Source organism: Pseudomonas sp. AC112 (assembly GCF_979253545.1).
This window is the reverse complement of the sequence record NZ_CEEDCM010000001.1, coordinates 1,068,996-1,182,571: the sequence shown is the minus strand read 5'-3', so window position 1 is coordinate 1,182,571 and position 113,576 is coordinate 1,068,996. Positions and strand designations below refer to the sequence as shown.

Here is a 113,576-nt window from a genome sequence, read left to right as displayed (position 1 = left end):
GCCCGGGCATTGAAGGTGTTGCGCGACGTTAAATTGATCGCGGCTGAAGACACTCGGCACTCCCAGCGTTTGATGCAGCATTTTGGTATCAGCACGCCATTAGCGGCCTGCCATGAGCACAACGAGCGCGAAGAAGGCAGCCGTTTTATCGTGCGCCTGCTGGCAGGCGACGATGTGGCGCTGATCTCCGACGCGGGTACGCCGCTGATCTCCGACCCTGGCTACCATCTGGTGCGCCAAGCGCGGGCCGCTGGTATCAATGTAGTGCCAGTTCCGGGAGCGTGCGCGCTGATCGCAGCATTGTCGGCGGCCGGCTTGCCTTCCGACCGTTTTATCTTCGAAGGTTTTCTGCCGGCCAAAGCCGTGGGGCGGCGTGCGCGGCTTCAAGCGTTGAAGGAAGAACCGCGTACCTTGATCTTCTATGAAGCCCCGCATCGCATCCTTGAATGCCTGCAGGACATGGAGCTGGTGTTTGGTGGCGAGCGCCTGGCACTGCTGGCCCGCGAGCTGACCAAGACCTTCGAGACCCTCAAGGGCCTGCCGCTGGAGGCACTGCGCGCGTTTGTCGAAGGCGACAGCAATCAGCAGCGCGGCGAATGTGTGGTACTGGTGGCGGGCTGGAGCGCGCCGGAGGATGAAGACGCGGTAGGTAGCGAGGCCATGCGCATCCTGGACCTGTTGCTCAAGGAGATGCCCCTTAAGCGTGCGGCGGCCCTGGCGGCGGAAATTACCGGCGTGCGCAAGAACCTCTTGTACCAGGCTGCGCTGGATAAACAGAAAGCCGAATAGTTCCGGGGTTAAACCTGTATTGCGTCTGAACGTGATGGCAATTCTGAACTTTTATTACTTGTCCTAAGTCCGCCGTGCCGTTAACCTGCGCGGCGGAGAGTCGATTGGACAGTCGCTGCCCTCTATGAGAATTAGGGGGGGGAGGAAAGTCCGGGCTCCATAGGGCGAAGTGCCAGGTAATGCCTGGGAGGCGTGAGCCTACGGAAAGTGCCACAGAAAATAACCGCCTAAGCACTTCGGTGCCGGTAAGGGTGAAAAGGTGCGGTAAGAGCGCACCGCACGACTGGCAACAGTTCGTGGCTAGGTAAACCCCACTTGGAGCAAGACCAAATAGGGTCCCAAGGCGTGGCCCGCGCTGGGACCGGGTAGGTTGCTAAAGATGTCCAGTGATGGCCATCGTAGACGAATGACTGTTCAAGACAGAACCCGGCTTATAGATCGACTCTCCACCTTTTTCCTTCTGTCCGAATCTCGGGCAGAAACCCGGTAGTAACGCAAGAATCCCTCCCTGCCAAATCATTGGCAGATGCATCTTCGTAATACCAAAAAAATCTTACTCTTAATAAATTACTTTAACTTTAGGCCATAGCTCTTTGAGCTATTTGTGCTTGATGAGCCAAAAACATCGCCGAACTCTGGTTTCTCCTCCTTTTACGCTCCTAAATCTCCGTTCTGTAAGGCTTTTCCTTGAATCCGCGCCTTGACGGTGTGGTGGGCGCATTCCTATAGTGTGCGCAAGTGGCGGAAAGTGGCACAAAGTGGGTTTTTTGAACGTAAAACGCTAAAATTTGGAGAAACGCATCTGTGTTTCGCGGAGCTAACGCTATCAGTCTCGATGCAAAAGGCCGTCTCGCCATGCCGAGCCGGTATCGTGACGAGCTCATTTCGCGAAGTTCCGGGCAGTTGATCATTACGATCGATGCTGTTGACCCTTGTTTGTGTGTTTACCCGCTCGATGAGTGGGAGTTGATTGAAACCAAATTGCGCGCCCTGCCTTCATTGCGTGAAGAAAACCGCCGCCTGCAGCGTTTGCTGATTGGTAATGCCGTCGACCTCGAACTCGATGGCAGTGGTCGTTTCCTGGTGCCGCCGCGCTTGCGCGAGTACGCCAAGCTGGACAAGCGCGCAATGCTGGTCGGCCAACTGAACAAGTTCCAATTGTGGGACGAAGATGCCTGGGATGCTGTTTCTGCAGCTGACCTGGCTGCTATTCAACAACCGGGCGCCATGCCTGATGAACTGCGTGATTTGATCCTGTGACTATTGATAGCGGCTTTAACCACATCACCGTACTGCTTGACGAAGCCGTTGAGGCTCTCGCCGTACGCGCGGATGGCTGCTATCTGGACGGTACGTTCGGCAGGGGCGGGCATAGCCGGTTGATACTCAGCCAGCTCGGGTCAGACGGTAAGCTCCTCGGGTTCGACAAAGACCCTCAAGCGATTGCCACCGGGCAAGCGCTAGCGGCCGAAGACGGCCGCTTTGTCGTTGTGCAGCGTAGCTTTGCCGAGCTGGGTGCCGAAGTCGCCGAGCGTGGCATGGCGGGCAAGGTGGCCGGGGTTTTGCTCGACCTAGGCGTGTCTTCACCACAGCTTGACGACCCGGAGCGCGGCTTCAGTTTCATGAACGACGGCCCGCTCGATATGCGCATGGACCCGACCCGTGGTGTCAGCGCTGCACAGTTCATCGCCACCGCGCCGGTGGAAGAAATTGCCCGCGTGTTCAAGGAGTACGGTGAAGAGCGTTTCGCCGGACGCATGGCCCGCGCCGTGGTCGAGCGCCGCGAAATCCAGCCGTTCGAACGCACTGCCGACCTGGCCGAAGTGCTGAAGGTCGCCAACCCTGCATGGGAAAAGGGCAAGAACCCGGCAACCCGCGCATTCCAGGGCCTGCGCATTCACGTCAACAACGAATTGGGCGACCTGGAGGCCGGCCTCGAGGCTGCCCTTGAGGCGCTGGAAGTGGGCGGTCGCCTGGTGGTGATCAGCTTCCACTCCCTGGAAGACCGTATCGTCAAACTGTTCATGCGTCGCCTGGTCAAGGGTGAGTCCGATAACCTGCCGCGCAACCTGCCGGTACGTTTCGAAGCCTTTGTGCCGAAAATCAAAATCCATGGCAAAGCGCAGTTCGCTTCAGAAGCCGAACTCAAGGCCAACCCACGTTCCCGTAGCGCCGTCATGCGCGTCGCGGAGAAGTTGCGGTGAGCAAGCTTTTCGCCAAGCCCCTCCCGGGCGGCAGCTTCTTTATGTTGCTGCTGTTTGTCGGCGTGCTGGTTTCCGCGATTGCGGTGTCCTACAGCGCGCACTACAACCGTCAACTGCTCAATACCCTGTACGGGGAACTGAGTGTGCGTGACAAGGCGCAAGCGGAGTGGGGCCGACTGATCCTGGAACAAAGCACCTGGACGGCCCACAGCCGTATCGAAGTGCTGGCCACCGAACAGTTGAAAATGCACATCCCGGGCGCAGCCGAAGTCCGCATGGTGGCGCCATGATGAAACTCGAAGGCGCACTCTACCCTTGGCGCTTCCGCCTGATGCTCGGCTTGCTGGCATTGATGGTGGGTGCGATCGCCTGGCGGATCATCGACCTGCAAGTGGTCGACCGTGACTTCCTGATCGGCCAGGGCGATGCCCGCAGCCTGCGCCATATCCCTATTCCAGCGCACCGCGGCCTGATCACCGACCGTAACGGCGAGCCCCTGGCCGTGAGTACGCCGGTGACCACCCTGTGGGCCAACGCCAAGGAATTGCAGGTCGCCAAGGACAAGTGGCCACAACTGGCTGCCGCCCTGGGCCAGGACCCGAAAGCCTTGGCCGAACGCCTCGAAGCCCAGGCCAATAAAGAATTCATCTACCTGGTTCGTGGCTTGACGCCTGAACAGGGCCAGCAGGTGCTCGACCTTAAAGTCCCCGGTGTCTACGGCATCGAGGAATTCCGTCGTTTCTACCCGGCCGGTGAAACCACCGCGCATATGGTCGGCTTCACCGATATTGATGACCACGGCCGTGAAGGCGTGGAACTCGCCTACGATGAATGGCTCGCCGGGGTTCCCGGCAAACGACAAGTCATCAAGGATCGGCGCGGCAGACTGATCAAGGATGTCCAAGTCACCAAAAACGCCAAGGCCGGTAAGCCCTTGGCGTTGTCGATTGACCTGCGCCTGCAGTACCTGGCCAACCGCGAGCTACGTAACGCGATCATAGAGAACGGCGCCAAGGCCGGTAGCCTGGTGATCATGGACGTGAAGACCGGCGAGATCCTCGCCATGGTCAACCAGCCGACCTACAACCCCAACAACCGTCGCAACCTGCAGCCGGCGATGATGCGCAACCGCGCGATGATCGACGTGTTCGAACCGGGTTCGACCATGAAAGCCATCTCCATGAGCGCCGCCCTCGAAACCGGGCGCTGGAAGCCCAGCGACAAGGTCGAGGTGTATCCCGGCACCCTGCAGTTGGGCAAATACACCATTCGTGACGTGTCGCGCACCGAAGGTCCGGTGCTGGATCTGACAGGTATCCTGATCAACTCCAGTAACGTGGGCATGAGTAAGGTCGCCTTTGATATCGGCGGCGAAACCATCTACCACCTGGCGCAGAAGATCGGTTTGGGCCAACCCACCGGCCTGGATTTCCCAGGCGAGCGCGTGGGCAACCTGCCCAACTATCGCGATTGGAAAAAGGCCGAGACCGCCACGCTTTCCTATGGCTATGGCCTGTCGGTGACCGCGATCCAACTGGCCCACGCGTTCTCTGTATTGGCGAATAACGGCCGCATGGTTCCGCTGAGCCTGATTCATGTCGACGAAGCCCCGAAAGCCACTCAGGTGATCCCGGAAAACGTCGCCAAGACCATGCAAGGCATGCTGCAACAAGTGATCGAAGCGCCACGCGGCGTATTCCGTGCCCAGGTGCCGGCGTATCACGTGGCCGGCAAGTCGGGTACTGCGCGTAAGACGTCGGTAGGCACCAAGGGCTACGCCGAAAACTCTTACCGTTCGCTGTTCGCTGGCTTCGGCCCGATGAGCGATCCACGCTACGCCATCGTTGTGGTGATCGATGAACCGAGCAAGGCCGGTTACTTCGGTGGCCTGGTATCGGCGCCGGTGTTCAGCAAAGTGATGTCCGGCACCCTGCGCCTGATGAACATCACGCCGGACAACTTGCCGCCGACCCAACAAGCGAACGCCGGTCCACCGGCCGCTGCTGCAAAAGCCAATGGAGGGCGCGGCTGATGTCTCTTAGCCTGAACAAGATTTTTGCCCACGCCGGTCGCGATCTGTTGATCCGCGAGCTGAGCCTGGACAGCCGCAATGTACGTGCCGGTGACCTGTTCCTGGCCGTGCCTGGTGGTAAATTCGATGGCCGTGCGCACATCGCGGATGCGTTGCAGCGCGGTGCAGCTGCCGTGGCCTATGAAGTGGATGGCGCTACGGTGCTGCCGATCACTGACGTGCCGTTGATTCCCGTCAAAGGCCTGGCTGCGCAGTTGTCCGATATCGCCGGGCGCTTTTATGGCGACCCGAGCCGCCAGCTCAACCTGGTCGGTGTCACTGGCACCAACGGCAAGACCAGCGTCACCCAATTGGTTGCCCAGGCGCTTGACCTGTTGGGCCAGCACTGCGGCATCGTCGGCACACTGGGCACGGGTTTCTATGGCGCGCTGCAAAGCGGCCTGCACACCACCCCGAACCCGATAGCCGTGCAAGCGACCCTGGCCGACCTGAAAAAGGCCGGTGCCAAGGCGGTTGCGATGGAAGTTTCGTCCCACGGCTTGCACCAGGGGCGCGTTGCCGCCCTGGCGTTCGACGTGGCCGTGATGACCAACCTGTCTCGCGATCACCTGGACTACCACGGCACCATGGAAGCCTACGCTGCCGAGAAGGCCAAGCTGTTTGCCTGGAACGACCTCAAGTGCCGCGTGGTGAACCTGGACGACGAATTCGGCCGCCAGCTGGCTGCCGAAGACCGCGAGTCGCGCCTGATCAGCTATAGCCTGGAAGACGCCAGCGCTTACCTGTATTGCCGTGAAGCTCAATTCAATGACGAAGGCGTGCGCGCCACGCTGGTGACGCCGCAGGGCGAGCACCATTTGCGCAGCAGCCTGCTCGGTCGTTTCAACCTGAGCAACGTCCTCGCCGCCGTCGGCGCGTTGCTCGGCCTCGATTACGCCCTGGATGAGATCCTGCGCGTGCTGCCGAAGCTGGAAGGCCCGGCTGGCCGCATGCAGCGCCTGGGTGGCGGCACGCAGCCGCTGGTCGTGGTCGATTACGCCCACACACCGGACGCCCTGGAAAAAGTCCTGTTGGCCCTGCGTCCCCACGCCAAGGGCAAATTGCTCTGCCTGTTCGGCTGTGGCGGTGATCGCGATCGCGGCAAGCGCCCTTTGATGGCTGAGATTGTCGAGCGCCTGGCCGATGGCGTGCTCGTCACCGACGACAACCCTCGCAGCGAAGACCCGAGCCAGATTTTCGACGACATCCGTGTTGGCTTCAACGACGCGTCCAAGGCCACTTTCGTTGCCGGTCGTGGCGCGGCCATTGCCCAACTGATCGCCAGCGCCAGCGCTGACGATGTGGTGGTGCTGGCGGGTAAGGGCCACGAGGACTATCAGGAAATCAACGGCGAGCGCCACGCCTTCTCCGATCTGGTCGAGGCCGATCACGCCTTGACCGCCTGGGAGGTCGCCCATGGTTAAAGCGATGAAATTCAGCGAACTGACCCAGGCCCTGTCGGCCCGTGTTGTGTCGAGTGATTGCAGCTTCGATGGCGTCAGTATCGACAGTCGCAACATCAAGCCGGGGCAACTGTTTGTCGCCCTGGCTGGCCCGCGCTTTGATGGGCACGACTACTTGAATGAAGTCGCCGCCAAAGGTGCCGTCGGTGCCTTGGTGCAACGTGAAGTCGCGGATTCCACGCTGCCGCAACTGCTGGTCGCCGACACCCGCCTGGCCCTTGGCCAATTGGGTGCGTTGAACCGTGCCGCATTCACCAACCCCGTTGCGGCCATCACCGGCTCCAGCGGCAAGACCACGGTCAAGGAACTGCTCGCCGGTGTCCTGCGTACGCGCGGCCCGGTGCACGCCACCCGTGGCAACCTGAATAATGATTTTGGCGCACCGCTGACCCTGCTCGAACTGGCCCCGGAACACACCGCGGCCGTGATCGAACTGGGCGCGTCGCGCGTCGGCGAAATTGCCTACACCGTGGCGCTGACCAAGCCCCACGTGGCGATCATCAACAACGCCGGTACCGCCCACGTCGGCGAGTTCGGCGGCCCGGAAAAAATCGTCGAAGCCAAGGGTGAAATCCTTGAAGGCCTCGATGCCTCGGGCACCGCTGTACTGAATCTTGACGACAAGGCTTTCGAAACCTGGCGTGTACGTGCCGCCGGGCGCAAGGTCCTGACGTTTGCCGTGCTCAACGCGGCGGCTGATTTCCACGCTTCCAACATCACTGTGGATGCCCGTGGCTGCCCCTCTTTTACCTTGCACACCCCGCAAGGCAACGAACACGTGCAATTGAACCTGCTGGGCAACCATAACGTTGCCAACGCCTTGGCCGCCGCCGCCGCCGCCTACGCCCTGGGCGTGTCGTTGTTCGGTATCGCCACGGGGCTGGGCGCGGTGCAGCCGGTCAAGGGTCGCACCGTGGCACAGCTGGCAACCAACGGCATGCGCGTGATCGATGACACTTACAACGCCAACCAATCCTCGGTCTGCGCGGCCATCGACCTGCTCAAAGGTTTCGACGGTCGCAAAGTGCTGGTGCTGGGCGATATCGCCGAACTGGGCGACTGGGCCGAACAGTCCCACCGCGAGGTCGGCGCCTACGCCGCAGGCAAAGTCGACGCGCTCTATGCCGTTGGCAAGAACATGGCTCACGCCGTCGACACCTTCGGCCCCGGCGCGCTGCATTTCGCCACACAGGCCGAACTGATCCAGGCGTTGACGGCGGCTGAACACGACAAACACACAACCATTTTGATCAAGGGATCGCGCAGCGCGGTGATGGAAAACGTCGTCGCGGCCTTGTGTGGCTCAAGTACGGAGAAACATTAATGCTGCTGCTGCTGGCTGAGTATCTGCAACAGTTCCACAAAGGCTTCGCGGTCTTTCAGTACCTGACCCTGCGCGGGATCCTGGGTGTGCTGACCGCGTTGTGTTTGTCGCTGTTCCTGGGGCCGTGGATGATCCGCACCCTGCAGAACCTGCAAATTGGTCAATCGGTTCGTAATGACGGCCCGCAGTCGCACTTGTCCAAATCCGGCACCCCGACCATGGGCGGCGCGCTGATCCTGTCGTCCATCGGTATCAGCACCTTGCTGTGGGCTGACCTGCACAACCGCTACGTGTGGGTGGTGCTGTTGGTGACCCTGCTGTTCGGCGCCATCGGCTGGGTGGATGACTACCGCAAGGTGATCGAGAAGAACTCCAAGGGCCTGCCAAGCCGCTGGAAGTACTTCTGGCAGTCGGTATTCGGCCTTGCTGCCGCGATCTTCCTTTACACGACAGCGCCGAGCGCAGTGGAAACGACCTTGATCATCCCGATGCTCAAGGACGCCAGCATTCCACTGGGCATCGGCTTTGTGGTGCTGACTTACTTTGTGATCGTCGGCTCCAGCAACGCGGTCAACCTGACTGACGGCCTCGATGGCCTGGCGATCATGCCGACGGTGATGGTGGGCGGCGCGCTCGGCATCTTCTGCTACCTGTCGGGTAACGTGAAGTTCGCCGAGTACCTGCTGATCCCCTACGTACCGGGCGCGGGTGAGTTGATTGTGTTCTGCGGCGCACTGATCGGTGCCGGCCTCGGCTTCCTGTGGTTCAACACCTATCCCGCACAAGTCTTCATGGGCGACGTCGGCGCACTGGCGCTGGGCGCGGCCCTGGGCACCATCGCAGTCATCGTTCGCCAGGAAATCGTGCTGTTCATCATGGGCGGTGTGTTCGTGATGGAAACCCTGTCGGTGGTCATCCAGGTGGCTTCCTTCAAATTGACCGGGCGTCGTGTGTTCCGCATGGCGCCGATTCACCACCACTTTGAACTCAAGGGCTGGCCCGAGCCGCGCGTGATTGTCCGCTTCTGGATCATCACCGTGATTCTGGTGCTGATCGGCCTTGCCACCCTGAAACTGAGGTAGAAACGAGTGTCCCTGATCGCTTCAGACCACTTCCGCATCGTTGTCGGCCTCGGCAAGAGCGGCATGTCCCTGGTTCGCTTCCTGGCGAACCGGGGCAAGCCGTTTGCCGTGGCCGATACGCGGGAAAATCCACCGGAGCTGGTCACGCTGCGCCGTGACTACCCGCACGTGGAAGTGCGTTGTGGCGAGTTGGATGTCGAGTTTCTGTGCCGTGCCGATGAGCTCTACGTGAGCCCCGGCCTGGCCATCGCGACACCGGCCCTGCAAGCCGCCGCTGCCCGTGGCGTCAAGCTGTCCGGCGATATCGACCTGTTTGCGCGCCACGCGAAGGCACCGATCGTGGCCATCAGCGGCTCCAACGCGAAAAGCACCGTGACCACCCTGGTGGGCGAGATGGCGGCTGCGGCCGGCAAGCGCGTGGCCGTGGGCGGCAACCTTGGCACACCGGCCCTGGACCTGCTCAACGACGACGTCGAGCTGTACGTGATGGAGCTGTCGAGCTTCCAGCTCGAAACCACCCACGACCTCGGTGCCGAAGTGGCCACCGTGTTGAACGTGAGTGAAGACCACATGGACCGCTACAGCGGCCTGCCCGCCTACCACCTGGCCAAGCACCGGATCTTCCGCGGAGCCCGGCAAGTAGTGGTCAACCGCCAGGATGCCCTGAGCCGTCCGTTGATGGGCGAGGGCCTGCCGTGCTGGACCTTTGGCCTGGGCAAACCCGACTTCAAAGCCTTCGGCATTCGCGAAGAGAATGGCGAGAAATACCTGGCCTTCGAATTCCAGAACCTGATGCCGGTGCGCGAGCTGAAAATCCGTGGCGCGCATAACCAGTCCAACGCCCTGGCGGCCCTGGCGCTCGGCCATGCCGTTGGCCTGCCGTTTGACGCCATGCTGTCAGCGCTGCGCACCTTTGGTGGCCTTGAGCATCGCTGCCAGTGGGTGCGCGACCTTGATGGCGTCAGCTATTACAACGACTCCAAGGCCACCAACGTCGGAGCGGCACTGGCGGCCATTGAAGGCCTTGGCGCCGATATCGAAGGCAAGCTGGTGCTGATCGCCGGCGGCGACGGCAAGGGTGCCGACTTCAAGGACCTTAAAGGCCCGGTTGCCGAGCATTGCCGCGCCGTGGTGCTGATGGGCCGCGACTCCGATTTGATCGCCGCCGCCCTGGGTGATGCCGTGCCGCAAGTGCGCGCTACTTCCCTGGACGATGCCATCACGCAATGCAAAGCCCTGGCCCAGCCGGGCGATGCGGTGTTGCTGTCGCCCGCCTGCGCCAGTTTCGACATGTTCAAGAACTACGAAGAGCGCGGCCAGCTGTTCGCCCGCGCCGTGGAGGCCTTGGCATGAGTATCAATTTCAGAAACATCATCAAGCCGTATCCGTCGCCGATTATCACCGGGCGCGGTATCGACCTCGATTTCCCGATGCTCGCCGGTTGCCTGGCGTTGCTCGGCCTGGGCCTGGTGATGATCACGTCGGCGTCCTCCGAAGTGGCCGCCGTGCAGTCCGGCAACACCCTGTACATGATGATTCGCCACCTGGTGTACCTAGTGATCGGCCTGGGCGCGTGCATCGTGACCATGATGATCCCAATCGCCACCTGGCAACGCCTGGGCTGGCTGATGCTGATCGGCGCGTTTGGCTTGCTGATCATGGTGATCCTGCCTGGCATTGGCCGGGAGGTGAACGGTTCGATGCGCTGGATCGGCTTCGGTGCATTCAACGTGCAGCCGTCGGAAATCGCCAAGGTGTTCGTGGTGATCTACCTCGCCGGCTACCTGGTGCGTCGCCAGAAAGAAGTACGCGAAAGCTGGATGGGTTTCTTCAAGCCGTTCATCGTGCTGCTGCCGATGGCCGGTCTGTTGCTGATGGAGCCGGACTTTGGCGCCACCGTCGTGATGATGGGCGCGGCGGCCGCGATGCTGTTCCTTGGCGGCGTGGGCCTGTTCCGCTTCACCTTGATGGTGGTGCTGGCGGTGGCGGCGGTGACTGTGCTGGTACAGGCGCAACCCTACCGGATGGCGCGCCTGATCACTTTCACCGACCCATGGTCCGACCAGTTTGGTTCCGGCTACCAGTTGACCCAGGCGCTGATCGCCTTCGGTCGCGGCGAGTGGCTGGGCGTGGGCCTGGGCAACAGCGTGCAGAAGCAGTTCTACCTGCCGGAAGCGCATACCGACTTCGTGTTCTCGGTGCTTGCGGAAGAACTCGGTGTGGTCGGTTCGCTGTGCACCGTCGCGCTGTTCGTGTTCGTGTGCGTGCGCGGCATGTACATCGGCCTGTGGGCCGAGAAGGCCAAACAGTATTTTGCCGCTTATGTGGCGTATGGCTTGTCGTTCCTGTGGATCGGCCAGTTCCTGATCAACATCGGTGTGAACGTCGGCCTGCTGCCGACCAAGGGCCTGACCTTGCCGTTCCTCAGTTATGGCGGCAGTTCGTTGGTGATCTGCTGCGCGTGCCTGGGCTTGTTGCTGCGCATCGAGTGGGAGAGTCGAACCCACCTGGGCAGCGAAGAGATGGAATTCAGCGAAAGCGATTTTGCCGAGGAGCCAACCCATGGGCGCTAACGTGCTGATCATGGCAGGCGGCACCGGGGGCCATGTGTTCCCGGCCCTGGCGTGCGCACGCGAATTCCAGAACCGTGGCTACACCGTGCACTGGTTGGGCACGCCGCGTGGCATCGAAAATGAATTGGTGCCGAACGCCGGCTTGCCGCTGCACCTGATCAACGTCACCGGCCTGCGCGGCAAGAGCAAGTTGTCCTTGCTCAAGGCGCCGTTCGTGTTGCTCAAGGCGGTGTGGCAGGCGCGCAAGATCATCCGTGAATTGAAACCGGTATGCGTGCTCGGTTTTGGTGGTTACGTGACAGGTCCTGGTGGCGTCGCCGCCCGGCTCGCTGGCGTGCCGGTGATCGTGCACGAGCAGAACGCCGTCGCCGGTACAGCCAACCGCCTGCTGGTGCCATTGGCCGCTCGGGTGTGTGAAGCGTTCCCGAAAACTTTTGGTGCATCGGACAAGCTGCGCACCACCGGTAATCCGGTGCGCACCGAACTGTTCATGGACATCGCCCGTGAAGCACTGCAAGGGCGCAAGCCGCACCTGCTGGTCATGGGCGGCAGCCTTGGCTCCGAGCCGTTGAACAAACTGCTGCCGGAAGCCCTGGCGCAACTCCCCGTGGAATTGCGTCCGGAGGTCTTCCATCAGGCCGGTAAAGATAACGGTGAAGTCACCGCCACGCGTTATCGCGAAGCGGGTGTCGAGGCGAACGTACAGCCCTTCATCAAAGACATGGCCCATGCCTATGGCTGGGCCGACCTGGTGGTCTGCCGCTCCGGTGCGCTGACCGTCAGTGAACTGGCCGCCGCCGGTCTGCCGTCCTTGCTGGTGCCTTTGCCCCACGCCATCGACGATCACCAGACCCGCAACGCCGAATATTTGGCCGGGGAGGGCGCTGCCTTCCTGCTGCCGCAAAGAACGACTGGCGCCGCCGATTTGGCCGCACGCCTGACCGAGGTATTGATGCAACCGGAACGACTCAACAGCATGGCGAGCACCGCAAGCCGCCTGGCCAAACCTGACGCAACCCGCACCGTGGTCGATATCTGCCTGGAGGTGGCCCATGGTTGAGAATCAGAAAGCCATGCCGCAACCGGAAATGCGCCGCATCCGGCGTATCCACTTCGTCGGTATCGGCGGCGTGGGCATGTGCGGCATCGCCGAAGTGTTGCTGAACCTGGGTTACCAGGTGTCCGGCTCCGACTTGAAAGAGTCGCCGGTCACTGATCGCCTGAAAACCTTCGGTGCGCAGATCTTTATCGGCCACCGCGCCGAGAACGCCTCCGAGGCTGACGTGCTGGTGGTGTCCAGCGCCGTGAACACCTCCAACCCGGAAGTGGCCACTGCCCTTGAGCGCCGCATTCCCGTAGTGCCTCGTGCCGAGATGCTGGCTGAGCTGATGCGTTATCGCCATGGCATCGCCGTCGCCGGTACCCATGGCAAAACCACCACCACCAGCCTGATCGCCTCGGTGTTCGCCGCCGGTGGCCTGGACCCGACCTTCGTCATCGGTGGCCGCCTGAATGCAGCCGGCACCAATGCCCAGCTTGGCACCAGCCGCTACCTCATTGCCGAAGCCGATGAAAGTGACGCGAGCTTCCTGCACCTGCAACCGCTGGTCGCTGTGGTTACCAACATCGATGAAGATCACATGGCGACCTACGACGGTGACTTCAACAAGTTGAAGAAAACCTTCGTCGAATTCCTGCACAACCTGCCGTTCTATGGTCTGGCGGTGGTATGCCTGGACGATCCGGTGGTGCGCGAAATCCTGCCACTGGTCAAACGTCCGACCGTGACCTACGGCTTCAGCGAAGACGCTGATGTGCGCGCTATCAATGTGCGCCAGGAAGGCATGCAAACCTTCTTCACCGTGCTGCGTCCGGACCGTGAGCCACTGGATGTGTCGGTGAACATGCCGGGCAACCACAACGTACTCAATTCCTTGGCGACCATCTGCATCGCCACCGACGAAGGCGTCAGCGATGAAGCCATCGTCGAAGGCCTGTCGCGCTTTGCCGGCGTAGGCCGTCGTTTCCAGGTCTACGGCCAACTGCCGGTAGAGGGCGGTGACGTGATGCTGGTGGACGACTACGGCCACCACCCGACCGAAGTCGCCGCGGTGATCAAGGCCGTGCGCGGTGGCTGGCCGGAACGCCGCCTGGTGATGGTCTACCAGCCGCACCGCTACAGCCGTACCCGCGACCTGTATGACGATTTCGTCAATGTACTGGCCGATGCCAACGTGCTGCTGCTGATGGAGGTCTACCCGGCCGGTGAAGAACCGATCCCGGGTGCGGACAGCCGCAAGCTGTGCAACAGCATCCGTCAGCGGGGCCAGTTGGACCCGATCTACATCGAGCGTGGTGTGGACCTGGCGCCGATCGTCAAGCCGCTGCTGCGGGCCGGCGACATCCTGCTGTGCCAGGGCGCCGGTGATATCGGCGGCCTTGCGCCCAAGTTGCTGGCGAGCCCACTGTTTGCGGTAAAAAAGGGAGCAGCGAAATGATCACTGACTACGCCTCCCTGTTTTCCAACATCACGCCTGCCGACTTCGGTCGCGTGGCTGTATTGTTCGGCGGCAAAAGCGCCGAGCGTGAAGTGTCGCTCAAGTCCGGCAACGCCGTGCTCGAAGCCCTGCAAAGCGCTGGCGTGAACGCGTTCGGTATCGACGTGGGCGATGACTTCCTCGCTCGCCTTCTGGCCGAGAAGATCGACCGTGCCTTCATCATCCTCCACGGCCGTGGCGGTGAAGACGGCAGCATGCAAGGCCTGTTGGAGTGCGCTGGCATCCCCTACACCGGCAGCGGCATCCTCGCTTCGGCACTGGCGATGGACAAGTTGCGCACCAAGCAGGTGTGGCACAGCCTGGGCATTCCAACCCCGCGTCACAGCGTGCTGTGCAGCGAAGACGATTGTATTTCTGCAGCCAAGGAACTGGGCCTGCCTTTGATCGTCAAACCAGCCCATGAAGGCTCCAGTATCGGCATGGCCAAAGTGAACTCGGCCGCCGAATTGATCGACGCATGGAAAGCGGCAAGCACCTACGATTCGCAAGTATTGGTTGAACAGTGGATCCAGGGTCCCGAGTACACCATCGCCACCCTGCGTGGCCAGGTATTGCCGCCTATCGCATTGGGCACGCCCCACACCTTTTACGACTACGACGCCAAGTACCTGGCTTCCGATACCCAGTACCGGATCCCGTGCGGCCTTGACGCAAGCAAAGAACAGGAATTGATGGACCTCACGGCGAAAGCCTGTGAGGCGCTGGGTATCGCCGGTTGGGCGCGGGCAGACGTGATGCAGGATGACCAAGGGAATTTCTGGTTCCTGGAAGTCAACACCGCACCGGGCATGACCGATCACAGCCTGGTACCTATGGCCGCTCGCGCTGCGGGCCTGGACTTCCAGCAGTTGGTGCTGGCGATCCTGGCCGCCAGCATTGAGCCCCGAGGCTAAGACATGAAAGGCGCATCGCTTCGTCATCAGCCCCCACAAGCACCGAGCCGCAAGCCGGTGCCACGGGGTGCCAGCCGGATGGTGGCTAAAGAGCCGATGTCGGCGCGCCTGCCGAAAGCCAACTTTGGTTTCCTCAAGGCGCTGTTCTGGCCAGTGTTGCTCGTGGTGTTGGGCTTCGGAACCTACGAGGGCGCGCAGCGTCTGTTGCCGTACGCCGACCGGCCGATCACCAAGATCAGCGTGCAGGGCGACTTGAGCTACATCAGCCAGCAAGCGGTACAGCAGCGCATCGGCCCGTACCTGGCGGCGAGCTTCTTTACCATCGACCTGGCCGGCATGCGCTCGGAGCTGGAGCAGATGCCGTGGATCGCTCACGCCGAGGTCCGCCGTGTATGGCCGGACCAGGTCACGATCCGCCTGGAAGAACAACTGCCCGTGGCCCGTTGGGGTGACGAAGCGCTGTTGAACAACCAGGGCCAGGCGTTCACCCCGCGTGAGCTGGCCAACTACGAGCACCTGCCGCAGCTGTTCGGGCCGCAGCGGGCGCAGCAGCAAGTGATGCAACAGTACCAGGCCTTGAGCCAGATGCTGCGGCCACTGGGCTTCTCCATTGCACGCCTGGAACTGCGTGAACGGGGCAGCTGGTTTTTGACGACCGGGGCAGGCAGTTCCGGCCCGGGCATCCAGTTGTTGCTGGGACGCGACCGCTTGGTGGAAAAGATGCGCCGTTTCATTGCCATCTATGACAAGACCTTGAAAGAACAGATTACGAACATTGCGAGCGTCGACCTGCGTTACGCCAACGGCCTTGCCGTCGGCTGGCGTGAACCGGCTGCGCCCACGGCAGCGCAACCCGCTGTCGCGAAGAATTAAGAAGAGGCAGGACCCATGGCAAACGTGCAAAGCGGCAAAATGATCGTCGGTCTCGATATCGGCACCTCCAAGGTGGTGGCGCTGGTGGGCGAGGTCGGGGAAGACGGCACGATCGAAATCGTCGGTATTGGCACGCATCCGTCCCGGGGCCTGAAGAAGGGCGTGGTGGTGAACATCGAGTCCACCGTGCAGTCGATCCAGCGCGCCATTGAAGAAGCGCAGCTGATGGCCGGTTGCCGGATCCACTCGGCGTTCGTCGGCGTGGCGGGTAACCACATCCGCAGCCTGAACTCCCACGGCATCGTGGCGATCCGCGACCGCGAAGTCAGCTCCGCCGACCTTGAGCGCGTCCTCGACGCTGCCCAGGCCGTGGCGATCCCGGCTGACCAGCGCGTGCTGCACACCCTGCCGCAGGACTACGTGATCGATAACCAGGAAGGCGTGCGCGAGCCCCTGGGCATGTCGGGCGTACGGCTGGAAGCCAAGGTCCACGTGGTGACCTGCGCCGTCAACGCGGCGCAGAACATTGAAAAATGCGTGCGCCGCTGCGGCCTGGAAATCGACGACATCATTCTTGAGCAGTTGGCCTCGGCCTATTCGGTACTGACCGACGACGAGAAAGAGCTGGGCGTCTGCCTGGTCGACATCGGCGGCGGCACCACCGACATCGCGATCTTCACCGAGGGTGCGATCCGTCACACCGCTGTGATCCCGATTGCCGGCGACCAAGTGACCAACGACATCGCCATGGCGCTGCGTACACCGACCCAGTACGCCGAAGAAATCAAGATTCGCTACGCCTGCGCCCTGGCCAAACTGGCCGGTGCCGGCGAGACCATCAAGGTGCCGAGCGTGGGCGATCGTCCACCGCGCGAACTGTCGCGCCAGGCCCTGGCCGAAGTGGTCGAGCCACGCTACGACGAACTGTTCACCCTGATCCAGGCTGAACTGCGCCGCAGCGGCTACGAAGATTTGATCCCGGCCGGCATTGTGCTGACCGGTGGTACTTCGAAGATGGAAGGCGCGGTCGAGTTGGCCGAGGAAATCTTCCACATGCCGGTTCGCCTGGGCGTGCCCCATGGCGTCAAGGGCCTGGGCGACGTGGTACGCAACCCGATTTATTCCACCGGTGTGGGCTTGCTGTTGTACGGACTGCAAAAGCAGACCGACGGCATTTCCCTGTCGGGCCCGAGCAACCGTGACAGCTACCGCAGCGACGACGAGGCCAAAGCCCCATTGTTCGAGCGGTTGCAGGCATGGGTCAAAGGCAACTTCTAACGATTTACCGCGACACCGTTGTAAGCAGTAGGCGAAAAAACTAGAGAAAACGAAAGGAGAGGGAACATGTTCGAACTCGTAGACAACATCCCCGCAAGCCCGGTCATCAAAGTGATCGGTGTCGGCGGTGGCGGCGGCAACGCTGTCAACCACATGGTCAAGAGCAACATTGAAGGCGTTGAATTCATCTGCGCCAACACTGATGCCCAGGCGCTGAAAAGCATCGGCGCGCGGACCATCCTGCAATTGGGCACAGCCGTGACCAAGGGCCTCGGCGCTGGCGCCAACCCGGAAGTCGGCCGTCAAGCCGCGCTGGAAGACCGCGAGCGTATTGCTGAAGTGCTGCAAGGCACCAACATGGTGTTCATCACCACTGGCATGGGCGGCGGTACCGGTACCGGTGCTGCGCCGATCATTGCCGAAGTGGCCAAGGAAATGGGGATTCTGACGGTCGCTGTCGTGACCCGTCCGTTCCCGTTCGAAGGCCGCAAGCGCATGCAGATTGCCGACGAAGGTATCCGTCTGCTGTCTGAAAGCGTCGACTCGTTGATCACCATCCCCAACGAGAAACTGCTGACTATCCTGGGCAAGGACGCCAGCCTGCTGTCCGCGTTCGCCAAGGCTGACGATGTACTGGCCGGTGCCGTTCGCGGTATCTCCGACATCATCAAGCGTCCAGGCATGATCAACGTCGACTTTGCCGACGTACGCACCGTGATGAGCGAAATGGGCATGGCGATGATGGGCACTGGCTGCGCCAGCGGTCCGAACCGTGCACGTGAAGCCACTGAAGCGGCCATCCGCAACCCGTTGCTGGAAGACGTGAACCTGCAAGGTGCACGCGGCATCCTGGTGAACATCACCGCCGGTCCTGACCTGTCCCTGGGTGAGTACTCCGACGTGGGTAGCATCATTGAAGCCTTCGCTTCCGAGCACGCCATGGTCAAAGTCGGTACCGTGATCGATCCGGACATGCGCGACGAGCTGCACGTGACTGTGGTTGCGACCGGCCTGGGCGCGAAAATCGAGAAGCCTGTGAAGGTCATCGACAACACCCTGCATAACAGCCAAGCCAGCCACGCCAGCCAAGCGGCTGCCGCTCCAGCGCCTTCGCGCCAGGAACTGCCGTCGGTAAACTACCGTGACCTGGACCGTCCGACCGTGATGCGCAACCAGGCTCAGGCCGGTGCTGCGGCGTCCCGTAGCCCGAATCCGCAAGATGACCTGGACTACCTGGACATCCCGGCATTCTTGCGTCGTCAGGCCGATTAATGGAATGTATCAGGGCTATGAAGGTGATTGGTGTTCAGCAAAGGTCTGGTCTGCTATTATCGCCAGCCTTTGTTGATACCAGTTCGCAATTTGCGCTCAAGCGGTCCAAGCCATGATTAAACAACGCACCCTGAAGAATATTATCCGTGCCACAGGTGTAGGTCTGCACTCCGGGGAGAAGGTATACCTGACCCTCAAACCTGCACCTGTCGACACCGGCATCGTGTTTGTTCGTGCCGACCTGGACCCTGTGGTGCAGATTCCTGCTCGCGCGGAAAACGTTGGCGAAACCACGATGTCGACCACATTGGTCAACGGTGACGTCAAAGTGGACACGGTGGAGCACTTGCTCTCGGCCATGGCTGGCCTGGGCATCGATAACGCCTACGTCGAGCTCTCCGCGTCCGAAGTCCCGATCATGGATGGCAGCGCTGGACCCTTCGTATTCTTGATTCAATCTGCCGGCCTGGAAGAACAGGACGCAGCCAAGAAGTTCATTCGCATTCTGCGGGAAGTGACAGTAGAAGACGGCGACAAGCGCGCCACCTTCGTCCCGTTCGAAGGCTTTAAAGTGAGCTTTGAGATCGATTTCGATCACCCGGTATTCCGTGACCGCACCCAAAGTGCAAGCGTGGATTTTTCCAGCACTTCGTTTGTAAAAGAAGTCAGCCGCGCCCGTACCTTTGGTTTCATGAGTGACATCGAGTACCTGCGCAAGCACAACCTCGCACTCGGCGGCAGCGTTGAAAATGCCATTGTGGTCGACGCGGATGGTGTACTGAACGAAGACGGCCTTCGCTACGAAGACGAGTTCGTGAAGCACAAGATCCTCGATGCAATCGGTGACCTCTACCTGCTGGGCAATAGCCTGATAGGCGAGTTCAAAGGCTTCAAGTCGGGCCACGCCCTTAACAACCAGCTGCTGCGCAAGTTGATTGAGCAGACAGACGCTTGGGAAGTCGTGACCTTCGAAGATGCCAGCACCGCACCGATCTCTTACATGCGTCCCGTCGCGGCGGTGTAAGTAACAACTCTCTTTCTTTAGTTTTGAAAGGCCACCTTCGGGTGGCCTTTTTTATGCCCGCCTTTCCAAACATCCCACCCCTACACCGACCGGGTTCACAAGGCTGCCGCATCCACAATCCGATTACGCCCCGTATGCTTGGCCTCGTACAACGCCTGGTCTGCACTCAGCAGGAGCGCCTCCAGCGACAGGCGACTGCGCTTGTCCCATGTGCTCATGCCAATGCTCACCGTAATCGGCTGGTCATCCCCCGCCACCTTGGGCAAGTGCTCGATGGCGCTGCGGATGTGTTCAGCAATCACCCAGGCGCCCTTGGCGTCGGTCACCGGCAGCACCACCGCGAACTCTTCGCCGCCATAGCGTGCGGCCAGGTCGGCCGGTCGGCGGATGTTGCTGCCGATCACCTGGGCCACGCTGCGCAACGCGTCGTCGCCACCGTGATGGCCGTGGCGGTCATTGAAGGCCTTGAAGTGGTCCACATCGATCATCAGCACCGTCAGCGGCTCGGTGGAGCGCTGGGCGCGGTCCCACTCAAGACGCAGGCGTTCATCCAGAACGCGCCGGTTGGCCAGGCCGGTCAACGCATCGGTGGCTGCCAGTTCTGACAGCACTCGTTCGGCGCGACGCCGCCGTCGCAGTTCCCGGCGTAGCAACCAGGTCAGCCATAACAAACCGGCGCAGAGCACCCCGGTGGCACCACTGGTCAGCAGTGCCGCACGTCTCCAGGGCGCGAATACGTCCTCGCTGGACAACGCTACCACCACGATCAGCGGCAGGGCACCGACATTGGTAAAGGTATACAGGCGCTCTTTACCACTGATGGCAGAGATCGCCTGAAAGCTGCCGCTTCCGTCGCGCAGTATTCGCTTGAAGTTAGGCCGGTCACTCAGGTCCTTGTCGATCATGTCGCGTTCGAGCAGCGGCTGCTGGGCCAGGAGAATGCCTTTGTTGTTCAGCAGGTTGACGCTGCTGCCGTTGCCGATGGTCAGGGTGTTGAAGAGCTGGTCGAAATACGCCAGGCGCATGGTCGCGACCGCTACGCCGACAAACTCCCCCTTGGGGCCCGACACGCGTCGGCTGAATGCCATGCGCCAGACCTGGTCGCAGTCGCAATGGATCTTGAAGGGTCGACTGATAAACAGGCCGGCGCTGGCGTCCTTGGCATGCACCTGGAAATAATCGCGGCTGGCAAAATTACGTGGTGTGGGCCGCAGTGTGGAGGAGTCGGCGATAACCGTGCCGTTGGCATCCAGCAGCAGGACCTCGCCTTTGAAAGGCGCCGCCGTGGATAAATCAAACTGCACCAAGTGCTGGATATTGGCGGCAACCTCGGACAGGTCTTCACGTTGCGTGGCCGCAATCAGCCCGTTGAGCGCCAGGTCATACAGCTCGACGTTACGCAGCACGTCGGCGTTGATCAGTTGGGCGATATTGGTGGTCGATCGCTTGGCCGCCTCAAGTGTGCTGGCGTGTTCGCGAATCAACAGCACCGCGACAATGATCACAATCAGGGCAACGCTGAGCCCGCTGCCCAGCATCAATAACAACTCAGGATGTGCGGGTGAGGTACGAACAGGGCGTGGACTCATCGGGCAGACTTCAGCGGTGAGGATGCTGGCAGTTTAGTTCTACCCGATGAAAATTAAATACTTGGTTAAAAAGAAAAAGACGTCTGTCAGAACACGTTGATCGGGTAGTCGACGATCACCCGGTATTCATCCACATCCCGATCCACCGCCGAGTAACCATTGCTGCCCCGGTTGACCGCCCATTGCAGGCGCACCGCCAGGTCCTTGGCCTTGCCGCCCTGCACTACGTATTTCAGGTCGATGTCCCGTTCCCAATGCTTGGCGTCTTTACCGTCGGCGCTGTACCACGCGCTATAGCCACGGCTCTGCGGGTCGACCTTGGTCAGGTCGGTCTTGCCGCTGATATAGGACACGGCCGAGGTCAGGCCGGGCAGGCCCAGGCCGCCGAAGTTATAGGCGTACTTGAGTTTCCACGAGCGCTCGTTGGGGCCGTTGAAGTCGGAGTACTGCTGGGAGTTGTCCAGGTACACGCTGTCGCCCTGGGCGATGTAGTCGAACGGGGTGTTGCCGTTGACCCGCTGGTATGCCGCCGTGACGCTGTGATGGCCGACGTCCACGGTGAAGTGCAGGCTGTAGGTGTTGTTGTCGATATCCCCCAGCAGCGACTGCCCGGTGTCCTGGGTATGGTAGTAGTGCAGACCGGGGTTGAGACTGATCATCTCGTTCACCACATAGGTGTAGTCCAGGTCGTAGTAGTACTGGTTCCACACGTCCTTGAGCTCGGAGGCGTAGAGGTTGCTGGTCAGCCCGTCGATGCCGCTGAATGACACGCCGGCCCAGTTCATGTGCTGGCTGTCGGTATTGCTGGGCAGCGCACCGTAGCTGGTGCCGATGCGGCGGTGGCCGCTCTGGTTGTAGAGCTTGGTGAAGCTGGCCTGGCCACCTTCGAACATCCAGCCGTCGAGGCTGTGGTTGGTCAGGCTGACGCCACGGAAGGTCTGCGGCAGCATGCGGGTTGCGCCGCCGGCGATCACCGGGTTATTGAGGAACAGGTCGCCGGCCCTCAACTCGGTATCGAACGCGCGCATTTTCAAGGCGCCACCCGCCGTCGAGAACGAGCCGGGCGCCTTTCCGTTGCCACTGCCGTACGGAAGGATGCTGGAACCATCCGTACCGCCACCGCCGTCCAGCTTCAGACCGAGCATGGCATGGGCGTCCAGGCCGAAGCCGACGGTTCCCTGGGTGTAGCCGGATTCGAAGGTGCCGATGAAACCCTGGCCCCATTCCTTGCTGTCATCGGTGTGGATGTCGCGCCGGTCGCGGTTCATGTAGTAGTTGCGGGTGTTGATATTGAGGTGGGCGCCTTCGACGAAACCGTCGGCGGGGGTAGTGTCTGCCGCATGGGCAAGAGGGGTGATCGTTGCTGCAATTGCGAGAAATAACGGGGTGAACGTCAGCGAGTTCTTCACCGGTGTAGCTCCTTTGGTCAATCGGAAACGGCCAATGTCGTGGGGGTGCCTGGCCTTTTTTTACGGCAAAAAAAAGCCGCTGAAGTCAGCGGCTTTAAGACAGATTCCCAGTGTAGAGCCCTGGAAATAAGTCGAGGGAAATTCGGGTAAGCGGGAGGCTGCCTTTGCCGTCGCGCTCATCGATGCGTCAAATTAACGCAGGCGAGCGGTACGATACAGAGTGTAACAAGATAATGACTGTTGCCCAAATCGCAACAAACACACCACGGTCACTGTAGGAGCCGGCTTGCCGGCGATAGCGGTGGGTCAGTCATGCACACGTCGACCCGAACACCGCCATCGCCGGCAGTGTCAGACGGGCAACGTGATGCCAAAGGTATTGCCGCCGCCCTCACTGCGCACGAACACATCACCGCCGTGCATCAGCGCAATCGCCTTGACGATGGCCAGCCCCAGGCCATGGTTGGCGCCGCTGTTGCTGCGTGACGCATCCACCCGATAAAACCGTTCGAACAGACGTGGCAAGTGTTCGCTGGCAATGACGTCGCCGGGGTTGGTCACGCCGATCGCCACCTGATGTCCTTGCACCTCGATATTCACCACGATCACCTGCCCAGGCGCGGTGTGCTGCACCGCGTTGCTCAGCAGGTTGATCAACGCACGGCGCAGGTGGGCTTTTTCGATCTGCACCGTGGCATCGCCCTTTACCTGTACCTTGACCTGGGCGTCTTCAAGAATGAAGTCCAGGTAGTCGAGGGTGGTGGCTACTTCGTCGGCCAGGGAGCTTTCGATCAGCTTGGTGGCCTTGCTGCCCTGGTCGGCGCTGGCCAGGAACAGCATGTCATTGATGATCGAACGCAAGCGCTCCAGCTCTTCAAGGTTCGATTGCAGCACCTCGAAATAATGCTCGGCCGAACGCCCTCGGGTCAGCGCCACTTGGGTCTGGCCGATCAGGTTGGTCAGGGGCGAGCGCAGTTCGTGGGCGACGTCGGCGTTGAACGATTCCAGGCGTGAATAGGCTTGCTCGACGCGGTCGAGGGTGGAGTTGAACGAGTTGACGAACTGGCTCAGCTCCGGTGGCAGCGGCGACAGTTCAAGGCGCCCGGAGAGTTTCGGTGGCGCCAGCTTTTGCGCCTCGTCCGACAGCTTGCCCAGCGGCTTCAGGCCGATGCGTGAAACCCAGAACCCCAACAGCGCCGCCAGGACCACACCGACAAATGCGAAGCTGATCAACGCCACCAGCAAATGATGCTGGGTTGCACGGAAGTTCTCGGTGTCGATGGCAATCATGAAGCGCAGGGGCGGGCGCTGCTCCTTGGCCGGGAACTGGCTCACCAGCACTTTGAATGGGTGATGGTGGCCCGGCAGGCGCAAGTCGCGCTTGCCGGTAGGCCCTTGGGCAAACGCGCGGATCTGCGCGTCCGGCTCGCCATATTCATAATTCGGATCGCTGCTCACCACCCAGAAACGAATGCGTTTGTCTTCCTCACCCAGCAGCTTGAGCTTGGCCTTGATCTTCACCCAATGGTCCGGCGTGCCGAAGCGGTTCACCGAAGATTCGAGCACGCTGTAACGCGCATCCAGCTCGGCGCCTGGCAACAAGCCCAGCCCCCGGTCCACTTGCTGATAAAGCGCCCCGCCGATCAACACGAAGATCAGCAGCGCCACCAGGGTGAACATGCCGCTCAGGCGCAGGGCGATGGAGTTAGCTGACACTTCGGCTCTCCAGCACATACCCCATGCCACGGATGGTGTGCAGCAGCTTTTGTTCGAACGGCCCGTCGAGCTTGGCGCGCAGGCGCTTGATCGCGACTTCCACCACGTTGGCGTCGCTGTCGAAATTGATGTCCCAGACCATCTCCGCAATCGCGGTCTTCGACAGGATCTCACCCTGGCGCCGCGCCAATACGCTGAGCAGCGAGAACTCCTTGGCGGTCAGGTCCAGGCGCAGGCCATTGCGACTGGCCTTGCGGCTGATTAGGTCGATCCACAGGTCGGCCACCGTCACCTGCACGGGTTCATGGCCACCGCTGCGGCGGGTCAGGGCTTGCAGGCGTGCCACCAGTTCCAGGAAGGAAAACGGTTTGCCCAGGTAATCGTCGGCGCCTTCGCGCAGGCCGCGAATGCGGTCTTCCACGCGCTCGCGGGCCGTGAGCATGATCACCGGCGTCTGCTTGCGTGCGCGCAGGGCACGCAGCACGCCAAAACCATCGAGGCCAGGCAGCATCACGTCGAGCACGATCACCGCATAATCGTTCTCCAGCGCCAGGTGCAGACCCTCGACGCCTTCGCGTGCCACGTCGACGGTGTAGCCTTGCTCCGTCAGGCCACGGTGCAGGTAGTCGGCGGTTTTTTCTTCATCTTCAACAATCAGTACGCGCATGAGTCTTTTTGCTCCAGGGCCGGGCCTCAGTCTGTGGTCGCCAACGCAGGCGTTGGTGTGGGCCGGTGGAAGAACTTCTCAAGGTACAAGTATATGACCGGCGTGGTGAACAGCGTCAGCGCCTGGCTCACCAGCAACCCGCCGACCACCGCGATACCCAGCGGCTGGCGCATTTCCGCACCGGGGCCGGCGCCGAGCATCAGCGGCACCGCGCCAAGCAGGGCGGCGAGGGTGGTCATGATGATCGGCCGGAACCGTGTGACACAGGCTTCATAGATCGCATCTTCCGGCGACAGGCCCCTGACGCGCTGAGCCTCCAGGGCAAAGTCGATCATCAAGATGCCGTTCTTCTTCACGATGCCGATCAACAGCACCAGGCCGATCAGCGCCATGATCGAAAAGTCCTGGCCCATCAGCGACAGCATGATCAGCGCGCCCAACCCTGCCGAGGGCAAGGTCGAAATGATCGTCAGCGGGTGCACGAAGCTCTCGTACAGCACGCCGAGGATGATATACACCGCCACCAGCGCTGCCAGGATCAGCCACGGTTGGCTGGCCAGCGAGCTCTGGAACGCCTGGGCCGCGCCCTGGAAGTTGCCGATGATGGTGGTCGGCATGCCGATTTCATTCTTGGCCTGGTTGAGCATGATCACTGCGTCGCCCAGGGCCACGCCCGGTGCCAGGTTGAACGACAGGTTGGCGGCCGGGAACATGCCGTCGTGGCTGATCGAAAGCGGCCCCACTGTGGGCGGGTCAACCTTGGCCAGCGCCGACAGCGGCACCATCTCATTGGTCAACGGCGAGCGCAGGTAAAAGTAGTTGAGGCTCTCGGCCTTACCGCGTTGCTGGGTGTCGAGTTCCAGCACCACTTGGTACTGGTTGATCTCAGTCTGGAACTCGTTGATCTGGCGTTGGCCGAAGGCGTCGTACAGCGCCTGGTCCACATCGGTGGCGGTCAGGCCGAAGCGCGCGGCGGCCTGACGGTCGATGCTGATATGGGTGATGCTGCCGCCCAGTTGCAGGTCGTTGGACAGGTCGCGGAAGGCCGGGTTGCCGCGCAGTTTCTCGGTGAGGCGTTGGGTCCAGGTGTTGAGCGTCGGGCCGTCGTTGCTCTTGAGCACGTATTGGTACTGAGCACGGCTGGGGCCGGAACTCAGGTTGATGTCTTGCCCGGCGCGCAGGTACAGCACGATGCCCGGCACCTTGGCCAGTTTCGGGCGGATGCGGTCGATGAACTGGCTGGCGGACACGTCACGGTCGCCGCGGTCTTTCAAGGCGATCCAGAAGCGGCCGTTGGCAATGGTCTGGTTGCTGCCGGTCACACCGACCGAATGCGAAAACGCTTCCACCGCCGGGTCGGCCTTGACGATTTCGGCCAGGGCCTTGTGCTTGGCCACCATGTCCGGGTAGGACACGTCGGCCGCCGCTTCGCTGGTGCCGAGTACAAAGCCGGTGTCCTGCACCGGGAAGAACCCCTTGGGGATGAACACGTAGCCGACCACGGCCAGGGCCAACGTCACCACGAAGATTGCCGCCATCGTACGTTGATGGGCCAGGGCACGGCGCAGGTTGCGCGCATAGCCGGCCAGCAGCCGTTCGCTGAAGCCCGGTTTGTCGTGGGCAGGGTGGCTGGGCGCGCGCATGAACAGCGCGGCGAGTGTCGGCGCCAACGTCAGCGAGACCACCACCGAAATCAGGATGGTCGAGGTGGCCGTCAGGGCGAACTCCTTGAACAGCCGCCCGACCACGCCCCCCATGAACAGCAGCGGAATAAACGCCGCCACCAGCGAGAAGCTGATGGACACCACCGTAAAGCCGATTTCACCAGCGCCTTTGATCGCCGCTTCGCGCTTGTCGAGCCCGGCTTCCAGGTGGCGGTGGATGTTCTCGACCACCACGATGGCATCGTCCACCACAAAGCCCACCGCGATGACGATCGCCACCAGCGTCAGGTTGTTCAGGCTGAAGCCCATCAGGTACATCAACGCAAAGCTGGCGACCAGCGACACACCCAGCACGCTGGACACAATCATCGTCGCCGACAACTGCCGCAGGAACAGCGCCATCACCGCCACCACCAGCAGGATGGCGATCAGCAGCGTCACTTCCACCTCATGCAGCGACGCGCGGATGGTCTTGGTACGGTCGGTCAACACGCTGACCTGCACCGACGCCGGCAGCATCGCCTGCAGGCGCGGCAGCTCGGCTTGAATGCGGTCCACGGTCTCGACGATGTTCGCGCCGGGCTGGCGCGAAATCACCAGGTTGACCCCGGGTGTATCGCCGGACCAGGCCTGCACGTAGGCGTTTTCCGAACCGTTGATGACCTTGGCGATATCCCGCAGTTGAACCGGTGCGCCGTCCTTGTAGGACACGATCAACTGCGCGTAGTCCTCCGGGTGGAACAACTGGTCGTTGGTCGACAGGGTCGACACACTGTTCTCGCCGTAGATCGCGCCCTTGGCCAGGTTGAGGCTCGACTGCTGGATGGCCAGGCGGATATCGGCCAGGGTCAGGCCGATTGCGGCGAGTTTGTCCGGCGATGCTTGGACGCGGATTGCCGGGCGCTGCTGGCCGGTGATGTTGATCTGGCCGACCCCGTCGATCTGGCTGATCTGCCGGGCCAGCAGGGTTTCCACGTAGTCGCTCAACTCGGTGCTGGGCATGCTGTTGGAGCTGACGCTGAGGATCAGCACCGGGCTGTCCGCCGGGTTGACCTTCTTCCAGGTCGGCAGGCTCGGCATGTCGCTGGGCAGCTTGCCGGACGCGGTGTTGATCGCCGCCTGCACTTCCTGCGCGGCGGTGTCGATGCTTTTGGTCAGGGTAAATTGCAGGGTCAACAGGCTGGAGCCCAGGGCGCTGCTGGAGGTCATCTGGGTCATGCCGGGGATGGCGCTGAATTGCACCTCCAGCGGCGTGGCCACGGATGACGCCATGGTGTCCGGGCTGGCGCCGGGCAGGGTGGCCGTCACCTGGATCGTCGGAAATTCCGCTTCCGGCAGTGGGGCGATGGCCAGGCGCGGGAAGGCAATCAGCCCGAGCAGCACCAGGGCAAAGGTCAGCAGCAGGGTGGCGACCGGGTGGTCGACGCACCAGGCTGACGGCGAACGGCTCATGGCTGCACCTTGGCATCAACGGTCTGAATGACTTGCGGCGGCTCCTTGAGTATTTCCACCTGCGCGCCCGCCTTGAGCCGTGACTGGCCGTCGCTGACCAGCACATCCCCGGCCTGTACGCCCTTGATGATGTTTACGTCGCTGTCCTGGTAGGTGACTTGCACCGGCACCACGTCGACCCTGTCACCGTTGACCCGGTACACGAAGTGCGAATCCAGGCCGCGCTGCACCACGGTCGGCGGCACCACCAGGGCGTTTTTGTCGAGGGCGGTCTGGATCTTGATGGTCACCAGTTGCCCCGGCCACAGTCGCTGTGAGGCGTTGTTGAATTCGGCCTTGGCACGCAGGGTGCCGGTGGTGGAACTGATCTGGTTGTCGATCAGGCTCAAGTGGCCTTCACCCAGCAAGTCACCGGTCTGGCCGTCAGTGTCGGCGCCCAGGTAGGCATCGACGCTGGCCTGGGTGGGCGCGGCGATCAAGCCTTGCAGGGTCGGCAACATTTGCTGTGGCAGGGAAAACTCGACGGCTATCGGGTCGATCTGGGTCACGGAAAACAGGCCCTGGGTATCGGCGGTGCGCAAGAAGTTGCCTTCATCCACGGTGCGAATACCCACGCGGCCGCTGACCGGCGAGCGAATCTGCGTGTAGGAAAGTTGTACCTGAGCCGCATCGATCGCGGCCTGGTTGCCTTGCGCGGTAGCCTTGAGCTGGTTGACCAGGGCTTGTTGCTGGTCATAGGTCTGCTTGGAGACGCCGTCGTCGACGCTCAATTCCTTGTAGCGCTTGAGGTTGACCAGCGCTACCTGCAACTGCGCCTGGCTTTCGCCCAGTTGGGCCTTGGCCTGGTCAAGGCTGGCACGGATCGAGCGGTCATCGATGGTCGCCAACAGGTCACCGGCCTTGACCCGTTGGCCTTCCTTGACCAGCAGCTTGGTCAGGATGCCGTCCACTTGCGGGCGAATCACCACACTGTGCAGCGACAGCACTGAGCCAATCCCACTGACAAAGCGCGGGATATCCTGCTGCACCACGCTCACCACCCGCACCGGAATCGCTGTGGGCGCCGCCAGTTTGGTCTTGGCCGGGCGGGTCAATGCCCAGGCTGCAACAGCCAACACCACGAGGACACCCACGATCAGGGCGGTTTTTCGTTGAATTTGCATGGGGTGAGGCGCCAGGGCAAAGGATTGGAAGTGTGTGAGGCCTTTATAGCCCGCCAACCCGGTCAGCACGGTGACTGCTAACTGACAGCGCTGTCAGTAAAGGCCGACCATTCTTACCGGTGGTGGTTAAAGATCCGAGGCGGGCAGGTATACTGCGCGCCAGCGGGGCCCGCAAGCCGGCACCGCGCCATTTCTTGCACGCTCCGGAGCTTCCATGACTTCCCCGACACAACCCCCTGTTGAAGCGGCCGACCTCGTCGATCCGGCCAGCGCCGAAGGCGTTGAAAAAGCCGAGATCCCGGCGTTCAAATTCCCCTTCAAACCGGGTGAGCTGGCTGGGGCCAAGAATGCCGCCCAGCCCTGGTACAAGAACGGCGCCAAGAACGGCCACACCAAGAGCCCAGGCATGGCCCCACCCGGTACACGCCGTTCCATGGGTAAACGTTAAGATTAATCCTCTGTAGCATTTGACGGATATTGCCTACAGCCTCCGTTGATGTTTCTGCTTGTAGGCCTGCGACCGTTTCTTGAAAGCTTGTACGGCTTCCGCTTCACCCCGGTTTGGTTAACGGGCGTGCAGCGGAGGGCGCTCTTTCCGGAAAAGGACGTTTCCTGTGCCCCTGATACATATCTGTGTAGCGCTTGCCCTATTGCTGGCGGTGGATGCCGTCGCAGGCCTTGATCAACCGCGACGTGAAATCCGCTTCGCCGTTGCCGCGCAATTTGCCCCTTTCCAAAGCCGCAACCCGCAAGGGCAGTTGGTCGGTCTGAATATCGAGTTGGGCAACGCCCTTTGCCAGCAGTTGAATGTGCGCTGTACCTGGGTCGACCAGGTGCTGGTTGAAAACTTCGAAGGTCTGGAGGCGCGGCAGTTCGATGCAATCATGGGCATAGCCCCTACACCTTTGCGGCGGCGCTGGGTGAGTTTCACCGAAAACCTCTACCCCTTCACCACGCGCCTGGTCGCGCGCCGAACCTCGGGCCTTATGCCGACGCCAAGGTCGCTCAAGGGCAAGCGTGTCGGCGTGTTGCTGGGCAGTAATCGCGAAGCCTTTGCGCATACGAAATGGGCGCGCAAAGGCGTGATCATCAAGAGCTTCTGGCTCAACGACGAACTGGTGCGCAGCCTGGTGGCAGGGGATATCGATGCGACGCTGCAGGGCACCGTGGAAATTCGCGAGGCCCTGCTCGACACGGCTGCGGGCGAGGATTTCGATTTCCTCGGCCCCCCGGTTTCTACCGAACTGTTGGGCAACGGCGTGGCGATCGCGTTACGCAAGACTGATACCGCGCTGCGCACTGAGCTAAACCGTGCCCTGGAACAGCTGATGCACAATGGCGAATACCAGCGGATCCTTGCGCCTTATCGCCTCGACCTACCGTGATGGCTAATTAATTGCGCGGAACATGAGCTGGATCAGTATTTGCCCCCTTGGTGCGCTTAGAGTCGACGCCCTGCCGACTCCTCCAACAATTACGAGCGCGCTTCTCCATGAAGATCAATCTGCCGGTCACCGGTCGGAATGTGGACTTTGCCCCCGACGCCAACATCCTTTCGACCACCGACCTGACCAGTGCGATTACGTACGCCAACCAGGACTTTATCGACATCAGCGGGTACAACCGCGATGAGCTGCTGGGTGTGACCCATAACATCCTGCGTCATCCGGACATGCCGCCCGAAGCGTTTGCCCATATGTGGCGAACCCTCAAGGCGGGACGTTCGTGGATGGGCATGGTGAAAAACCGTTGCAAGAGCGGTGACCACTATTGGGTCAGCGCGTATGCCACGCCCGTGACCCGCGACGGGGCCGCCGTGGAGTACCAATCGGTGCGCACCAAGCCGGACGCGCGCAAGATTGCTGCGGCAGAGCGGGCCTATGCGCGCTTGCGAGCGGGCAAGCGGCCGGCATGGCCAGTGCTTGGCTTGGGCATGAAGCTGTTGGCTTGGGTCGCCTTCACCTGCGGTGTGACGGGAGCCTTGGGCTTGGGCTTGGCGGATTACGCGCTGGGCTGGCAGTTACTGGCCCTGGTGGCCGGGTGTGCGGTCGGTGCGGTTGGCGTGCAGGCGATCCTGCGGCCCCTGGCCCAATTGCATCAGCGCGCACGGCGGGTGGCCGACAACCCTTTGAGCCAGGCAATCTACACCGGGCGCCGGGACGAGTGCGGGCAAATCGAATTCGCCTTCCAAATGCTCGAAGCCCAGGTAGGAGCGGTGGTGGGCCGTATCGGCGACGCCTCCCAGCGCCTGTCGGGCCACGCTGCGCAGTTGGTGCAGCACCTGGACAGCAGCCACGCCAGCAGCCTTGGCCAGCAGACCCAGACCGACCAGATAGCCGCAGCCATCCACCAGATGGCCGCCAGCGTGGCCGAAATGGCCAACCATGCCCAGCAGGCGTCCAAGGCGGCCGACCAGGCCGGCAACGAGACCCGCGAAGGCCATCAGCGCGTGGATGAAAGCCGTGATGCGGTGTTACGCCTGTCCCAGGAGTTGGCACGCGCCACCGAAGTCATTCACCAGTTGGAAAGCCACAGTGGCGAAATCAGTGGCGTGCTGGAAGTGATCCGCACGATTGCCGAACAGACCAACCTGCTGGCGCTGAACGCCGCCATCGAAGCGGCAAGAGCGGGTGAGCAGGGGCGTGGCTTCGCCGTGGTGGCCGATGAAGTGCGCGGCCTGGCCCAGCGCACCCAGCAATCGACCGATGAAATCCAGCGCATGATCAGCACCCTGCAAGGCGGCGCACGGGATGCGGTGCAAGCGATGGCGCATAGCAGCGAGCATGTCGAGGCCAGCGTCCAGCAGGCACAGCGGGCCGCCGCAGCGCTGGACGGCATCAGTCAGCGTGTCATGCAAATCACCGCCATGAGCCAACAGATTGCAACCGCCGTGGAAGAGCAGAGCACGGTGAGCGAGGACATCAACCGCAATATCGTTGGCATTCGCAATGCCGGGGAGGCCACCGTCGGTGCCGGGCAGCAGAGCCGGCTCAGTTCAAGCGATGTGGCGGCGCTGGCGGAGGATTTACGCCAGTTGGCGCAAGAGTTCTGGGGCGGCCGGCGCTGACCGCAAGTGTTTCGGTGGATGTGCCGTCGCTATCGCGGGCAAGCCCGGCACTCACACATGAGCGCGACCTACCATGGGAACCGGGTTTGCCCGCAATCAGAGCAGAGCAGCCTAAGCCGCCCGTAACGGGATAAATGCATAGTTGGCCGGCACCTCCGTCGCAATCTGCGCCCCGGCATCCAGCACCTGCTCCGCGATGTCCATGCCGGACACATGGAACACCCACTCGCTGACCACGGACGGTCGTTGCACCGCCAGCTCGATGGCTTGGGCAAATGCGCCCATGTCGGGCAGGTAAGCGGTAAACCCATCCCCCTTGAGGGCTGTGGTGCGAATGCCCAGCAGGGCGCACACCGCCTCTTTGGTCTGTACATCGTCACGGTCGGCCTGGCGTGAGCGGCGGATCAGTTCGGCCAGTTCCTGGTCCATCAACTCACCGCCGACGATCAGCGCCGGGCCCTGTTCCCAGGACTCCGGTGGGCAATCCTTGGCGGCGGGGTTCAGCGGGATATGCGGGTTGATCTCCATCGGATAAATGCGGCACACCAGCGGGCGGCGTTCATAGATGCGGCACAGGTTGTCTTCGTCAAGATTCCGGCAGCGTCCGGCGTTGTAGGCGGCAAAGGTGATTGCCACAAATGCCTCGGTATTGCCGCTGGGAACGATGACCGAGCGACGCTCGGCATGCTCGCGTTGCTGCTGCGGCAGGCCCAGGCCAGTGCCCAGGAACCCCTCCACCAGAACGATGACATTGCCGCCGTCCGCCGCCCACAGGCGGGCTTCTTCGAGGGTCAGGGGCACGTGGTGGTCGGAGCAGCATTTACCACAACCGACGCAGGAAAAATGAGTGTTCATGGCGGATCTGTCACCAGGCAAGGTCAGAGGGCACGCAGGAACAGTGACGGGTTTTTACCTCTGTTCACCGTTTTAGCTCTCTGGAAGCAAGTTACACGCCAGTGCCTGTCAGTCCTGTGGCACCACATCGCGCAGGACAAATCTCATGCCCGCGCTTTCGTACAGTTGGCGGGCACGCAGGTTGCTCTCCAAGACCTTGAGGTCCACATAGGGTTCACCGCGTTGCTTGAACGTGTGGAAGCAGTGCAACAGCACTGCGCGGCCCAATCCCTGGCCCTGGGCGCAGGGGTGAACGGAGAGGTTCTTGATAAACGCGCTGGTCCAGCACTGCGCCACCGCGAGAATGCCGTCGTCGTTGCTGGCCACCAGGCACAGCGTGGGGTCGAACTCGGCATCGGTGGTGAACTGCTGCTGCCAGGTTTCCAGGTTGGGAACGCGACCGCCACCCTGGTCCTGGGTCAGGCGCAATACGGCGTGAATCGCCGGGGCCAGGTCGTCACGGTAATGATCCAATTGCGTGCCCGCCGGCCACTGCGGGGCGGGCAGGCTGCCGATAAGGTCGCGGCGCAGCAGTTGGAAATATTCGTTCACAGGCCTTTTTGCGCCACCGTTTGCGCGGCCACCACCAGGCACTTGGTCAACTCTGGCGAGGAGAACTTGGTGAGCACCGCGTCGGCGCCGGCCAGCCGGGCTTTTTCGCTGTTCATCGCGCTGTCCAGCGAGGTGTGCAGCAACACATAGAGGTGCTGGAAATCCGGGGTTTCGCGCAGGGTGCGGGTAAGCGCGTAGCCGTCCATTTCCGACATCTCGATGTCCGACACCACCACGTTGATCTGCTCGGCCGTGCCTTGCAACTCCAGCAGCACGTCGATGGCTTCCTTGGCGCTGCGCGCGGTGTGGCAGGTGAGGCCGAGGTTGCGCAGGGTGTGCACCGATTGCTGCAGCGCAACCTGGCTGTCGTCTACCACCAGGATGCGTGCGTGGCCGAGTACTTCGGCTTCTTCCATGGTGAGGTCGGTCGGCGCCGCTTCGATCGGCGCCGGCGCGATGCCGTGGATGACTTTTTCGATATCCAGCACCTGCACCAAGCCGCCTTCCACCTGGGTGACCCCGGTGATGAACGCGCGGTTACCGCCGGAGCCATAGGGTGGTGGGCGAATGTCGGTGGTCAGGCAATGCACGATCTTGCTCACGGCTTGCACATGCAGGCCCTGCTTGGAGCGGCTCACATCGGTGACGATCAGGCAGCCACCGTCCGGGTCGGCCAGGGGCATTTCGCCGAGGGCGCGGCTCAGGTCGATCACCGCCAGCGAGTTGCCGCGCAGAGTGGCGATGCCTTTGACGTGCGGGTGCGACTCCGGCAGCTTGGTCAGCGGCGGGCACGGGATGATTTCGCTGACTTTCAGCAGGTTGATCGCCATCAGCTTGCCGCTGCGCAAGGTAAAGAGCAGAAGCGAGAGTGAGTCTGCGCGGGCTTTGGTGGTGGACATAAAAACCTTCTGTGGATCAGGGATGACGATCTTCTATGGAAGGTTATCGACCTGTACACCCAAAACTGTAGGCGCCGGGGGGACGCCTAGTTCTTGCCGGCGATGAAGCCCGCATGATCGCCATCGCCGGCAAGCCGGGCGCCTACAGAGGATAAGTGGGTGTCAGCCCTTCCACACCTGTGGGTTCACCAGGTCCTGCGGGCGCTGGCCCAGCAGGGCGCTGCGCAGGTTGTCCAGGGCGCGGTTGGCCATGGCTTCGCGGGTTTCATGGGTGGCCGAGCCAATGTGCGGCAGGGTCACGGCATTGCTCAGCTGGAACAGCGGCGACTCGGCCAGTGGTTCCTGCTCATACACATCCAGTCCGGCACCACGGATGCGCTGGTTTTGCAGGGCTTCGATCAGCGCCGGTTCATCGACCACCGGGCCACGGGAGATGTTGATCAGGATCGCGCTGGACTTCATCAGCCCCAGCTCGCGGGTGCTGATCAGATGACGGGTCTTGTCGCTCAACGGCACCACCAGACAGACGAAATCCGCCTCGGCCAGCAGTTCATCCAGGCTGCGAAATTGCGCGCCCAGTTCTTGCTCCAGCGCTGGCTTGCGGCTGTTACCGCTGTACAGGATCGGCATGTTGAAACCCAGCCGCCCACGCCGGGCCACGGCCGCGCCGATATTGCCCATGCCGACGATGCCCAGGGTCTTGCCATGCACATCGCAGCCAAACAACGGCGCACCGACGCTGGCCTTCCACTGCCCGGCCTTGGTCCAGGCATCCAGCTCGGCCACACGACGCGCGCTGCTCATCAGCAAGGCAAAGGCCAGGTCGGCGGTGCTTTCGGTGAGGACGTCAGGGGTATTGGTGAGCATGATCCCGCGTTCGTTGAAGTACGCGACGTCATAGTTGTCGTAGCCCACCGACACGCTGGACACCACTTCCAGCTCTCTCGCGCCTTGCAATTGCTCGCGTCCCAGCTTGCGACCCACACCGATCAGACCGTGGGCGTGGGGCAAGGCTTCATTGAACTGTGCGTTGATATCGCCCAGCTTGGGGTTGGGCGCGATCACGTCGAAGTCCTGTTGCAGGCGTTCGATCATTTCCGGGGTGACGCGGCTGAAAGCGAGGACAGTCTTTTTCATTGCAGGCGGGCTCATCGACTACGGAAGAATGCCAAGCACGCTAACATTCCTCGTTACGGTTGTCAGGAGATCACTGGACTCAAGTGGGCACAGTTCAAAATGTGGGAGCGGGCTTGCCCGCGAATGCGGTGCGTCAGCAGCAGATGTGTCGCCTGACACGCCGCATTCGCGAGCAAGCCCGCTCCCACGCTGGATCTTTATCGTCTGATAAATATCAGTTAGCCAACCGCGCGCCGCTGAGGCTGCCACTCAACTCATACGCCACCAGTTCCGCCTGGTGCGCCGCCAGAATCTCCGGCAGCGAGCCACGCAAGTATTCCACCCAAGTCTTGATCTTCGCATCCAGGTATTGGCGCGACGGGTAGATGGCGTACAGGTTCAGTTCCTGGGAACGGTAGTTGGGCATCACTCGCACCAGCGTGCCATTGCGCAAACCTTCGATCGCCGCATACACCGGCAGCAGCCCGATGCCCATGCCGCTGGTGATCGCGGTTTTCATCGCATCGGCCGAGTTCACCAGGAACGGCGAAGTATTGATCGCCACGCTTTCCTGGCCTTCGGGGCCATTGAAGGTCCACTTGTCCAGTTGGATCACCGGGCTGACCAGGCGCAGGCAGGCGTGGTTGAGCAGGTCATTGGGGCGATGGGCGCAGCCCTTGGCCTTGACGTAGTCCGGCGAGGCACAGGCAATGCTGTAGGTGATGCCCAGGCGCTGGGACACGAAGCCCGAGTCCGGCAGCTCGCTGGCCAGCACGATGGACACGTCATAGCCCTCGTCGAGCAGGTCCGGCACGCGGTTGGCCAAGGTCAGGTCGAAGGTGACGTCCGGATGAGTACGGCGATAGCGAGCGATGGCGTCGATGACGAAATGCTGGCCGATACCGGTCATGGTGTGCACTTTCAATTGCCCGGCAGGGCGCGCGTGGGCGTCGCTGGCCTCGGCTTCGGCTTCCTCGACATAGGCGAGGATCTGCTCACAGCGCAGCAAATAGCGTTTGCCGGCTTCGGTCAGCGCGATGCGTCGTGTCGTTCGGTTCAACAGGCGGGTTTGCAGATGGGCCTCAAGGTTGGAGACCGCGCGCGAGACGTTGGCAGTGGTGGTGTCCAGTTGCACGGCGGCGGCGGTGAAGCTGCCGGCTTCGGCCACGCAACTGAAGGCGCGCATGTTTTGCAAAGTGTCCATGGAGTGTTCTCAGGGGAGATAACAAATTGTGACAGAAAGTTACGCCGTCCAGTGATCCCTACCAACGGATTATCGCCTGAACGGTAACAAAGATTCACAGGAATGCCAGCTTATCGTCCTTCATGGCGCCGCCTAGAATTGCGCCACCTTTCCCGCTCCACCCTCTCAGGAATACGCTTGCCGTGCCGCGTCGCATCAGCAGAGAGCTGAAGACTCTCAGTGTTTGGGCTTTATCGTTAGCAATCAGCGGCTGCATCGGAACCGGAGGAATCGCCCCCCAAGGCCAGTCCCTCAACGCCAGTGACCTGGCCACCGACGAAGCGATCCAGAGCGCCGCCCAAGACGCCCACTGGCCCACCGCGCAATGGTGGCAAGCCTACGGCGACCCCCAGCTCAACCGCTGGGTCGACCTCGCCACCCAACACAGCCCGAGCATGGCCATGGCCGCCGCGCGGGTGCGTGAAGCACGGGCCATGGCTGGGATCGCCGAGGCGGCCGAGTCGTTGCAGATCACCAGCGACACCACCCTCAAGCGCCACAACTGGCCGAAGGATCAGTTCTACGGCCCCGGCGAGCTGAGCGGAGTCAACACCTGGGACAATAATGCCTCCCTGGGCCTGAGCTACGCCCTCGACCTATGGGGCCGCGAAAGCAACACCACCGAACGTGCCGTCGACCTGGCGCACATGAGCGCCGCCGAAGCGCGCCAGGCCCAGCTCGAATTGCAGAACAACGTGGTGCGCGCCTATATCCAGCTGTCGTTGCAGTACGCCAATCGCGATATCGTCGCGGCCACCCTGGCGCAACAGCAGCAGATTCTCGACCTGGCCAACAAACGCCTGAACGCCGGGATCGGCACCCACTTCGATGTCAGCCAGGCCGAAACGCCGTTGCCGGAAACCCATCGCCAACTGGACGCCCTGGACGAAGAGATCGCCCTGAGCCGCAACCAACTGGCAGCGCTGGCGGGCAAGGGGCCGGGGGAGGGCGCGACATTGCAACGCCCGACCCTGTCCCTCGCCGCGCCCCTGAAACTGCCGTCGCGACTGCCTGCGCAATTGCTCGGCCAACGCCCGGACGTGGTCGCCAGCCGCTGGCAAGTCGCGGCCCAGGCCCGTGGCATCGATGTGGCCCACGCCGGTTTCTACCCCAACGTCGACTTGGTCGGCAGCCTCGGCTACGTGGCCACCGGCGGCGGCATGCTGGAGTTCCTGGCCGGCAAGAAATTCAACTACAGCGTCGGTCCTGCGATCACCTTGCCGATCTTTGACGGCGGGCGCCTGCGCGCAGAGCTGGGCGAAGCCAGCGCCGGTTATGACATTGCTGTCGCCAAGTACAACCAGACCCTGGTCAACGCGCTCAAGGGCATCAGCGACCAGTTGATCCGCCGCGAGTCCATGGACAAGCAAGCCTCCTTTGCTGCGCAATCGGTGGCCTCGGCGCAGAAGACCTACGACATCGCGATGATCGCCTACCAGCGCGGCCTCACCGACTACCTCAATGTGCTGAATGCGCAGACGTTGCTGTTCCATCAGCAGCAGATCGAGCAACAGGTCCAGGCCGCGCGCCTGAGTGCCCACGCTGAATTGGTCACGGCCCTGGGCGGCGGCCTCGGTGCCGGCAACGATGTGCCTCAAGACGCCAAGACCCTTCCGAGCAAGACCCCGGCGGCGCTTGCCGCGTTCGATCACTGAGTAGGATTTGATGACGCCCTTGCCTGCACCGCTGCGCTGGCTGTATGCCCTTGAGTGGCGCCGTGGTTTTTTCGACTGGGCACGCAGTGATGGCGTGACCTGGGTGTATATCTTCAAGGTGCTGGTCGCCGCGTTCCTCACGCTGTGGTTGGCCATGCGCCTGGAGCTGCCGCAACCGCGCACGGCGATGATCACCGTGTTTATCGTGATGCAGCCCCAGAGCGGCCAGGTGTTTGCCAAGAGCTTCTATCGCTTCCTCGGCACCCTGGCGGGGTCGGCGGTGATGGTGCTGTTGATCGCCTTGTTTGCGCAGAACACGGAGCTGTTTCTCGGCGCGCTGGCGATCTGGGTGGGCATCTGCACGGCGGGCGCGACGCGCAATCGCAACTTCCGCGCCTACGGCTTTGTGTTGGCCGGCTACACGGCGGCGATGGTCGGCCTGCCGGCCCTGGCGCATCCGGATGGGGCCTTTATGGCGGCGGTGTGGCGAGTGCTGGAAATTTCCCTGGGGATTCTGTGTTCCACCCTGGTCAGCGCCGCGATCCTGCCGCAAACCTCCAGCGCCGCCATGCGCAACGCGTTGTACCAGCGCTTTGGCGTGTTCGCGCTGTTCGTCACTGATGGCCTGCGCGGGCGCAGCCAGCGTGAGGGGTTCGAGGCCAGCAATGTGCGTTTTATCGCCGAAGCCGTGGGCCTGGAAGGGCTGCGCAGTGTGACGGTGTTTGAAGACCCGCATATGCGTCGGCGCAACGGTCGGCTCAGTCGCCTTAACAGCGAATTCATGAGCATTACCACACGCTTCAATGCCTTGCACCAGTTGCTGGAGCGCTTGCGCACCGATGAAGCGGACCATGTGGTCGCGGCTATCAAGCCTGGGCTGCAAGACCTTGCCGAAGTGCTCGACGGCTTCTCCGGCCGTGCGCTCACTAGCCCGGACGCGGCACGCTTGGTCAGCCAGCTCAGCGCTTACAAGGACGGCCTGCCCGCCAAGGTCCGCAGCTTGCGGGCAGCTTTCCAGGAAGAGAATCCCAGTGAAGCCGAACAACTGGATTTCCACACCGCCTACGAGCTTCTTTACCGTTTTGTCGACGACCTGCATAACTACGCGCAAACCCACGCTTCCCTGGCGGACCACAGCCATGCGCGCGAGCAGTGGGACGAAACCTTCATCCCCAAGACCAACTGGCTGGCCTGCGCCGCCTCGGGAATTCGCGCGTCATTCATCCTGATCGTATTAGGCAGCTATTGGGTGGCTACCGCCTGGCCCAGCGGCGCGACCATGACCCTGATCGCCGCTGCCACCGTGGGCTTATCCGCCGCCACGCCGAACCCGAAACGCATGGCGTTCCAGATGGCGTGCGGCACCTTGATCGGGGCCTTAGTGGGCTTTGTCGAAATGTTTTTCGTGTTCCCCTGGATCGACGGCTTCCCACTGCTGTGCGTGATGCTCGCCCCGGTGATCATCTTTGGCGCATTCCTCGCTTCGCGCCCGCAATACGCGGGTGTTGGAGTGGGGCTGCTGATCTTCTTCAGCACCGGCTCGGTGCCGGACAACCTGACGATCTACAACCCCTACACCTTCATCAACGACTACATCGCCATGGTCATCGGCATGCTGGTGTGCGCGGCGGCGGGGGCGATCATTTTGCCGCCCAACAGCCGCTGGCTGTGGCGCCGGTTGGAGCAGGACCTGCGCGAGCAAGTGGTGTACGCGATCAGCGGCAAGCTCAAGGGCCTGGCCTCAAGTTTCGAAAGCCGTACCCGCGACCTGCTGCACCAGGCCTATGGCCTCGCCGTCGGACAGCCGCAAGTGCAACGCGACCTGCTGCGCTGGATGTTCGTGGTGCTGGAGGTCGGCCACGCGATCATCGAGTTGCGCAAGGAGCAGGCGATTCTGCCGGTGCACCCGGCGTACGCGGAGTCCCAGCCGTGGCGCCAGGCGATCCGCGTGATGGGCCGCTCGCTGGTGCGGCTGTTCCTGCAACCCAGCGCGAGCAACCTGGAGCGCGGCCTGATCGCCGTCGACCATGCGATCAGCCGCGTGCAGGCCACCGATGAACCTTTCGCCCCGCACTTCGACACCTCGGCCCTGCGCCGGGTGAAAAGCTACCTGCACTTTATCCGCACTTCACTGCTCGACCCGCAATCGCCGCTGGCTGCTCTAAAAGGATCCTCGCATGCCCCGTGAAATCGCCTTCCATGGCGTGTACATGCCAACCATGACCCTGATGTTCCTGATCGCGGCCGTGTTGGCCTGGGCGCTTGATCGCTTCCTGGCCGGGTTCGACCTGTACCGTTTTTTCTGGCACCCGGCGTTGCTGCGCCTGAGCCTGTTTTTTTGCCTGTTCGGCGCCCTGGCGCTGACCGTCTACCGTTGAGAATGCCCCGATGAAAAAGTTTTTCAGCCTGCTCGCGACCTTGCTGGTACTGGCCTCGGCCATCTGGATTGGCCGCACGTTGTGGGTGCACTACATGGAAACCCCGTGGACCCGCGACGGGCGTGTGCGTGCCGATATCATCAACGTCGCCGCCGACGTGACCGGCGAAGTGGTCGACGTGCCGGTGCGTGACAACCAGTTGGTCAAAAAGGGCGACCTGTTGATGCAGATCGACCCCGAGCACTACCGCATTGCGGTCAAGCAGGCGCAATCGCTGGTGGCGTCGCGCAAAGCCACCTGGGAAATGCGCAAGGTCAATGCTCACCGTCGGGCTGACCTCGATGCGTTGGTGATCTCCAAGGAAAACCGCGACGACGCCAGCAACATCGCCGACTCGGCGCTGGCCGACTACCAACACGCGCTGGCGCAACTGGAAGCGGCCGAACTCAATTTGAAACGCACGCAGGTGGTGGCGGCGGTGGATGGTTATGTCACCAATCTGAACGTGCATCGCGGTGACTACGCCCGCATCGGCGAAGCCAAGATGGCCGTGGTGGACATGAACTCGTTCTGGGTTTATGGCTTCTTCGAAGAAACCAAGCTGCCCCACGTCAAGGTCGGTGATAAAGCCGATATGCAATTGATGAGTGGCGAGACCTTGAAGGGGCATGTGGAAAGCATCTCGCGCGGCATCTACGACCGCGACAACCCCGAAAGCCGCGAACTGATTGCCGATGTGAACCCGACCTTCAACTGGGTGCGCCTGGCCCAGCGGGTGCCGGTGCGGATTCATATCGATGAGGTGCCGGAAGGCGTGTTGTTGGCGGCGGGCATCACCTGCACCGTCATCGTCAACCGATAACCCTGTGGAGCCGGCCAGCCGGGGCCTACCGGTCGACCGCGTTATACCTTGATGAACGTTTCGTGCAGGTGGCGCCACAGCAGCGCGCCGCTGGCCTGCTTCTCGAACACCACCGTGGCGCGGCGATCGGTCTGGGTGCCGCTGGCATCGATCTGATGCTCGCGATAGGTCACCGTTGCGCCGCGCGCATGCCGGTCAATCCCGGTCATTTCACTCAAGGTGATCTTCAACCCCGGGCGCATGCCGCCCAGACGCGTGAATAAAGCATTGACCCCAGCCGCATTCACCCTGGTGCCAGTGGCGGGGGCGACCATGCTGAACTCAGGCGAGAAACGCGCGAGCAAGCTTTCCAGGGTGCCTTGCGGCGCAACGCCGGCAAACCACTGTTCGATCTCGACGTGGGTCTGGATCACTTCTTCAAAAAAATCGCTGTAGTCGATCATGGGTGAGGCTCGCTGGCAGGGTGAAGCAGTGTGCGGACTCTGGAAGCGTCCAGGCGCAGCACTGCAAAAAAAGGCAGCAGGGTCAGGGCCGCCGCCATCGTGAAGGTTATGGCGAAAGAATCCAAGGCCGACAACAGCGCACTCAGTGCGGCCGCGCCGAGACAGAAACTCACTTGTCGGTTGATGTTCCACAAGGCACTGGCGTGGCCCATGCGTTCGGCAGGGGTGTCGAGAAACGCCAGGGTCTGCGCGGTGCTGCTGCACAGGCTGCCGCCCAACCCCATCAACAGATAGGCCGGCACAATCAGGGTCGGTACGTTGAGCAACAGAATGCCGACGCATTGCAAGGTCATGCCGGCCAACAGCAATGGCTTCGGCCCGCAGCGATTGAACAGCTTCTTGCTGAGGTAAATCGCCAGGGCTGAAGCCAGCGCCCACGGCAGCATCAGTGCGCCAGTCTGTGTGGCGTCATAGCCGAGCCCACGCAGGTAGAGGATGGCAATGAGGCTGGTGCCGATGAATACGCCGGGGATACACAGGTAGATCAGCATCGCGGTGCGCAGCATCGGGCTGCGGGCCTGTTGGAAAATACTGCCCACGTCCAAGGCAGGTCGGGCATTGGTGGGCCTGTCCGGTTTTATCCACAGCAGGGCCAGCAGCAGCGTGATCAACGCCAAGGGCAAGTTGGCGTAGAAGATCCAGCGCCAAGACACGCTGTCGACAATCAACCCGCCCAATGCAGGGGACAGCGCCGGCACCAGTAACGCCACCGACATCACCCGCGCCGTGAGTTGGCTGCGTTCAGCGGGCGGGAAATACCGGTAGGCCATCGCCTGGCCCACGGGAATCAACAAGCCACCGCCCAACCCTTGCAGGCCGCGCCAACCGATCAGCGCTTCAATCGAACTCGCCTGGCCCACCAATAACGAGGCGCCGGCGAACAGCAGCAAGCTGGCGGCAATCAAGCCGCGTTCACCCATCCTCGCTGCCAGCCACACGCTGAACGGAATAATCACGGTGAGGCCAAGCATGTAGGCATTGCTGACCCACGCCAGTTGCGTGACCGAGGCTTGCAGTTCGCGAGCGATATCCGGGTAGGCAACCGTGGCGACAAACATGTTCACCAGGTCCAGGGCAAAGCCCAACAAAAAGATCCAGGCGACTTTCGAGCGGTAGGTCATGGGCGCGGTCCGGCGAGTGAGGCGGGCAGGGTAGGCCGCACACAGCGTTTGGGATACGCCGGTTTGCCTGCTAGTTTGTCAAAAATATTTTGACAAAGAGGCTTGCAACCGATGGTCAGCCTGGACCGATTCGACACTTTCAAGGCCGTGGTCGAGGCCGGCTCGCTCACCGCGGCCGCCGACCTGCTGGGCCAGACCCGTGCCGTCGTCAGCTTCAACCTCAAGCGCCTGGAAGCTGAACTGGGCGTCACCTTGTTGACCCGCAACACCCGCCAACTGGCGCTCACCGATGCCGGTGAGCGCTTCTACCTGCGTTGCACGCGGATGCTCGAAGAGGCGCGATTGGCGGTAGAAGAAGCGCGCTCGGAGCATGCCCAGCTCAAAGGGACGTTGCGCATTACCACCACGGTCGAGTACGCGTTGGCCAAGGTTGCACCGGCGGTCGAAGCCTTCCGCCGCCTGCATCCAGACCTGCACATACACTTATCCACATCCTCTACTCACGCGGACCTGATCTCCGAGCGTTTTGACGTGGCAATTCGCTTGGGGCGCTTGCTGGATTCAAATCATCGCGCGGTGCAACTGTCCACGTTCGAGGTGTTCGCCGTGGCAGCACCCGCGTTTGCCGCGACCGACTCACTGGACGCGTTGGAGCAGCTCCCCAAGCTGGGGCACGGTCGTTTGACGGAACTGAGTGTGACCGACCCTCAGGGCGGCGAGCATCAATACCGCCCCGGCCCGACGGCGCTCATGGCCGACAGCGCGGCAGTGCTCCAGGCCTTTGCCATCCGCGGGCATGGCGTGGCGGTGTTGCCGCAATGGTTGGTACAGGACGACCTGGACGCGGGACGGTTGGTGCGCCTGTTGCCGGATCATCGCTTCGCCCCACAAGGGATCTACGCACTGTATCCGGACACTCGGCATTTGCCGTTGAAGGTGCGGGCTTTTATAGATTTTTTGAAGGGTTAGAGCGAACCGCCCAGCCCGAAGCGTTTCTTCAGCACCTTCTCCAACAACCCCTTGGGCAACAACGCCGCCATCAACGGCAGTGCCCGGCTGCCATTGCCCGAGCGCAACAGCCGAGGCGGCTGTGGCTGTTGCACGGCCTTCAGCACGTGCGCTGCAAACACGCTGGCCGGGGTTGGTTTGTCCTGGGAGGCCTGGCTGCGTGCGCGGATGCCCTCGCGCAACGGCCACCACGGCGATTGCTCGTTGATCAGCAATTCTGCCTGGGCGCCTGCGTTTTTCGCGAAACTCGTATTGATGGCGCCGGGTTGCACTTCCATGACCCGCACGCCAAAGGGTGCCAGTTCCATACGCAGTGCATCGCTCAAGGCGTGCACGGCCGCTTTTGATGCGCAGTAGGCGCCTGCAAAGGGGGTCACCAGCACACCGGACACACTGCCGATATTCACCACCAGGCCTTTGCCGCGCCGCAATGCAGGGAACAGCGCCTGGGTCACGCCGACGAGGGAGAACACATTGGTTTCGAACTGACGCTGCATCGCCTCGGTGCCGCCGTCGAGCAAGGGGCCCATGGCACCGTAGCCGGCATTATTGACCAGCACGTCCAGCTCGCCCCATTGCTCGGCCAAGTGTTTCAAGGCGGCACTGTCGTTGACGTCCAGCTGCACCGCATGGAAACCGGCGGCGCGCAGGGCCGCGACATCTTCTTCCCGCCGGGCGCTGGCCCACACGTCATAGCCTGCGGATTTGAACGCATCTGCCAGGGCACGGCCGATGCCGCTGGAACAGCCGGTGATGAGTACATTGGGCATGAATCAATCCTTTGTCAGTCCGAGAAACTGCCTTGCAGGTGCTCGGCACGAAATTCCAGGGTTTGCGGGCGATAACCAGGGCGCAGGGGCGGGGTGGGCAGGCAATCGTCCCACGTGGCGCCGGCCTGCAGTTCGCCAGGGCCGCGATAGCGCGGGGCGGCGTAGACGTTGTCGGCCAGGTTGACCGAGTCGCCCGGTGCATAGGCGGCGACGCGCCAGCGCAGTTCGGTCAGTGGTACGTCGTTGCCGTTGTTGAGGGTCAGCTTGAGCGGGCGGTCGGCCGGGCATTCTTGCGGGGCGAAGGTGATGCGCAGTTCCAGGCGCGCCAGTTGCGAGGCTTCGCGGTTGTCCAGCCACACCACCCAGATCGCCACGAAGCCCAGGCCGACAGCGGCAGCGAGGGAGACCGGCAGCGCCTTGGCGGGGTAGCGCAGTAGGAGGATCAGCCAGGTGATGATCAGGAGAACGCCGAAGAACATGGTGACAGTCTCGTATACGGATAAGACATCCTACCTGCGGCGTGGCATTGATGACTATTGGCGGTAGGACTTTTTGATGGAGGGGAACCGGTTCGCTCCTTTCTCCCACAGAGCCAGTATAGGGAAATGCAGATTATCCAGGAGGGTAATAAAAACGTTCTGTTATTTGAGAAAAAACCATGAATGCTTCAGCCCTAACTGCGCCGGTCACTGCATCCCAAATTGCGTCAGTCTTGACCTCGCTCATCGCTCCCCAGCCCGCGCCAACGCCGACCAACGCTGGAACTGCCGACCTAAGTGCAGAGAAAGACGTTGATGTGAAGCCCCGCATGCAACATCAAAAGCTGACCAGCCTGGGACAAACGCTTCTGCAAAGTGCCGGTGTGCTTCTCCCCACAGCGCTGCATAACAATGAGAACAAAGAGAAAGCGGCGGGAGCCGGTTTGATGGCGGGCGGAGCCGCCGCGGAAGGCATTGGGAAAAGGATTGGTTCAAGTGGCGGAATAGGCGCAAAAGCCTTGGGTGCGGGCTTGGTCTTCTTGGGCAGGGCTGCTCAAGACGTTGGTAAGGCGCGATATGATAACTCGGGCAGCACCACTGGCAGTACTGGCAATTACAACGCCTATTCCCCTAAGAACTGGAAGGGGCCGTCCCAGGCTTAGGTCGTCGCCGGAAATGAAAAAAGCCCCCACCCAACCCACTGCGGATAGGGGACGCAATGGGCTGGGCGAGGGCTTCTTGTACGACTGTTTTACTGCGCGATAGTTTTCACCGACACGCCACGTTCAACCGGTGTCGAGCGACCGTAGATATCTTCGAAGCGCTCGATATCGTCTTCGCCCAAATAGCTGCCCGATTGCACTTCGATGATCTCCAATGGGATCTTGCCCGGGTTGCGCAGGCGATGCACCGAGGCGATCGGGATGTAGGTGGACTGGTTCTCGGTGAGCAGGAACACGTTCTCGTCACAGGTGACTTCGGCGGTGCCGCTGACCACGATCCAGTGTTCGGCGCGGTGGTGGTGCATTTGCAGCGACAGGCACGCGCCCGGCTTGACCGAGATGTGCTTGACCTGGAAACGCCCGCCCATGTCCACCGAGTCGTAGGAACCCCACGGACGGTACACTTCGCAGTGGTTCTGGGTTTCGCTGCGGCCTTGGTCGTTGAGGGTCGAGACCATCTGCTTGACGCCCTGGACCTTGTCCTTGTGGGCAATCATCATCGCGTCCTTGGTTTCCACCACCACGATGTTGTCCAGGCCGATCACGGACACCAGCTTGCCGTTGCCGTGGATCATGCAGTTGCGGCTGTCCTGGATCACCACGTCGCCTTTGCTGACGTTACCGTGGATGTCTTTGTCGTTGACGGCCCACAGCGACGCCCAGCAACCCACGTCGCTCCAGCCGGCACTCAGCGGCACCACGCAGGCGCGCTGGGTTTTTTCCATCACGGCGTAGTCGATGGAGTTGTCCGGGCAGCAGGCGAAGGTGGCTTCGTCGAAGGACACTGTGTCGGCATCCTGTTCGCTGCGCTCCAGGGTCAGCAGACAGGTGTCGTAGATGTCCGGATCGTGCTTTTTCAGCTCTTCGAGGAAGCGGCTGGCACGGAACAGGAACATGCCGCTGTTCCAGAAGTAACCGCCGCTTTTGACGAACTCGATGGCGCGTTTTTCATTGGGTTTTTCCACGAACTGCTCGACGCGGCTCACGCCTTCCGGCAGCAGCGAGTCGTTGGTGGACTTGATGTAGCCATAACCGGTTTCCGGACGGGTAGCCGGTACACCGAACAACACCATCTCGCCACGCTCGGCGGCCACGGTGGCCAGGGCCAGGGCGCGCTGCAGGGCTTTCTGGTCGTCGATCACGTGGTCGGCCGGCAGCACCAGCATCAACTCGTCGCGGCCTTCATTGACCAGCATCATCGCGGTGAGGGCCACGGCCGGCGCGGTGTTGCGGCCGAACGGTTCCATCAGGATGCGCTGGCTTTCCAGCTTACGGGCGGCCAACTGTTCGTTGACGATAAAACGGTGGTCCTTGTTGCAGACCACGATCGGGGTGTCCATGCCTTCGAACACCAGGCGCTCCAGGGTTTGCTGGAACAGCGTGTGCTCGCCGGTCAGGGCCAGGAATTGTTTAGGGAACTGTTTACGCGAAAGCGGCCAAAGACGTGAGCCGCTACCACCGGAAAGGATGACTGGAATCATGGGTGTTTCTCCTTGAATCGATTTGGGTCAGAGCTACGAAGGTTTGTCGTTTCACTCTTGTTTTTGTCTCGGTCCGACCGGACTCCTCGGTCCCTGTGGGAGCCGGGCTTGCCCGCGATGCAGACGACTCGGTTTGTCAGGGACACCGAGGTGATGCCATCGCAGGCAAGCCAGCTCCCACAGGGGAGCGGAGCCAGGTCGAAAATCTAATTAGCGGGTCGACACAGGGCGTTTCACCCACACTGGCGACAGGCTCGAACCGGAACCGGTGACGTACAGCACCGCTGCCTCGCCGCGCTCCAGGGCCACCGGCTTCACGTCGCCGACTTTCTTGTCGCCGTCATACAGCGCCAGGCTCACCTTCACCGGGTTGATCTCACGCTCGCCACGACTTTTGGCGGCAACGGCCTTGACCACATCGGTCTTGCCGTCAGCGGTTTTCAGGGTCAGGGCCTTGTCGCTGAGGTTCTGTACGCGGACCAGGGATTTCTGCTTGTTCTTGAACGGTGGCTCTTCGATCAGCTGCGGCTGGCCGCTGCCGCTGTTGACCAGGGTGTAGTAATGATCGGCGGCGAGCTTGACCGGCACGGTCTGGCTGCCGACCTTGGCGCTGTAGTCACCGCCGGGCATGAAGCTGAAGTCGCTGCTGGCCAGTGGCGCAACGTCGCTCAAGTTGGTCGCGCCAACAGTGGCGCTGACTTCCTGGTTGCTGGCGTTGTAGATGCGCACGAAGCTTGAGCCTTTCGGCGCGGTTGGGCCGTAGAGGGCGGCGTCGCCACCGGCGAAGGCGGACATCGATACGAAGCTCAGGCCGGCTGCGATAGCCAGGGTTTTAGCGAGACGACGAGGAGTTGTAGTGAAAGTCATGTGAGTTACCTCTCTTTCAGTTTTGCGCCCGGTCGGGCGTCTCGGATTTTTCGTGTTTAATCGGGGTGTTCAGTGCCATGTTCTGTTGGCGCGAACCGGCTTGTTTAAGCTGCGCAACCCACGCGGGGTCGGCATCACCGATTTCGTTGTTTACGGGCAGATAACGTTCAGGAAACTCCCAGATCAGCACCTGTGGCGGGCTGTTCTTGAAGTCATCGCTTTTCAGGTAGCTGAGCATCGGCAGGATCGGGCCGTGGCCGTCTTCGGCGTAGCTGACCACGTCGCTGCCCAGGGCTTGCTTGAGGGCGCCGACGAAGTTCCAGTTGGGGTTGGCGCTGTAGCTGGTGCCCACCAGTGCCACCGGGGTTTCGCTGTCGCTGAACAGCGCGTCGTCGCCTTTGGTTTCGGCCAGGTGCGTCACGCGTTTTTCCAGCGGCTCTTTCGGCGGCATCAGGTTTTCGAACAGCGGGTCCAGCGGCAGGAACAGACGCAGGTCGCCTTTGTGCGGTTCGGTTTTTTCCGCCTCGGTGACAAAGCGTTGCGGCTCACCGCTCAGCGGGGTCTTGTCGGCGATGGCCTTGGCCAACTGCTTGGCGGCGATTTCCGCACCGTCCGGGGTCCAGTGCGTGTCGGTGCGCAGAAACACTTGCTTGCCGCCGAGCTTGGCCTGTTGCAGCGGGCCGAGTAGGTCCGGGGCGATGATCTTGTCGGCAGCCACACGGGCGTGGAAGTCCTGGTACAGGTTGGCGTGGATGCTGGCCGGTTTCACTTCACCCAAATGTTCCGGGTAGAGGCGCACCTTGGCCGGCACGATTGCCATCACCAGTTGAATGCCTTGGGCCTTGAGTTTCTGGCGCACGCCTTCGACCAGTGCGTAGTTGCCTTCCAGGTTCTGGTCTTCGTTGACGGCGGGGTTGAACTCCTCATCGCTGTACAACCAGTGATCGCGGCCCAGCACCACGCCGGGGCGGCCTTCATTGAACAGCTTGTAGTCCAGCGCCGCCCACAGGTTGGTGCCGATGCGCTTGATCGGGAACTGGTCGTCGTAGTGCGTCTCGACGGCCTTGGTCCAGCGACCGTTGAGCACGGTGGCGTCGGCATTGGTGCTGAAGCCGAAGAAACTGCGCAGCGACCAGGCGCCGAGCGCCAGCAGCACCACCAGGAACAGGCCGATATAGAGGACGCGTAATGATCGTGTCATGGTCGGCTCCCTCAGAATTGGAAGTAAAGGAACGGCGAGAAACTCTGCGCCGACAGTTTGAGAATCGACGCCACGAACAGCAGCAGCACCGCAGCGCGCATGGCGTAGCGTGGCCAGTCAGCGGTCCAGTAGGCCGGTTGCACGGCGGCATCCTGGCCAACGGTGAAGCCTGGCTCGTGGATGCTGCCGGGGTTGTCGCCCGGTACGGCCTTGATCAGGCTCGGATCGGCAGGCTTGGCTTTGTCCGCTGGGCGATTGGTGTAGAAATCGCGCAGGCCGAAGAACGCCAGCGTTGCATACGCCACCACCAGAGTTGCCACTTGCAGGCCGGTGAGGTTGGCGCGGTTGAGTTCCGACAGCGACCACTCGCCAAAGCTGAACATCGCACCGTACATACGGCCGGCGACGTGAAGATTTTCGGCGCGGAAGATTACCCAGCCCATCACCACCAGCAGGAAGGTGAAGGCCCAACGCACCGGGTTGAAGCTGCGCGGCGAAGTGTTGAGGCCGATGGCTTTTTCAATCGCCAGCCACATGCCGTGCCACGCACCCCACACGATGTAGGTGATGTTCGCACCGTGCCACAGGCCACCGAGCAGCATGGTCAGGAACAGGTTGCGGTAGGTGGTCAGCGTGCCTTTACGGTTGCCACCCAGGGTGATGTACAGGTAGTCACGCAGCCAGGTGGAGAGGCTGATGTGCCAGCGCCGCCAGAACTCAGTGATCGACTGGCTGATGTACGGCTGCTTGAAGTTCTCCATGAAGCGGAAGCCCATCATCAAGCCCAGGCCGATGGCCATGTCGCTGTAGCCGGAGAAGTCGAAGTACAGCTGCGCGGTGTAGGCCAGCGCACCGAGCCAGGCATCGCCGGTGGTGGGGTTCTGCAGGGCGAAGCAATGGTCGGCCACCACCGCCAGGGTGTCGGCGATAAAGACTTTCTTGATGAAACCCTGCATGAACCGCGTGCAGCCCTCGGAGAACTTGTCGAGGGTGTGGGTGCGGTTGTTGAACTGGTCGGCCAGGTCGCGAAAGCGCAACACCGGGCCGGCAATCAAGTGCGGGAAAATCGCCACGAACGCCGCAAAGTCGATGAGGTTGCGGGTCGCTGGGGTATCACCACGGTACACGTCAATGATGTAGCTGATGGACTCGAAGATGTAGAACGAGATCCCGATCGGCAACAGCACGTGGGTGAGGATAAAGGGCTCCAGGCCCGCCGACTTCATCATCACGTTGATGCTGTCGACGCCGAAGTTGGCGTACTTGAAGTAGCCGAGGATGCACAGGTCGACCGCCACGCCGAGCAACAACCAGCGTTGGGCCGGCTTGGTGCGCACGCCGGCTGCCCCGACCTTGAGGCCGATCCAGTAGTTCCACAGCGTCACGGCGGCGAACAGCGCCAGGAAGTCCACTCGCCACCAGGCGTAGAACACATAGCTGGCAATCAGCAGCAGCAGGTTGCGATAGCGTTGCCCGCTCAAGTAGTACAAGCCGAGAAAGATCGGCAAGAACAGAAACAGGAACACATTGGACGAGAAAACCATCCCGATCTCTCCATGTTTAACCAACAGTCAAGGGCCAGAGCCCCCCCAAACCCCCCCACGATTTCGCGGGAGGGCGGTACTACATTCACGCCACCTCTCTGTAGGAGCCCGGCTTGCCGGCGATGGCGTCTTCAGGATCGCCATCGCCGGCAAGCCGGGCTCCTACAGGAGGGGGTTCCGTCAGGAACCTTTGTTGCCCTTTTCATGCGTCGGGTCGTAGACCTTGGTCAGGTCGCCCCCGAGGCGGAAGGTCTTGAACGGTTGCATCCCGTGCTTGCGCTCGATCACATCCGGGGCGCAGGTGTAGAGGGTGCAGAACGGTTCGAGCCAGGCAAACTTCATGTCTTCCTTCAGGTCTTTCATGTCCTGCTCTTTGCCGTTCTTCTGCTCGAAGATCTCCGGGTCTCTCACCCCAGCAAGCACTTTGTCGCCCAAGCGTTTGAGTGCGCCGTTGTTTTCCTGGCGCAGGTCTACACCGTTGACCAGGGCAAAACTGGCGATCATCGACAGCGGCGGCAGCGCGTAGTTGTGGTACGACAAGGCGCGTTGCTGACGCTTCAGTTCGTTCGGCAGGAAGCCTTGGTCATCGACCTGGTTCGCGCCGACCTTGTATTCCTTCACGGCCCAATCAAACAGGTCGCGGCGGTTGGTGGCGACGGACGTTGCCATCACCGACCAGGCGGCCCAGTAGGAGTGGTTGTTGGTTTTTTCCAGCGGCAGGTTGTCCCAGTCGCTCACCACCTGATCGGCCAGTTTGTTGAACCAGGCTTCGATCAGTTGCGCTTCCTGCTGGTGGTTGGCCAGCGGGTGCGACTCGGAGAACTTCAGGCGCACATAGGCCGACGCCATGCTGCCCAACGCCCATTTGCGCATGGACTTGCCGGTGTGGTTGAAGTCCTTGGACATCAGTGCGTCTGCCCGAGCCCAAGTAGCCAGCCAGTTGAGCGTGCATTCCAATTGCTCCGGACGACCGTCGCGCATGAACTGCATCACGCGCTTGCTGGTGTCTTTTTCCAGCTTGGTGATGTCGGCGGTGCTGTCGCGAAAGGCTTTTTCGGATTGCACATTCAGCGTGGAACGGGCCTTGTCCGAACCTTCGTACTTGCTGCGAAATTGCAGCGAGCCGGTGTACGGCGCCGGCATGGCGTCGCAGTCATTCTTGAAGTCGCCGGTCTTGAACGCTTCCACCGGGGCGAAGTAGCCCTGGGGTGGACGCAGTGGCGCGGCGGCGTTGACTGAGCCGGCGAACATCGCCAGGCCCAGCAGCGTTGGAATCAATAACTTCTGCATAGGTAACCTCATTGCCCAGTTGAAGCGGTCTGTTGACCACTGGCTGGGAATACGTTGCGTGTGCAAATTTTCGCTTCGACTTTCTGCGCGGCAGCGCCCGCTTCCGGACCCTGCACTTCCACGGCCAGCAAGTTCTGCGAGGCCCAGTCTTCATCGGTGCGCAGTTCAAAGGCGAAACGCCCGTCTGTATCGGATGTTTCGGGTTTCTCGATCTTGATGTCCTCGTGGCGCCCGTTCATGTACCAGAGGGTGGCTTGCAGGGTTTTCACCGACGGGTCGGCGAAGCGGATATCAACCTGGTGATTGGCATTACGCAGGTCTTTGTTCGAACTGTTCACCAGCAATTCGTTCTTGCCGGGTTTCAAGGTGGTGCTGGCTGTCATCTGCGCGGTCTTGCCTTCGCAGCCGTTGTCGAGCAGCGACATCATCTGGCGATAGATGGTCTCCTGGTCGAGGCGGTACAGCGGCGAGAACTCCCAGATCAGGATCTTTGGCGGGGTCTTCTGGAATTCATCGCTGCCCAGGTACTGGATCATCGAGCCTTCGAGGCCACCGCCGGGGAAGGCGACGTTGAGGATGTCAGCACCGATTTCCTGTTCCAGGAAGCCGGCGAAGTTGTAGTTCTTGCCGCTGTGGCTGGTACCCACCAGGGTGATCTGCGGGTTGCCGGAATCGCCGAACAGGTCGCCGTCGCCCGCTTCGCCCTTGGGCTCGGTGGTGAACTGGTCCATGTACTGGATCGCGTAGCTCGTGCCGCACAGCTGGCCGGCCATGTTGTGCAGGGTGCCAGTCTTGCCCATGCGCCCGGAGCGCTTGGTTTCGAATTCGCGCTTGGGAATATCGGCGAACTCAGGCATGGCACGCACTTTGGCACCGACGATTTTTGCGGTGCGCTGGGCGCCGTACGGCGTCCAGTGTTGGTCGCCACGGAAGTAGAAATCGTGGGCCGGCAGTTCATCCGGAAGCTGTTCGTTGGTCAGCGGCGACAGGTCCGGCACTACGTAACCCATCTTGGCGAAACGCCCGAGCATGGTTTTGTAGTTACCCAGCGCCTTGTCAAAGTCGAACTTGGCTTTCTCTTCCGGGTTGAGCTTGTTGCGATTCACCAGGCCACGGGTCGGCTGGTAGACCACCACCAGTTCCACACCCTTGGCCTTGAACGCATCGTGCAACTGCTGCATGCGTTTGTAGCCGGACGGGGTGGTGTCGAATTCGGTACGCAGGTCTTCCTGGGTACGGAACAGCCAGTCGCCCTGGGCTTGCACCAGGGTGGTGAAGTTCTGCTGGTAGCGTGTGGTGTAGTTCTTTGCATCGTGGGCGGCCGGGCACAGGCTGCAGCACGGCTCGGCGGTGAAGGTCGGTGCCTTGATTTCGTCGGCGCGTACGCCTTGGCTGGCCGCGAGCAGGCCGAGGGTCAGACCCGAGAGGCTCAGCAGTTTGATCATGTGTGGGTGCATAAGGGTCATCCTCAGTCCTGCAATTCGGTCTGGCGTTCGACAGGGTCGATCAGCACGGCTTTCTGCTGGCGCACCAGCAGGTCGAGAATCTCTTCCTGGCGATCGCCCAGCACGCCGTTGAAGCTGATGCCGCTGGACTTGGTCGGCGCCAGCATCGACACGCGGTACAGCTCGACGCTCAATGGCGAATCGATGGACAGCGGGCCACTGCCGTTACCCGCCAGTTCACCGCCGACCACGATCAGCGAGACCTTGGCGTCGAACGGGTCGAGGGCGATGTCACGGTCGGTGTCGGTCAGGTCCTTGATGTGGCCGTACAGACCCGTCAGGCCGTTGGCCATCGAGGTGTTCTCGTACAACTTGATGTTCACACTGTTACGCACGCGGATACCGTGGCGACGGTTGGCAATCACCTTGTTGCCCCACAGCAGGTTGTCACCGCTCTCATAGAGCGTGATGCCGTCGGTGTGGTTACGGTAGAACTCGTTGTCAGCCACGATGTTGTTGACGCTGTTGCGGTCGAGCACCAGGCCCGAGAGCTTGTTGTCGTAGCTGCGGTTGTTGAAGATGAAGCTGTCGTTCACTTCACGGGAAATGATGATGCCGTGCTTCTTCTTGGTGCCGTAGACGGTGTTGTCCGCGATGATCAGGCCGTGGGAACGGTCGTGGGGGTCAATGCCGTAGACGATGTTGTCCTTGTAGGTATTGCCCTTGATCACGAAGTTCGTGGTCTCGTAGCAGTAGAAGCCGTACCACATGTCCGAAAACTCGGAGTCGATGATCCAGCCAGTCGGCTCGGGACGCTTGAGCACCTTGGCCATGTTCGGCGTGTACTGGGAAATACTCACCCCGTACGACTTACTGTTGGCGTAGCCGAAGCTGGCCATCTTGGTCTTGGAGACGTAAGTCTCGGTGCCGCCCCAGGCCAGCAGGAACGGGCGAAATTCCTTGGGCGACTTGAACAGCGCCGGGCCATTGGCCTTTTCGCTCCAGCCGGTGACTTTGGTGTCACGCACGAACAACTGGCCGTCGTTGATCAGGAACGAACCGGCTTCCTGGGACAGACGCAGTTCCTGGGTCTTCTTGTCGATTTCCAGGATGCCCTTGCGCCCGACCACGATCGGCAGCTTGGCGAGGAACACACCCGGCGAGGTCTCGCTCAAGTATTGCTTGGGCACTTTGCCGAGCAAGTCCTTGAGGTTCATGTAGCCGTCGTCGACAAAGATCGCCTGGGGAATACCGTGCTGGCGCACTACCCACTCGGCCATCTTGTTGTCACCGCCGATGAAGTCCTTGAGGGCGTCTTCCTGCATCATGCGGCGGATGCTGATCTTGCCCGGCTTGGCGCGCACGATCTTCTTTTCCATCGCCGCGTCGGTGTAGCCCGACAGGTCCGGCAGGGCCGGCTTGGCCATTTCCAGCGGCGCGGTCGGCGGGCTGGAGATGGTGTAGGTCTTGGCCTGTTGCAGCTCTTTGGCGATGGTTGGCGCCTTGACCGGCTGCGCGGTGTCGGCGAAGGCGGTGGCGTTAGCCATCAGCATCGCCGCGACCAGCAACTTATGAGGTTTCATAGCGCAGGCTCCCATCAGAATTTCCAGATCACGTCGACGAACGCGCGGTGCATATACGAGTCGACGTTGCTGCCATAGGCGTCGCCCGGCTTGAATACACCAGCACGAAAGCGCACCAGGGCCGACGGTTCGTCAATGGACTGGCTGAGGGCGGCCGGGAGCAGGCCGGTCTTGAAGTATTTGGTGACGACCAGGTCCATTTCCTGGCCCAGGTCTTTCTTGCCGTCTTCAAGCGGCAGGGAAGTGCTGGACAGGATCGCGCCGGTCACGTCGTCGGTGTTGTTCTGCACGGCGTCGATACCGTTGCTGCCCACCGGCTTGTTGCCGTCGACACGCCAGAACTTGTGGTACACCAGGCTGGCGTCGTAGTCCTCGCGCAGTTGCCAGGAACCGAACAGGCTCATGGACTGCATGTTGTTCATTTCGCCACGGAAGGCTTCACCGAAACGGTGCACGCGGGACTGGGTGCCGGTCCAGTTCGAACGGTTGCTTTGCAGGCCGTTCTGCTCGTACTCGGCGCTGGCGCGCGAGTAGGCCGCGCCCACTTGCCACTGCGGGTCAAGGCGCAGGCGCACGCCGAGGTCGGTGGCCCAGCCACTGACATCGTCGCTGCGCTTGGCGTTGGTCGGGCGAGTGCCGTCGGCGTTCAGCGCGTTGACCGAATCACGGTCGCCGCGCATGCCGGTGACGCTGGCCCAGTAGTTGACGGTGTTGGTGTTGCGCCAGTTGTAGGCGTCGCTGTTGGCTTCGATACCGAGCCAGCTCAGGTCGCCGTTTTCGCGCTTGTCCAACGAGTCGGTCGGTACGCCGGGTTCCGGGTAGTCGAGCTTGCCGTTGTCATGGGTGTGGTGACCGCGCAGGCCGATCCACTGGCCTGGCGTCCACTGGTAGGCGGCGTCGGCGTAGAGGTGCTGGCGGTCCTTGTCCTTGGGCGACAGCTCCTTGAGGTCGGTGCGGTACTCGCTGAAACGTTCGGCGACGCCGACATTGGCCTTGAGCAGGGTGGTGTCGAAGGTCCAGTTCAGCGCTTCGATGTTGGTGTCGCGCCATTGGCCGTCGTCATTGCGCAGGCGCTGGCGGCCCAGCTTGAGGATCTCGCCAGGGTAGGGCGTGAAGCCGCTGTAGCCGACCCAGAACTCGCGCATGGCCAGGTAGTTTTTCTTGGCCTTGCGGTCGTTGTTGGTGGTCTGCTGGTTTTCGTCGTCGGCCGACTGTTGCAGGGTGTCGGTCTCGATGATGTCGCTCGATACCACCGCCTGGCCCATGGCGTAGGCGCTCCAGTTACCGCTTTCACCGTAGATCCACGGGCGCAGGTCGAGGCCGATACCGTTGACGTCGCCGCCTTTTTGCGTGCCGAGGTCGCGGTCATCTTCGGACTGCGCGGTGGCTTTGACTTCCAGGCCGAAGTTCTTGGCTTCGGTCAGCGCGGCCAGGGTCGGGCACGACCACAGCAGGGCGAAGGTCAGGCCGATGCCGGCCTTGACGAATGGGTTGAGCTTCATAGGGATTCCTCGCCGTCTTCTTCTTCCAGGGCGTGCAGTTGCAGCGTGCTCTGGGCCAGGGTGCCGCGGGCGGCGAGTTCCTGTTGCACCAGGCGTTGGCCTTGGGCGCGTTGCTCCGGAGTGAGCGGGGTTTCGAGCTGCGTGGCCAAGTCATTGGCCTCTGGCGTGTCCTGGGCTTTAGCCAATTGGCTGAAGACATAGGCATTCAACGGGTCGGGCTTGGTGCCCTTGCCTTGGGAAAACAACTGGGCGATGGCGAAGTCGGCGCTGTTCTGGCCGTTGCGTGCAGCGGTCAGCAAATGGTCCAGGGCTTTTTGCGGGTAGACCTTGCCCAGGTAGCCACGGCGATAGATCTGGCCGAGGTAGTAATCGGCGGCCACTTCCTTGCCCACGGCTTTTTCGAAGTGGGCTTCAGCGGCCTTGGCGTCGGCCGGCACCCATTTGCCTTCGTAGTAGAGCTTGCCCAGCAACAGCTCGGCGCGCGGTTGGTCGGCGGCGCGGCCGTTGTCCAGGTACTTCATCATCTGGTCGACGTCGCCCAGTTCGGGGAAGTCGTAGAGCAGTTGCGCCAGGCTGACCCACGAAGCCGGGTAGCCAGGGGCAATTTTTTCCAGCAGGGCCTGGGCGGTTTTTTCGTCCGTCTTGCCCAGCGAAGCGTCGCCCAGCACGCGTGCCACGCTATCAACACGTTGTGCGGTAACGGTGCCACGGCTGTAGCCGGCTTCCATCTGCTTGAGCAGCTCGGCCTGTTTCTCTGGCTCGGCTTTTTTCTGGTAGACCGTGGCCAACTCGACGTAGCAGATATCGGTGGTGTTCAGCGCGGCTTTACAGATGCGCTCCACGTCATCCAGGTGCTGGTCGTAGGTGTCCTGGGTGCGATACAGCAGCACTTGGGCCAGGCCGGCTTCCGGGTAACCGGCGGCCTGCCATTTGCTGATCTGCTGCTGGGCATTCACGTTCGGGAAGCTGTGCGGGTATTGCAGGTACAGCATCGCCAGCGGGATCAAGGTGTTGCCTTCGCCATTGGCAAAGGCTTTTTTCAGCAGGCCTTCGGCTTCATGGTGTTCGGCTTCGGTGCTGCCAGGCTTGGCGACCAGCAGGCGACCGAGACGGGCCTGGGCGCGGGGCGAAGTGTCCGCCGCCGCGCGGTAAGTGGCTTCGGCCTGTTTGATTTGCGCCGGATCGCGGGTGCCTACCTGGATATCGGCCAGGCCCACCTGGGCCTCGCTGTAACCCAGGTCTGCCAGTTGCTGGTAATTCTGCTGCGCGGTGACGGTGTCGCCACGTTTCAAAGCTTCGTTAGCCAAGCGTTGGTCGGGCAGGCCGGCGCAACCGGCGAGGCTGACCGCAACAGCTAGCAACGCTGCAGTTCCCATGTGGGAGCGGGCTTGCTCGCGAAGGGGCCCTGTCAGTTGATGCATGTGTTGGCTGACACACTGCTTTCGCGAGCAAGCCCGCTCCCACAGGGATTGTGGTGTTTTTGAGAGAGTCATCACAGGCATCTCCTCGCTTACAGACCGTGAGCCATGGCTTTATCGATCAGCCAGTTCAGGGACGGGCCACGGTCGCTGGTCACTTCCACCGGACGACCGGCGTAGGTGCTGTCCAGCGGTGCGTCAGGCTTGATCTGCACGCGGATATCGGAGGACAGGTCGGCGCTGTTCAGGCTGGTGCTGCTGACGATGGTGCCGGTGCGGATCTGTTCTTCGTCGGCCACCTGGAAGGTCACCGGTGTACCTGGGCGAACGTCGGCGAACTGGCGGTAGGTAAAGCGTGCTTCAACATTGGCCAGGCTGCCGCGTGGTACCAGTTGGAAGATCACGTCGCCTTTATTGGCGTACTGACCGTCGGCGACCATTTGCTGGGCCACCACGCAATCGCAGGGCGACGTCAGGGTGCCGGTCATTTGCTTGCCGAACAGCTCTTCAACCTTGGCCGGTTGCAGTTGGTCTTCGTCCAGGTGGCCCTTGAGCACATCGAGCATGCTGGTGCTGAAGGTCGCCAGTGGCGCGCCTTTGGCAGCGATCCCGTCACCCTTGAGCAGGCTTTGCACAGTGCCGTCGCGCGGCATGGTCACGTTCATGCCCGGTACGCTGACCAGGCCTGCCTGGGCGTGGCTGACGAAGTACATGCCGTACACCGACTTGAAGACAAAACCGAACGCCGCGAGGCCGACCAGGAAGATCGCCAGGCTGAACGTCACGGCGCGCAGGCGGCCGAAGGCGCTCATGTTGCTGCCGCCGTCCTTGACCTTGCGCGCCTTGGTGAAGTTGTCGCGTTGCAGGGTCGCCAGCACGTCGCCCATGGTCACGATGTCACCGGACAGGTGCGAGGTGATCAGGTGGCGCAGGGTGGAAATATCCTGCTGTTCCAGGTTCTGGAACTGGCAACCGGTGCGACCTGTCTGGCGGTCGTAGGAGCGGATCTGCAGTTCCACGTCCATGGCCAGGCCGAGGTTGTCGATGACGAACTGCAGGCGACCCTTGTGCACTTCACCCACGGTCAATGGCTGGGTGGCGGTGAACGCCAGGCCGCCGGCGGACAGGTCGATCACCCGTGCTTCGGTCTGGGTGCGGTCGGTGTTGAAGAAGCGCAGCTTGGCCGGGATTTTGACCCGTGCGTGCTGGCGCTGGGCTTCGGACTCGTGGACAACGTTGGCGTTTACTTGGCTGTTCATGACGGTGTAATTCCTTGGTTAATTCAGGCTTGGCAGGGTCAGACCATCATCAGCAACACGGCGACGAAAATGCTGCCGGCGGAGAAGGTCATGGTCCGAGACGACCAGGTGTTGAACCAACGTTGAAAGCTGGCCAAATCGCGGGTCAGTTTGGTGTCCTGGCGGGTCCAGGACTGTTGATCAAGGCGGAAGAACACGTAGATCTTCACCAGCGCGCCCATGATCTGGTTGTAATAGAGAATCACCGGGTACGCCGGGCCGATCTTGTGACCGGAGCACGACAGCAGCAGGGTCAGAATCAGGCGGGTGATGCCGATCCACAGCAGGTACGCGAGGATGAACGCGCCGCCGTACTTGAAGGTGGCGATGATTGCCACGGTCAGGCCGAGCAGGGAGGTCCACATCGATACGCGCTGGTCGAACAACACGATGCTGGTGAACAGGCCCAACCGACGCATACCCAAGCCCAGGGCACGGGAGTTCTGGCGCAGGTTGTTGCCGTACCAGCGGAACATCAGCTTGCGGCTGGCCTTGATGAAGCTCTTCTCCGGCGGGTGTTCCACGGTGTGGATCGCCGCGTCCGGCACGTAGAAGGTGTCGTAGCCCAGGCGCATCAGGCTGAACCAGCTGGACTTGTCGTCGCCGGTGAGAAACTTGAAGCGGCCCAGGCGCCAGTGTTGCAGCGAGTCGCTTTCCACGTCGGCGATAAAGCCCGGGTCGGTCACCACGTTGGCGCGGAACACCGACATGCGACCGGTCATGGTCAGTACACGCTTGGACAGGGCCATGGAGCACATGTTGATGTGGCGCTGGGCGAAGCGCAGCTTGTGCCACTCGCTCATGATGTAGCCGCCGCGCACTTCGCAGAACTCGTTGGTGGTCAGGCCGCCGACATTGCCGAACAGCTGGAACCACGGCACGGTCTTGCGTACCACGCCTTCGGCGAGCACGGTGTCGCCATCGATCACCGCAACCACCGCGCGTTCATCTGGCAGGTGGCGGGAGATGGCGCGGAAACCGAAGGCCAGGCCGTCGCGCTTGCCGGTACCGGCGATACGCACGAAATCGAGCTTCACATGCTCCGGCGGGTTCATGCGTTCCCACAGGCTTTTCACCAGCAGCTCATCGGACATTTCCACCAGCGAGCAGACCACGGTGGTGGGGAAGCCGCATTCGATGGCTTCACGGATCACCGAGCTGTACACCTGCGCAGTGGTCAGCGCGTCGATACGGAAGCTGGTGACCATCAGGAATACATGGGACGGGTCGGCGGCCTTGCCCAGCTTGCGCACTTTACGGCGCAGGTGCGGGTAGACCACGTACAGGAACAGCATGCCGCGAAAGAAATGCGTAGCACCCATCGAGTAGCGCCAGATACCGACGGCGCCAATCAGGAAAATAAAATTCTTCGACTCGGAGTCGAACGTACTCGCCGGCAAAAGCAGGGCGAGTCCCATCAGCAGGCTCAGAAAGAACAGCCAGCCGGCGGATTGGAGCAGTACGTGTTTTAACTTGGACATAAGCGTCATCCGAAGGTGAAGAAGGCTCCAGGCTGCAAGCGCTGGGGATGGGTACGCTTGCAGCCCGGAACTTGCCGTTGCTGTTACCAGCAAATGCCTTCGGTGCGGCCGCTGACACTGGTGGCTGCGGACATGAAGCCCACCAGGTCGACCACTTGCTTGCCGTGCGGTGCGTTATGCGCCAGGGCACGGAACTTCTCATCGCGGTTGCCCAGGATGATCACGTCGGAGTTGTTGATCACGTCGTCGAAGTCCGAGTTGAGCAGGGACGACACGTGCGGGATCTTGCCTTCGATGTAGTCTTTGTTCGCGCCGTGGACACGGGCGTACTCGACGTTGCTGTCGTAGATGCTCAGGTCATAGCCCTTGCCGATCAGCATTTCGGCCAGCTCGACCAGCGGGCTTTCGCGCAGGTCATCGGTGCCGGCCTTGAAGCTCAGGCCCAGCAGTGCGACTTTGCGTTTGTCGTGGCTGGAGACGATGTCGAAGGCGTTCTGTACTTGGGACTCGTTGCTGCGCATCAGCGAGTTGAGCAGCGGCGCCTCCACGTCCAGGGCGCTGGCGCGGTAGGTGAGGGCACGCACGTCTTTAGGCAGGCACGAACCACCGAAGGCGAAGCCTGGACGCATGTAGTACTGGGACAGGTTGAGGGTCTTGTCCTGGCAGACCACTTCCATCACTTCGCGACCGTCGACGCCGACGGCCTTGGCAATGTTGCCGATCTCGTTGGCGAAGGTCACTTTGGTGGCATGCCATACGTTGCAGGTGTACTTGATCATCTCGGCAACGGCGATGTCCTTGCGGATGATCGGTGCGTCGAGTTCTTCGTACAGCGACTGCAGGACGTCGCCGGAGGCTTTGTCGAACTCGCCGATGACGGTCATCGGTGGCAGGTCGTAGTCGGCGATGGCGGTGGATTCGCGCAGGAATTCCGGGTTGACTGCAACGCCGAAGTCGACGCCGGCTTTTTTGCCGGAGCAGTCTTCGAGGATCGGGATGACCACGTTGGCCACAGTGCCCGGCAGTACGGTGCTGCGCACAACCACGGTGTGGCGGGTGGCTTTGTCACGCAGGACCAGACCGATTTCGCGGCAGACCGCTTCGATGTAGTCCAGCTCCAGATCGCCGTTTTTCTTGCTTGGCGTACCGACGCAAATCATCGACAGGTCGGTATCGCGGATGGCTTCGGCGAAGTTGGTGGTGCCACGCAGTCGGCCAGTTTCGATACCCTGGCTCAACAGCTCGCCCAGACCTGGTTCAACGATTGGCGATTTGCCCGCATTGATCAGGTCAATCTTGTCCTTGGAGATGTCTACGCCAACCACGTCGTGGCCGCGGGCAGACAGGCAACCGGCACATACTGCGCCAACGTAACCGAGACCAAATATGCTGATGCGCATCGCATTTACCTCTTTGTCATTCAAGACTGTGTTAATCATGCCAATTAATGGCCGGAGTTCATGTTTGCAAGCGTCACTGATGCCACGGAAGTTGAGCGAATAGACGCCGACTTACCGCGTACAGGCATGTTAAATAGTGAGTGACTAACTATTGCACTCAAGTTGTGCGCAACTTGGCCTTGTTATTGGGGCTTGCCCTGAAATGCAGCCAGCCTTCCTGGGAGAAGGGCTCGGCGCCAGTGCCGCAGGGCTTTGATAGGGGCTTTAAGCCTTAAATATCAATGCCTTGGGTTGTCTCACTGACCCATTAGGGTAAGCACAGCCTTGGCCTTATAGTTCGTGGCAATTGATCCTTATCGCCGCTCTCAACTAATCGGTTGGTAATGTGACCACTGAGTCGAAGTTAATGTGACAACTTCGCTACTTCCGTTGGTCTGCCGTGTAAGTCATCTCCTACAGAAACAGAGAATTTCGTTACCGGTGGTATGAGCGGTGCTTTAGGACGAAGTTCCAGCCCACTCATCCTGTTTCCTGAAATTTCTTGAAATATTGGCAAAGATGGCACTGGTACTATATTGATAGCACTTGCTATTTGGGCCAGTAGTTATAGGGAGTTGGCGCGCTGGGATAGTTTTGTGCCACTAGTGTTTTAAAAAAGTGGTGCCACTACGAAAAAAATCGACGAATGTCGAGTGAAAGAATTGTTAGAGATACGGCAGGATATTTTTTGACGCCAAAATAATGACGATTCTCTGATTGAATTGCGCAAAAAAATGTGGGAGCTGGCTTGCCTGCGATGCCGGTGTATCAGTCAGAAATGAATCGACTGATGCACCGCCATCGCAGGCAAGCCAGCTCCCACAGTTGAGATTCAGTGCGGCGAAAGGAGCGGCCGCTTTATTCCGGTGCGTGATCGCGCAAGAACACCAGGTTGTCCGGCTTCGACTGCTCGGCATTGAAGCGATAGCCCTGCACGTCAAACTGCTTGAGCTTTGCCGGGTCGTTGATGCGCTCTTCGATCACAAAGCGGCTCATCATGCCTCGGGCCTTCTTGGCGTAGAAACTGATGATCTTGTATTGGCCGTTCTTCAGGTCCTTGAACTCGGTATTGATGATCCGCGCGTTCAGGGCTGTGCGCTTGACCGCCGAGAAGTACTCGTTGGAGGCCAGGTTGAGCAGCACGTCGTCGCCTTGTTCAGCCAGCGCTTCGTTGAGCCATTCGCTGATGCGCGTGCCCCAGAAAGCGTACAGGTCCTTGCCACGGGCGTTGGGCAGCTTGGTGCCCATTTCCAGGCGGTACGGCATCATCAAGTCCAAGGGGCGCAGCAGGCCGTACAGGCCCGAGAGCATGCGCAAGTGGTCCTGTGCGTAAGAGAAGTCGGCATCGCTGAAAGTTTCGGCATTCAAGCCGGTGTACACGTCGCCTTTGAACGCCAGCAACGCCTGCTTGGCATTGGCGGGAGTGAAGGCAGGGGTCCAACTGCCGAAGCGGGCGGCGTTGAGGCCGCCGATTTTGTCGGATACGTGCATCAGTTCGCTGATTTGCGCCGGGCTGAAGGTGCGCAGTTGCTCGATCAGCGCCTGGGAATGGTCCAGGTACTGCGGCTGGGTAAAGCGCTGCGTCGCTGGCGCGGTCTCGAAATCGAGGGTCTTGGCGGGGGAAATCACCATCAGCATGAAGTCGTCTCCTGTAAACGTGGGGGGATTCTAGGGGGTTGGGCGGTTTGACTCCACCTATGATGGCGATAGGCGCGATCCGCTATGATGGCCGGTGACTCTGGAGAGGGAGACCCCGTGTGCGAATAGCGCTTTTGTTGTCGGCTTGCTTGTTGTGCCTCAATGCCCACGCGGCGCCCGTGGATGTGGCCAGCCTGGACCGTAGCACCTGGCCGGAAAAACTCGGCAGCCCGGCGCTGTTCGATGTGGCCTCGCGCGCGGAAATCCTCATGTTCGCCCACAGCCTGCTGGCCAGCGAGAACCAGGACGAGGCCGCACTCAAGCAGCGCTTGGGCCTGAAGATCATCAACCTGGCCGCCATCGATGACCTGCGCCGCCAGCTCTGGCAGCGTCTGTTGGAGAACTACATCTTCGCCCAGCAAAGCTGCGAGGAGGACGCCTCATTCTGCTACCTGGTAGAGAGCATGGACGACCTGCGCGAGCAGGCCGGCAAGTTCGAGGTCAGCGAAAACTCCTTCTATATAGGCTGGGCCGGCCCCAGCCATGTTTTCCACGAACGTTATCTGGACGAGTTGCTGCGCAAGGCCGCGCTGTTCCCGCAGATCAGCAGCGAAATCGCGCGCTTCGGCGACCATGAACGTAATGGCGACGAATTCAACGATCGCTTGTTCCTGCTCACGTTCGACGGCGGCCCGGCGCCCGTCAGTGGCAACACCGATTGGCTCACCGACTACCTGCGCAAGCAGAAGATGAACGCGACGTTCTTTGCCCTTGGCAGCAGCCTGCAAACCCGTGTGGAGCGCAGTTCGGTCGCCGATGTGCAGGCGTTGTACCAAGGCCAGTGCGTCGGCACCCAGGGTTGGCAGTATCGCTCCCACAGCCATTGGGTGGATTGGCAGGGTTCGATTACCCGCAGCGCCTCGCTGGCGCAAAACCTGATGCCGGAAAACTACGTGCCGCTGTTCCGTCCGCCCTATGGCCAACGCCGTGCGGACAGCCAGGGCTTTTTCCAGGCACAGGGCCTGCAAGTGGCGTTATGGGACATTGATTCACAGGACGAACCAGGCAAGCTCAAGGCCGAAGAATCGGCGCAACGGGTGCTGACGTTGATGCTGCTGTGGCGCAAGGGTGTGATTGTTTTTCATGACACCCAGGACAAGGCACGGGTGGCGTTGCCGATCTTGTTGCAGGCGACGGCGCAGAGTGGTCTGGGTTGGCAGGACTGCCGGGAGGCGTTTCGCTGAAAATGCCCGGCCCTGTTGGGGATGAGGCGATTTCGGGGTGATTTTGTGCGACATTTCGATGCAGGCGGACTTCCGACTTTAGCGGGGTACGTGGCACTCGGCTAGTGCTATTCGTCATCCTGAAAAATAAACTTCAAAAAAACGTCAAAGTGCTTTTTCCTGTCATGGGTTTTGCGGTATTACGAAGTCAGATCGCCGAAACCTGCAGCACAGGTGGCGTCTTCCAAGACTCCTCATGTGGGCACTGCGCTTGACGTCACTCAGGTGCAGTCGGTGGTCGAATCGAGGCGCAGCACCGCCCAGGTATTGCGTCGACTGGCTCCCACAAAGGTGACCGAGTATGGATGATCATGGACGTAACCCTTCTTCCGACCAGCCAATCCTTTATGTGCTTGATACCAACGTACTGATTCACGATCCAAACGCACTGCTCAACTTCGAAGAACACCACGTCGCCATCCCGATGATCGTGCTTGAGGAGCTCGACAAACTCAAAAGCGGGCACCACAGCGTTGCCGCCGAATGCCGCCAGGCCATCCGCCTGATCGACAAGACATTGGGCGAAGCGTCGCCGGAGGACGTCGAAGTCGGCGTACCGATCCAGCGCGGCAAAAGCGGACCCAAGGGGTTGCTGTCGATTCTGATGAGCAAGCGCAGCGAGCCCAACAGCCTGCTGCCGGAAAATCTGAACGACAACAAAATCATCAACCAATTGATCGACCTGCACGCACGCGACAAGGACCTGCGCCTGGTGCTGGTGACCAAAGACATCAATATGCGCCTCAAGGCACGAGCGTGTGGGATCGCTGCCGAGGACTACAGTACCGACCAACTGGTCGACGACGTGTCGATGCTCTCCCGTGGGTATCACACTGTGACGGGCTCCTTCTGGGACCTGGTCAGCAAAGTTGAAACCCGTCAGGACCATGGCCGCACCTGGCACCAGGTGCAGTTGATCGACAACCTGCCGGCCGTGCACATCAACGAGTTCATCATCGACGAGCAGGGCTTCGTGGGCTGGATCAAAGAGATCCAGGTCGACAAGTTGCTGATCCTCGACCTGCATCAGGAACCCCTGTTGCACCAGGAAGCCTGGGGCCTGAAACCGCGTGATATCTACCAGAGCCTGGCGCTGTACGCGCTGCTCGACCCGGACATTCACCTGGTCAACCTGACCGGCGCCGCAGGCTCGGGGAAAACCATCCTCGCCCTGGCCGCCGCCATCGAGCAGACCATGGTGACCAAGCGCTATCGCCGCATCATCGCCACCCGCAGCGTGCAGGGCCTGGACCAGGAAATCGGTTTCCTGCCCGGTACCGAAGCGGAAAAAATGGAGCCGTGGCTGGGGGCGATCACCGACAACCTCGAAGCCTTGCACATGGATGACGAAAACACCCATGGCAGCGTCGACTACATCCTCAGCAAAGTGCCGTTGCAGTTCAAATCCCTCAACTACATCCGAGGTCGTAGCTTCCAGCAAAGCCTGATTTTGATCGATGAATGCCAGAACCTTACCCCGCACCAGATGAAAACCATCATCACCCGTGCCGGCGCCGGTTCCAAAGTGGTGTGCCTGGGCAACCTGGCGCAGATCGACACCCCTTACCTGTCCGCGACCAGCTCCGGGCTGACGTACCTGACGGAACGCTTCAAGGACTTCCCGAACGGCGTGCACATTGCGCTGCAAGGGGTTCCACGTTCGATTCTGGCCGAATACGCCGAATCTCACCTGTAAAACACAGCCAGTGCAGGAGCTGGCTTTTGTGGGAGCTGGCTTGCCTGCGATAGCATCACCTCGATGTGACTGACACACCGAGGTGCCTGCATCGCAGGCAAGCCAGCTCCCACATTTGATCTGCGTTGGGTTTACAATCGATGCTCCTGATCAGGAGTATCCCTGTGCTGACTCATCTCGATTCCCAAGGCCGCGCCCATATGGTCGACGTCACCGACAAGTCTGTGACCTTCCGTGAGGCGGTGGCTGAAGCGCGTGTGCGCATGCTGCCCGAGACCCTGAAAATGATTGTCGACGGTGCCCACCCCAAGGGCGACGTGTTTGCCGTGGCCCGTATTGCCGGGATCCAGGCGGCGAAAAAAACCAGCGACCTGATCCCCCTGTGCCACCCGCTGATGCTCACGGGCGTCAAGGTCGAGCTGAGCGCCGATGGCGTGGACGCTGTGCATATCCTGGCGCGCTGCAAACTCTCCGGCCAGACCGGCGTGGAAATGGAGGCGCTGACCGCCGCCAGCGTCGCGGCCTTGACGATCTACGACATGTGCAAGGCCGTGGACCGTGGCATGACCATCGAAAGCATTCGCCTGCTGGAAAAGCTCGGCGGTAAAAGCGGGCACTTCAAGGCGGACCAGGCATGAGTATCAACGTATTGTTTTTTGCGCGTTACGCCGAAGCGGTGGGCTTTGACTCGCTGGAGATGGAAGGCGATTTCGCCACTGTCGAGGCTGTGCGCCTGGCCCTTGCCAGTGATCCGGAGTTCGCGGTGCTCAACGAGAGCAGCCTCATGTGCGCGCGCAACGAGGAATTGTGTGGTCTCGACGAGCCGGTGCAAGCCGGTGATGAAGTGGCTTTTTTCCCGCCCGTGACCGGAGGCTGAACATGGCCATTCGTGTACAGGCTGAGCCGTTCGACCCCGGCGCCGAAGTCAACGCGATGCATGCGGCCAATGTCGGCGTAGGCGCGGTGGTGAGCTTTGTCGGCTATGTGCGCGACTTCAACGATGGCCGCGACGTGTCGGGAATGTTCCTTGAACACTACCCCGGCATGACCGAGAAAGCCTTGCTCAAGATCGCCGTGGAAGCCGAGCACCGCTGGCCGTTGCTCAAGCTGGAGGTGTTGCACCGTGTGGGCGCGCTGGAACCGGGTGAGCCGATTGTGTTCGTCGCGGCAGCCAGCGCCCATCGCCAGGCTGCATTTGATGCCTGTGCGTTTGTGATGGATTACTTGAAGACGCGGGCGCCGTTTTGGAAGAAGGAAAATACCAGTGAGGGGCCGCGTTGGGTGGAAGGGCGCAGTAGCGACCACGCCGCAGCGGATCGCTGGAAGTAGCTGGCTAAACACAAAACCCAATGTGGGAGCGGGCTTGCTCGCGAATGCGCAGTGTCAGTCAATGAATCTGGTACTGATACACCGCATTCGCGAGCAAGCCCGCTCCCACATTTTTTTACTGCATTCCAGCTTTAGGGGCGTTTGCGTTCTACCGGGCGCAACAGATGCGTCGGCGGCGTTTCACAGCTGATCTTGCGACCCAGCAATGTCTCGATCGACGGCAACTGGTACGAGTCATCTTCACCGGCAAAGCTGATCGACACACCCGCCGCCCCGGCACGGCCGGTGCGGCCAATGCGGTGCACGTAGTCGTCCGGCACTTCCGGCAGGGTGAAGTTGATCACGTGGCTGATGCCGTCGATGTGAATCCCGCGACCTGCCACGTCAGTGGCCACCAACACGCGAATCTTGCCTTCACGGAAACCTTCCAGGGTCTTGATGCGCTTGTGCTGCGGCACATCGCCCGACAGTTGCGCAGCGTTCACACCATCACGTACCAGGCGTTCTTCGATGCGGCGCACTTCGTCCTTGCGGTTGGCGAACACCATCACCCGCTCCCAGCCATTGTCGTTGACCAGGTTGTAGAGCAGTTTGTATTTGTCGGCACCGGCCACGGCGTAGATGTGTTGCTCGACGTTTTCGCTGGCAACGTTAAGCGCCTCGATCTCGACGATGGACGGGTCGGTGGTCCATTGCTTGGCGAGGTTCATCACGTCTTCGGTGAAGGTCGCGGAGAACAGCAGGGTTTGGCGTTCGCTTTTCGGCGGGGTCTGGCGAATGATCTGACGCACTTGTGGGATAAAGCCCATGTCGAGCATGCGGTCGGCTTCGTCCAGTACCATCACTTCGACCATGTCCAGGTGCACGTCGCCGCGCTGGTTGAAGTCCAGCAGGCGGCCCGGCGTGGCTACCAGGATGTCGCAGTGGCGGGCTTCGAGGTGCTTGAGCTGCTTGTCGAAGTCCATGCCGCCGACGAACGTCATGACGTTGAGGCCGGTGTACTTGGTCAGGTCGGCGGCGTCCTTGGCGATCTGTACCACCAGTTCCCGGGTCGGGGCGATGATCAGTGCGCGCGGTTCACCCATGTAGCGCTCTTTGGGCGGCGGCGTCTGCAGCAGTTGGGTGATGATCGAGATCAGGAACGCGGCGGTCTTGCCGGTACCGGTCTGGGCGCGGCCGATGGCGTCTTTGCCGGCCAGGGTGAAGCCCAGTACCTGCGCCTGGATCGGCGTGCAGTACGGGAAACCCAAGTCCTGGATGGCGTGCATCAGTTCCGGGGCCAGTTTGAAATCGTGGAAGCGGGTCTTGCCCTCCTGGGGCTCGACGACGAAGTCTTCAAGCTTCCATGGGGTCACGGGCGGCTTCGGCGCACGTTCGCGACGCGGCTTGGGGGCGACGGGCGCGGCGGCTGCGACTGGCACGGGAGCGGCCTCAACCGGTTGCGCCGGTTCAGGCGGCGTCACGGTCGGCTTCTTCGGCTGGGCGGCAGGTGCGGTCCGGCCAGGCTGTTGACCGTCGTTGCGGCTGCCGGGTGTCGGGACAGGAGCACTGGGAACTGGCGCGAGCGGCTCAGCCTCGCTTTTGCCGAACATCTTCTTAAGTGCTTTGAGCACGGTGATCTCATTAATTGGTTAAGGAATGTACGCCGGCCAGTGTAATGCAAGAATCGGGCGCGGCGTAGTGCGTCTGTCATACGGCTACATAAACGGCAGTGTTCAACCCAGGCGAGCGGTCAACCAAGCACCGATATCACGGATCTCTTCAGGTAACACTTCGTGGCCCATTGGGTATTCCTGCCATGTCACGGTGACACCACGGCTCTTCAAATGCTCGTAGGCGCTGCGGCCCATGGCGTTCTGCACTACGTCATCGTACTGGCCGTGCAGACACAGGGTGGGAATGCGCTGCTGGCTGGCGGACAATTCCAGCGCGTTATCGAAGGTCGGTGCATAGGTGGAGAGGGCGATCACGCCACCCAGCGGCCCTTCCCAATTCATAAACGCAGTGTGGAAAACCACGGCGCCGCCCTGGGAAAAGCCTGCAAGGAAAATCCGCGAAGCGTCTATTCCGGTTCTTTTCTGCGCTTCGATTAAATCCGCGACCATGCTGGCCGAGACTTCCAGCTCCTCCAGGCTGATTGAGCGGGCAGGGCTCATGGCCTTGATGTCGTACCAACTGGGCATCTCGTAGCCACCGTTGATCGTCACCGGGCGGGTGGGCGCCTGGGGCAAAACGAAGCGGGTGGTCAGCAAAGTTTCCTGCAACGCTTCGGCCACCGGCAGGAAGTCGTAGCGATCGGCACCCAGGCCATGCAACCAGATTACGCAGGCGTCTGCGGGCTTGGCGGGTTGAAGAATCAAGGGTTCGGTCATGTCTGCTCCATTAATGTGCGTGCGCTCCGATTAAGTGCGACGGAACGGTGCGCCGCTCGTTGATCTGTTAAGAGAATGTCGCAAGGTTGAATCTTTTGCACTTGATCATGGGCTGAAACGGCTCAGCCGGCACTCTGGTACGCGCCTTGCTATGTGTAGGTCGATGTCAGAACTATCCTCGGACGGTAACACTATCAGTGACTGCCGCTTGTGGGATAGCAACTGGAATTACTGCGACAACTTCATGCCGCTTGACCCTAAAAAAAGCCAACACGGGTCGATATCGCCTCATAAGGGTGCGCTGAGGTTCGAGCTCCGACACAACAAGAGCAAACTGGAGGTTTGAATGAAGGTATTGAAATCCACCCTGGCCATCGTTTCCGCGGCGGCTGTACTGGGTGTCAGTGGTTTCGCCCACGCGGGCGCCACCCTGGACGCCGTGCAGAAGAAAGGCTTTGTGCAATGTGGCGTGAGTGACGGCCTGCCGGGTTTCTCGGTGCCGGATGCCAGCGGCAAGATCCTGGGGATCGACGCTGACGTGTGCCGCGCTGTGGCCGCTGCCGTTTTCGGCGACGCTACCAAGGTCAAATTCAGCCAGTTGAATGCCAAGGAGCGTTTCACCGCGCTTCAATCCGGCGAAGTCGACATTCTGTCCCGTAACACCACCATGACCAGCTCCCGCGACGCCGGCATGGGCCTGAAATTCCCGGGCTTCATCACTTACTACGACGGCATCGGCTTCCTGGTAAACAACAAGCTGGGCGTGAAAAGTGCCAAGGAACTGGACGGTGCAACCATCTGCATCCAGGCCGGTACCACCACTGAGCTGAACGTTTCCGACTACTTCCGTGGCAACGGCCTCAAATACACCCCGATCACCTTCGACACCTCCGACGAAAGCGCCAAGTCGCTGGAATCCGGTCGTTGCGACGTGCTGACCTCCGACAAGTCCCAACTGTTCGCCCAGCGCAGCAAGCTGGCCGCACCGAAGGACTACGTGGTTCTGCCGGAAACCATCTCCAAGGAGCCACTGGGCCCGGTCGTGCGTAACGGCGACGACGAGTGGCTGGCCATCGTGCGCTGGGTTGGCTACGCCATGCTCAACGCTGAAGAAGCCGGTATCACCTCCAAAAACGTTGAAGCTGAAGCCAAGTCCACCAAGAACCCGGACGTTGCCCGTCTGCTCGGTGCTGACGGCGAATACGGCAAAGACTTGAAAGTGAAGAAGGACTGGGTCGTACAGATCGTCAAGCAAGTCGGTAACTACGGTGAAGTGTTCGAGCGCAACCTGGGCAAGAGCACCCCGCTGGAAATCGACCGTGGCCTGAACGCACTGTGGAACGCTGGCGGCATTCAATACGCACCCCCTGTGCGCTGATCGCTGATGGTTCTGTCACCCGGTGGGCCAACCGCCGGGTGATGTTCTGTTCCATTATTTTCGGGGCATTTCATGCAAAAACAAATCGGCGCACCCAAGCAGAAGCTCAGCTTCAGCGACCCCAAAGTGCGTGCGTGGCTCTTCCAGATCATCACGATTGTGGCGGTGGTCTCGCTGGGCTGGTACCTCTTCAACAATACCCAGACCAACCTTCAGCACCGAGGCATTACCTCGGGTTTCGACTTTCTTGAGCGCAGTGCCGGCTTCGGCATCGCGCAGCATTTGATCGATTACACCGAATCGGACAGTTATGCCCGGGTGTTTGTGATCGGTTTGCTCAACACTTTGCTGGTGACGTTTATCGGCGTGATCCTGGCGACGCTGCTCGGGTTCGTCATCGGCGTGGCGCGGCTGTCGCCGAACTGGATGATCAACAAGCTGGCGACCGTGTATGTGGAGGTGTTCCGCAACATCCCGCCACTGCTGCAAATCCTGTTCTGGTACTTCGCGGTGTTCCTGACGATGCCGGGGCCGCGCAACAGCCATAACTTCGGCGGTACCTTCTTTGTCAGCAGCCGTGGCCTGAACATGCCGGCAGCGATTGCCGCTGACGGTTTCTGGCCGTTTGTGGTCAGCATCGTCGTTGCCATCGTGGCGATTGTGCTAATGGCCCGTTGGGCCAACAAGCGCTTTGAAGCCACCGGCGTCCCCTTCCATAAATTCTGGGCGGGCCTGGCGCTGTTCATCGTGATCCCGGCGTTGTGCGCCTTGATCTTCGGTGCACCGCTGCACTGGGAAATGCCCAAGCTGCAGGGCTTCAACTTTGTCGGCGGCTGGGTCCTCATCCCTGAACTGCTGGCACTGACCCTGGCGCTTACCGTGTACACGGCAGCGTTTATCGCCGAGATCGTGCGTTCGGGCATCAAGTCCGTCAGCCATGGCCAGACCGAAGCCGCGCGGTCCCTGGGCCTGCGCCCTGGGCCGACGCTGCGCAAGGTCATCATTCCGCAGGCACTGCGAGTGATCATCCCGCCGCTGACCAGCCAATACCTGAACCTGGCGAAAAACTCGTCGCTGGCCGCCGGTATCGGTTACCCGGAAATGGTTTCGCTGTTTGCCGGCACGGTGCTCAACCAGACCGGCCAGGCCATCGAAGTCATTGCCATCACCATGAGCGTGTACCTGGCGATCAGCATCAGCATTTCCCTGCTGATGAACTGGTACAACAAGCGCATTGCGCTGATCGAGCGGTGAGGAAACACGCATGAGTACGCATACGTTCAAACCTGATATGCCACCGCCGAACAAAGTGTTCGGGCCGATGGCATGGATGCGCGCCAACCTGTTTTCCAGCTGGCTCAACACCCTGCTGACCCTGTTGGCGTTTTACCTGATCTACCTGGTGGTGCCGCCGATCCTGCATTGGGCAATCCTGGACGCCAACTGGGTCGGCACTACGCGCGCCGATTGCACTAAGGAAGGCGCCTGCTGGGTGTTTATCCAACAGCGCTTCGGGCAGTTCATGTACGGCTACTACCCCGGCGACCTGCGCTGGCGCGTAGACCTCACCGTGTGGCTGGCCATTGTTGGCGTGGCGCCGTTGTTCATCTCGCGCTTCCAGCGCAAGGCGGTCTACGGCCTGAGCTTCCTGGTGCTGTACCCGATCATTGCCTACTTCCTGCTGCACGGCGGGATCTTCGGCCTGACCAACGTGGCGACCAGCCAATGGGGCGGCCTGATGCTGACCTTGGTGATCGCCACTGTCGGCATCGCCGGCGCATTGCCGCTGGGCATCATGCTGGCGTTGGGGCGGCGTTCGAATATGCCGGCGATTCGAGTGGTCTGCGTGACCTTCATCGAATTCTGGCGTGGCGTGCCATTGATCACCGTGCTGTTCATGTCCTCGGTGATGCTGCCGTTGTTCCTGCCTGAGGGCATGGGCATCGACAAATTGCTGCGTGCATTGATTGGCGTGATCCTGTTCCAGTCGGCCTACGTGGCCGAGGTGGTGCGCGGTGGCCTGCAGGCGATTCCAAAAGGTCAGTACGAAGCCGCTGCGGCGATGGGCCTGGGTTACTGGCGCAGCATGGGCCTGGTGATTCTGCCGCAAGCCCTGAAGCTGGTGATCCCGGGCATCGTCAACACGTTTATTGCGCTGTTCAAGGACACCAGCCTGGTGATCATCATCGGCCTGTTTGACCTGCTCAACAGCGTCAAGCAAGCCGCCGCCGACCCTAAATGGTTGGGCATGGCCACCGAAGGCTACGTGTTTGCGGCCCTGGTGTTCTGGATTTTCTGTTTTGGTATGTCGCGCTATTCCATTCATTTGGAACACAAGCTCGACACAGGCCACAAGCGTTAGGAGTTGTTGTTATGAGCGAAGCGATCAAACAGCCTGTGAGCCCTGAAGGCATTATCCAGATGCAGGGCGTCAACAAGTGGTACGGCCAGTTCCACGTGTTGAAAGACATCAACCTCAACGTCAAGCAGGGCGAGCGTATCGTGCTGTGCGGCCCGTCGGGTTCGGGCAAGTCCACCACCATCCGCTGCCTAAACCGCCTGGAAGAACACCAGCAGGGCCGCATCGTGGTCGATGGCGTGGAGCTGACCAACGACCTCAAGCAGATCGAAGCGATCCGCCGTGAAGTCGGCATGGTGTTCCAGCACTTCAACCTGTTCCCGCACCTGACTATCCTGCAGAACTGCACGCTGGCGCCGATGTGGGTGCGCAAGATGCCCAAGCGCAAGGCCGAGGAAATCGCCATGCATTACCTGGAGCGCGTGCGCATCCCGGAGCAGGCCCACAAGTTTCCGGGGCAACTGTCCGGCGGCCAGCAACAACGTGTGGCGATTGCCCGTGCGCTGTGCATGAAGCCGAAAATCATGCTGTTCGATGAGCCGACCTCGGCACTCGACCCGGAAATGGTGAAAGAGGTGCTGGACACCATGATCGGCCTGGCCGAAGACGGCATGACCATGTTGTGCGTGACCCACGAAATGGGCTTTGCCCGTACCGTGGCCAACCGCGTGATCTTCATGGACAAGGGCGAAATCGTGGAGCAGGCAGCGCCGAATGACTTCTTCGACAACCCGCAGAATGATCGGACCAAGTTGTTCTTGAGCCAAATTCTGCATTGATCGAGGGTTGAACAAATAAACCCGGCCCTGTGCCGGGTTTATTTTTTTGGGCTAGGACGCCTTGAGTGCTTCGGCGTCGTTGTTCACGGTGTAGGTGAAGGCGCCGCGCATGTCAGCGCCTTCGGCTGAAAAAACTGCACCTTTGCCTGCCTAAGAACCCTAGTGCGTTGCCTTTGTAGGCAAGTCCGCATAGGCTGTAGGAAAATTCATCCTATGATTGGACGAAAGCGCAAAACCCATGACAGACATCGCCCCACTGATCAAACGCTCCCTGGTCGACCAGGCCCTGGAGCAGTTACGCCTGCGCATCACTGAAGGCCGATGGGCGATTGGTGAGCGCTTGCCCACCGAGCCCGAGCTGTCCGCCGAGCTGGGTATCAGCCGCAATACCGTGCGCGAGGCCATGCGGGTGTTGGCGTTCTCCGGGTTGATCGAAGTCCGCCAGGGTGACGGCAGTTACCTGCGCTCGATGACCGACCCGCTGGGCGCGATGCGGGCGCTGTCGCACTGCACGCTCGAACAGGCGCAAGAGACGCGGCAGATCCTGGAAGTGGAGGCCATCGGCCTGGCTGCACAGCGGCGTACCGCGCAAGATTTGAAGCGGTTACGCAGCGCACTGGACGCCAGCGCCGAGCTGTACCACGGTGATTTGGAGGCCTATATCAGCGCCGACCTGGTGTTTCACAAACACTTGGTCGACGCTGCGCACAACCCTGCCTTGAGCGAGCTGTACCAGTATTTCTCCGCCATCGTCGGCGCTCAGTTGCGCCAGACCCTGAATATCTCACCGCGCCGCCAGGCCGTGTTCGACCTGCATATCGCCTTGCTCGACGCCGTCGAAAACCAAGACCCGGAACGCGCCAAATCCCTCTGCCGGCAGTTGATCAATGAACCTTGAAGCCAAACGCACGACCGACCTCGAAGAGCTCCTGATCGACGCCGAAGCCGATGACGAGGACGTGCAACACGCCCACCCCGTGGTGAGCCGCCCATGGCTGTTGCTGCTGGGCCTGATCCTGGTGGCGCTGAACCTGCGCCCGGCGCTGTCGAGCATGTCGCCGCTGCTGGCTGAGGTCTCGCAAAGCCTTGGGCTGTCGGCGGCCAAGGCCGGTTTGCTGACCACCTTGCCGGTCCTGTGCCTGGGGTTGTTCGCGCCCACGGCGCCGATCCTGGCGCGACGTTTCGGTGCCGAGCGCGTGGTGCTGGGGATTCTGCTGACGTTGGCCGCGGGGATTATCCTGCGCAGCTCATTCGGTGAGGTTGGCCTGTTCGCCGGCAGCCTGATCGCCGGGGCAAGTATCGGCATCATTGGTGTGTTGCTGCCGGGCATCGTCAAGCGCGACTTTGCCAAACAGGCGGGCGCGATGACCGGCGTCTACACCATGGCGCTGTGCCTGGGTGCGGCGTTGGCGGCGGGCTCGACGGTGCCACTCAGTCATTACTTCGGTGACAGTTGGAGCATTGGCTTGGGATTCTGGATCGTGCCAGCGCTGCTGGCGGCGTTGTTCTGGTTGCCGCAAGTCGGGCAAAAACACGGTGCCCATCGGGTCGCCTACCGCGTGAAGGGGTTGCTGCGCGACCCTCTGGCCTGGCAGGTGACCTTTTACATGGGCCTGCAATCGTCGTTGGCGTACATCGTGTTCGGTTGGCTGCCGTCGATCCTGATCGGTCGTGGGCTGACGGCCACCGAAGCCGGCTTGGCGTTGTCGGGCTCGATCATTGTGCAATTGCTGAGCTCCCTCGCCGCACCGTGGCTGGCCACCCGTGGCAAGGACCAGCGCCTGGCAATCGTGGTGGTGATGCTGCTGACCCTCGGCGGCTTGTTCGGCTGCCTGTATGCGCCGCTCGACGGGCTGTGGGGCTGGGCGATTCTGCTGGGGTTGGGCCAGGGCGGCACATTCAGCCTGGCGCTGACCTTGATCGTGCTGCGCTCGCGGGACGCCCACGTGGCGGCCAACCTGTCGGGCATGGCCCAGGGCATCGGGTACACGCTGGCTTCATTGGGCCCGTTGGCGGTGGGTGTGCTGCATGACGGGACCGGTGGCTGGGAGGCCACCGGCTGGGTGTTCGGCGTGATCGGCCTGGGTGCGATTATCGCTGGCCTGGGTGCCGGGCGGGCGTTGTATGTGGGTGTCAGCAGCGAAAAAGTCTGAAGCTTCGCTGCTGAGCCCAGCGGGTTTAGAGGTAGCGGACGGTCAAGGTCAACGAACCGTCGATGAGGACTTCATTGGTCAGCGTCAGGCTGTTGGTCGGGGCAATTTCCGGCTCGATCCACAGGTTTGAAACCAGCAGTTGCACCGGTACCGGAACTTTGTCGCCACTTTTATAAACCGAGACAAGGTTATTTAGCGGTTTGAAAGCCCCTCCGTTGGTCCAAGTCAAACCACCATCCGACGAGTTGATACCATAGGCCACCGCGCCATCTGCGGTTTGAGTGCCGAGCCCGGCCGTCATGGCCCCCAGTTTCTCGGTACCGTTGATCAAGCCCAGTCCGAACATGTAGCCGTCTTGGGTGTGGGCGGAACCGGCGCGATTGTCCTTGGCCTCAAGCGCCATCAACGTCGCGCCTTCACAGGTAGTCGTCACTTGCGCATTCAGCCTGGGCAAATAGGTTTTTTCGTTTGGGGACAGATCCTTGGCCGCGATTTTGCCCAAGTCAAATTGACCGCCGTTCGAGACACTGATATCACACGCACTCGGGGTAATCAGCCCGCGTACGCTCAAGTCGACACTGGAGGCGGCTAATGCTTGGGTAGCGGTGGCCAGCATCAGGGTGGCGATCAGGGTGTTCAGAGACTTGCTCATGGTGTTGCTCCTATAGGGGTAGGGAAAAACAGGGAAATACAGGACTTCCAACGTGGCTGACCCGTTTAACGGCGTTTCCACGCTGAGGTCCAGATGCTGCTTGGGCGGATACACCGCCTTGATCGTTGCCGCTCAAGGTCGGTGTACAGACGCTGGGCTTGGCTGCTTCACCAGTGCCGTCACGCCTTTGCGTCTTACAAGTATCTGACGGTGATGGTTACGGAGCCGTCCATGCTCACCTCGTTGTCCAAGGTCAGGTTTTGCGCCGGAGCGATTGCCGCCAGGACAGACAGGTCAGTGGTGAACACCGTTACCGGTACCGGAGTCAATGTGCCTGTGGGGGCGAGGGAGTAAAGGCCGTTATCCACCATTTCGGCCTCCCGCCCCCAGGTCAGTCCGCCGTCCCAGGAAACAATGCCGTCCACAGCGACCCCGTCGGCGATGCGATTCATCGAGCTAATATTCAGGTAGCCCAGTTTCTCTGTGCCATTGATCAGGCCGAGTCCAAACTTGTAAAAGTCATCACCGCCGTACTCTGTGCCTTCGCGGTTGTCTTTGGCCTCCAGGGCCATCATCGTCGCGCCTTCGCAGGTCACCGTCATTTGCAGCGTTTGTCGCGGTAGGTAGGTGGGCCAGTCATTGCGTAGGTCACTGGAGGAAATCTTGCCGAAGTCCAACGACCCGCCGTTGGACATCGAGGGGCTACAAGCGCTGGGCGTGATGATGCCTTTGACCGTGAGGTCGGTGCTGCTGGCCGCCTGCACAATGGGGGCGACTGCCAGCAACAGAGCGGCAGTACAACCAGGGAAAAATGCTTTCATTTCAACGATCTTCCTACAGGTGATGAGTGGAACTAGGGGTTAAGGGGGGGATTACAGGTAAACAACTTCCAGGGTGGCTGAGCCGTCCATCCGCACGTCGTGACTCAGGTCGAGGTTCTGCTTGGCGTTGATCACCGCTTCCAGGGTCAGCGTGCTGCTCAGCACCTGGATCGGCGAAGGGCCGGCGGTGCTGCCTTCGGTCACGGTGAACCCCAGCAGGCTTTGCGAACCGATATCGATCGGGTTGCTGTTGGCGGTCCGCCAGGCCACGCCACCGGTGGTGGATTCGATGCCGTAGATTTGTACGCCGCTCTCGGCCACGGTCTGTTTCGGGTCGAATTTCACCGAGTACACACCGATCTTGTTGCCGCTGCCGTCCAGGCCCAGTCCGTAGAAAATCTCGCTGTTGACGTGGGCGGTGCCGTCGCGGTTGTCGCGCATGCGCAGCGCGTAGCGGCCCGGTGCGTTGCAACTGACGGTCAAGTTCAGGGATTTGAGCGGCAGCCGCGTGCCCGTGGCCTGGTTGAGGTCTTGCTGGGAAATCTTGCCGAAGTCGACCACCCCCCCGCCGGCGAACACCGGTGTGCAGGCCATGGGGGTGATCACGCCACCGACAGTCAGTTCGACGGTCGACGCGGCGTGGGTGGTGGCGACACTGGCTAGCCAGGCGAAGGTGGCCACGGGAATCAGTAGCGTTTTCACGGTTCAGCTCCTATAGGTATTTGATGCTCAGGGTCACTGAAGCTTCGAAGGGCACTTCTTCGGTCAGCGGCAGGGTGTTGGCGGGGGCGAGGATGGGTGCGATCTGCAGGTTGGCGTTCAGCTGCTGTAAAGGTGCAGGGATGTGCTCCTCGTTCAGGCTGAACGCGGTCAGGAAGCGTGGCGATAGAATGCGAGATGGGGTCCAGGACGAAGGGTTTGTCGAGCCAATCGGTTTCATGTCAACGCCGTCACCCACCACCGTGTCGAGCGTTAATTGCAGGTAGCCGAGCTTGGCGTTGTTGGCGGCCAGCCCGAGGCCGAATGTGTCAGGGTAAGTGCTGTAGCTGGAGCCGAGGCGATTGTCCCGGGGTTCCAGGGCCAGCAGGGTCACGGCTTCACAGGTAATCGCCAATTGCAGGCTGGAGGTGGGCAACCGTGTGGGTTGATCGCTGTTCAGTTCTTTGGCTGCAATCTTGCCCAAGTCATACACACCGCCATTGGACAGGCTGGGTGTGCAGGCACTGGGCGTGATCACGCCGCTGACGCTCAGGTCGACGGTCGAGGCAGCCTGGGCCTGTAACACGCAGGCCAGCCCTACGCAGGCGGCCAGTGGGATCTGTATTGCTTTCATGCTTGAGTTCCTACAAGTAGTGAATTTCGAGAGTGCCCGAGCCGTCGAGCCGTACCTCGTTGCCCAGGTCCAGGGAGCCCAGGGGGGCGACAGTCGCCTCCAGGTTCAGCGTGGCATTGAGGTTTTGAATGGCGCTGGGCCCGCCGGTACTGCCGGATGTGCTGCTGAAACCCAGGTAACGATTGGCACCTATTGCAGTGATGCGTGCGCCGGCGCTGCTCCAGGGCAGGCCGCCGGTGGTCGAGTCGGTGCTGAAGACGTGGGCGAAGCTGTCGGCGGTGATGCGCGCGGGGTCGAACAGCAGCCGGTAGCGCCCGATTTTCTGGCGGCTGGCGTCCAGGCCCAGGCCATAAGTGGTTTCATCGCCGGTACCGGTGGACGAGCCCTGACGGTTGTCCTGCATGCGCACGGCAAATGCGGTCGGTGCATCACAGGTGACGCTGAGCGACAACGCCCGTGGCGGCAGCACGGTGTCCTTGTCGACGGACAGGTCGTCGACCGACAATTTGCCCAGCTCCACGTGGCCGCCGTTGGACAGGGTGGGCGTACACGCCGCCGGTGCAAAACGTGCCTGCCAGCGCAATTCCCGCGAACGCCCGGCGCCGAGGGCATCGAACAATCCAGCGGTGTCCCACGTGACCGCGTCGCGTACCCGCGCAGCGTCTTCACTGGCCCAGGCACGGGCGTCCAGTTGCAGCGACAGGTTGCGCCCGGTCACCGCGACGCCACCGCGCATCGGCACCACACCGTGGTCGGGCTGCCAGACCAATGGATCACCGATTGCGGACGGTGCCTGCCCAGGGCCTGCGATCAGACCGAGCTCGACTGCCTGGCCGTCCAGCAACGCTTCGCGCACTTGCAAGGCGTAACTGCCGCGTTCGGTGAAGCGAAACCGCCCAGGCCCCGCGCCCAGCCCGCGATAAAACACACTCATGTCGGTAGGCTGCGGGCAGTTCAGCGTGAGGCTCAGCTGCCGCTCCCCCAACAATCGCTCGGGCGCGGGCACCAAGGCCACGGCGCGGTTCATCAAGCCGAAGTCCAACTGCGTCTGGCTGAGATTGAGCTGGCATTCTTCGACGGCCAGGGCGTGGGGGCTGATCAACACGCCCAAGACGTACAAGACCGGTTTCAGGTCCATGGTCAGAGTCCTCATGGTTGGCGGCACCGGGCGGGTGCGGTCTCGAAATACACATCCGGGTCACTGTTTTTCGGCAGTGCAAAGTCGAGTCGGCAGCGCGCCTGGCCTGGGGCCTTGACCCACAGGGGGCGCGTGTCAAGCACGTCGGGCAGGAACACCTGGCTGCCTTCCTGCACCAGGGTGATGAACTCGCCATCGGCGGTGCTCACCGCCGCGCCGCGGGGCAGGGGCTGGCCGTCGTCGGTGGTCACGTTCAGCAGGGCGCGACGAGTCAGATGCACGCCAAACTGCACGTTGTCGACGGCCCCGCGCCCAGCGGAAATCACCGCCAGCCCATTGCTGATATCGGCATTGCGCGGCAGCGAACGGGTTTGCACTTCCACTGGGCTGCGGCCATAGGCGCTGACCTGCGGCACCACCGCCTGGCCTTGCCAGTCGGTCCATACCGGGCCGCTGGGGGTGTTGACCTTGACGCCGGCCATCTCGCCCACGGACATCACCGCGAAAGTGTCCCGTACCGGGTAAGGCGAGAACGTCACGCCGTCGCCATGCACCACCACGCCACCGCGCGCGCCGCCTTGATAGCTGGCGCGTTCGCCGTCGGAGCGGGTGTAGTTGAAGTCGAGCTGGCTGTAATACGGCAGGGCGGACATACCGAGGGACGATTCCACCTCGCGGTCACGGCTGTCGCGCTCCACGCCCACGCGGTAACTCAACTGGTCGTTGAGTTGCTCGCTGAGGCCGACGCCCAGGCGGTGTTCGCCGCCAGTGTTGCGTGCCCAGGCCCGACCACGACGGCTCTCGCCCAGGGGCACGCTGACGGTGAGGTACAGGCTGTCATCGCTCTGCTGCCGGCCACCGACCTGCCATTCGGCACTGGCGGACAGCGAGACGTTGCCGAAACTGGTGCCCCATGACGCCAGCGCGCGGCTGCTGCTGAAACCCGCATAGGAGGCCGAGCGCGAGAAGCCGGCGCTGAACGCACCCAATGACGGGTGCGACCAGGACGCCGTGGCGCTTTGCTGGTCGCGGTAGCGCGAGCGTTGCTGTTCATGGGTGTAGGTGGAATAGGTCGACTCATCCAGGTCGCGGTAGCCCAGGGAACGCCACGACAGGGCGGTGCTGACAGCCCAGCGCTCGCTCAAGCGCTGGGACCACGACAGGTCAGTCTGTACGCCCTGTTCGGTATCGGTGCGACTGGCTTGGGCTGCCTGCGCGGAGAATTGAAACTGGCTGTCCTGCCAGGGCAACCAGCCCAGGCTCAAGCCCGCCGAGCGATAGGCATCCGCTACCAACAGCCCGGCGCCGAGGCTGGCTTGCGGGTGTACCGCGCCGTTCCAGCCGGCGCTGACCACCCAGGGTTCGGCGCCGTCGCTGTCGCCGATCTTGCGCACGCGTCCCGCCGCCACCGAATAGCCCGGGGCCGGTAACCCGAGGCCAAGCATCGCCGCCGGCACAGTAAAGCGCCGTTCCTCGCCGGTGGTTTCCTTGACCGTGACTTCCACGTCCGAGCGATTGTTCAAGCGACGCACATCGCGCAGCGAAAACGGCCCGGCCGGCACCACGGTGGAATGGATCAGCGTGCCGTTCTGGCGGATCTCGACCTGGGCCGGGCTGTTGGCAATGCCATCGATGGTTGCGCCCTGGTTCTGCTCCTGCAAGGCGGTTTCGGTCAGCACCTGCGCGCCGGTGATCTGCGTGCCTGCCAGTACCGGGTTGTAGAGGCTGATCTGCCCGGCCTGCAACACCGCCTGCTGGGCAGCGAAGGTGCGTTGGGCATAGGCATCCAGGTGGGTGGTGCGCGATTGGCTGTCTTGCCAGGTCTGTACCTGGCGGCTGCGCACGATCCAGTCACCGGCGTTGAAACCCACTTCGGTATTGGCCGAGCCGAAGCGCGAAGTGTCGTCACCGTATTCGTTGTAGAGGCCGGTCAAATCGTAGTTGAGCAGGCCGGCAAAGCCACCGGTCTGGTAGCCGGAAATGTCCTGTTCCACCGGGCGCAGGGCGTCGGTTGACACCACCAGCGACAGGCTCAGGTTAGCTGGGTCCTGTTCGATCACGGTGCGCGGGTGGGCGTCGAGAAACCCGGTGCAATCCGTATCACCCGTGTCGCCAGGCACCACCAGGTTGCCGGCGTCGAGCAAGGCACGGTTGAAGCACAGCGTGCCCTGACCGTCGAACAGCACATCCACGCGACCGCGCCGCTGACCGTTGACGATCAGGTTGACTGCATGCCGGCCGGCCCCGAAGCGTGGCGCCTGCAACAGCATGTTCGCCAGTTCCGGATCGATGCCGCGCTGGGACAGGGTCTGGGGGTCGAAGGAGCCGGCCAGCAGTGGCTCATCGGCGAGAATCTCGCCCGCCGGCAGTGCGCAGCTCAGTGCCAGGCCGGCCAGGAGTGCGCGGGAACGGCGGGATGAAACGTCGGGCAGGGCTTCGCCGCCACGATCAGTTATTAGTGTGTTCACAGGTCGTACTCAAAGGATGTCGGCCGCCCTCTTGCGGGGCGGTACGCAGGGTCGCTAAAGCGTGATCGGTGCTTCGTAAGGCGCCACGGCAAAGCCGTAGACGGTGGCCGGTTGCAGTTGCACGCGGGTGGCCCCGGCTGCACTGGCCGTTACGCTCAGGGTTTCCCCCGGCAGTACATAGGTGCGCGGCAACAGCGCCGAGCCGGTGCCTGGCAACAGCCGCAGTTCCTGGGCCAGACGCACCACGTACGGCGTCGGGTTGTGCACCGTCAACTGAGTCTGGTCCAGGCTCCAGCTCAAGCCGGTCCAAGGCGTGCGGTTCGGTGCCAGGCCCTTGGGATGCACAATCACCGGCAGGTTCTGGCGCACGGTCACGCCGACGCGGGCATGCCCGGCCTCGGTGGTTGAACGGCCCTGGGGCATGCCTTCGAAAATCACCCGCTTGAGGCGCTGGGTTTCCAGCGGCTTGGGCGATTGCAGGATGAAGCGGATCAGTTGGCTCTTAGACGGTTCGACCCGAGCCAGGGGCGGCGTGACAAACAGCAGCGGTTCCGGGTCTTCGGGAATGTCTTCCAGGGTGACGTGCAGCAGGGCCAGCTTGTCGTCGGTGTTGGTCACCGACACTGAGGCTTCACCGTCGGCTTCGTTGACGATCACCACGGAGGTGTCCGGCACCATGCCGTCGGCCAGCAGTGGGCCGCAGAACAGCAGAACAAGACAGGCACCCAGGCGCCGGGCGTAGTTCGGGGAAATCATGGGGTTCACCGGTTGGGAAAAGTGAGGGGTGGGAAGAGGTGACATGGCTACAGGTACCTCAGGTCGAGCACGATGGAACCGTCCAGCGGCACCTCTTGTTTGAGGGTCAGGAATGCTGACGCGTTGATCGATGTATTCACCTGCAAGGTGGCGGTCAGCAGGCGGTGGGCTTCGGGAGTCAGCGTGCCCGGCTTGGCGAACCCCATGTAGGTGTCCGGGTAGGCGTTGGATTCCGGGAACCAGGTCTGGCCCTGGTTGCTGGATGCCAGTACCAGTGCGCGTTCGCCATCTGCCACCACGTCACGGAACGTCATGGACACGGTGCCCAAGCGCTCGTTGGGCTCATGGATGTTGTTCCCCAGGCCGTAATAAAACCCGGGGCCCAGGGAGGAACTGGCGCGGTTGTCCAGACCCACCAGCACAAACAGCACCGACTCGTTGCAGCTCACACTCAGGTCCAGGGTCTGGGTGGGCAGGGCGCTGAACTCATGCTGATTGAGACTGCGCGCCGGGATCCGGCCATGATCGACGATGCCGTCTGCCGAAAGCAGCGGTGTGCAGGCACTGGGTGTGATCAGGCCCTGGACCGTGAGGTCGACAGAGGACGCGCCAAAGGCAGGCGCGGCAGTCAGGCAGAAAGCGAGTGTCACCAAGCGGCGTGAAAAGGTGTTCATGGCTGTGTCTTGTGACCGTGGTTAAGGGGCAACGGGGATGACAGCGTTGCGCGCAATGGCGGGGGCCGTCGTGCGCGATTGGCTTACAGGTACCTGACCGTCAGGGTCACGGAGCCGTCGATGGCGGCTTCGTTGTCCAAGGTCAGTTGGTTGGTCGGGGCAATGGTTGGGGAAATCTGCAAGTCGGCGCTGAGCAGCTGGACAGGTATTGGCGCGACAGTGGTCATGTCGGCTACCGACGTGATGCTGTCGCGCGCTACATAGGGGTCGAGGTGCCAGGCGGTACCGCCGTCGTAGGACGCAATGAATCTGGCTGCGACGCCATCGGCGACAGGGGGCGCTAGCTTCATCTCCATGACGCCGAGTTTCTCGCTGCCGTTGATCAGCCCCAGGCCGTAGTACTGCACGCCGTTGATGTAGCTCGAGCCTTCGCGGTTGTCCTTGCTTTCTATGGCCATCAGGGTCGCTGCATCGCAGGTGACCGTCAGTTGCAGGGTTTGCTGGGGCAGGGGGGTCTTGCTGTCGGCGTTAAGGTCCTTGGCCGAGAGCTTGCCGTAGTCCACCGCGCCACCGTTGGACAGGGTCGGGGTGCAGGAACTTGGTGTGATCAGGCCCTTGACCGCGAGGTCGACGCTGGAGGCGGCGATGGCTTGGGTAGCACCTGCCAGCAGCAGGCTGGCAACGAGGGGCTTGAGGGAGAGGTACATGTCGTCATTCCTGTAGAAAAAAAGGTGAAAGCGCGCTTACCCAGACTTGAGTTGCAAAGTGGTGTGCCCCAGGCGGCGTGAACGGGTGTTCATGGGCAACGGCAATGGCCGCGATGCGCGCAACAGCGGCGAGCTGTCGCGCGCGGTCGGCTTACAAGTACTTGACCGTCAGGGTCACGGAGCCGTCGATGGCGGCTTCGTTGGTCAGGGTCAGTTGGTTTGTCGGGGCAATGAACGGGGTGATCTGCAGGTCGGCGTTGAACATTTGGACCGGCATTGGCGCCACTGTGCTTGCGTCGGCCACTGAAAGAATGTTGTCGTCCGTGAACATGTAATCGACGTACCAGGTGTTGCCGCTGTTGTCGGACCCGATGACTCTGGCAGCCACACCGTCCGCCACTGGGTTGCGCAGTCCCAGTTTCATGCCACCGAGCTTTTCATTGCCGTTGATCAACCCCAGTCCGTATTCCATTGAGTCGTTGGCGTAGTCCGAACCTGCGCGGTTGTCCTTGCCTTCCAGGGCCATCAGCGTGGCTGCGTCACAGGTGACCGTCAGTTGCAGGGTTTGCTGGGGCAGGGGGGTCTTGCTGTCGGCGTTAAGGTCCTTGGCCGAGAGCTTGCCGTAGTCCACCGCGCCACCGTTGGACAGGGTCGGGGTGCAGGAACTTGGTGTGATCAGGCCCTTGACCGCGAGGTCGACGCTGGAGGCGGCGATCGCCTGGGTGGCACCTACCAGCAGCAGGGTGGCAACGAGGGGCTTGATGGAGAGGCTCATGGTGGTACTCCTGTAGAAAGAAAAGTGAAAAAGCCGACTTACCAATACTTGAGTTGCAAGGTGGCGTGCCCGTCGATGGGCACCTCATCGAGCAGCGTCAGGTCGCTGGCCGGAACCACGATGGTGAAGGCGCGCAAGCGCGCGCTCAGGTCCTGCATGGCAATGGGCGTGCCGGTGTCGCCGGGTGCGGCGAATGAGGTCAAGGCGGCGTGCCCCAGGTACGAAGAAGGCCCCCAACTGCCACCCCCATCGCGGGACATGATGGCGGTCACCGGCGCGCTGTCGGCGATCGGGTCGAACACCCCGAAAGCCACACTGCCCAGGTCCTGGTCTTCGTTGACCTTGCCCAGCCCGTGAAACACCGGGTTGATCGCCGAGCTGCCCGCGCGGTTGTCGACGGTGCTCAGGGTGAAGAACGTCGCGCCTTCGCAATGCACGGCCAGGTTCATCTCACCGACGGGCAGGCGGGTGGGTTGGTCGCGATCCAGGTCCCTGACCGTCAGTTTGCCGTGATCCACCACACCACCGTCCGAAAGCGTTGGCGTGCAGGAACTCGGGGTGATGGTCCCGGTGACGCTCACGTCGGTAGTGCTGGAGGCGAAGACCGCCGGCGTGCAGGCCGCCATCAGCAGGGCAAAAACAACGGGGGTGGGTCTATTCATGGGCACAAATCCTTGTGAGAGGCTGGTGGGTTACAGGTAGCGCAATTCCAGGGGGGATGAGCCGTCGATCGGCTGCTCCTCGGTCAGGGTCAGGTTGCAGGCGTTGGGTGTTATCAGCCCCTTGACGGGCAAGTCGACGCTACGGGCGGCCAGTGCGCTAGATGAGGCGCCGACGATCAGCAAGGCTGTCAGGGCGGCGGTGAGTGAGGCTTTCATATCAATGTTCCTGGGATAAAGGCGTGCTAGGGGCACGATTTGCCGGCAGTGGCAAAAGACCTCTATTTGGGTCTTTTTGAAGTGGGGAGGAATGTATCGCTAGCCCTGGGAAAGGAGGAATACAACAAATACGAAAGGCGGGAGGTTGGGTTGCTGAGCGGGAGGAGGGGTGGGAAAGTGGCGGGCCGCTTGTAGGAAAAACTTAAATCTCGTAGTAGTTGTATCGCTGAAAAAGATCCACTCGGATACGTTCTTACCCAACTATCGCTCTGACTCAACCCCACGAGTCGAGCGGCTTTTAGTACGCGAAAAGTTCGAGAAACGCTGGCGCCTTGCGTTGGCACACTTCAACCAACTCCTTGCTCTATGAGGGACCTGGTGGGCTTGTCGCTCTGCATGAGGTTATTTTGCCGGGCAAATATCCAGGCCATTGGCAACACGTCAACGTACTGGTAGTGGATGACCACCGGGTCTATCGGCTATTGATCGGCGGGTTACTGCACAAATTGGGCGTGGCCCATGAAGTCCACTGCGATGGGCAGGCTGCCCTGGACGCAATGGCTGGCAGCACGTTTGATTTGGTGATCACTGACTGCCGCATGCCGCTCATGGATGGCTACACCCTTGCCCGTGAACTGCGGCGTCGCGAGCGTGAGGCCGGCAGACCCCGCGTGCCTGTCATTTCCCTGACCGGCCGGCTCGGCCAGCAAGAAGTCCAGCGTTGCCTGGACAGTGGCATGGACGGCTGGCTGATCAAACCCATCACGCTCGAACAACTCAAGGAAGTGTTGTTGTACTGGCTGCCGGACCCCCGGCAGCGTCTACGAAAAGGACCAATAACCGTGCATGAGCGTCTGCAGGAAACACGGCCGACCCGAGCAGGACTGATCGCTGCCTTCGGCTCTTGGGGCGTGGTGCAACCCCTGTTGGAGAGCCTGTTGCAGGAAGCACGGGAAGACCTGGAGGCACTGGAGCAGGCGCGAGTCAGTGGCGACATTTCGCTCACGACACAGCGCCTGCATCGCCTGGTGGGTAGCATCGCGTTCCTGGGGGCGACGGGGTTGGAGCGCCGTGCGATCCAGTTGACCGACCGCGTCAATCTCTCGGGTGTCGCCTTTAACGGCGCGGCTCTGGAGGCGCTTTGCCAAGAGGTCGAGCGGTATTTGGAAGAACTGGCGCTCCTATGATTGCTTCTGATATGGCTGAAGGAAATCATCCGTCTAAGTTGTAGTACTTTTCTGAGAGTTGATTCTTTTTATTCTGTAGGTGAACTGCTTGAAGTCCTAAAATACGGGGCTCTCGCTTTAAGGGGTTAATTATTACCGGTTGTTGCTTAAAGACCGCCGAGGTATTTTGCCCGACTCACACTTCTATCTTGGATAGCGCCGATGATTCGCATCATTATTGCTGACGATCACCCTATTGTCCGAGTCGGTCAGAGAGTGGTGATCGAGGCGAGCGGTAAGTGCAAAGTCGTGGGGGAGGCCAATGGCCCGGACCAACTGTTGACCCTGGTCGGCAGCACACCTTGCGATGTCATTGTCACGGACTTCGCCATGCCTGGCGACCAGCAAGCCGATGGGTATGGATTGCTGGGGTTGTTGCACCGCCAATACCCGACGTTACCGGTGGTACTGGTGACCATGTTTGCCAACGTCTCGACCCTGCGTTCGGCGTTTGCCCATGGGGCGCAGGCCGTCGTGGCCAAAAGCGCGTCAGCGCGAGAGCTGCCGCTGGCACTCAAGGCCGTGAGCGAGGGCCGCACCTTTGTCAGCGAATGCCTGCGCGTGCAACTGGATGAAGCCTGCCATGCGCAGCCAACGCAGCCGGCACGGCTGTCCGGTAAAGAACACGAAGTGGTGCGCATGCTCGCCAGCGGTATGACCGTCAGCCAGATTGCCGCGCGGGTCAACCGCAGCATCTCAACCATCAGCAAGCAAAAGAGTACGGCGATGCAGAGGTTGTGCATTTCTACCGATGTGGACTTGTTCACTTATGCGCGTGAAAGTGGAATGGTGCCCTAGCGAAATCTAAATCTGGTTAAGTTACAGTTTTATTGCAGTAGCAGGTGCGCGACTCGTAATACTTGTATTGGATTTGAGTGTGCCGCACGTTAAATTTAATTCATGTACCCGGCAGCATAAGTCGGTGGCATGTATGCCCTCTCCCCAACACTTGGTCGAACTTGCGCAATAGCCGTTTTTTTTGCGTCAAGTTCGATATTTAATGCGTCCCGTCTGATGAAATATTCGTTGTCCTTGTGACTGAGTTTTTTCTATTGTCCGGTCGTGGCGCGGTCGATCACGAAGAAACGTGGGCCATTACCCATAAACGCGTCGATGCCACGCTGGATGTCGTCTACCTCTAACCACGCCATGCTCCATTTATGCGGTGAATGACCATGGTGTTCCCAGCCTTCGCAGCTTATCGTGCACCCCTACAGCGATAACCGCGGAGCCTGCCCATGAGTGATGCCCATAACCTGTTGATCACCCGCTTCTACGAAGCCTTCCAACGCCTGGACGCCGAGGCCATGGCCGCCTGCTACACCGATGATGTGGTGTTCAGCGACCCGGCCTTTGGCGAACTGCGCGGCCGCGATGCCGGTGACATGTGGCGCATGCTCACCACTCGGGCCAAGGACTTTTCGCTGACCTTCGACCATGTGCGCAGCGATGACACCACCGGCAGTGCGCATTGGGTGGCGACGTACCTGTTCAGCGCCACCGGCAATACCGTGGTCAATGACATTGGTGCGCGCTTTGTGTTTCGCGACGGCAAGATCTGCGAGCATCACGATCACTTCGACCTGTGGCGCTGGTCGCGTCAGGCGCTGGGCCTCAAGGGGCTGTTGCTGGGCTGGTCGCCGGCCCTGAAAAACGCCGTGCGTGCCCAGGCCTTGAAAGGTCTGAAGGCATTCCAGGCCGGTCGTTGATAAGCTTGGCGCTCCTCTGGTTTGCCGACACTGCCCGTGACTGATCTTCCTGAACCCAAACCCTGGTTTGTCTACCTGGTGCGTGCCGCCAACGGCTCGTTGTACTGTGGCATCAGCAATGACCCGGTGCGCCGCTTTGCCTCGCACCAGAGCGGCAAGGGCGCGCGGTTCTTCCTCTCCAGCCCCGCAGTGGCGCTGGTGTACACCGAGCAATGCGCGAGCAAAGGCGAGGCGCTGCGCCAGGAACGGCTGATCAAGAAGCTCAGGAAGAGCGCCAAGGAATGCCTGGCGGCAAGTGGCTCATTGATTTGACTGATGGGTTCCCATCGCACCCAACCGCCGTATCGCAGGCTAAGCTAGCGGCTCATCCATTGAGCGGAGCCTGGCATGTCTGAGTTGATCCTGCACCACTACCCGCAATCCCCTTTCGCTGAAAAAGCCCGCCTGCTGCTGGGCTTCAAAGGCTTGTCCTGGCGCTCGGTGTTTATTTCACCGGTGATGCCCAAGCCCGACCTGACCGCCTTGACCGGTGGCTATCGCAAGACGCCGGTGCTGCAAGTCGGTGCGGATATCTATTGCGACACTGCATTGATCGCCCGGCGCCTGGAGCAAGAAAAGTCTGCGCCGGCGCTGTTCCCCCAAGGCCTGGAGTTGATTACCCAGGGCTTCGCGGCGTGGGCTGATTCAGTGGTGTTTTCCCATGCCGTGGCGCTGGTGTTCCAGCCCGAATCCCTGGCGGTCAAGTTCGCCAAAGTCCCGCCGCACATGCTCCAGGTGCTGGTGGCCGACCGTGCCAAGTTGTTCAGCGGTGGCACCGCGACCCGGGTGCAATTGGAGGTGGCCAAGCATCAGTGGCCGGCGATTGTCAGCCGTATCGACCAACAATTGCAGCACCAGGCCGGGGATTTCCTGTTCGGCGAGCCGTCGATTGCCGACTTTGCCCTGGCCCACCCGTTATGGTTCCTCAAAGGTTCGTCGGTGACGGCGCCGCTGGTGGACGCGTACCCGGCTGTCGCCGCGTGGCTGGACCGGGTCCTGGGCTTTGGCCATGGCACGGCCAGCGAGATGAGCGCCGAGCAAGCGTTGGAAGTTGCTCGCAATGCCACACCTGCCGCCTTGCCCGAGGAACTGTTGGAGGACTTGAACGGCTTCAAGGCCGGCCAGCAGGTGACGATTTCAGCCACTGATTACGGGACCGACCCTGTGGCGGGCGAACTGCTGTTTGTGGGGCGCGAGGAGCTGATCCTGCGCCGTAGCGATGAACGTGCTGGCACCGTGCATGTGCATTTCCCACGGATGGGGTTTTGCATCCAGGCGCAATAAACAAAATATTTGTAAATAAAAGTGAGGTAAATCCACCGCCCAACCGTGTAGTGCTTGAAACTGCGATCTATTCGCATTAACAGCGTTTTCTACACGGGTTCTCAGAGCATGAAGTCGACGGCGGGCGGTTGGGTAAAACAGTGGCTGGGAGCCTCGGCATTGGCAGTATCGGGGCTGGCGGTGCTGCCCCTGAGCGTGGCGCAGGCGCAGGAGCAGCAAAGCGCCCAGTTCAACTTTGCCCTGGCGGCCAAACCGCTGCCCCAGGCCCTGAGCGATTTCAGCCGGGTCACCGGGATCAGCGTGATCTACACCGACGAAGCGCCCTACGGCCTCCAGGCCCCGGCGATCAGCGGGCCGATGAGCGCGACCCAGGCCCTGCAACGGTTGCTCGGCAACACCGGCTTGACCTTCCGCCAGATCGACGCGCGTACCCTGGCCCTTGAACCGGTGCCTACCGACGGCGCGGTCAACCTTGGCGCGACCACCATCAGCGGTGTCGGCCAGCAAGCCCAGGACAGCACCAGCTACCAGCCGCCGCCCACCAGTTCGGTGATGCGCTCCCATGGCCTGCTGCTGGAAACCCCGCAAACCGTCAACGTGGTTCCGGCCCAAGTGCTGCGCGACCAGACCCCGCGCAACCTGGATGACGCCCTGGGCAATATCAGTGGCATCACCCAGGCCAACACCCTGGCCAGCACCCAGGACGCGGTGATGCTGCGCGGTTTTGGCGACAACCGTAACGGCTCGATCATGCGCGACGGCATGCCTATCGTGCAGGGGCGTGCGCTGAATGCCACGGCGGAGCGGGTCGAAGTCCTCAAGGGGCCAGCCTCCTTGTTGTACGGCATCCAGGACCCGGGCGGCGTGGTGAACATCGTCAGCAAAAAGCCTGAGCTGGTTCAATCCACCGCCCTGACCGTGCGCGGCTCCACCTTCGGTGATGGCAAGAACGGTAGCGGCGGCAGCCTCGACACCACCGGCCCGATTGGCGACAGCGGCCTGGCCTATCGGCTGATTGTCGACCATGAAGACGAAGATTACTGGCGCAACTTCGGTACCCACCGCGAGAGCCTGATCGCGCCGTCGCTGGCCTGGTATGGCGACACCACCAAGCTGTTGTTCGCCTACGAGCACCGCGAGTTTCTCACGCCGTTTGACCGTGGCACCGCCATCGACAAGTCCAACCACCCGTTGGACATCCCGGCCACCCGCCGGCTGGACGAACCCTTCAACAACATGGAAGGCCGGTCCGACCTGTACCGCTTCGAAGCCGACCACGACCTCAACGACGACTGGAAGGCTCACTTCGGCTACAGCTGGAACCGCGAAACCTACGACGCCAGCCAAGTACGCGTGAGCGCGGTGAACACCAACGGCACCCTGACCCGAAAGATGGATGGCACCAAGGGCGCGATCACCACCGACCGTTTCGCCACCGCGAGCCTGGAAGGCAAGGTCAATGTGTTCGGCTTGCAGAATGATGTGGTGTTCGGCCTGGATGACGAGTACCGCAAGATCTATCGCGCCGATCTGATTCGCCAGGACTCCCGTGGCACCTTTAACTACAACAACCCGGTGTATGGCAACGAAGTGGCGGGCACCACCGTCAGCCCTGCTGACAGTGCGCAAACCGACCTGCTGCGCAGCGACTCGCTGTTCTTCCAGGACGCGATTCACCTGAACGACCAGTGGATTTTTGTCGCCGGTGCGCGCTACCAGATGTACGACCAATACGCTGGCAAGGGCCTGCCATTCAAGGCCAACACCAACGGCAACGGCCAGGCCTGGGTGCCGCGTGCGGGGCTGGTGTATCGCTACACCGACGAACTGTCGTTCTATGGCAGCTACACCGAATCGTTCAAACCCAACTCCACCATTGCCGCCTTGGCTGACGGCAGCACGCTGACCGGCGACCTGACACCCGAGGAGTCCAAGTCCTGGGAGCTGGGGGCCAAGCTCGAGATCCCAGGGCGCATCACCGCCAGCGCGGCGTTGTTTACCATCGACAAGCGTAATGTGCTGGTGTCGGTCGGTTCCGGCGCGAACACCGTCTACAGCATTGCCGGCCAGGTGCGTTCCCGTGGCCTGGAGCTGGACGCCACCGGCCAACTGACCGACAAGTGGAGCCTGATCGGCAGCTACGCCTACACCGATGCCGAAGACATCAAGGACAAGGACCCGACGCTGGAGGGCAACCGCCTGCAGAACGTTGCCAAGCACACAGGCTCGCTGTCGGTGGCCTATGACTTCGGCAACGTCTTTGGTGGCGATCAGTTGCGGGTGGGAACCGGTGCGCGGTATGTCGGCGAGCGTGCGGGGGATGCTGCCAACGATTTCACGCTGCCGGGGTATACCGTGGCGGATGCCTTTGCCACCTACGACACCAGGATCGATGGGCAGAAGGTCAAGTTCCAGCTCAACGTGAAGAACATGTTCGACCGCGTCTACTACACCTCGGCAGCCAGCCGGCTGTTTGTGTCCATGGGGGATGCGCGGCAGGTGTCGGTGTCGAGCACCCTGGAGTTCTAAAGGGTTTGTGGTAGCGTTGCCGCCACTGATGTCTTGGCGGAAACAATACTGATGCATTTTGGACGATGGCTACATCTGCTGTGCTTAAGCGTTTTGCTGGGTGGTTGCGCGAGTGTTTCACCGACTTCCACCCCGGCAAGCCTGGAGAAACTCCTGGCTGACCCGGCCCTCAACGGCGCCACTGTTTCCCTGATGGTGCGTGATGCCCGTAGCGGTAGCACGCTCTATCAACACAACCCGCGAACCCGCCTGATTCCCGCCTCCAATCTCAAGTTGCTTACCACCGCTGCGGCGATGGATGTACTGGGGCCGCAATACCGCTTCTCCACGCAACTGCTGAGCAACGGCACGCAGCAAGGTGAGCGCCTCGCCGGCAATCTGTACCTCAAGGGCCTGGGCGATCCGACCACGCAATTCGCTGATTACCAGACATTGGCGGCACAGCTTGCAGGCCAGGGCGTGCGCCAGATCCAGGGCGACTTGGTATTTGACGATACCTTTTTCGACGCCGAACGCCTGGGCGTGGACTGGGCCCAGGACGATGAAAGTACCTACTATGGCGCGCAGATTTCCGCGCTGACCGTATCGCCTAACACGGATTTTGATGCGGGCACGCTACTGGTCACGGCAAAGGCGCCCGCCATGGTTGGCCAACCGGTCAGCGTGGTGGTGAGCCCGTCCACCGACTACGTGCAACTGAATAACCGTGCAGTCAGTGGCCCCGGCAACAATTACGGCATCACTCGCCAGCACGGCACCAACCTGCTGCAACTGAGCGGCGCACTGGCGCCGGGCAAGCAGAGCCGGCAGTGGGTGAGCGTTTGGGAGCCGACCCAACTGGTGGCGAACCTGTTTGAACAGGCGCTGGCGCAGCAGGGCATCACGGTGATGGGGCGGCGTGTGATCGGCGGTGTGAGCCCGGCGACGGCGAGGGTGCTGGCGGAACATCAATCGGCACCTTTGCAGGACCTGATCACGCCGCTGCTCAAGCTCTCGAACAACAACATGTCCGAAGCCTTGCTCAAGGCCATGGGGCGCAAGACCGCCAACGCGGGCACGGCACAGGCCGGTGTCGCGGCCGTGGCGGACTTCATGCGGCGCCAGGGGCTGGACCCGATGACGCTGAGCCAGGTCGATGGCTCGGGGCTGTCACGGCGTAACCTGGTGTCGTCGCAAAACCTCACCGATCTACTGCTGGCCACGGCCAAACAGCCCTGGTTCGACGCCTGGTACAACGCCTTGCCCATTGCCGGCAACCCGGACCGCATGACCGGTGGCAGCCTGCGCTACCGCTTGCGCGGCACGGCGGCTGAAAACAACCTGCATGCCAAGACCGGCTCCATGGCCGGTGTGTCTTCGTTGAGCGGCTACATCACCGACGCCGAGGGCCGGCGCCTGGTGTTTTCAATCATCAGCAACAACTACGTCAGTGGCGCTGCACCCGTGCGTGCGCTGGAGAACCGCGTGGCGCTGGCCCTGACCCAGTGGCACGACTAGCTCAGGGCTGGTAGCCCATGCGCCAACTCACGGCCCGGGTTGCCGCCAGCAAGCGCTGCGCCGCCGGGCCGTCCTCGTCGGCGTGGAACAACGAGGTCGGGCCGACCACGGTCATCACTGCCGCCACTTGACCGACGGCGTTGAACACCGGCGCCGACAACGCATCAACACCGGGCATCAACAAGCCATGCACAAAATGCAGGCCACGGCTGCGGATCTGTGCGCAGGCGGTGGCGTACGCCTGGTCATCCGCCAGGGCGTGGGCGGTGCCGGCCTGGATCTCGCGCTCACGCAACTCCACGGTTTCCCGCGACGGCAGGAAGGCGCTGAACACCAGCCCGGTGGATGAACTGAGCAGCGGCAGCACCGAACCCAATTGCGTCACCACCGTCACTGCGCGCACTGCCGGTTCGATCTGCACCACGGTCGCGCCCTGGTTGCCCCACACCGCCAGGAAGCAGGTTTCATTCAATTCATCGCGCAGCTCCGCCAGGGGCATCGCGCCGACTTTCAGCACATCCATGCTGCCCAGCGCCGCCAGGCCCACGCGCAAGGCTTCACGGCCCAGGCCATAGTGATTGGTGGCCGTGTTTTGTTCGGCAAAACCCGAGGCGATCAGCGCTTGCAGGTAGCGGTGCACCTTGCTCGCCGGCATCTGCACGTGCTCGGCCAGGCGCGACAACGAAGTGGCAGGGGACAGTTCGGCAAGGGCCTTGAGGATATCGGTGCCCACTTCGGCCGAGCGGACTTTCTGTTTACCGGTGTCGCGGGGCTTTTCCATGGAGGAGCGAGAATCCGAGAGATGAATGGGCGTCTTTATAGCTTGACGGTCGATAGTGATCAAATTACGTTATGCGTAACTGGATTACGATAAAAATAACTTCCGCTCAGAGGACGATCCATGAACCTCGAATACCTGTCGGGCTTCGGCAATGAATTCGCCAGCGAAGCCCTGCCTGGCGCACTGCCCGTCGGCCAGAATTCCCCGCAAAAAGCGCCCTATGGGCTGTACACCGAACTGTTTTCCGGCACGGCCTTCACCATGGTGCGCAGTGAAGCTCGCCGCACTTGGCTGTACCGCATCCAGCCATCGGCCAATCACCCGGCGTTCAGCAAACTTGAACGGCAGTTGGCCGGTGGGCCGTTGGGGGCAGTGACGCCCAATCGCTTACGCTGGAACCCGCTGGATATTCCGAGCGAGCTGACGGACTTTATCGATGGCCTCGTGGGAATGGTCGCCAATTCCGGGTCGGAAAAACCCTCGGGCATCAGCGTCTCTAACTACCGCGCCAACCGCTCGATGGAGCGCGTGTTCTTCAACGCCGACGGCGAATTATTGATCGTGCCGGAACAGGGCCGCCTGCGCATCGCCACCGAGCTTGGCGTGCTGGACGTCGAACCGCTGGAAATCGTCGTGCTGCCGCGCGGCCTCAAATTCCGCGTTGAGCTGCTGGACGCCCAAGCGCGTGGCTACGTTGCCGAGAACCACGGCGCCCCGCTGCGCCTGCCGGACCTGGGGCCCATCGGCAGCAATGGCCTGGCCAACCCGCGCGATTTCCTGACGCCGGTGGCCCACTACGAAGACCTCAAGCAACCCACCACACTGGTACAAAAGTTCCTCGGCGAACTCTGGGCCTGTGAGCTGGACCATTCCCCGCTCAACGTGGTCGCCTGGCATGGCAATAACGTGCCGTACAAATACGACCTGCGCCGCTTCAACACCCTCGGCACCGTGAGCTTCGACCACCCGGACCCGTCGATTTTTACCGTATTGACCTCGCCCACCAGCACCCATGGCCTGGCCAACCTCGACTTTGTGATCTTCCCGCCGCGCTGGATGGTGGCCGAGAACACCTTCCGTCCACCGTGGTTCCACCGCAACCTGATGAACGAATACATGGGCCTGATCCAGGGCGCCTACGACGCCAAGGCCGAAGGCTTCCTGCCCGGCGGTGCGTCCTTGCACAGCCGCATGAGCGCCCACGGCCCGGACGGCGAAACCTGCACCAAGGCGATCAATGTGGACCTGGCGCCGCACAAGATCGATAACACCATGGCCTTTATGTTCGAGACCAGCCAAGTGCTGCGCCCGACCCAGTTCGCCCTGGACTGCCCGCAACTGCAACCGTCTTATGACGCGTGCTGGGCCTCGTTGCCCGCCACCTTCAACCCGAACCGGAGATAACCCATGACGCAGCCGACACCTACCCGCAGCTGGGTGGCCTCCGCCAATGGTCACAGCGATTTTCCCCTGCAAAACCTGCCGCTGGGCGTGTTCAGTATCAACGGCTCTGCACCGCGCGCTGGCGTGGCGATTGGCGACTCGATCCTGGACCTGCACGCCGCCATCGATGAGTTTGACGGTGAAGCGCGTCGCGCTATCGAAGCGACGACCGGTGGCCAGTTGAACGCCTTTTTCGAACTGGGCCGTGGCCCGCGTGTGGCCCTGCGCGAACGCCTGCTGGAACTGTTGACCGAAGGCAGCACACTGCAGACGCGTGAAGCGCAAGTGCTGCACCGCGCTGCTGATTGCCAGATGCACCTGCCGGCGCGGATCAATGACTACACCGACTTCTATGTCGGTATCGAACATGCGCAAAACGTCGGCAAATTGTTCCGACCTGATAACCCTCTGCTGCCGAACTACAAGTACGTGCCGATCGGTTATCACGGTCGTGCATCGACCATCCGCACCTCGGGCACCGACGTGCGCCGCCCCAAGGGCCAGACCTTGCCCGCCGGCCAGGCCGAACCGACCTTCGGCCCATGCGCACGCCTGGACTACGAACTGGAGCTGGGCGTGTGGATCGGCCAGGGCAATGAGATGGGCGATTCGATTGCCATTGGCGACGCGGCGGAGCATATCGCCGGTTTCTGCCTGCTCAACGACTGGTCGGCGCGGGATATCCAGGCCTGGGAATACCAACCGTTGGGGCCGTTCCTGTCGAAGAGCTTCATCACCACCATTTCACCGTGGGTGGTGACGGCCGAGGCGCTTGAGCCGTTCCGCACAGCGCAACCGGCGCGGCCTGAAGGCGACCCGCAGCCGCTGTCATACTTGCTGGACAAACGTGACCAGGCCGCTGGCGCCCTGGACATCGAATTGGAAGTACTGCTCACCACCGCCGCTATGCGCGAGCAGGACTTGCCGGCTCATCGCCTGGCCCTGAGCAACAGCCTGTATATGTACTGGACCGTCGCGCAATTGGTGGCCCACCACAGCGTCAACGGCTGCCAGTTGCAGGCCGGTGACCTGTTTGGTACAGGCACCTTGTCGGGCCCGCAAGCCGGTCAGTTCGGCAGCCTGTTGGAAATGACCGAGGGCGGTAAGAAGCCTGTCGAGTTACCGTCTGGCGAAGTGCGCAAGTTCCTTGAGGACGGCGACGAAATCATCCTGCGCGCCCGCTGCAGCCGCGAAGGGTTTGCGTCCATCGGCTTCGGCGAGTGCCGTGGCACCGTGGTCGCCGCGCGCTAGGAGGGCAGGGTGATGGAACTCTATAGCTACTACCGTTCCACCGCGTCGTACCGGGTGCGCATTGCCCTGGCGCTCAAGGGCCTGGATTTTTCCGCCGTGCCGGTCAACCTGTTGGTGCCGGCGGGCGGTGCGAATCGCCAGCCCGAGTACCTGGCGATCAACCCGCAAGGCCGTGTGCCGGCCTTGCGCACCGATGAGGGGGAGTTGTTGATCCAGTCGCTGGCGATCATCGAGTACCTGGAGGAACGTTATCCACAGGTGCCGTTGCTCTCCAACGACCTGGTGGCCCGGGCGCATGCGCGCGCGGTGGCGGCGATCATCGGCTGCGATGTCCACCCGCTGCACAACTCCAGCACCCAGAACCTGCTGCGCCAGTGGGGGCATGACGAGGCGCAACTGCTGGAGTGGATTGGCCATTGGATCAGCCAGGGGTTGGGGGCAGTGGAGCAGTTGATTGGCGATCAGGGGTTTTGCTTCGGCGAGCAGCCGGGGTTGGCCGACACCTTCCTGATTCCGCAACTGTATGCGGCCGAGCGCTTCAAGGTGCCGCTGGCGGCGTATCCACGCATTGGGCGGGTGGCGGCATTGGCGGCGCAGCATCCGGCCTTTATCAAAGCCCATCCCGCCAATCAACCTGACACCCCCTGACCCCTGTAGGCGCTGGCTTGCCGGCGATGGCGTTATTTCAGTCGATCAATCATTGCCTGATTCACCGCCATCGCCGGCAAGCCGGCTCCCACAGGTGCGCTAGACCATAAAAATAAAATCAAAGGTACCTTGCGATGCATAATCAGATTGCCAGCTTTCGCGCGGCACTCGACGCCCGTCCGGTGTCGCGCTATCAGTGGTTGATTCTCCTGTTGCTGGCGCTCTTGCTGGTGACCGACGGCTACGACGCCCAGGTGCTGGGTTACGTGGTGCCGGCGCTGGCCCAGGATTGGGGGTTGGAGAAGGCTGCATTCGGCCCGGTGTTCAGTGCCAACCTGTTGGGGCTGACCTTGGGGTCGTTGCTGGTGACGCCGCTGGCGGATCGGTTCGGCGTGCGCCGCATCCTGCTTGGCTGCGTACTGATCTACGCCACGCTTACGGTGCTGATGGTATTTGCCAATTCGCTGAATACGCTGATGGCCGCCAGGTTTATCTGCGGTATCGGCATGGGGGGCGCCATGCCGAGTGCCATGGCGTTGATGTCGGAATACTCCCCACCGCGCTTGCGCACCTTGATGGTGACCCTGGCGGCCTGCGGTTTCTCGTTTGGCGGGGCGGCGGGTGGGTTTGTGGCGGCGGGGTTTATCGAAGGCTTCGGGTGGCAGGCCGTGTTTCTGGCCGGTGGTGTGACGCCGCTGCTGTTGTTCCCGTTTCTGGTGTGGCTGCTGCCAGAGTCGCTACCGCGCTTGCTGCGTGATGCACCGCCTTATGCGCGGCTGCAGAAAGTCACCTCACGCATGCTGCCGGACTGGCAACCGCCGCTGGCGAGCGAGGCGCAAAACCAGGACGAGCAAGGCAGCAAACTGACCGTGGTGGAGTTGTTCCGCAATGGCTATGCACGCCCGACGTTGCTGATCTGGGCGACCTTCTTTGTCAGCCTGATTCTGCTGTACTTCATGATCAGCTGGTTGCCATCGTTGCTGCTGGAAAGTGGCTTGGCGCTGAAAGAAGCCAACCTGGTGACCTCGATGTTCCTGTTTGCCGGCACCCTGGGTGCCATCGGCATGGCCTGGTTCGCCGACCGTTTGAAAAGCAAAGTGCGATTGCTCTCCGGCGTGCTGGCAGCCGCTGCGGTGTGCACCATCCTGCTCGGCCTGAACCATGACAACCCACGCTACCTGGTGGCCTGTGTGTTTGCCGCCGGGTTTTGCATCATCGGGGGCCAACTGACCCTCAATGCCTTTGCCAGCAATTTCTACCCGGCGCACGTGCGCGCCACGGGTACCGGCTGGGCGTTGGGCGTGGGTCGGTTTGGCTCAATCCTGGGACCACTGTTTGGCAGCATGCTGCTGGCCATGCATATCCCGGTGGAGCAGATTTTCTTTTTCTGCGCGATTCCGGCGCTGATGGCGGCGTTGTTGATTATCCAAGTGCGTTCGCCTGAGGTTGAGGCGCCGAAGAGCCCGCTGCCCGGCGATGTGCTCAGGGTGCCGGCGAAGCACTGATTCACCGCAGGAAAAGTGGTTTGTTCAATGCACCACTGAATTGGGCGGCAGATGCCCAAGCCGCTCGGTCAGGCGTAGGCGCTGAATCGGGTCTTCGCTGAGCATCAGCGCATGTTCCAGGTCATATCGCTCGGCGTTCGGGCAGTCCAGCCGCTGGTACAGGCTGGCCCGCGCCAGGTAATCGGCGGCGCTGGCATTGCCCAGCTCCAGCACGCGCTCGGCGTCGACCAGGGCCGCGAGCGGCACATCGTTGGAAAGATGCAATTGCCGCAGGTTGCGTGACAGCCGTTGCAGGATCGAGCGCGGGTCGGCGGTGTGCAGGTGGTCGGCCTGCAACTTGAGGTTCGGGCCGTATTGGCGTTGCAGCAGGTCGCGGCAGTCATTGGGGTACAGGCGCCGGCCGCCGCACGGGTCGAGCAGGTGATCGGCGCCGGGCACGCGTAGCAGGAAGTGGCCGGGGAAGTTCACGCCAACCAAGGGAATATCCAGGCGGCGCGCCAGCTCAAGGGCGATCAGCCCCATCGCCAAGGGTTGCCCGCGCTTGCGCTGCAACACCTTGTCCAGCAGGGCAGCAGCAGGACGCAGTGGGGTGAATTCGTCCTGCGCAAACCCCAGGTCATTCATACGCCGCAACAGCGGCTGGCCCAGCTCATCGGCCGGCAGCAGGGGCATACCTTGGCTCACCTGCTGTTGCAGCAACGCCAACTCCTGCAGGATCACCAGCGGCTGCACCGCCGGGTCGTGCTCGGCGGCTATCCACAGCGCGGCTTCAAACAGCGCAGGGGGCGAGCGTTCCAGGCAGGCGAAAAAGGCTTTGCGGGGATTCATTGCATTCTCCGGCGGATGCCCCCGTTTTAGCCTTGCTGGGAATTTTCGTCCAGTGGCTTAGGAAATATCCTGCGTGCTTATGTCGCAAGCCCTCCTAAAACGGGCGTCTTATTCCAGCGCGGTCCGGCAGTTTTTTCCCGCAAGCCTATACTTGGCCCACTACCAGAAGTGATTCGGGAGCTTGACGATGTTTGCTCTCATGCACAGCACCCGCCTTGAATCGCTGCACCTGAGCGTCGACCCGGTCACCGGGCTGAAGGCGGTCATCGCCATCCATAACAGCCGCCTGGGCCCCGCGCTCGGCGGCTGTCGCTATCTCTCCTACCCCGACGACGAAAGCGCCGTGGCCGATGCCGCGCGCCTGGCCCAAGGCATGAGCTACAAGGCCGCATTGGCAGGCTTGCCGGTGGGCGGTGGCACCGCCGTGATCCTGCGGCCGGCCCATGTGGAAAACCGCGCGGCGCTGTTCGAGGCCTTTGGCCGTTGCGTCGAGCAACTCGACGGTCGCTACATCACCGCCACCGACAGCGGCACCTCGGTGGCCGACATGGACTGCATCGCCCAGCACACCCGTTTTGTCACCAGCACCACCGCCGCCGGCGACCCGTCTCCACATGCCGCCATGGGCGTATTCGCCGGTATCCGCACCACGGCCATGGCACGCCTGGGCAGCGACAACCTCGAAGGCCTGCGCGTGGCGATTCAGGGCCTGGGCAATGTCGGCTATGCCCTGGCCGAACAACTGCACGCCGCCGGGGCCGAACTGCTGGTCAGCGACATCGACCACGGCAAGGTGCAACTGGCCATGGAACAACTGGGCGCTCACCCCATTGCCAATGACGCCTTGCTCAGTACCCCCTGCGACATCCTGGCGCCCTGCGGCCTCGGCGCCGTACTCAACCGCCAGAGCGTCGGCCAACTGCGCTGCGCCGCCGTCGCCGGTTCCGCCAGCGCGCAATTGACCAACCTGCAAGTGGCCGACCAATTGGAAGGGCGCGGCATCCTCTACGCTCCGGACTACGTGATCAACTCCGGCGGGCTGATCTACGTCGCACTCCAGCACAGCGGGGCGGATCTGCCGACCATCACTGCGCACCTGTCCAACATCGGCAAACGCCTCACGGAAATCTTTGCCCACGCCCAGGCCGAAAAACGCTCACCCGCGCGGGTGGCGGATGAGCTGGCGGAGCGATTGCTGTACCGCTGACGCAGATCAGAGCGAATACTTTTCGCGCACAAGTGGGCCGACACCCAGGCGATCAAGAATGTGCATCGGGCACAGGATCGTGACGCGGACAGTCCCCGGCAACCGGCTTATTTCAATCGAGCCGTTAAGCGTTGCACGGTTGCGTACCTCATCCATAGAAAGGCCGGTGACCGCAGCCGCGCGTTCCAAGCCGTTTTCCGTCGCAAGGTTGAGGTCGGCTCCACTGCCGATGAAGGTAATGGGCCCGTTGTCTTCGATCTCGACCTGCCCCCAGCGCTCGCCCAGTGCCTTGACTTGCAGCCGTTGCTCAGCGGTCATCGGGCGCGCCATGGGCGGTAGATCATCAAGGTTTTGCAGCAGGATCGGGCCGTCGAGGGTCAACCCCTTGATCACGTGGACCGTGAGTTCGGTTTCCCCCGACACATCGGTGGCATGCCCGGCAATTTCACCATTGCCTTGCTGGGCATGCATATCTCCCATGTACACCCCGGCGCCGGGGACTCTTACCGGACAAATCAGGACGCAACCTTCGCGTACCGAGTTGGTGTCCATGTGCCCGTCGGTTTTTGCCGCATGCAGTTGTTCGTGTGTCATGCCGTAGCGGTGAGGGGCGCCGACCAGGTACTGCCCGAAGTCGGCGCAGTTGTGGGAATCCGGCAAATCCCGTGAAGGCGTAGTACCGATATTGCCCAGGAACGGCCGCATATGAGCCGCAAGGCCAGGGATGTCGGCACGGGCCAGGGACAGAATGGAGTGCTGGGCGGACAGTTCCGGTAACGCCGCCATCTCTGGTGCCTGGCCCGCAAGGCGGTCGGCCACGGTCTGGTTCACGGTCAGGCTCACTTGGTGCTCGGCATCGAACACGATGACGTAGCCATGGCTGAAACGAAACGCGCTGACCTCTGCATCGCAGGCATTGCAGCGGATAGCCTCTGCACCGATTCCTTCGACATGGCTGGCGGGATGCTCTTGTCCGCAATTGGAGCAGAATTTGGCGACAAAGGGGTCGCCGTGATAGCGCCCTTCAACAAAGCGCATGACGCCTGATGAGGTGGCGTGGGACGTCACGCGCATGCGTTTGATCTTCAGGGCCACAGCGTCACCGACTTCGGTGCCGGCGATGAATACGGGTTGAGTCACCTCATGGCCACCCTCAAATGCGGGCGTGATCATTGGGCCCCAGCAACCCGGCGGGGTTCCTGTAATGAGCGTACCGCCGTCGGCGAGCGGGCCGAGCATTTTCTGGCTGGGGCCGATGAGCCCGTTGGTGTAAGTGTTGACGATCAGGCGATCAACCGGTGCTGGGTTGTGCATTTTTATTCTCCGGGTCCTATGTGATTGAACCTTCACCTTCGGTCGCGGCATGTTGATCATGGAAGGTTCAGGCAGGCCCAGTAGACAAGTGTTTTGTATCCCGAATATGTCGCGCGGGGGTGCTAATACACAGTGGTACATAACGATGGGAGAGGAAGGTTTGTAACCGTAAAAATCCTGATAGGGTTCTGAGGGCGGGCGCTTTGAGGTGCTTGCCAGTTATCATTTTCCTACTTGCTGCGGAGAATATTCATGTCCAATCAAGCAACAGCACATTCCGTAACGTTCAAGCGTCCAGACGGCGCCGAGGTCAATGGCTACCTGGCCAGCCCGGCTGTGCTGGAAGGGGCGCCGGCCATCGTATTGATTCAGGAGTGGTGGGGGCTTAACGAGCAGATCAAGGGCGTGGCCATTCGCCTGGCCGAGTGCGGTTACCGGGTATTGGTACCGGACCTTTATCGCGGCGCCTCCACAGTGGAAGAGGAAGAAGCCCACCACCTGATGGATAGCCTGGATTTCGGTGATGCGGTGTCCCAGGACATAAAAGGCGCGGTGCGCTACCTGCAGGCCGACTCGCAAAAAGTGGGCGTGACCGGCTACTGCATGGGCGGGGCGTTGACGCTGTTGGCGCTCAATGCCATTCCGGAACTGGCCGCGGGTGTGGTCTGGTATGGCTTCCCGCCGCTTGAATACCTGGATGCAGCAAAAATCAAAGCACCGCTGATTGGCCATTGGGGCACGCAGGATGCTTTTTTCAACATCGAAACCGTCGCGGAGCTGGAGTCAACGCTGCACGCTGCAGGCGTGGACGCCACGTTTTACCGCTACCTGGCGCGTCATGCCTTTGCCAACGAGACGGCGATCGGCCATGGCCGCATACCCGACACGCAATACGATGCCGCATGGTCGCAAGTGGCGTGGGACCGCACGTTGACCTTCTTCGGCAAAACCTTGTGGCAGGCGTAAGGTGTAAATAGCTTTCGGTGAAGCGATGAGTAGCCCGGCTGCCTGAACCTGATGATTCAACGCGAATCAACGGAGGCGGGCCGGCCTCCTTACTCTGCCTCTGGCTGCCCGATCTCAGCCAGGGCGCTGGCGTTGTTCTTGAACGCTGCTGCAAAGGCGGCGCGGTTCTTGGCCATGAAAATACCGGCGTCTTCTGCCTGCTTTTCAGTCAAGCCTTCCACGTTTTTCAACAGGACATCCATCAGAGACTCTGCCAGCTCAAGCATCTGGTCGTGTGCGTCGGCTAGTTTGCGATCCACGAATGTAGTCTCCAAGTCGCGGGTACTGCGATACAGGGTTTCAACAGCCATTTTTTGGCCTCGTCATCAGGGTGCAGTAGTGAAGGGGAGTAGCCCTTGCTTCGGGTGTTGCTGAGTGCTGTTTATATATACAGTAAAAAGGTTAAGCGAAACCACAGTGTTTGGGTAGCAGTTTTTTAATGTAGCCCGTAAATACAGCTCAGGCGTGCCTCATGTCACGCCGCCATCATCTTATACCTGCCTCTGGCCTTTTTTCTGCATGCAGAACAACCGTCACGTCCAACCCGCATTATCCGGTCGAATCGACCTAAGGAAGCATCATCGTGAAGATCAATTGGGCCGAAAGGCTGCGCCAGAACGTACACGGGCTGGCCGAGTCCCTGGGCAATCTGTTCGTCGAGTCGTTCCACTACCTGGCGCTGTTCGCCATTGGTGCGGTGACCGCGTGGGCAGCGGTGATGGAGTTTCTGGGGATGCTCGAGAATGGGCATATCAAGATCGACGATATCTTGCTGCTGTTCATCTACCTCGAATTGGGCGCAATGGTCGGGATTTACTTCAAGACCAACCACATGCCCGTGCGCTTTCTGATCTACGTGGCAATCACCGCGCTGACGCGCCTGCTGATTTCCAACGTGTCCCACCACAACCCGCCCGACATCGGCATCATCTACCTGTGCGGCGGGATTCTGCTGTTGGCGTTTGCGATCCTGGTGGTGCGCTATGCGTCGTCGGCGTTTCCTTCTGTAAAGGTCGAGGGCCCGCGTCGCAAGGGCGAGGCGAGCCTGGAAACCGAGAAGGGCGAGCTTTAAAGCCCGACGCTGAAGGGCAGGGAGCGGGCTGGCGGCCGCTGTAGCACTTTGTGGTCGCCATCGGTCATCACCGCCAGGATTTCCATGGCGCTGTGGCCCTGTTCGATGGCAATGCCGAATTGGATGCTCTGTACCAGGCGCTTCAGGCGCTTGGGATCATTGCGTTGTTCGGCGCTGATCATGCGTTTGGCCACCACGCCTTGATCGTTGGAGAGGGTCAGCATGATGCTGCCGTCCAGCCGTTGTATGCTCAAGTTGACGCGGTATTCAGGGGTGAACGTGTCGGTGATGATCTGAAAAGGATTGTCCATGGTGCGTACCGCCTGATAAGAACATGCAGTCATTGACGACCGGTGTCGGGATTAGTTCGCGTCTCCTGACCATCGGCCACTCCGTCGCTGAGGTTTTCACAAGGTCCGTTTCCCTCCACAGCTGTACAGCAAAGGCCGTGCCGCATAAGGCGCCGAGCCGCTATTGCGGGACATGAAAAAGGCGAACCGAGGTTCGCCTTTTTGTTGGGTGATCTATTTCAGGGCAGTACCGAGAAAACGATCGCAGACAGCGCAATCAAGCCGATCACCACCACAAACACATTCGACAGCTGGCCCGAATACTGGCGCAGAGATGGCACGCGACGGATCGCGTACATCGGCATCAGGAACAGCAGGCACGCGATGATCGGCCCGCCCATGGTCTCGATCATGCCCAGGATACTTGGGTTGAAGGTGGCCACGGCCCAGCAGGTCAGCACCATGAACAGCGCGGTGCAGCGCTCCAGCCATTTCGACGACATCGAGCGATTGCGCCCGCGCAGGGATTTGACGATCAGGCCCTGGAAACCTTCACTCGCGCCGATGTAGTGGCCGAGGAAGGATTTGGTGATGGCCACCAGTGCGATCAACGGCGCCGCGTAGGCGATCACCGGGGTCTGGAAGTGGTTGGCCAGGTACGACAGGATCGAGATGTTCTGGGCCTTGGCCGCTGCCAGGTCGGCCGGCGACAGCGCCAGTACGCAGCTGAAGCAGAAGAACATCACGGTCAGCACCATCATGCCGTGGGCGGTGGCGAGTATGCCGCTGCTTTTGCGTTCGGCCTGTGCGCCATACACGCGTTTTTGGTCGACGGCGAACGCGGAGATGATCGGCGAGTGGTTGAAGGAAAACACCATCACTGGAATCGCCAGCCATAGGGTTTTGAAGAACAGCGGCATGGGCATGCCATCACCGGCGGAGGCGAAGAACGCGCCGTTCCAGTTGGGGATCAGGCTGACGGCCAGCAACAGCAGTGCCGCGACGAATGGATACACCAGCACGCTCATGGCCTTGACGATCACGCCCTGGCCGCAGCGCACAATCGCCATCAGACCGAGGATCAGCACCAGCGACAGGATCGCCCGGGGCGGTGGGGTCATGTGCAGTTGGTGTTCCATGAAACTGCCCAGGGTATTGGTCAGCGCCACGCTGTACACCAGCAGGATCGGGAAGATGGCGAAGAAATACAGCAGGGTAATCAGCTTGCCCGCGCCGACGCCAAAGTGCTCTTCGACCACTTCGGTGATGTCGCCGGATTTGCCCGACAACACAAAGCGCGTCAGCCCACGGTGGGCGAAGAAGGTCATGGGGAAGGCCAGCAGGGCCAGCACGATCAGCGGCCAGAAACCGCCGACGCCGGCATTGATCGGCAGGAACAGGGTGCCTGCGCCGATGGCGGTGCCGTAGAGGCCCAGCATCCAGGTGGTGTCGTGTTTGGTCCAGCCGGTGGTCACGGTGTTCTCTGCAACAGGATTTTCGGCAGCAGGTGTACGTACATCGGTCATCGTTATTGCCTCGTTATTATTTTTGCGCGGGCTCACGTTTGGGGCGGGTAGCAGTGCTCCGATCAGCACTCCACCCAGCTGACCGCCAGGCCGCCCCGTGAAGTTTCTTTGTATTTGTCATGCATATCGGCGCCGGTATCACGCATGGTGCGGATCACCCGGTCGAGGGAAATGAAGTGCTTGCCGTCACCGCGCAGGGCCATTTGCGTGGCGTTGATCGCCTTGACCGCCGCGATGGCGTTACGCTCGATGCACGGCACTTGCACCAGGCCGCCGACCGGGTCACAGGTGAGGCCGAGGTTGTGCTCCAGGCCGATTTCGGCAGCGTTTTCCAATTGCTCGGGGGTGGCACCGAGGACATCGGCCAAACCCGCAGCCGCCATGGCACAGGCCGAACCGACTTCGCCCTGGCAACCGACTTCGGCACCGGAGATCGAAGCGTTTTTCTTGCAGAGAATGCCGACGGCCGCCGCGGCCAGGAAGAAATTGACTACATCATCGTCAGACGCGTCGGCGTTGAACTTCATGTAGTAATGCAGCACGGCCGGGATGATCCCGGCAGCGCCATTGGTCGGTGCGGTGACCATGCGCCCGCCGGCGGCATTTTCCTCGTTGACGGCGAGGGCGAACAGGTTGACCCACTCCATGGCCGACAAGGTTGAAGTGATCACATTCGGCTTGCCGATTTCCAGCAGGCTGCGGTGCAATTTCGCCGCACGGCGCGGCACGTCCAGGCCACCCGGCAGGATGCCTTCATCGCGCAGGCCTTGCTCCACGCATTCGCGCATCACCGACCAGATATGCAGCAGGCCGCTGCGGATGTCGGCATCGCTGCGCCAAGCCCGTTCGTTGGCCATCATCAGTTCGGAAACCCGCAGGCCATGCTTGTTGCACAAGGCCAGCAGTTCGACAGCGCTGGAAAAGTCGTAGGGCAATTCAACATCGCTGGTCGGCGCAATGCCGGAGGCGGCTTCGGCCGCTTCGATAATGAAACCGCCGCCCACCGAGTAATAGGTTTGTTCGCTCAACAGGCCATTTTCGCCAAAGGCGTGCAGGGACATGGCGTTGGGGTGGTAGGGCAGACTCTCGTCCAACAGCAGGAGGTCTGTGTGCCAGTTGAAGGCAATGTCCTGGGTGCCTGCGAGCAGCAATCGGCGCGACTCGCGCAGCTGCTGGATGCGGGCATTGATCGAAGTCGGGTCGACCCGGTCTGGCCATTCGCCCATCAGCCCCATCACGCAGGCGCGGTCGGTGGCATGGCCAACACCGGTTGCGGACAGCGAACCATACAGGCGCACTTCCACGCGGCGGGTGTCGTTCAGTAATTGCTGGTCGATCAGGGCTTGGGCAAAGGTCGCGGCCGCCCGCATGGGGCCGACGGTATGGGAGCTGGAAGGGCCGATGCCCACCTTGAATAGATCAAAAACACTGATAGCCATGCTAAACCCTTACAAGCAATGGAGTAGAAATCGCTGCCATGTTTTGTAGGACGAGCGGAATTGGCGCGATACTGAGCCTCTGGAACGGCACTGACCAACGAATTATCCTAAGACACCCTTTAGCAGGACTAAACGCTATGACCCGGCCCCTTCATGGCCAGACGTATGTCTGGCTGCACGTGTTTGCCTGTGCGGCGCGGCATTTGTCGTTCACCCGTTGCGCTGAAGAACTGCACATCACGCCGGGGGCGGTGAGCCAGCAAATCCGCCAATTGGAAGAACGCTTGGGTTTCCGCTTGTTTCATCGGCGGGCGCGTGGGGTGGAACTGAGTGCCGAGGGCCAGCGTTTGGCCGCTACCGTGAGCGAGGCCTACGGGAGCATTGATGCCGAGCTGCAGCGCTTGGATGCGGGGATGATCAGCGGCACCCTGCGCCTGCGCTCGATCCCGTCGTTTCTGGGCAAATGGCTGACCCCGCGTTTGCCGCGCTTGCAGCAACGCTTTCCGGATATCCAACTGCGCATGGTCGCCGAGGACAGCAGCATCGCCCTGCACGAGGGCGATTTCGACCTGGCCATCGATTTGAACGACGGCAGCTACCCTGGCCTGTTATCCACAGCCCTGTTGGACGAGCAAATCTTTCCGGTCTGTGCCCCCAGCCTGTTGCGTGGGCGTCCACCCCTGCATGGCCCGGCCGACCTGGTGCACTTCCCGCTGCTGCACGACATTACCGCCTGGCGTGGGAGTTATGAGTACGCGGAGTGGGAGTTCTACCTGAACGCCATCGGCTATCACGCTGCAGACGTGCGGCGCGGCCACACCTTCAACCGCAACCACCTGACCATCGAAGCCGCCATTGCCGGCATGGGCGTGGCCATCGCCCGGCGCACCTTGCTCAACGATGAACTGGAGCGCGGCACCTTGATCGTGCCGTTCGGCCTGGCCGTGCCCAACCACAAACGCTACGTGTTGCTGTATGCGCCGGGCGCACTGAACCATCCGGGCGTACGCGCGGTGCATGACTGGCTGGTGGAGGAAGCGGGGATTTTTCGCGGATTGCACCCGTTGGGAGAGGGGCAATTGTAAGGTTGGCTGGGCGTAAGAAGATGTAACTAACTCCCCACCCTAACAGCGTTTTTGCTCGTCGTCAGACTTAATTTGTAATGTGTGATTTATCTTTGCAAAGGGGTTGAATTGTTCTTCGGACTGCTCAATTGTGTAATCAAGAGGTCATGGTTTCACCACACCGGTGTTGCAGTTGTGACCTCTCGCGAGCTAGCTGAAATAAGGGAAGAACTATGCAAATCCAAGTCAATAGCGATAACCATATTGAAAGCAGCATCCGACTGGAGGAGTGGGTACGTACTACCATTGAGAGCACGCTCGAACGCTACGAAGAAGACCTGACCCGAGTCGAGGTCTACCTGCGGGATGAGAACGGCGACAAGCCCGGTCCCCACGATTTAAGTTGCCGCCTGGAAGCGCGGCCAAAAGGCCATCAACCGCTGTCGGTCCTGCACAAGGCCGATACCCTGGAACAGGCGATCGACGGGGCGGCCACCAAGCTGGACCATGCATTGGAACACCTGTTTGGCAAACTGCAAGGCAAGCCACGCGCTGCCGGGAAAAGTCTGTCGGACACCAAGGTCAATGAAGATGAGCTTGAACAGGAGTTTCTGGAAAAAGAACGTGCCGTGTTTAACAGCTGATCGCTGAACGTTATTTCATCCCCCACTGAACGGGCCTGCATGTGCAGGCCCGTTTTCGTTTACTGGCCGCGTTGGAAGAAATACCTGCTCAACCCTGCCAACCCGCACGCACCCAGGCCCGCGAAGAGCATGGCCCAACCGACACCTTGACGCAGGGCTGCCTGGGCATCGGTGAAGGTCAAGAACGCGGATGACGCCAGCTTGCCCGCCGCGATGTTCTGGCTGATGGCTGGCCACTCCAGCACGCTGCTTTCGGGCATTACGGCTGCCAGTTGATGGCAGATCCCCAGCAACAACACCAACCCCATCAACGCGATGTTGAGCGCGAGGGTGATCAGCCGCGCGCTGAGGTCGATACCCGAGGCCATGCCCGCACGGTCGGCCGAAACCGAGCCGGTGGTGGTATTGGTGGTGGGGGAGTTGGTCAGCGCCAGCCCCACCCCGGCAATCAGGCAACTGAGTAGCACCAGCACGATGCTGGGTTGCGCCACCGCGTTGGCAGCGGCCATGCTCAAGAAGCCTGCGCCCATTAGGCCCAGCCCCACGGGGATGATGCGTTCGGCGCCGTAGCGCAGGGCCAGGCGTTCGGCCAGCGGCGGCACCAGCAGTGTCGGCAAGGTGTAGGCGAGCAGGGCGCCGCCGGTGGTTAGGGTGTCGTAGCCCAGGCCGGCCTGGAAATATAGCGGCAGGTAGATCATGAACGGCCAGAAGCTGAAGTTCATGCCGATCGAGCCCATCAATGCGCCGTTGAAGCGCTGGATCCGGAACACCGAGAAATCAAACATCGGGTGGGCGCTGCGCCGCTCGACAACGATGAACAGCAGCAACCCAGCCACCGCCAGGCCCGCCCAACCAAGCATCGCCGGGGTGCCAAAGCCGTGTTCGGTGCCCTGGGTGATGAAGTAGACCAGGGCGAATACCGACAGCGTCAAGGTGAGCATGCCCGCGATGTCCAGGCGATGGGCCGCCGGGTCACGGGACTCCTGCACGCTGACCTGCAACAGTAACAAGGTGAACAGGGTGAGCGGCACGTGCACGAGAAACACCCAGCGCCAATCCGCCACCGCCAGGATCAACGCGCCCACCATCGGCCCGAATCCCAGGCCCAGGCCGGCAATCACGCCCCAGATCGCGAACGCTCGCGCCCGCGCCGCCGGTTCGCGGAACAGGTGCGACAAAATCGCGAACTGGCAAATCATCATCG

The 113,576-nt window shown here is 61.4% G+C and carries 103 protein-coding genes, 1 other RNA gene and 1 pseudogene (2 of these 105 cut by a window edge); 55 read left to right on the top strand and 50 right to left on the bottom strand.

All coding sequences use genetic code 11. The features are described 5' to 3' along the window. From rsmI to lpxC, 18 genes are all read left to right on the top strand, one after another. Positions 1–789 carry the 3' portion of a 16S rRNA (cytidine(1402)-2'-O)-methyltransferase gene (rsmI, locus tag AC0IYN_RS05580; RefSeq protein ID WP_177409475.1) on the top strand. 117 nt of this gene lie to the left of the window's left edge, so the window shows 789 of its 906 coding nt (coding positions 118–906); its start codon lies beyond the left edge, outside the window; it ends in the stop codon at positions 787–789. Positions 790–885: 96 nt separating this feature from the next. Then, positions 886–1,239: RNase P RNA component class A (gene rnpB, locus AC0IYN_RS05575), an RNA gene on the top strand. 354 nt (positions 1,240–1,593) lie between these two features. Beyond that, positions 1,594–2,049 (top strand): division/cell wall cluster transcriptional repressor MraZ, encoded by a 456-nt coding sequence (mraZ, locus tag AC0IYN_RS05570; RefSeq protein ID WP_003171868.1) that lies wholly within the window; start codon positions 1,594–1,596, stop codon positions 2,047–2,049. Continuing rightward, the gene (rsmH, locus tag AC0IYN_RS05565; protein WP_012722289.1) at positions 2,046–2,993 is read left to right on the top strand and encodes a 16S rRNA (cytosine(1402)-N(4))-methyltransferase RsmH; all 948 of its coding nucleotides are present in this window, start codon (positions 2,046–2,048) and stop codon (positions 2,991–2,993) included. The genes mraZ and rsmH overlap by 4 nt, the downstream gene beginning before the upstream one ends. After that, positions 2,990–3,283, top strand: a complete 294-nt coding sequence (ftsL, locus tag AC0IYN_RS05560) for a cell division protein FtsL (RefSeq protein ID WP_003216203.1) — start codon at positions 2,990–2,992, stop codon at positions 3,281–3,283. The genes rsmH and ftsL overlap by 4 nt, the downstream gene beginning before the upstream one ends. Next, complete coding sequence (locus AC0IYN_RS05555; protein ID WP_406596994.1) at positions 3,283–5,025, top strand: peptidoglycan D,D-transpeptidase FtsI family protein; 1,743 nt, start codon at positions 3,283–3,285, stop codon at positions 5,023–5,025. Before ftsL ends, AC0IYN_RS05555 begins: the two co-directional genes overlap by 1 nt. Beyond that, complete coding sequence (locus AC0IYN_RS05550; protein WP_471840760.1) at positions 5,025–6,488, top strand: UDP-N-acetylmuramoyl-L-alanyl-D-glutamate--2,6-diaminopimelate ligase; 1,464 nt, start codon at positions 5,025–5,027, stop codon at positions 6,486–6,488. Before AC0IYN_RS05555 ends, AC0IYN_RS05550 begins: the two co-directional genes overlap by 1 nt. Then, positions 6,481–7,851: a UDP-N-acetylmuramoyl-tripeptide--D-alanyl-D-alanine ligase gene (locus AC0IYN_RS05545; RefSeq protein ID WP_471840759.1), complete on the top strand. Its 1,371-nt coding sequence runs from the start codon at positions 6,481–6,483 to the stop codon at positions 7,849–7,851. The genes AC0IYN_RS05550 and AC0IYN_RS05545 overlap by 8 nt, the downstream gene beginning before the upstream one ends. Further along, positions 7,851–8,933: a phospho-N-acetylmuramoyl-pentapeptide-transferase gene (gene mraY, locus AC0IYN_RS05540; protein ID WP_071491183.1), complete on the top strand. Its 1,083-nt coding sequence runs from the start codon at positions 7,851–7,853 to the stop codon at positions 8,931–8,933. The genes AC0IYN_RS05545 and mraY overlap by 1 nt, the downstream gene beginning before the upstream one ends. Before the next feature lie 6 nt (positions 8,934–8,939). Then, positions 8,940–10,286: a UDP-N-acetylmuramoyl-L-alanine--D-glutamate ligase gene (murD, locus tag AC0IYN_RS05535; protein ID WP_471840757.1), complete on the top strand. Its 1,347-nt coding sequence runs from the start codon at positions 8,940–8,942 to the stop codon at positions 10,284–10,286. After that, positions 10,283–11,506 carry a putative lipid II flippase FtsW gene (ftsW, locus tag AC0IYN_RS05530; protein ID WP_058422954.1) on the top strand — a complete coding sequence of 408 codons (1,224 nt, stop codon included), beginning with the start codon at positions 10,283–10,285 and terminating at the stop codon, positions 11,504–11,506. Before murD ends, ftsW begins: the two co-directional genes overlap by 4 nt. Further along, positions 11,496–12,566: an undecaprenyldiphospho-muramoylpentapeptide beta-N-acetylglucosaminyltransferase gene (gene murG, locus AC0IYN_RS05525; protein ID WP_406596966.1), complete on the top strand. Its 1,071-nt coding sequence runs from the start codon at positions 11,496–11,498 to the stop codon at positions 12,564–12,566. Before ftsW ends, murG begins: the two co-directional genes overlap by 11 nt. After that, on the top strand, positions 12,559–14,004 hold the full coding sequence (gene murC / locus AC0IYN_RS05520; RefSeq protein WP_406596967.1) for a UDP-N-acetylmuramate--L-alanine ligase: 1,446 nt from the start codon (positions 12,559–12,561) through the stop codon (positions 14,002–14,004). Before murG ends, murC begins: the two co-directional genes overlap by 8 nt. Next, entirely contained in the window at positions 14,001–14,957 is a 957-nt protein-coding gene (locus tag AC0IYN_RS05515; protein WP_406596968.1) for a D-alanine--D-alanine ligase, read from the top strand. Before murC ends, AC0IYN_RS05515 begins: the two co-directional genes overlap by 4 nt. Positions 14,958–14,960: 3 nt before the next feature. Beyond that, a complete protein-coding gene (locus AC0IYN_RS05510; protein WP_003171882.1) occupies positions 14,961–15,830 on the top strand; it encodes a cell division protein FtsQ/DivIB in 870 nt (289 codons plus the stop codon). Between the two features lie 15 nt (positions 15,831–15,845). Beyond that, positions 15,846–17,108, top strand: a complete 1,263-nt coding sequence (gene ftsA, locus AC0IYN_RS05505) for a cell division protein FtsA (protein WP_025855584.1) — start codon at positions 15,846–15,848, stop codon at positions 17,106–17,108. Positions 17,109–17,174: 66 nt separating this feature from the next. Continuing rightward, on the top strand, positions 17,175–18,380 hold the full coding sequence (ftsZ, locus tag AC0IYN_RS05500) for a cell division protein FtsZ (RefSeq protein WP_017526184.1): 1,206 nt from the start codon (positions 17,175–17,177) through the stop codon (positions 18,378–18,380). Positions 18,381–18,492: 112 nt separating this feature from the next. Then, positions 18,493–19,404, top strand: coding sequence for a UDP-3-O-acyl-N-acetylglucosamine deacetylase (gene lpxC / locus AC0IYN_RS05495; protein ID WP_003171886.1), 912 nt, complete (start codon positions 18,493–18,495; stop codon positions 19,402–19,404). A gap of 95 nt (positions 19,405–19,499) precedes the next feature. On the opposite strand, the gene AC0IYN_RS05490 is transcribed toward lpxC, so the two are convergent. The 6 genes from AC0IYN_RS05490 to AC0IYN_RS05465 form a co-directional block, all read right to left on the bottom strand. Then, positions 19,500–20,993: a sensor domain-containing diguanylate cyclase gene (locus tag AC0IYN_RS05490; RefSeq protein ID WP_471840753.1), complete on the bottom strand. Its 1,494-nt coding sequence runs from the start codon at positions 20,991–20,993 to the stop codon at positions 19,500–19,502. A gap of 86 nt (positions 20,994–21,079) precedes the next feature. Beyond that, the gene (locus AC0IYN_RS05485) at positions 21,080–22,402 is read right to left on the bottom strand and encodes an OprD family porin (protein ID WP_406596970.1); all 1,323 of its coding nucleotides are present in this window, start codon (positions 22,400–22,402) and stop codon (positions 21,080–21,082) included. Between the two features lie 351 nt (positions 22,403–22,753). After that, a complete protein-coding gene (locus AC0IYN_RS05480) occupies positions 22,754–24,118 on the bottom strand; it encodes a heavy metal sensor histidine kinase (protein ID WP_471840751.1) in 1,365 nt (454 codons plus the stop codon). Then, complete coding sequence (locus AC0IYN_RS05475) at positions 24,108–24,785, bottom strand: heavy metal response regulator transcription factor (protein WP_406596972.1); 678 nt, start codon at positions 24,783–24,785, stop codon at positions 24,108–24,110. The genes AC0IYN_RS05480 and AC0IYN_RS05475 overlap by 11 nt, the downstream gene beginning before the upstream one ends. Positions 24,786–24,811: 26 nt before the next feature. Beyond that, on the bottom strand, positions 24,812–27,901 hold the full coding sequence (locus AC0IYN_RS05470; RefSeq protein WP_406596973.1) for a multidrug efflux RND transporter permease subunit: 3,090 nt from the start codon (positions 27,899–27,901) through the stop codon (positions 24,812–24,814). Beyond that, positions 27,898–29,064, bottom strand: a complete 1,167-nt coding sequence (locus tag AC0IYN_RS05465) for an efflux RND transporter periplasmic adaptor subunit (protein WP_457238583.1) — start codon at positions 29,062–29,064, stop codon at positions 27,898–27,900. Before AC0IYN_RS05465 ends, AC0IYN_RS05470 begins: the two co-directional genes overlap by 4 nt. Positions 29,065–29,278: 214 nt before the next feature. Between AC0IYN_RS05465 and AC0IYN_RS05460 the strand changes: the two genes are divergently transcribed. From AC0IYN_RS05460 to AC0IYN_RS05445, 4 genes and pseudogenes are all read left to right on the top strand, one after another. Beyond that, positions 29,279–29,512: a hypothetical protein gene (locus AC0IYN_RS05460; RefSeq protein ID WP_016974972.1), complete on the top strand. Its 234-nt coding sequence runs from the start codon at positions 29,279–29,281 to the stop codon at positions 29,510–29,512. Positions 29,513–29,678: 166 nt separating this feature from the next. Continuing rightward, positions 29,679–30,449 (top strand): transporter substrate-binding domain-containing protein, encoded by a 771-nt coding sequence (locus AC0IYN_RS05455; RefSeq protein WP_406596975.1) that lies wholly within the window; start codon positions 29,679–29,681, stop codon positions 30,447–30,449. Between the two features lie 107 nt (positions 30,450–30,556). After that, positions 30,557–30,838: pseudogene (locus tag AC0IYN_RS05450) on the top strand (PAS domain-containing protein); the annotation flags it as partial. Positions 30,839–31,057: 219 nt separating this feature from the next. Next, positions 31,058–32,131: a methyl-accepting chemotaxis protein gene (locus AC0IYN_RS05445; RefSeq protein ID WP_471844746.1), complete on the top strand. Its 1,074-nt coding sequence runs from the start codon at positions 31,058–31,060 to the stop codon at positions 32,129–32,131. Between the two features lie 111 nt (positions 32,132–32,242). Here the strand turns inward: AC0IYN_RS05445 and AC0IYN_RS05440 are convergent, their stop codons facing one another. The 5 genes from AC0IYN_RS05440 to AC0IYN_RS05420 form a co-directional block, all read right to left on the bottom strand. Next, complete coding sequence (locus AC0IYN_RS05440; RefSeq protein WP_406596976.1) at positions 32,243–32,986, bottom strand: YkgJ family cysteine cluster protein; 744 nt, start codon at positions 32,984–32,986, stop codon at positions 32,243–32,245. Positions 32,987–33,094: 108 nt separating this feature from the next. Then, on the bottom strand, positions 33,095–33,577 hold the full coding sequence (locus AC0IYN_RS05435) for a GNAT family N-acetyltransferase (protein WP_457248129.1): 483 nt from the start codon (positions 33,575–33,577) through the stop codon (positions 33,095–33,097). Then, on the bottom strand, positions 33,574–34,476 hold the full coding sequence (locus AC0IYN_RS05430; protein WP_078046975.1) for a chemotaxis protein CheV: 903 nt from the start codon (positions 34,474–34,476) through the stop codon (positions 33,574–33,576). Before AC0IYN_RS05430 ends, AC0IYN_RS05435 begins: the two co-directional genes overlap by 4 nt. A 162-nt stretch (positions 34,477–34,638) precedes the next feature. Next, positions 34,639–35,613, bottom strand: a complete 975-nt coding sequence (locus tag AC0IYN_RS05425) for a 2-hydroxyacid dehydrogenase (RefSeq protein WP_457248128.1) — start codon at positions 35,611–35,613, stop codon at positions 34,639–34,641. 214 nt (positions 35,614–35,827) lie between these two features. Continuing rightward, positions 35,828–36,796: a LysR family transcriptional regulator gene (locus AC0IYN_RS05420; protein WP_058422937.1), complete on the bottom strand. Its 969-nt coding sequence runs from the start codon at positions 36,794–36,796 to the stop codon at positions 35,828–35,830. Positions 36,797–36,978: 182 nt separating this feature from the next. Here AC0IYN_RS05420 and AC0IYN_RS05415 point away from each other — a divergent pair, with 182 nt between their 5' ends. Genes AC0IYN_RS05415 through AC0IYN_RS05400 form a run of 4 tightly spaced genes read left to right on the top strand, consistent with a single transcriptional unit; the run spans position 36,979 to position 41,730 of the window. After that, positions 36,979–38,490, top strand: coding sequence for an efflux transporter outer membrane subunit (locus AC0IYN_RS05415; protein ID WP_406596980.1), 1,512 nt, complete (start codon positions 36,979–36,981; stop codon positions 38,488–38,490). A 10-nt stretch (positions 38,491–38,500) separates the two neighbouring features. Then, a complete protein-coding gene (locus tag AC0IYN_RS05410; RefSeq protein ID WP_471840745.1) occupies positions 38,501–40,678 on the top strand; it encodes an FUSC family protein in 2,178 nt (725 codons plus the stop codon). Then, complete coding sequence (locus AC0IYN_RS05405) at positions 40,668–40,868, top strand: DUF1656 domain-containing protein (protein WP_471840744.1); 201 nt, start codon at positions 40,668–40,670, stop codon at positions 40,866–40,868. Before AC0IYN_RS05410 ends, AC0IYN_RS05405 begins: the two co-directional genes overlap by 11 nt. A gap of 10 nt (positions 40,869–40,878) precedes the next feature. Beyond that, a complete protein-coding gene (locus tag AC0IYN_RS05400) occupies positions 40,879–41,730 on the top strand; it encodes an efflux RND transporter periplasmic adaptor subunit (RefSeq protein WP_471840742.1) in 852 nt (283 codons plus the stop codon). Between the two features lie 41 nt (positions 41,731–41,771). On the opposite strand, the gene AC0IYN_RS05395 is transcribed toward AC0IYN_RS05400, so the two are convergent. Next, positions 41,772–42,173: a DUF4440 domain-containing protein gene (locus AC0IYN_RS05395; protein WP_406596983.1), complete on the bottom strand. Its 402-nt coding sequence runs from the start codon at positions 42,171–42,173 to the stop codon at positions 41,772–41,774. Then, a complete protein-coding gene (locus tag AC0IYN_RS05390) occupies positions 42,170–43,354 on the bottom strand; it encodes an MFS transporter (protein WP_471840741.1) in 1,185 nt (394 codons plus the stop codon). The genes AC0IYN_RS05395 and AC0IYN_RS05390 overlap by 4 nt, the downstream gene beginning before the upstream one ends. Before the next feature lie 111 nt (positions 43,355–43,465). Between AC0IYN_RS05390 and AC0IYN_RS05385 the strand changes: the two genes are divergently transcribed. Continuing rightward, a complete protein-coding gene (locus AC0IYN_RS05385; RefSeq protein WP_457267798.1) occupies positions 43,466–44,323 on the top strand; it encodes a LysR family transcriptional regulator in 858 nt (285 codons plus the stop codon). On the opposite strand, the gene AC0IYN_RS05380 is transcribed toward AC0IYN_RS05385, so the two are convergent. Continuing rightward, the gene (locus AC0IYN_RS05380; RefSeq protein WP_471840740.1) at positions 44,320–45,132 is read right to left on the bottom strand and encodes an SDR family oxidoreductase; all 813 of its coding nucleotides are present in this window, start codon (positions 45,130–45,132) and stop codon (positions 44,320–44,322) included. The two genes, AC0IYN_RS05385 and AC0IYN_RS05380, sit on opposite strands and share 4 nt — an antisense overlap. Before the next feature lie 14 nt (positions 45,133–45,146). Beyond that, positions 45,147–45,611, bottom strand: coding sequence for a multidrug transporter (locus tag AC0IYN_RS05375; RefSeq protein ID WP_406596987.1), 465 nt, complete (start codon positions 45,609–45,611; stop codon positions 45,147–45,149). A 179-nt stretch (positions 45,612–45,790) separates the two neighbouring features. On the opposite strand from AC0IYN_RS05375, the gene AC0IYN_RS05370 reads away from it, so the two are divergent. Then, positions 45,791–46,273, top strand: a complete 483-nt coding sequence (locus AC0IYN_RS05370) for a hypothetical protein (protein ID WP_457238572.1) — start codon at positions 45,791–45,793, stop codon at positions 46,271–46,273. An 89-nt stretch (positions 46,274–46,362) separates the two neighbouring features. Here the strand turns inward: AC0IYN_RS05370 and AC0IYN_RS05365 are convergent, their stop codons facing one another. From AC0IYN_RS05365 to yaaA, 13 genes are all read right to left on the bottom strand, one after another. Further along, entirely contained in the window at positions 46,363–47,814 is a 1,452-nt protein-coding gene (locus tag AC0IYN_RS05365) for a mannose-1-phosphate guanylyltransferase/mannose-6-phosphate isomerase (RefSeq protein ID WP_071494081.1), read from the bottom strand. A 210-nt stretch (positions 47,815–48,024) separates the two neighbouring features. Continuing rightward, positions 48,025–48,681: an alginate O-acetyltransferase AlgF gene (locus AC0IYN_RS05360; protein ID WP_406596989.1), complete on the bottom strand. Its 657-nt coding sequence runs from the start codon at positions 48,679–48,681 to the stop codon at positions 48,025–48,027. A 16-nt stretch (positions 48,682–48,697) separates the two neighbouring features. After that, entirely contained in the window at positions 48,698–49,882 is a 1,185-nt protein-coding gene (locus AC0IYN_RS05355) for an alginate O-acetyltransferase (protein WP_406596990.1), read from the bottom strand. 11 nt (positions 49,883–49,893) lie between these two features. Next, positions 49,894–51,426 carry an MBOAT family O-acyltransferase gene (locus AC0IYN_RS05350; protein WP_406596991.1) on the bottom strand — a complete coding sequence of 511 codons (1,533 nt, stop codon included), beginning with the start codon at positions 51,424–51,426 and terminating at the stop codon, positions 49,894–49,896. A 180-nt stretch (positions 51,427–51,606) separates the two neighbouring features. Continuing rightward, a complete protein-coding gene (locus AC0IYN_RS05345; protein ID WP_457249127.1) occupies positions 51,607–52,716 on the bottom strand; it encodes a mannuronate-specific alginate lyase in 1,110 nt (369 codons plus the stop codon). Between the two features lie 8 nt (positions 52,717–52,724). Then, on the bottom strand, positions 52,725–54,173 hold the full coding sequence (locus tag AC0IYN_RS05340; RefSeq protein WP_406597806.1) for an alginate O-acetyltransferase: 1,449 nt from the start codon (positions 54,171–54,173) through the stop codon (positions 52,725–52,727). A gap of 11 nt (positions 54,174–54,184) precedes the next feature. Next, complete coding sequence (algG, locus tag AC0IYN_RS05335; RefSeq protein ID WP_406597807.1) at positions 54,185–55,759, bottom strand: mannuronan 5-epimerase AlgG; 1,575 nt, start codon at positions 55,757–55,759, stop codon at positions 54,185–54,187. Then, on the bottom strand, positions 55,759–57,246 hold the full coding sequence (locus AC0IYN_RS05330; protein WP_406597808.1) for an alginate export family protein: 1,488 nt from the start codon (positions 57,244–57,246) through the stop codon (positions 55,759–55,761). Before AC0IYN_RS05330 ends, algG begins: the two co-directional genes overlap by 1 nt. Further along, positions 57,243–58,667, bottom strand: coding sequence for an alginate biosynthesis TPR repeat lipoprotein AlgK (gene algK / locus AC0IYN_RS05325; protein WP_422393848.1), 1,425 nt, complete (start codon positions 58,665–58,667; stop codon positions 57,243–57,245). The genes AC0IYN_RS05330 and algK overlap by 4 nt, the downstream gene beginning before the upstream one ends. Before the next feature lie 89 nt (positions 58,668–58,756). Next, on the bottom strand, positions 58,757–59,923 hold the full coding sequence (locus AC0IYN_RS05320; RefSeq protein ID WP_078046993.1) for an alginate biosynthesis protein Alg44: 1,167 nt from the start codon (positions 59,921–59,923) through the stop codon (positions 58,757–58,759). Positions 59,924–59,961: 38 nt separating this feature from the next. Further along, positions 59,962–61,443: a mannuronan synthase gene (gene alg8, locus AC0IYN_RS05315; protein ID WP_034102288.1), complete on the bottom strand. Its 1,482-nt coding sequence runs from the start codon at positions 61,441–61,443 to the stop codon at positions 59,962–59,964. A gap of 83 nt (positions 61,444–61,526) precedes the next feature. Beyond that, on the bottom strand, positions 61,527–62,843 hold the full coding sequence (locus AC0IYN_RS05310) for a nucleotide sugar dehydrogenase (RefSeq protein WP_457249130.1): 1,317 nt from the start codon (positions 62,841–62,843) through the stop codon (positions 61,527–61,529). Positions 62,844–63,740: 897 nt separating this feature from the next. After that, positions 63,741–64,520 (bottom strand): peroxide stress protein YaaA, encoded by a 780-nt coding sequence (gene yaaA / locus AC0IYN_RS05305; RefSeq protein ID WP_406597811.1) that lies wholly within the window; start codon positions 64,518–64,520, stop codon positions 63,741–63,743. A gap of 119 nt (positions 64,521–64,639) precedes the next feature. On the opposite strand from yaaA, the gene AC0IYN_RS05300 reads away from it, so the two are divergent. From AC0IYN_RS05300 to moaE, 5 genes are all read left to right on the top strand, one after another. After that, positions 64,640–65,764, top strand: a complete 1,125-nt coding sequence (locus AC0IYN_RS05300) for a polysaccharide deacetylase family protein (protein WP_471840734.1) — start codon at positions 64,640–64,642, stop codon at positions 65,762–65,764. 340 nt (positions 65,765–66,104) lie between these two features. Continuing rightward, positions 66,105–67,499, top strand: coding sequence for a PhoH family protein (locus tag AC0IYN_RS05295; RefSeq protein ID WP_012722339.1), 1,395 nt, complete (start codon positions 66,105–66,107; stop codon positions 67,497–67,499). A 164-nt stretch (positions 67,500–67,663) separates the two neighbouring features. Beyond that, the gene (moaC, locus tag AC0IYN_RS05290; RefSeq protein ID WP_016978208.1) at positions 67,664–68,137 is read left to right on the top strand and encodes a cyclic pyranopterin monophosphate synthase MoaC; all 474 of its coding nucleotides are present in this window, start codon (positions 67,664–67,666) and stop codon (positions 68,135–68,137) included. Further along, the gene (gene moaD / locus AC0IYN_RS05285; protein WP_016978209.1) at positions 68,134–68,376 is read left to right on the top strand and encodes a molybdopterin converting factor subunit 1; all 243 of its coding nucleotides are present in this window, start codon (positions 68,134–68,136) and stop codon (positions 68,374–68,376) included. The genes moaC and moaD overlap by 4 nt, the downstream gene beginning before the upstream one ends. 2 nt (positions 68,377–68,378) lie before the next feature. Beyond that, positions 68,379–68,828: a molybdopterin synthase catalytic subunit MoaE gene (gene moaE / locus AC0IYN_RS05280; RefSeq protein WP_457249248.1), complete on the top strand. Its 450-nt coding sequence runs from the start codon at positions 68,379–68,381 to the stop codon at positions 68,826–68,828. A 131-nt stretch (positions 68,829–68,959) separates the two neighbouring features. On the opposite strand, the gene rhlB is transcribed toward moaE, so the two are convergent. Together rhlB and AC0IYN_RS05270 are read right to left on the bottom strand one after the other, a co-directional pair. Continuing rightward, complete coding sequence (gene rhlB, locus AC0IYN_RS05275) at positions 68,960–70,447, bottom strand: ATP-dependent RNA helicase RhlB (protein ID WP_457239178.1); 1,488 nt, start codon at positions 70,445–70,447, stop codon at positions 68,960–68,962. A 96-nt stretch (positions 70,448–70,543) separates the two neighbouring features. Further along, positions 70,544–71,200, bottom strand: a complete 657-nt coding sequence (locus AC0IYN_RS05270) for an alpha/beta hydrolase (protein ID WP_078046999.1) — start codon at positions 71,198–71,200, stop codon at positions 70,544–70,546. Between the two features lie 346 nt (positions 71,201–71,546). Here AC0IYN_RS05270 and AC0IYN_RS05265 point away from each other — a divergent pair, with 346 nt between their 5' ends. From AC0IYN_RS05265 to AC0IYN_RS05240, 6 genes are all read left to right on the top strand, one after another. Then, positions 71,547–72,578, top strand: a complete 1,032-nt coding sequence (locus tag AC0IYN_RS05265; protein ID WP_406597813.1) for an amino acid ABC transporter substrate-binding protein — start codon at positions 71,547–71,549, stop codon at positions 72,576–72,578. Positions 72,579–72,650: 72 nt separating this feature from the next. Next, on the top strand, positions 72,651–73,832 hold the full coding sequence (locus AC0IYN_RS05260) for an amino acid ABC transporter permease (protein ID WP_457239151.1): 1,182 nt from the start codon (positions 72,651–72,653) through the stop codon (positions 73,830–73,832). 10 nt (positions 73,833–73,842) lie between these two features. Further along, a complete protein-coding gene (locus AC0IYN_RS05255; RefSeq protein WP_078047000.1) occupies positions 73,843–74,940 on the top strand; it encodes an amino acid ABC transporter permease in 1,098 nt (365 codons plus the stop codon). 11 nt (positions 74,941–74,951) lie between these two features. Continuing rightward, on the top strand, positions 74,952–75,716 hold the full coding sequence (locus AC0IYN_RS05250) for an amino acid ABC transporter ATP-binding protein (protein ID WP_003171943.1): 765 nt from the start codon (positions 74,952–74,954) through the stop codon (positions 75,714–75,716). Positions 75,717–75,954: 238 nt separating this feature from the next. Then, a complete protein-coding gene (locus AC0IYN_RS05245) occupies positions 75,955–76,614 on the top strand; it encodes a FadR/GntR family transcriptional regulator (RefSeq protein WP_406597814.1) in 660 nt (219 codons plus the stop codon). Continuing rightward, positions 76,604–77,869 carry a CynX/NimT family MFS transporter gene (locus AC0IYN_RS05240; protein ID WP_457248352.1) on the top strand — a complete coding sequence of 422 codons (1,266 nt, stop codon included), beginning with the start codon at positions 76,604–76,606 and terminating at the stop codon, positions 77,867–77,869. The genes AC0IYN_RS05245 and AC0IYN_RS05240 overlap by 11 nt, the downstream gene beginning before the upstream one ends. Positions 77,870–77,894: 25 nt before the next feature. On the opposite strand, the gene AC0IYN_RS05235 is transcribed toward AC0IYN_RS05240, so the two are convergent. The 12 genes from AC0IYN_RS05235 to AC0IYN_RS05180 form a co-directional block, all read right to left on the bottom strand. Beyond that, on the bottom strand, positions 77,895–78,602 hold the full coding sequence (locus tag AC0IYN_RS05235) for a DUF1120 domain-containing protein (protein ID WP_471840729.1): 708 nt from the start codon (positions 78,600–78,602) through the stop codon (positions 77,895–77,897). A gap of 113 nt (positions 78,603–78,715) precedes the next feature. After that, entirely contained in the window at positions 78,716–79,342 is a 627-nt protein-coding gene (locus tag AC0IYN_RS05230) for a DUF1120 domain-containing protein (RefSeq protein WP_406597817.1), read from the bottom strand. A gap of 51 nt (positions 79,343–79,393) precedes the next feature. After that, on the bottom strand, positions 79,394–80,044 hold the full coding sequence (locus AC0IYN_RS05225) for a DUF1120 domain-containing protein (RefSeq protein WP_406597818.1): 651 nt from the start codon (positions 80,042–80,044) through the stop codon (positions 79,394–79,396). Between the two features lie 10 nt (positions 80,045–80,054). Continuing rightward, on the bottom strand, positions 80,055–80,675 hold the full coding sequence (locus AC0IYN_RS05220) for a DUF1120 domain-containing protein (protein ID WP_406597819.1): 621 nt from the start codon (positions 80,673–80,675) through the stop codon (positions 80,055–80,057). A gap of 10 nt (positions 80,676–80,685) precedes the next feature. Beyond that, positions 80,686–81,813: a DUF1120 domain-containing protein gene (locus AC0IYN_RS05215; RefSeq protein ID WP_457239155.1), complete on the bottom strand. Its 1,128-nt coding sequence runs from the start codon at positions 81,811–81,813 to the stop codon at positions 80,686–80,688. Positions 81,814–81,824: 11 nt separating this feature from the next. Next, positions 81,825–84,281, bottom strand: a complete 2,457-nt coding sequence (locus AC0IYN_RS05210) for a fimbria/pilus outer membrane usher protein (protein ID WP_406597821.1) — start codon at positions 84,279–84,281, stop codon at positions 81,825–81,827. Positions 84,282–84,335: 54 nt separating this feature from the next. After that, on the bottom strand, positions 84,336–85,037 hold the full coding sequence (locus tag AC0IYN_RS05205) for a fimbria/pilus chaperone family protein (RefSeq protein WP_406597822.1): 702 nt from the start codon (positions 85,035–85,037) through the stop codon (positions 84,336–84,338). Positions 85,038–85,084: 47 nt separating this feature from the next. Continuing rightward, the gene (locus tag AC0IYN_RS05200) at positions 85,085–85,711 is read right to left on the bottom strand and encodes a DUF1120 domain-containing protein (protein ID WP_406597823.1); all 627 of its coding nucleotides are present in this window, start codon (positions 85,709–85,711) and stop codon (positions 85,085–85,087) included. A gap of 83 nt (positions 85,712–85,794) precedes the next feature. Then, the gene (locus AC0IYN_RS05195) at positions 85,795–86,418 is read right to left on the bottom strand and encodes a DUF1120 domain-containing protein (RefSeq protein ID WP_406597824.1); all 624 of its coding nucleotides are present in this window, start codon (positions 86,416–86,418) and stop codon (positions 85,795–85,797) included. Between the two features lie 151 nt (positions 86,419–86,569). Continuing rightward, on the bottom strand, positions 86,570–87,193 hold the full coding sequence (locus AC0IYN_RS05190; protein WP_457239157.1) for a DUF1120 domain-containing protein: 624 nt from the start codon (positions 87,191–87,193) through the stop codon (positions 86,570–86,572). A 38-nt stretch (positions 87,194–87,231) separates the two neighbouring features. After that, the gene (locus tag AC0IYN_RS05185) at positions 87,232–87,855 is read right to left on the bottom strand and encodes a DUF1120 domain-containing protein (protein ID WP_457239158.1); all 624 of its coding nucleotides are present in this window, start codon (positions 87,853–87,855) and stop codon (positions 87,232–87,234) included. A 30-nt stretch (positions 87,856–87,885) separates the two neighbouring features. Next, positions 87,886–88,071, bottom strand: a complete 186-nt coding sequence (locus AC0IYN_RS05180) for a hypothetical protein (RefSeq protein ID WP_406597827.1) — start codon at positions 88,069–88,071, stop codon at positions 87,886–87,888. A gap of 407 nt (positions 88,072–88,478) precedes the next feature. On the opposite strand from AC0IYN_RS05180, the gene AC0IYN_RS05175 reads away from it, so the two are divergent. From AC0IYN_RS05175 to dacB, 7 genes are all read left to right on the top strand, one after another. Beyond that, positions 88,479–89,258 carry a response regulator gene (locus AC0IYN_RS05175; RefSeq protein WP_406597828.1) on the top strand — a complete coding sequence of 260 codons (780 nt, stop codon included), beginning with the start codon at positions 88,479–88,481 and terminating at the stop codon, positions 89,256–89,258. A gap of 201 nt (positions 89,259–89,459) precedes the next feature. Continuing rightward, entirely contained in the window at positions 89,460–90,095 is a 636-nt protein-coding gene (locus AC0IYN_RS05170; RefSeq protein WP_406597829.1) for a response regulator, read from the top strand. Between the two features lie 440 nt (positions 90,096–90,535). After that, positions 90,536–91,006 (top strand): nuclear transport factor 2 family protein, encoded by a 471-nt coding sequence (locus tag AC0IYN_RS05165; RefSeq protein ID WP_078047018.1) that lies wholly within the window; start codon positions 90,536–90,538, stop codon positions 91,004–91,006. A gap of 36 nt (positions 91,007–91,042) precedes the next feature. Then, on the top strand, positions 91,043–91,318 hold the full coding sequence (locus AC0IYN_RS05160) for a GIY-YIG nuclease family protein (protein WP_099494202.1): 276 nt from the start codon (positions 91,043–91,045) through the stop codon (positions 91,316–91,318). Positions 91,319–91,393: 75 nt separating this feature from the next. Continuing rightward, the gene (locus AC0IYN_RS05155; RefSeq protein WP_457239159.1) at positions 91,394–92,329 is read left to right on the top strand and encodes a glutathione S-transferase family protein; all 936 of its coding nucleotides are present in this window, start codon (positions 91,394–91,396) and stop codon (positions 92,327–92,329) included. A gap of 108 nt (positions 92,330–92,437) precedes the next feature. Next, a complete protein-coding gene (locus AC0IYN_RS05150) occupies positions 92,438–94,858 on the top strand; it encodes a TonB-dependent siderophore receptor (RefSeq protein WP_471840725.1) in 2,421 nt (806 codons plus the stop codon). Positions 94,859–94,909: 51 nt separating this feature from the next. Next, positions 94,910–96,355 carry a D-alanyl-D-alanine carboxypeptidase/D-alanyl-D-alanine endopeptidase gene (gene dacB, locus AC0IYN_RS05145; protein ID WP_406597833.1) on the top strand — a complete coding sequence of 482 codons (1,446 nt, stop codon included), beginning with the start codon at positions 94,910–94,912 and terminating at the stop codon, positions 96,353–96,355. Between the two features lies 1 nt (position 96,356). On the opposite strand, the gene AC0IYN_RS05140 is transcribed toward dacB, so the two are convergent. Then, a complete protein-coding gene (locus tag AC0IYN_RS05140) occupies positions 96,357–97,136 on the bottom strand; it encodes an IclR family transcriptional regulator (RefSeq protein ID WP_078047022.1) in 780 nt (259 codons plus the stop codon). Between the two features lie 120 nt (positions 97,137–97,256). Here AC0IYN_RS05140 and hmgA point away from each other — a divergent pair, with 120 nt between their 5' ends. From hmgA to AC0IYN_RS05120, 4 genes are all read left to right on the top strand, one after another. Next, on the top strand, positions 97,257–98,540 hold the full coding sequence (gene hmgA / locus AC0IYN_RS05135; protein WP_471840723.1) for a homogentisate 1,2-dioxygenase: 1,284 nt from the start codon (positions 97,257–97,259) through the stop codon (positions 98,538–98,540). Positions 98,541–98,543: 3 nt separating this feature from the next. Beyond that, positions 98,544–99,830 carry a fumarylacetoacetase gene (fahA, locus tag AC0IYN_RS05130; RefSeq protein WP_406597835.1) on the top strand — a complete coding sequence of 429 codons (1,287 nt, stop codon included), beginning with the start codon at positions 98,544–98,546 and terminating at the stop codon, positions 99,828–99,830. A 12-nt stretch (positions 99,831–99,842) separates the two neighbouring features. After that, positions 99,843–100,478 carry a maleylacetoacetate isomerase gene (maiA, locus tag AC0IYN_RS05125; RefSeq protein WP_406597836.1) on the top strand — a complete coding sequence of 212 codons (636 nt, stop codon included), beginning with the start codon at positions 99,843–99,845 and terminating at the stop codon, positions 100,476–100,478. A gap of 134 nt (positions 100,479–100,612) precedes the next feature. Next, a complete protein-coding gene (locus AC0IYN_RS05120; RefSeq protein ID WP_457239163.1) occupies positions 100,613–101,983 on the top strand; it encodes an MFS transporter in 1,371 nt (456 codons plus the stop codon). A gap of 24 nt (positions 101,984–102,007) precedes the next feature. Here the strand turns inward: AC0IYN_RS05120 and AC0IYN_RS05115 are convergent, their stop codons facing one another. Then, on the bottom strand, positions 102,008–102,811 hold the full coding sequence (locus AC0IYN_RS05115) for a SirB1 family protein (protein WP_406597838.1): 804 nt from the start codon (positions 102,809–102,811) through the stop codon (positions 102,008–102,010). Between the two features lie 187 nt (positions 102,812–102,998). Here AC0IYN_RS05115 and AC0IYN_RS05110 point away from each other — a divergent pair, with 187 nt between their 5' ends. Further along, the gene (locus AC0IYN_RS05110) at positions 102,999–104,018 is read left to right on the top strand and encodes a Leu/Phe/Val dehydrogenase (RefSeq protein ID WP_078047028.1); all 1,020 of its coding nucleotides are present in this window, start codon (positions 102,999–103,001) and stop codon (positions 104,016–104,018) included. Positions 104,019–104,024: 6 nt separating this feature from the next. Here AC0IYN_RS05110 and AC0IYN_RS05105 read toward each other — a convergent pair whose 3' ends face one another. Beyond that, complete coding sequence (locus tag AC0IYN_RS05105) at positions 104,025–105,332, bottom strand: acetamidase/formamidase family protein (RefSeq protein ID WP_471840720.1); 1,308 nt, start codon at positions 105,330–105,332, stop codon at positions 104,025–104,027. Positions 105,333–105,584: 252 nt separating this feature from the next. On the opposite strand from AC0IYN_RS05105, the gene AC0IYN_RS05100 reads away from it, so the two are divergent. Continuing rightward, positions 105,585–106,298 (top strand): dienelactone hydrolase family protein, encoded by a 714-nt coding sequence (locus AC0IYN_RS05100; protein WP_457239165.1) that lies wholly within the window; start codon positions 105,585–105,587, stop codon positions 106,296–106,298. Between the two features lie 89 nt (positions 106,299–106,387). On the opposite strand, the gene AC0IYN_RS05095 is transcribed toward AC0IYN_RS05100, so the two are convergent. Next, on the bottom strand, positions 106,388–106,648 hold the full coding sequence (locus AC0IYN_RS05095) for a YebG family protein (protein ID WP_016978245.1): 261 nt from the start codon (positions 106,646–106,648) through the stop codon (positions 106,388–106,390). A 272-nt stretch (positions 106,649–106,920) separates the two neighbouring features. Between AC0IYN_RS05095 and AC0IYN_RS05090 the strand changes: the two genes are divergently transcribed. Next, on the top strand, positions 106,921–107,409 hold the full coding sequence (locus AC0IYN_RS05090; protein ID WP_078047031.1) for a phosphate-starvation-inducible protein PsiE: 489 nt from the start codon (positions 106,921–106,923) through the stop codon (positions 107,407–107,409). Here AC0IYN_RS05090 and AC0IYN_RS05085 read toward each other — a convergent pair. From AC0IYN_RS05085 to AC0IYN_RS05075, 3 genes are all read right to left on the bottom strand, one after another. Then, the gene (locus AC0IYN_RS05085; RefSeq protein WP_406597842.1) at positions 107,406–107,720 is read right to left on the bottom strand and encodes a DUF3509 domain-containing protein; all 315 of its coding nucleotides are present in this window, start codon (positions 107,718–107,720) and stop codon (positions 107,406–107,408) included. The genes AC0IYN_RS05090 and AC0IYN_RS05085 overlap by 4 nt on opposite strands. Positions 107,721–107,938: 218 nt before the next feature. After that, complete coding sequence (locus AC0IYN_RS05080) at positions 107,939–109,225, bottom strand: serine/threonine transporter (protein ID WP_471840718.1); 1,287 nt, start codon at positions 109,223–109,225, stop codon at positions 107,939–107,941. A 62-nt stretch (positions 109,226–109,287) separates the two neighbouring features. Next, positions 109,288–110,664: an L-serine ammonia-lyase gene (locus tag AC0IYN_RS05075; RefSeq protein ID WP_406597843.1), complete on the bottom strand. Its 1,377-nt coding sequence runs from the start codon at positions 110,662–110,664 to the stop codon at positions 109,288–109,290. Positions 110,665–110,801: 137 nt separating this feature from the next. Here AC0IYN_RS05075 and AC0IYN_RS05070 point away from each other — a divergent pair, with 137 nt between their 5' ends. Both AC0IYN_RS05070 and AC0IYN_RS05065 read left to right on the top strand, forming a co-directional pair. After that, on the top strand, positions 110,802–111,749 hold the full coding sequence (locus AC0IYN_RS05070) for a LysR substrate-binding domain-containing protein (RefSeq protein ID WP_078047035.1): 948 nt from the start codon (positions 110,802–110,804) through the stop codon (positions 111,747–111,749). Between the two features lie 212 nt (positions 111,750–111,961). Then, positions 111,962–112,372, top strand: a complete 411-nt coding sequence (locus AC0IYN_RS05065) for an HPF/RaiA family ribosome-associated protein (RefSeq protein ID WP_078047036.1) — start codon at positions 111,962–111,964, stop codon at positions 112,370–112,372. Positions 112,373–112,431: 59 nt separating this feature from the next. On the opposite strand, the gene AC0IYN_RS05060 is transcribed toward AC0IYN_RS05065, so the two are convergent. Further along, a protein-coding gene (locus tag AC0IYN_RS05060) for an MFS transporter (RefSeq protein ID WP_471840714.1) crosses the window boundary here: on the bottom strand, positions 112,432–113,576 show its 3' portion. 370 nt of this gene lie beyond the right edge of the window; only the last 1,145 of its 1,515 coding nucleotides appear in the window; the start codon falls outside the window, past its right edge; it ends in the stop codon at positions 112,432–112,434.

What these genes read in the sequence shown, in the direction of transcription:
- AC0IYN_RS05555 (WP_406596994.1), top strand. Translation starts at nt 3,283, where the DNA reads ATGAAACTCGAAGGCGCACTCTACCCTTGGCGCTTCCGCCTGATGCTC.
- AC0IYN_RS05550 (WP_471840760.1), top strand. Translation starts at nt 5,025, where the DNA reads ATGTCTCTTAGCCTGAACAAGATTTTTGCCCACGCCGGTCGCGATCTG.
- AC0IYN_RS05545 (WP_471840759.1), top strand. Translation starts at nt 6,481, where the DNA reads ATGGTTAAAGCGATGAAATTCAGCGAACTGACCCAGGCCCTGTCGGCC.
- mraY (WP_071491183.1), top strand. Translation starts at nt 7,851, where the DNA reads ATGCTGCTGCTGCTGGCTGAGTATCTGCAACAGTTCCACAAAGGCTTC.
- ftsW (WP_058422954.1), top strand. Translation starts at nt 10,283, where the DNA reads ATGAGTATCAATTTCAGAAACATCATCAAGCCGTATCCGTCGCCGATT.
- murG (WP_406596966.1), top strand. Translation starts at nt 11,496, where the DNA reads ATGGGCGCTAACGTGCTGATCATGGCAGGCGGCACCGGGGGCCATGTG.
- murC (WP_406596967.1), top strand. Translation starts at nt 12,559, where the DNA reads ATGGTTGAGAATCAGAAAGCCATGCCGCAACCGGAAATGCGCCGCATC.
- AC0IYN_RS05515 (WP_406596968.1), top strand. Translation starts at nt 14,001, where the DNA reads ATGATCACTGACTACGCCTCCCTGTTTTCCAACATCACGCCTGCCGAC.
- AC0IYN_RS05510 (WP_003171882.1), top strand. Translation starts at nt 14,961, where the DNA reads ATGAAAGGCGCATCGCTTCGTCATCAGCCCCCACAAGCACCGAGCCGC.
- ftsA (WP_025855584.1), top strand. Translation starts at nt 15,846, where the DNA reads ATGGCAAACGTGCAAAGCGGCAAAATGATCGTCGGTCTCGATATCGGC.
- ftsZ (WP_017526184.1), top strand. Translation starts at nt 17,175, where the DNA reads ATGTTCGAACTCGTAGACAACATCCCCGCAAGCCCGGTCATCAAAGTG.
- lpxC (WP_003171886.1), top strand. Translation starts at nt 18,493, where the DNA reads ATGATTAAACAACGCACCCTGAAGAATATTATCCGTGCCACAGGTGTA.
- AC0IYN_RS05490 (WP_471840753.1), bottom strand. Translation starts at nt 20,993, where the DNA reads ATGAGTCCACGCCCTGTTCGTACCTCACCCGCACATCCTGAGTTGTTA.
- AC0IYN_RS05475 (WP_406596972.1), bottom strand. Translation starts at nt 24,785, where the DNA reads ATGCGCGTACTGATTGTTGAAGATGAAGAAAAAACCGCCGACTACCTG.
- AC0IYN_RS05470 (WP_406596973.1), bottom strand. Translation starts at nt 27,901, where the DNA reads ATGAGCCGTTCGCCGTCAGCCTGGTGCGTCGACCACCCGGTCGCCACC.
- AC0IYN_RS05465 (WP_457238583.1), bottom strand. Translation starts at nt 29,064, where the DNA reads ATGCAAATTCAACGAAAAACCGCCCTGATCGTGGGTGTCCTCGTGGTG.
- AC0IYN_RS05460 (WP_016974972.1), top strand. Translation starts at nt 29,279, where the DNA reads ATGACTTCCCCGACACAACCCCCTGTTGAAGCGGCCGACCTCGTCGAT.
- AC0IYN_RS05440 (WP_406596976.1), bottom strand. Translation starts at nt 32,986, where the DNA reads ATGAACACTCATTTTTCCTGCGTCGGTTGTGGTAAATGCTGCTCCGAC.
- AC0IYN_RS05430 (WP_078046975.1), bottom strand. Translation starts at nt 34,476, where the DNA reads ATGTCCACCACCAAAGCCCGCGCAGACTCACTCTCGCTTCTGCTCTTT.
- AC0IYN_RS05425 (WP_457248128.1), bottom strand. Translation starts at nt 35,613, where the DNA reads ATGAAAAAGACTGTCCTCGCTTTCAGCCGCGTCACCCCGGAAATGATC.
- AC0IYN_RS05420 (WP_058422937.1), bottom strand. Translation starts at nt 36,796, where the DNA reads ATGGACACTTTGCAAAACATGCGCGCCTTCAGTTGCGTGGCCGAAGCC.
- AC0IYN_RS05410 (WP_471840745.1), top strand. Translation starts at nt 38,501, where the DNA reads ATGACGCCCTTGCCTGCACCGCTGCGCTGGCTGTATGCCCTTGAGTGG.
- AC0IYN_RS05405 (WP_471840744.1), top strand. Translation starts at nt 40,668, where the DNA reads ATGCCCCGTGAAATCGCCTTCCATGGCGTGTACATGCCAACCATGACC.
- AC0IYN_RS05400 (WP_471840742.1), top strand. Translation starts at nt 40,879, where the DNA reads ATGAAAAAGTTTTTCAGCCTGCTCGCGACCTTGCTGGTACTGGCCTCG.
- AC0IYN_RS05395 (WP_406596983.1), bottom strand. Translation starts at nt 42,173, where the DNA reads ATGATCGACTACAGCGATTTTTTTGAAGAAGTGATCCAGACCCACGTC.
- AC0IYN_RS05390 (WP_471840741.1), bottom strand. Translation starts at nt 43,354, where the DNA reads ATGACCTACCGCTCGAAAGTCGCCTGGATCTTTTTGTTGGGCTTTGCC.
- AC0IYN_RS05385 (WP_457267798.1), top strand. Translation starts at nt 43,466, where the DNA reads ATGGTCAGCCTGGACCGATTCGACACTTTCAAGGCCGTGGTCGAGGCC.
- AC0IYN_RS05380 (WP_471840740.1), bottom strand. Translation starts at nt 45,132, where the DNA reads ATGCCCAATGTACTCATCACCGGCTGTTCCAGCGGCATCGGCCGTGCC.
- AC0IYN_RS05375 (WP_406596987.1), bottom strand. Translation starts at nt 45,611, where the DNA reads ATGTTCTTCGGCGTTCTCCTGATCATCACCTGGCTGATCCTCCTACTG.
- AC0IYN_RS05370 (WP_457238572.1), top strand. Translation starts at nt 45,791, where the DNA reads ATGAATGCTTCAGCCCTAACTGCGCCGGTCACTGCATCCCAAATTGCG.
- AC0IYN_RS05365 (WP_071494081.1), bottom strand. Translation starts at nt 47,814, where the DNA reads ATGATTCCAGTCATCCTTTCCGGTGGTAGCGGCTCACGTCTTTGGCCG.
- AC0IYN_RS05360 (WP_406596989.1), bottom strand. Translation starts at nt 48,681, where the DNA reads ATGACTTTCACTACAACTCCTCGTCGTCTCGCTAAAACCCTGGCTATC.
- AC0IYN_RS05355 (WP_406596990.1), bottom strand. Translation starts at nt 49,882, where the DNA reads ATGACACGATCATTACGCGTCCTCTATATCGGCCTGTTCCTGGTGGTG.
- AC0IYN_RS05350 (WP_406596991.1), bottom strand. Translation starts at nt 51,426, where the DNA reads ATGGTTTTCTCGTCCAATGTGTTCCTGTTTCTGTTCTTGCCGATCTTT.
- AC0IYN_RS05345 (WP_457249127.1), bottom strand. Translation starts at nt 52,716, where the DNA reads ATGCAGAAGTTATTGATTCCAACGCTGCTGGGCCTGGCGATGTTCGCC.
- AC0IYN_RS05340 (WP_406597806.1), bottom strand. Translation starts at nt 54,173, where the DNA reads ATGCACCCACACATGATCAAACTGCTGAGCCTCTCGGGTCTGACCCTC.
- algG (WP_406597807.1), bottom strand. Translation starts at nt 55,759, where the DNA reads ATGGGAGCCTGCGCTATGAAACCTCATAAGTTGCTGGTCGCGGCGATG.
- AC0IYN_RS05330 (WP_406597808.1), bottom strand. Translation starts at nt 57,246, where the DNA reads ATGAAGCTCAACCCATTCGTCAAGGCCGGCATCGGCCTGACCTTCGCC.
- algK (WP_422393848.1), bottom strand. Translation starts at nt 58,667, where the DNA reads ATGCATCAACTGACAGGGCCCCTTCGCGAGCAAGCCCGCTCCCACATG.
- AC0IYN_RS05320 (WP_078046993.1), bottom strand. Translation starts at nt 59,923, where the DNA reads ATGAACAGCCAAGTAAACGCCAACGTTGTCCACGAGTCCGAAGCCCAG.
- alg8 (WP_034102288.1), bottom strand. Translation starts at nt 61,443, where the DNA reads ATGTCCAAGTTAAAACACGTACTGCTCCAATCCGCCGGCTGGCTGTTC.
- AC0IYN_RS05310 (WP_457249130.1), bottom strand. Translation starts at nt 62,843, where the DNA reads ATGCGCATCAGCATATTTGGTCTCGGTTACGTTGGCGCAGTATGTGCC.
- yaaA (WP_406597811.1), bottom strand. Translation starts at nt 64,520, where the DNA reads ATGCTGATGGTGATTTCCCCCGCCAAGACCCTCGATTTCGAGACCGCG.
- AC0IYN_RS05295 (WP_012722339.1), top strand. Translation starts at nt 66,105, where the DNA reads ATGGATGATCATGGACGTAACCCTTCTTCCGACCAGCCAATCCTTTAT.
- moaD (WP_016978209.1), top strand. Translation starts at nt 68,134, where the DNA reads ATGAGTATCAACGTATTGTTTTTTGCGCGTTACGCCGAAGCGGTGGGC.
- moaE (WP_457249248.1), top strand. Translation starts at nt 68,379, where the DNA reads ATGGCCATTCGTGTACAGGCTGAGCCGTTCGACCCCGGCGCCGAAGTC.
- AC0IYN_RS05270 (WP_078046999.1), bottom strand. Translation starts at nt 71,200, where the DNA reads ATGACCGAACCCTTGATTCTTCAACCCGCCAAGCCCGCAGACGCCTGC.
- AC0IYN_RS05265 (WP_406597813.1), top strand. Translation starts at nt 71,547, where the DNA reads ATGAAGGTATTGAAATCCACCCTGGCCATCGTTTCCGCGGCGGCTGTA.
- AC0IYN_RS05260 (WP_457239151.1), top strand. Translation starts at nt 72,651, where the DNA reads ATGCAAAAACAAATCGGCGCACCCAAGCAGAAGCTCAGCTTCAGCGAC.
- AC0IYN_RS05255 (WP_078047000.1), top strand. Translation starts at nt 73,843, where the DNA reads ATGAGTACGCATACGTTCAAACCTGATATGCCACCGCCGAACAAAGTG.
- AC0IYN_RS05250 (WP_003171943.1), top strand. Translation starts at nt 74,952, where the DNA reads ATGAGCGAAGCGATCAAACAGCCTGTGAGCCCTGAAGGCATTATCCAG.
- AC0IYN_RS05245 (WP_406597814.1), top strand. Translation starts at nt 75,955, where the DNA reads ATGACAGACATCGCCCCACTGATCAAACGCTCCCTGGTCGACCAGGCC.
- AC0IYN_RS05240 (WP_457248352.1), top strand. Translation starts at nt 76,604, where the DNA reads ATGAACCTTGAAGCCAAACGCACGACCGACCTCGAAGAGCTCCTGATC.
- AC0IYN_RS05230 (WP_406597817.1), bottom strand. Translation starts at nt 79,342, where the DNA reads ATGAAAGCATTTTTCCCTGGTTGTACTGCCGCTCTGTTGCTGGCAGTC.
- AC0IYN_RS05220 (WP_406597819.1), bottom strand. Translation starts at nt 80,675, where the DNA reads ATGAAAGCAATACAGATCCCACTGGCCGCCTGCGTAGGGCTGGCCTGC.
- AC0IYN_RS05215 (WP_457239155.1), bottom strand. Translation starts at nt 81,813, where the DNA reads ATGGACCTGAAACCGGTCTTGTACGTCTTGGGCGTGTTGATCAGCCCC.
- AC0IYN_RS05205 (WP_406597822.1), bottom strand. Translation starts at nt 85,037, where the DNA reads ATGATTTCCCCGAACTACGCCCGGCGCCTGGGTGCCTGTCTTGTTCTG.
- AC0IYN_RS05200 (WP_406597823.1), bottom strand. Translation starts at nt 85,711, where the DNA reads ATGAACACCTTTTCACGCCGCTTGGTGACACTCGCTTTCTGCCTGACT.
- AC0IYN_RS05195 (WP_406597824.1), bottom strand. Translation starts at nt 86,418, where the DNA reads ATGTACCTCTCCCTCAAGCCCCTCGTTGCCAGCCTGCTGCTGGCAGGT.
- AC0IYN_RS05190 (WP_457239157.1), bottom strand. Translation starts at nt 87,193, where the DNA reads ATGAGCCTCTCCATCAAGCCCCTCGTTGCCACCCTGCTGCTGGTAGGT.
- AC0IYN_RS05185 (WP_457239158.1), bottom strand. Translation starts at nt 87,855, where the DNA reads ATGAATAGACCCACCCCCGTTGTTTTTGCCCTGCTGATGGCGGCCTGC.
- AC0IYN_RS05180 (WP_406597827.1), bottom strand. Translation starts at nt 88,071, where the DNA reads ATGAAAGCCTCACTCACCGCCGCCCTGACAGCCTTGCTGATCGTCGGC.
- AC0IYN_RS05170 (WP_406597829.1), top strand. Translation starts at nt 89,460, where the DNA reads ATGATTCGCATCATTATTGCTGACGATCACCCTATTGTCCGAGTCGGT.
- AC0IYN_RS05165 (WP_078047018.1), top strand. Translation starts at nt 90,536, where the DNA reads ATGAGTGATGCCCATAACCTGTTGATCACCCGCTTCTACGAAGCCTTC.
- AC0IYN_RS05155 (WP_457239159.1), top strand. Translation starts at nt 91,394, where the DNA reads ATGTCTGAGTTGATCCTGCACCACTACCCGCAATCCCCTTTCGCTGAA.
- AC0IYN_RS05150 (WP_471840725.1), top strand. Translation starts at nt 92,438, where the DNA reads ATGAAGTCGACGGCGGGCGGTTGGGTAAAACAGTGGCTGGGAGCCTCG.
- dacB (WP_406597833.1), top strand. Translation starts at nt 94,910, where the DNA reads ATGCATTTTGGACGATGGCTACATCTGCTGTGCTTAAGCGTTTTGCTG.
- AC0IYN_RS05140 (WP_078047022.1), bottom strand. Translation starts at nt 97,136, where the DNA reads ATGGAAAAGCCCCGCGACACCGGTAAACAGAAAGTCCGCTCGGCCGAA.
- hmgA (WP_471840723.1), top strand. Translation starts at nt 97,257, where the DNA reads ATGAACCTCGAATACCTGTCGGGCTTCGGCAATGAATTCGCCAGCGAA.
- fahA (WP_406597835.1), top strand. Translation starts at nt 98,544, where the DNA reads ATGACGCAGCCGACACCTACCCGCAGCTGGGTGGCCTCCGCCAATGGT.
- maiA (WP_406597836.1), top strand. Translation starts at nt 99,843, where the DNA reads ATGGAACTCTATAGCTACTACCGTTCCACCGCGTCGTACCGGGTGCGC.
- AC0IYN_RS05120 (WP_457239163.1), top strand. Translation starts at nt 100,613, where the DNA reads ATGCATAATCAGATTGCCAGCTTTCGCGCGGCACTCGACGCCCGTCCG.
- AC0IYN_RS05115 (WP_406597838.1), bottom strand. Translation starts at nt 102,811, where the DNA reads ATGAATCCCCGCAAAGCCTTTTTCGCCTGCCTGGAACGCTCGCCCCCT.
- AC0IYN_RS05110 (WP_078047028.1), top strand. Translation starts at nt 102,999, where the DNA reads ATGTTTGCTCTCATGCACAGCACCCGCCTTGAATCGCTGCACCTGAGC.
- AC0IYN_RS05105 (WP_471840720.1), bottom strand. Translation starts at nt 105,332, where the DNA reads ATGCACAACCCAGCACCGGTTGATCGCCTGATCGTCAACACTTACACC.
- AC0IYN_RS05100 (WP_457239165.1), top strand. Translation starts at nt 105,585, where the DNA reads ATGTCCAATCAAGCAACAGCACATTCCGTAACGTTCAAGCGTCCAGAC.
- AC0IYN_RS05095 (WP_016978245.1), bottom strand. Translation starts at nt 106,648, where the DNA reads ATGGCTGTTGAAACCCTGTATCGCAGTACCCGCGACTTGGAGACTACA.
- AC0IYN_RS05085 (WP_406597842.1), bottom strand. Translation starts at nt 107,720, where the DNA reads ATGGACAATCCTTTTCAGATCATCACCGACACGTTCACCCCTGAATAC.
- AC0IYN_RS05080 (WP_471840718.1), bottom strand. Translation starts at nt 109,225, where the DNA reads ATGACCGATGTACGTACACCTGCTGCCGAAAATCCTGTTGCAGAGAAC.
- AC0IYN_RS05075 (WP_406597843.1), bottom strand. Translation starts at nt 110,664, where the DNA reads ATGGCTATCAGTGTTTTTGATCTATTCAAGGTGGGCATCGGCCCTTCC.
- AC0IYN_RS05070 (WP_078047035.1), top strand. Translation starts at nt 110,802, where the DNA reads ATGACCCGGCCCCTTCATGGCCAGACGTATGTCTGGCTGCACGTGTTT.
- AC0IYN_RS05065 (WP_078047036.1), top strand. Translation starts at nt 111,962, where the DNA reads ATGCAAATCCAAGTCAATAGCGATAACCATATTGAAAGCAGCATCCGA.